Source organism: Pseudomonas sp. B15(2017), from assembly GCF_002113215.1.
Taxonomy (GTDB): Bacteria; Pseudomonadota; Gammaproteobacteria; order Pseudomonadales; family Pseudomonadaceae; genus Aquipseudomonas.
Map to the genome: position 1 here is coordinate 1 of NZ_NEJZ01000017.1, position 108005 is coordinate 108005.

At 59.1% G+C, this 108005-nt stretch carries 129 protein-coding genes, 1 tRNA gene and 3 pseudogenes (1 of these 133 running past the window's edge); 63 read left to right on the forward strand and 70 right to left on the reverse strand.

The features are described 5' to 3' along the window. The 5 genes from phnE to CAF73_RS22370 form a co-directional block, all read right to left on the reverse strand. Nucleotides 1-754, reverse strand: a 754-nt coding sequence (gene phnE, locus CAF73_RS22350; protein ID WP_085703850.1) for a phosphonate ABC transporter, permease protein PhnE, incomplete at its 3' end; no start/stop codon positions are given. After that, complete coding sequence (locus CAF73_RS22355) at nt 751-1578, reverse strand: ABC transporter permease (protein WP_085703851.1); 828 nt, start codon at nt 1576-1578, stop codon at nt 751-753. The genes CAF73_RS22355 and phnE, both read right to left, overlap by 4 nt. Further along, nucleotides 1572-2369 carry a phosphonate ABC transporter ATP-binding protein gene (locus CAF73_RS22360; RefSeq protein ID WP_085703852.1) on the reverse strand — a complete coding sequence of 266 codons (798 nt, stop codon included), beginning with the start codon at nt 2367-2369 and terminating at the stop codon, nt 1572-1574. Before CAF73_RS22360 ends, CAF73_RS22355 begins: the two co-directional genes overlap by 7 nt. Further along, entirely contained in the window at nt 2366-3220 is an 855-nt protein-coding gene (locus CAF73_RS22365) for a putative selenate ABC transporter substrate-binding protein (protein WP_085703853.1), read from the reverse strand. Before CAF73_RS22365 ends, CAF73_RS22360 begins: the two co-directional genes overlap by 4 nt. A gap of 246 nt (nt 3221-3466) precedes the next feature. Continuing rightward, the gene (locus CAF73_RS22370; RefSeq protein ID WP_085703854.1) at nt 3467-4306 is read right to left on the reverse strand and encodes a type 1 glutamine amidotransferase domain-containing protein; all 840 of its coding nucleotides are present in this window, start codon (nt 4304-4306) and stop codon (nt 3467-3469) included. Nucleotides 4307-4407: 101 nt separating this feature from the next. On the opposite strand from CAF73_RS22370, the gene CAF73_RS22375 reads away from it, so the two are divergent. After that, entirely contained in the window at nt 4408-5334 is a 927-nt protein-coding gene (locus CAF73_RS22375; protein WP_085703855.1) for a LysR family transcriptional regulator, read from the forward strand. A gap of 6 nt (nt 5335-5340) precedes the next feature. Here CAF73_RS22375 and CAF73_RS22380 read toward each other — a convergent pair whose 3' ends face one another. Together CAF73_RS22380 and CAF73_RS22385 are read right to left on the reverse strand one after the other, a co-directional pair. Beyond that, complete coding sequence (locus tag CAF73_RS22380) at nt 5341-6333, reverse strand: zinc-binding dehydrogenase (RefSeq protein WP_085703856.1); 993 nt, start codon at nt 6331-6333, stop codon at nt 5341-5343. 113 nt (nt 6334-6446) lie between these two features. Further along, nucleotides 6447-7343, reverse strand: a complete 897-nt coding sequence (locus CAF73_RS22385) for a LysR family transcriptional regulator (protein WP_085700813.1) — start codon at nt 7341-7343, stop codon at nt 6447-6449. 163 nt (nt 7344-7506) lie between these two features. On the opposite strand from CAF73_RS22385, the gene CAF73_RS22390 reads away from it, so the two are divergent. Further along, the gene (locus tag CAF73_RS22390) at nt 7507-8256 is read left to right on the forward strand and encodes an SDR family NAD(P)-dependent oxidoreductase (protein ID WP_085700797.1); all 750 of its coding nucleotides are present in this window, start codon (nt 7507-7509) and stop codon (nt 8254-8256) included. Between the two features lie 11 nt (nt 8257-8267). Here the strand turns inward: CAF73_RS22390 and CAF73_RS22395 are convergent, their stop codons facing one another. After that, nucleotides 8268-8939 carry a paraquat-inducible protein A gene (locus CAF73_RS22395; RefSeq protein WP_085703857.1) on the reverse strand — a complete coding sequence of 224 codons (672 nt, stop codon included), beginning with the start codon at nt 8937-8939 and terminating at the stop codon, nt 8268-8270. Next, on the reverse strand, nt 8936-9532 hold the full coding sequence (locus CAF73_RS22400) for a paraquat-inducible protein A (RefSeq protein ID WP_085703858.1): 597 nt from the start codon (nt 9530-9532) through the stop codon (nt 8936-8938). The genes CAF73_RS22395 and CAF73_RS22400 overlap by 4 nt, the downstream gene beginning before the upstream one ends. Before the next feature lie 156 nt (nt 9533-9688). Between CAF73_RS22400 and CAF73_RS30820 the strand changes: the two are divergent. Then, nucleotides 9689-9877, forward strand: a pseudogene (locus CAF73_RS30820) (hypothetical protein); the annotation flags it as partial. A gap of 82 nt (nt 9878-9959) precedes the next feature. Here CAF73_RS30820 and CAF73_RS30825 read toward each other — a convergent pair. After that, a pseudogene (locus CAF73_RS30825) lies at nt 9960-10106 on the reverse strand (glutathione transferase GstA); the annotation flags it as partial. 174 nt (nt 10107-10280) lie between these two features. Here CAF73_RS30825 and CAF73_RS22410 point away from each other — a divergent pair. After that, nucleotides 10281-10706, forward strand: coding sequence for a cupin domain-containing protein (locus CAF73_RS22410; RefSeq protein WP_085703859.1), 426 nt, complete (start codon nt 10281-10283; stop codon nt 10704-10706). Between the two features lie 63 nt (nt 10707-10769). Here the strand turns inward: CAF73_RS22410 and CAF73_RS22415 are convergent, their stop codons facing one another. From CAF73_RS22415 to CAF73_RS22430, 4 genes are all read right to left on the reverse strand, one after another. Then, complete coding sequence (locus CAF73_RS22415; RefSeq protein WP_085703860.1) at nt 10770-11885, reverse strand: alkene reductase; 1116 nt, start codon at nt 11883-11885, stop codon at nt 10770-10772. 149 nt (nt 11886-12034) lie between these two features. Further along, the gene (locus tag CAF73_RS22420; protein WP_085703861.1) at nt 12035-14272 is read right to left on the reverse strand and encodes a molybdopterin cofactor-binding domain-containing protein; all 2238 of its coding nucleotides are present in this window, start codon (nt 14270-14272) and stop codon (nt 12035-12037) included. After that, the gene (locus CAF73_RS22425) at nt 14269-14742 is read right to left on the reverse strand and encodes a (2Fe-2S)-binding protein (RefSeq protein ID WP_085703862.1); all 474 of its coding nucleotides are present in this window, start codon (nt 14740-14742) and stop codon (nt 14269-14271) included. The genes CAF73_RS22420 and CAF73_RS22425 overlap by 4 nt, the downstream gene beginning before the upstream one ends. Continuing rightward, a complete protein-coding gene (locus CAF73_RS22430; protein ID WP_085703863.1) occupies nt 14739-16004 on the reverse strand; it encodes a cytochrome c in 1266 nt (421 codons plus the stop codon). The genes CAF73_RS22425 and CAF73_RS22430 overlap by 4 nt, the downstream gene beginning before the upstream one ends. A 308-nt stretch (nt 16005-16312) precedes the next feature. Between CAF73_RS22430 and CAF73_RS22435 the strand changes: the two genes are divergently transcribed. The 3 genes from CAF73_RS22435 to CAF73_RS22445 all read left to right on the forward strand — a co-directional run bounded on the left by CAF73_RS22435 (nt 16313) and on the right by CAF73_RS22445 (nt 23894). Beyond that, on the forward strand, nt 16313-17512 hold the full coding sequence (locus CAF73_RS22435) for an MFS transporter (protein ID WP_085703864.1): 1200 nt from the start codon (nt 16313-16315) through the stop codon (nt 17510-17512). Between the two features lie 100 nt (nt 17513-17612). Continuing rightward, entirely contained in the window at nt 17613-18530 is a 918-nt protein-coding gene (locus CAF73_RS22440; protein ID WP_085700787.1) for a LysR family transcriptional regulator, read from the forward strand. Nucleotides 18531-18767: 237 nt separating this feature from the next. Then, complete coding sequence (locus CAF73_RS22445; RefSeq protein ID WP_085704031.1) at nt 18768-23894, forward strand: AAA family ATPase; 5127 nt, start codon at nt 18768-18770, stop codon at nt 23892-23894. Nucleotides 23895-23977: 83 nt separating this feature from the next. Here CAF73_RS22445 and CAF73_RS22450 read toward each other — a convergent pair whose 3' ends face one another. The 3 genes from CAF73_RS22450 to CAF73_RS22460 form a co-directional block, all read right to left on the reverse strand. Then, nucleotides 23978-25180 (reverse strand): NAD(P)/FAD-dependent oxidoreductase, encoded by a 1203-nt coding sequence (locus CAF73_RS22450; RefSeq protein ID WP_085700786.1) that lies wholly within the window; start codon nt 25178-25180, stop codon nt 23978-23980. Nucleotides 25181-25401: 221 nt separating this feature from the next. Continuing rightward, a complete protein-coding gene (locus CAF73_RS22455) occupies nt 25402-25776 on the reverse strand; it encodes a response regulator transcription factor (protein ID WP_170929793.1) in 375 nt (124 codons plus the stop codon). Nucleotides 25777-25924: 148 nt separating this feature from the next. Further along, on the reverse strand, nt 25925-26944 hold the full coding sequence (locus CAF73_RS22460; RefSeq protein WP_085703865.1) for a GlxA family transcriptional regulator: 1020 nt from the start codon (nt 26942-26944) through the stop codon (nt 25925-25927). 266 nt (nt 26945-27210) lie between these two features. Between CAF73_RS22460 and CAF73_RS22465 the strand changes: the two genes are divergently transcribed. Beyond that, complete coding sequence (locus tag CAF73_RS22465) at nt 27211-28161, forward strand: MBL fold metallo-hydrolase (RefSeq protein WP_085703866.1); 951 nt, start codon at nt 27211-27213, stop codon at nt 28159-28161. Nucleotides 28162-28305: 144 nt separating this feature from the next. On the opposite strand, the gene CAF73_RS22470 is transcribed toward CAF73_RS22465, so the two are convergent. The 5 genes from CAF73_RS22470 to CAF73_RS22490 form a co-directional block, all read right to left on the reverse strand. Next, a complete protein-coding gene (locus tag CAF73_RS22470; RefSeq protein ID WP_085700782.1) occupies nt 28306-28680 on the reverse strand; it encodes a response regulator in 375 nt (124 codons plus the stop codon). Nucleotides 28681-28806: 126 nt separating this feature from the next. Beyond that, a complete protein-coding gene (locus tag CAF73_RS22475; protein WP_085703867.1) occupies nt 28807-29331 on the reverse strand; it encodes a hypothetical protein in 525 nt (174 codons plus the stop codon). 15 nt (nt 29332-29346) lie between these two features. After that, on the reverse strand, nt 29347-30057 hold the full coding sequence (locus CAF73_RS22480) for an AraC family transcriptional regulator (RefSeq protein WP_085700780.1): 711 nt from the start codon (nt 30055-30057) through the stop codon (nt 29347-29349). A 47-nt stretch (nt 30058-30104) separates the two neighbouring features. Beyond that, nucleotides 30105-31565, reverse strand: coding sequence for an ATP-binding protein (locus tag CAF73_RS22485; RefSeq protein ID WP_085703868.1), 1461 nt, complete (start codon nt 31563-31565; stop codon nt 30105-30107). 359 nt (nt 31566-31924) lie between these two features. Then, the gene (locus tag CAF73_RS22490) at nt 31925-32572 is read right to left on the reverse strand and encodes a response regulator transcription factor (RefSeq protein WP_085700778.1); all 648 of its coding nucleotides are present in this window, start codon (nt 32570-32572) and stop codon (nt 31925-31927) included. Between the two features lie 416 nt (nt 32573-32988). Here CAF73_RS22490 and CAF73_RS22495 point away from each other — a divergent pair, with 416 nt between their 5' ends. Then, nucleotides 32989-33963 (forward strand): LysR family transcriptional regulator, encoded by a 975-nt coding sequence (locus tag CAF73_RS22495; protein ID WP_085700777.1) that lies wholly within the window; start codon nt 32989-32991, stop codon nt 33961-33963. 110 nt (nt 33964-34073) lie between these two features. Here the strand turns inward: CAF73_RS22495 and CAF73_RS22500 are convergent, their stop codons facing one another. The 3 genes from CAF73_RS22500 to CAF73_RS22510 form a co-directional block, all read right to left on the reverse strand. Further along, complete coding sequence (locus CAF73_RS22500; RefSeq protein ID WP_218191833.1) at nt 34074-34892, reverse strand: alpha/beta fold hydrolase; 819 nt, start codon at nt 34890-34892, stop codon at nt 34074-34076. 345 nt (nt 34893-35237) lie between these two features. Then, nucleotides 35238-37412 carry a TonB-dependent siderophore receptor gene (locus tag CAF73_RS22505; protein WP_085703869.1) on the reverse strand — a complete coding sequence of 725 codons (2175 nt, stop codon included), beginning with the start codon at nt 37410-37412 and terminating at the stop codon, nt 35238-35240. A gap of 182 nt (nt 37413-37594) precedes the next feature. After that, on the reverse strand, nt 37595-38014 hold the full coding sequence (locus CAF73_RS22510) for an organic hydroperoxide resistance protein (RefSeq protein WP_085700774.1): 420 nt from the start codon (nt 38012-38014) through the stop codon (nt 37595-37597). 141 nt (nt 38015-38155) lie between these two features. Here CAF73_RS22510 and CAF73_RS22515 point away from each other — a divergent pair, with 141 nt between their 5' ends. Then, entirely contained in the window at nt 38156-38440 is a 285-nt protein-coding gene (locus tag CAF73_RS22515; protein WP_234205042.1) for a hypothetical protein, read from the forward strand. A 141-nt stretch (nt 38441-38581) separates the two neighbouring features. Here CAF73_RS22515 and CAF73_RS22520 read toward each other — a convergent pair whose 3' ends face one another. The 3 genes from CAF73_RS22520 to CAF73_RS22530 are packed head-to-tail and all read right to left on the reverse strand — an operon-like array spanning nt 38582 to nt 40284. Beyond that, nucleotides 38582-39235: a hypothetical protein gene (locus CAF73_RS22520; protein ID WP_139834863.1), complete on the reverse strand. Its 654-nt coding sequence runs from the start codon at nt 39233-39235 to the stop codon at nt 38582-38584. Beyond that, nucleotides 39156-39398: a chorismate mutase gene (locus tag CAF73_RS22525; protein WP_085700772.1), complete on the reverse strand. Its 243-nt coding sequence runs from the start codon at nt 39396-39398 to the stop codon at nt 39156-39158. Before CAF73_RS22525 ends, CAF73_RS22520 begins: the two co-directional genes overlap by 80 nt. Nucleotides 39399-39432: 34 nt before the next feature. Next, nucleotides 39433-40284, reverse strand: coding sequence for an NAD(P)-dependent oxidoreductase (locus CAF73_RS22530; protein ID WP_085703870.1), 852 nt, complete (start codon nt 40282-40284; stop codon nt 39433-39435). Nucleotides 40285-40402: 118 nt separating this feature from the next. Here CAF73_RS22530 and CAF73_RS22535 point away from each other — a divergent pair, with 118 nt between their 5' ends. After that, nucleotides 40403-41263 (forward strand): LysR family transcriptional regulator, encoded by an 861-nt coding sequence (locus CAF73_RS22535; RefSeq protein ID WP_085703871.1) that lies wholly within the window; start codon nt 40403-40405, stop codon nt 41261-41263. Between the two features lie 34 nt (nt 41264-41297). On the opposite strand, the gene CAF73_RS22540 is transcribed toward CAF73_RS22535, so the two are convergent. Further along, nucleotides 41298-42722 (reverse strand): MFS transporter, encoded by a 1425-nt coding sequence (locus tag CAF73_RS22540; RefSeq protein WP_085703872.1) that lies wholly within the window; start codon nt 42720-42722, stop codon nt 41298-41300. A gap of 123 nt (nt 42723-42845) precedes the next feature. Here CAF73_RS22540 and CAF73_RS30550 point away from each other — a divergent pair, with 123 nt between their 5' ends. Then, nucleotides 42846-43112 carry a hypothetical protein gene (locus tag CAF73_RS30550; RefSeq protein WP_085703873.1) on the forward strand — a complete coding sequence of 89 codons (267 nt, stop codon included), beginning with the start codon at nt 42846-42848 and terminating at the stop codon, nt 43110-43112. A gap of 214 nt (nt 43113-43326) precedes the next feature. On the opposite strand, the gene CAF73_RS22550 is transcribed toward CAF73_RS30550, so the two are convergent. The 3 genes from CAF73_RS22550 to CAF73_RS22560 are packed head-to-tail and all read right to left on the reverse strand — an operon-like array spanning nt 43327 to nt 46115. Then, nucleotides 43327-44334 carry an NAD(P)H-quinone oxidoreductase gene (locus CAF73_RS22550; RefSeq protein ID WP_085703874.1) on the reverse strand — a complete coding sequence of 336 codons (1008 nt, stop codon included), beginning with the start codon at nt 44332-44334 and terminating at the stop codon, nt 43327-43329. Continuing rightward, nucleotides 44335-44667, reverse strand: a complete 333-nt coding sequence (locus tag CAF73_RS22555; RefSeq protein ID WP_085700766.1) for a carboxymuconolactone decarboxylase family protein — start codon at nt 44665-44667, stop codon at nt 44335-44337. An 11-nt stretch (nt 44668-44678) separates the two neighbouring features. Then, nucleotides 44679-46115, reverse strand: coding sequence for an NAD-dependent succinate-semialdehyde dehydrogenase (locus tag CAF73_RS22560; protein WP_085700765.1), 1437 nt, complete (start codon nt 46113-46115; stop codon nt 44679-44681). A gap of 221 nt (nt 46116-46336) precedes the next feature. Here CAF73_RS22560 and CAF73_RS22565 point away from each other — a divergent pair, with 221 nt between their 5' ends. Beyond that, nucleotides 46337-47263, forward strand: a complete 927-nt coding sequence (locus CAF73_RS22565) for a LysR family transcriptional regulator (RefSeq protein ID WP_085700764.1) — start codon at nt 46337-46339, stop codon at nt 47261-47263. 294 nt (nt 47264-47557) lie between these two features. Here CAF73_RS22565 and CAF73_RS30555 read toward each other — a convergent pair whose 3' ends face one another. Next, nucleotides 47558-47689, reverse strand: coding sequence for a hypothetical protein (locus tag CAF73_RS30555; protein ID WP_256574784.1), 132 nt, complete (start codon nt 47687-47689; stop codon nt 47558-47560). Nucleotides 47690-47840: 151 nt separating this feature from the next. Between CAF73_RS30555 and CAF73_RS22570 the strand changes: the two genes are divergently transcribed. After that, the gene (locus CAF73_RS22570) at nt 47841-48101 is read left to right on the forward strand and encodes a hypothetical protein (protein ID WP_085700763.1); all 261 of its coding nucleotides are present in this window, start codon (nt 47841-47843) and stop codon (nt 48099-48101) included. 488 nt (nt 48102-48589) lie between these two features. Next, nucleotides 48590-48834, forward strand: a pseudogene (locus CAF73_RS30565) (hypothetical protein); the annotation flags it as partial. Nucleotides 48835-49386: 552 nt separating this feature from the next. Here the strand turns inward: CAF73_RS30565 and CAF73_RS22585 are convergent. The 9 genes from CAF73_RS22585 to CAF73_RS22620 all read right to left on the reverse strand — a co-directional run bounded on the left by CAF73_RS22585 (nt 49387) and on the right by CAF73_RS22620 (nt 54724). Further along, nucleotides 49387-49836 (reverse strand): carboxymuconolactone decarboxylase family protein, encoded by a 450-nt coding sequence (locus CAF73_RS22585; RefSeq protein WP_064596093.1) that lies wholly within the window; start codon nt 49834-49836, stop codon nt 49387-49389. Between the two features lie 232 nt (nt 49837-50068). Continuing rightward, nucleotides 50069-51118: a tyrosine-type recombinase/integrase gene (locus CAF73_RS22590; RefSeq protein ID WP_085703876.1), complete on the reverse strand. Its 1050-nt coding sequence runs from the start codon at nt 51116-51118 to the stop codon at nt 50069-50071. A 1-nt stretch (nt 51119) separates the two neighbouring features. Continuing rightward, nucleotides 51120-51362: a DUF4224 domain-containing protein gene (locus CAF73_RS22595; RefSeq protein WP_039772214.1), complete on the reverse strand. Its 243-nt coding sequence runs from the start codon at nt 51360-51362 to the stop codon at nt 51120-51122. A gap of 35 nt (nt 51363-51397) precedes the next feature. Continuing rightward, nucleotides 51398-51553, reverse strand: coding sequence for a hypothetical protein (locus CAF73_RS30250; protein ID WP_176247756.1), 156 nt, complete (start codon nt 51551-51553; stop codon nt 51398-51400). Between the two features lie 59 nt (nt 51554-51612). Next, entirely contained in the window at nt 51613-52191 is a 579-nt protein-coding gene (locus CAF73_RS22600) for a hypothetical protein (protein ID WP_085703877.1), read from the reverse strand. 51 nt (nt 52192-52242) lie between these two features. Continuing rightward, complete coding sequence (locus CAF73_RS22605; protein ID WP_085703878.1) at nt 52243-52560, reverse strand: hypothetical protein; 318 nt, start codon at nt 52558-52560, stop codon at nt 52243-52245. A gap of 17 nt (nt 52561-52577) precedes the next feature. After that, nucleotides 52578-53372 carry a site-specific DNA-methyltransferase gene (locus tag CAF73_RS22610; RefSeq protein WP_085703879.1) on the reverse strand — a complete coding sequence of 265 codons (795 nt, stop codon included), beginning with the start codon at nt 53370-53372 and terminating at the stop codon, nt 52578-52580. Between the two features lie 49 nt (nt 53373-53421). Next, nucleotides 53422-53868 carry a hypothetical protein gene (locus tag CAF73_RS22615; RefSeq protein WP_085703880.1) on the reverse strand — a complete coding sequence of 149 codons (447 nt, stop codon included), beginning with the start codon at nt 53866-53868 and terminating at the stop codon, nt 53422-53424. Nucleotides 53869-53941: 73 nt separating this feature from the next. Continuing rightward, nucleotides 53942-54724 carry a hypothetical protein gene (locus CAF73_RS22620; protein ID WP_085703881.1) on the reverse strand — a complete coding sequence of 261 codons (783 nt, stop codon included), beginning with the start codon at nt 54722-54724 and terminating at the stop codon, nt 53942-53944. Between the two features lie 106 nt (nt 54725-54830). On the opposite strand from CAF73_RS22620, the gene CAF73_RS22625 reads away from it, so the two are divergent. Continuing rightward, on the forward strand, nt 54831-55562 hold the full coding sequence (locus CAF73_RS22625; RefSeq protein ID WP_085703882.1) for a hypothetical protein: 732 nt from the start codon (nt 54831-54833) through the stop codon (nt 55560-55562). Nucleotides 55563-55639: 77 nt separating this feature from the next. Further along, nucleotides 55640-55873 (forward strand): hypothetical protein, encoded by a 234-nt coding sequence (locus tag CAF73_RS22630; protein ID WP_085703883.1) that lies wholly within the window; start codon nt 55640-55642, stop codon nt 55871-55873. Here the strand turns inward: CAF73_RS22630 and CAF73_RS22635 are convergent. Further along, entirely contained in the window at nt 55870-56793 is a 924-nt protein-coding gene (locus CAF73_RS22635; RefSeq protein WP_085703884.1) for a DNA cytosine methyltransferase, read from the reverse strand. The genes CAF73_RS22630 and CAF73_RS22635 overlap by 4 nt on opposite strands. A 101-nt stretch (nt 56794-56894) precedes the next feature. Between CAF73_RS22635 and CAF73_RS29960 the strand changes: the two genes are divergently transcribed. Then, entirely contained in the window at nt 56895-57527 is a 633-nt protein-coding gene (locus CAF73_RS29960) for a tail fiber assembly protein (RefSeq protein WP_139834864.1), read from the forward strand. Here CAF73_RS29960 and CAF73_RS22640 read toward each other — a convergent pair whose 3' ends face one another. Further along, the gene (locus CAF73_RS22640; protein ID WP_085703885.1) at nt 57528-58397 is read right to left on the reverse strand and encodes a hypothetical protein; all 870 of its coding nucleotides are present in this window, start codon (nt 58395-58397) and stop codon (nt 57528-57530) included. Nucleotides 58398-58487: 90 nt separating this feature from the next. On the opposite strand from CAF73_RS22640, the gene CAF73_RS29965 reads away from it, so the two are divergent. Continuing rightward, entirely contained in the window at nt 58488-58712 is a 225-nt protein-coding gene (locus CAF73_RS29965; RefSeq protein ID WP_139834865.1) for a hypothetical protein, read from the forward strand. 43 nt (nt 58713-58755) lie between these two features. Here the strand turns inward: CAF73_RS29965 and CAF73_RS22645 are convergent, their stop codons facing one another. From CAF73_RS22645 to CAF73_RS22700, 13 genes are all read right to left on the reverse strand, one after another. Beyond that, nucleotides 58756-59139: a hypothetical protein gene (locus tag CAF73_RS22645; protein ID WP_085703886.1), complete on the reverse strand. Its 384-nt coding sequence runs from the start codon at nt 59137-59139 to the stop codon at nt 58756-58758. Between the two features lie 81 nt (nt 59140-59220). After that, nucleotides 59221-59685 (reverse strand): hypothetical protein, encoded by a 465-nt coding sequence (locus CAF73_RS22650; protein WP_085703887.1) that lies wholly within the window; start codon nt 59683-59685, stop codon nt 59221-59223. Further along, nucleotides 59682-59924 carry a hypothetical protein gene (locus CAF73_RS22655; RefSeq protein ID WP_085703888.1) on the reverse strand — a complete coding sequence of 81 codons (243 nt, stop codon included), beginning with the start codon at nt 59922-59924 and terminating at the stop codon, nt 59682-59684. Before CAF73_RS22655 ends, CAF73_RS22650 begins: the two co-directional genes overlap by 4 nt. Nucleotides 59925-59931: 7 nt before the next feature. Beyond that, on the reverse strand, nt 59932-60495 hold the full coding sequence (locus CAF73_RS22660) for a siphovirus Gp157 family protein (protein ID WP_085703889.1): 564 nt from the start codon (nt 60493-60495) through the stop codon (nt 59932-59934). Beyond that, complete coding sequence (locus CAF73_RS22665) at nt 60492-61220, reverse strand: hypothetical protein (protein WP_085703890.1); 729 nt, start codon at nt 61218-61220, stop codon at nt 60492-60494. Before CAF73_RS22665 ends, CAF73_RS22660 begins: the two co-directional genes overlap by 4 nt. 41 nt (nt 61221-61261) lie before the next feature. After that, entirely contained in the window at nt 61262-61579 is a 318-nt protein-coding gene (locus CAF73_RS22670) for a hypothetical protein (protein ID WP_085703891.1), read from the reverse strand. A 43-nt stretch (nt 61580-61622) separates the two neighbouring features. After that, nucleotides 61623-61778 (reverse strand): hypothetical protein, encoded by a 156-nt coding sequence (locus tag CAF73_RS30255; protein ID WP_176247755.1) that lies wholly within the window; start codon nt 61776-61778, stop codon nt 61623-61625. Nucleotides 61779-61857: 79 nt separating this feature from the next. After that, a complete protein-coding gene (locus tag CAF73_RS22675) occupies nt 61858-62052 on the reverse strand; it encodes a hypothetical protein (RefSeq protein ID WP_085703892.1) in 195 nt (64 codons plus the stop codon). Then, nucleotides 62049-62240, reverse strand: a complete 192-nt coding sequence (locus CAF73_RS22680) for a hypothetical protein (protein WP_085703893.1) — start codon at nt 62238-62240, stop codon at nt 62049-62051. Before CAF73_RS22680 ends, CAF73_RS22675 begins: the two co-directional genes overlap by 4 nt. After that, complete coding sequence (locus CAF73_RS22685) at nt 62237-62674, reverse strand: hypothetical protein (protein WP_085703894.1); 438 nt, start codon at nt 62672-62674, stop codon at nt 62237-62239. Before CAF73_RS22685 ends, CAF73_RS22680 begins: the two co-directional genes overlap by 4 nt. Nucleotides 62675-62698: 24 nt before the next feature. Beyond that, nucleotides 62699-63529 (reverse strand): hypothetical protein, encoded by an 831-nt coding sequence (locus CAF73_RS22690; RefSeq protein WP_085703895.1) that lies wholly within the window; start codon nt 63527-63529, stop codon nt 62699-62701. Nucleotides 63530-64189: 660 nt separating this feature from the next. Next, the gene (locus CAF73_RS22695; RefSeq protein ID WP_085703896.1) at nt 64190-64444 is read right to left on the reverse strand and encodes a hypothetical protein; all 255 of its coding nucleotides are present in this window, start codon (nt 64442-64444) and stop codon (nt 64190-64192) included. Between the two features lie 60 nt (nt 64445-64504). Beyond that, nucleotides 64505-64759 carry a hypothetical protein gene (locus tag CAF73_RS22700; protein WP_085703897.1) on the reverse strand — a complete coding sequence of 85 codons (255 nt, stop codon included), beginning with the start codon at nt 64757-64759 and terminating at the stop codon, nt 64505-64507. A gap of 413 nt (nt 64760-65172) precedes the next feature. On the opposite strand from CAF73_RS22700, the gene CAF73_RS22705 reads away from it, so the two are divergent. Further along, nucleotides 65173-65484, forward strand: a complete 312-nt coding sequence (locus CAF73_RS22705; RefSeq protein ID WP_085703898.1) for a DUF1654 domain-containing protein — start codon at nt 65173-65175, stop codon at nt 65482-65484. Between the two features lie 54 nt (nt 65485-65538). Here CAF73_RS22705 and CAF73_RS22710 read toward each other — a convergent pair whose 3' ends face one another. The 3 genes from CAF73_RS22710 to CAF73_RS22720 all read right to left on the reverse strand — a co-directional run bounded on the left by CAF73_RS22710 (nt 65539) and on the right by CAF73_RS22720 (nt 68037). After that, nucleotides 65539-66105, reverse strand: coding sequence for a hypothetical protein (locus CAF73_RS22710; protein WP_085703899.1), 567 nt, complete (start codon nt 66103-66105; stop codon nt 65539-65541). Nucleotides 66106-66108: 3 nt separating this feature from the next. Beyond that, entirely contained in the window at nt 66109-67101 is a 993-nt protein-coding gene (locus CAF73_RS29970; RefSeq protein ID WP_139834866.1) for a hypothetical protein, read from the reverse strand. Nucleotides 67102-67182: 81 nt separating this feature from the next. Next, the gene (locus tag CAF73_RS22720; protein WP_139834867.1) at nt 67183-68037 is read right to left on the reverse strand and encodes a S24 family peptidase; all 855 of its coding nucleotides are present in this window, start codon (nt 68035-68037) and stop codon (nt 67183-67185) included. A gap of 88 nt (nt 68038-68125) precedes the next feature. On the opposite strand from CAF73_RS22720, the gene CAF73_RS22725 reads away from it, so the two are divergent. From CAF73_RS22725 to CAF73_RS22785, 12 genes are all read left to right on the forward strand, one after another. Next, nucleotides 68126-68302 carry a Cro/CI family transcriptional regulator gene (locus CAF73_RS22725; RefSeq protein WP_085703901.1) on the forward strand — a complete coding sequence of 59 codons (177 nt, stop codon included), beginning with the start codon at nt 68126-68128 and terminating at the stop codon, nt 68300-68302. A gap of 56 nt (nt 68303-68358) precedes the next feature. Continuing rightward, nucleotides 68359-68559 carry a hypothetical protein gene (locus CAF73_RS22730; RefSeq protein ID WP_039012569.1) on the forward strand — a complete coding sequence of 67 codons (201 nt, stop codon included), beginning with the start codon at nt 68359-68361 and terminating at the stop codon, nt 68557-68559. Between the two features lie 315 nt (nt 68560-68874). Then, nucleotides 68875-69678, forward strand: a complete 804-nt coding sequence (locus CAF73_RS22740; RefSeq protein ID WP_085703903.1) for a phage antirepressor protein — start codon at nt 68875-68877, stop codon at nt 69676-69678. Then, a complete protein-coding gene (locus CAF73_RS22745) occupies nt 69678-70484 on the forward strand; it encodes a hypothetical protein (RefSeq protein ID WP_085703904.1) in 807 nt (268 codons plus the stop codon). The genes CAF73_RS22740 and CAF73_RS22745 overlap by 1 nt, the downstream gene beginning before the upstream one ends. Beyond that, on the forward strand, nt 70474-71280 hold the full coding sequence (locus CAF73_RS22750) for an ATP-binding protein (RefSeq protein ID WP_085703905.1): 807 nt from the start codon (nt 70474-70476) through the stop codon (nt 71278-71280). Before CAF73_RS22745 ends, CAF73_RS22750 begins: the two co-directional genes overlap by 11 nt. 1 nt (nt 71281) lies before the next feature. Then, nucleotides 71282-71692: a hypothetical protein gene (locus tag CAF73_RS22755; protein ID WP_085703906.1), complete on the forward strand. Its 411-nt coding sequence runs from the start codon at nt 71282-71284 to the stop codon at nt 71690-71692. Nucleotides 71693-71872: 180 nt separating this feature from the next. After that, nucleotides 71873-72343, forward strand: a complete 471-nt coding sequence (locus CAF73_RS22760; RefSeq protein WP_085703907.1) for a hypothetical protein — start codon at nt 71873-71875, stop codon at nt 72341-72343. Further along, nucleotides 72340-72942, forward strand: coding sequence for a recombination protein NinG (locus CAF73_RS22765; protein WP_085703908.1), 603 nt, complete (start codon nt 72340-72342; stop codon nt 72940-72942). Before CAF73_RS22760 ends, CAF73_RS22765 begins: the two co-directional genes overlap by 4 nt. Then, complete coding sequence (locus CAF73_RS22770) at nt 72939-73619, forward strand: hypothetical protein (protein ID WP_085703909.1); 681 nt, start codon at nt 72939-72941, stop codon at nt 73617-73619. The genes CAF73_RS22765 and CAF73_RS22770 overlap by 4 nt, the downstream gene beginning before the upstream one ends. Before the next feature lie 165 nt (nt 73620-73784). Further along, nucleotides 73785-74075 (forward strand): hypothetical protein, encoded by a 291-nt coding sequence (locus CAF73_RS22775; protein WP_085703910.1) that lies wholly within the window; start codon nt 73785-73787, stop codon nt 74073-74075. 356 nt (nt 74076-74431) lie between these two features. After that, nucleotides 74432-74803, forward strand: coding sequence for a chemotaxis protein (locus CAF73_RS22780; protein WP_085703911.1), 372 nt, complete (start codon nt 74432-74434; stop codon nt 74801-74803). Continuing rightward, complete coding sequence (locus tag CAF73_RS22785; protein ID WP_085703912.1) at nt 74803-75120, forward strand: hypothetical protein; 318 nt, start codon at nt 74803-74805, stop codon at nt 75118-75120. Before CAF73_RS22780 ends, CAF73_RS22785 begins: the two co-directional genes overlap by 1 nt. Nucleotides 75121-75201: 81 nt before the next feature. On the opposite strand, the gene CAF73_RS22790 is transcribed toward CAF73_RS22785, so the two are convergent. After that, nucleotides 75202-75624, reverse strand: a complete 423-nt coding sequence (locus tag CAF73_RS22790; RefSeq protein ID WP_085703913.1) for a hypothetical protein — start codon at nt 75622-75624, stop codon at nt 75202-75204. A gap of 74 nt (nt 75625-75698) precedes the next feature. Here CAF73_RS22790 and CAF73_RS22795 point away from each other — a divergent pair, with 74 nt between their 5' ends. The 13 genes from CAF73_RS22795 (at nt 75699) to CAF73_RS22855 (ending at nt 85378) form a co-directional block, all read left to right on the forward strand. After that, entirely contained in the window at nt 75699-76322 is a 624-nt protein-coding gene (locus CAF73_RS22795) for a putative metallopeptidase (RefSeq protein ID WP_085703914.1), read from the forward strand. 30 nt (nt 76323-76352) lie between these two features. Continuing rightward, complete coding sequence (locus tag CAF73_RS22800) at nt 76353-76814, forward strand: DUF2280 domain-containing protein (RefSeq protein WP_085703915.1); 462 nt, start codon at nt 76353-76355, stop codon at nt 76812-76814. Then, a complete protein-coding gene (locus CAF73_RS22805; RefSeq protein WP_085703916.1) occupies nt 76801-78102 on the forward strand; it encodes a terminase large subunit domain-containing protein in 1302 nt (433 codons plus the stop codon). Before CAF73_RS22800 ends, CAF73_RS22805 begins: the two co-directional genes overlap by 14 nt. An 8-nt stretch (nt 78103-78110) precedes the next feature. Continuing rightward, nucleotides 78111-79526 (forward strand): DUF4055 domain-containing protein, encoded by a 1416-nt coding sequence (locus CAF73_RS22810; protein WP_085703917.1) that lies wholly within the window; start codon nt 78111-78113, stop codon nt 79524-79526. Beyond that, nucleotides 79519-80562, forward strand: coding sequence for a phage head morphogenesis protein (locus tag CAF73_RS22815; protein ID WP_085703918.1), 1044 nt, complete (start codon nt 79519-79521; stop codon nt 80560-80562). Before CAF73_RS22810 ends, CAF73_RS22815 begins: the two co-directional genes overlap by 8 nt. Before the next feature lie 36 nt (nt 80563-80598). Further along, on the forward strand, nt 80599-81180 hold the full coding sequence (locus tag CAF73_RS22820) for a hypothetical protein (protein WP_139834868.1): 582 nt from the start codon (nt 80599-80601) through the stop codon (nt 81178-81180). A gap of 114 nt (nt 81181-81294) precedes the next feature. Continuing rightward, nucleotides 81295-82005, forward strand: coding sequence for a hypothetical protein (locus CAF73_RS22825; RefSeq protein WP_085703920.1), 711 nt, complete (start codon nt 81295-81297; stop codon nt 82003-82005). Between the two features lie 12 nt (nt 82006-82017). Beyond that, the gene (locus tag CAF73_RS22830) at nt 82018-82986 is read left to right on the forward strand and encodes a major capsid protein (protein WP_085703921.1); all 969 of its coding nucleotides are present in this window, start codon (nt 82018-82020) and stop codon (nt 82984-82986) included. A 44-nt stretch (nt 82987-83030) separates the two neighbouring features. Further along, nucleotides 83031-83618, forward strand: coding sequence for a hypothetical protein (locus tag CAF73_RS22835; protein WP_371918979.1), 588 nt, complete (start codon nt 83031-83033; stop codon nt 83616-83618). 40 nt (nt 83619-83658) lie between these two features. Then, nucleotides 83659-84048, forward strand: coding sequence for a protein singed (locus CAF73_RS22840; RefSeq protein ID WP_085703922.1), 390 nt, complete (start codon nt 83659-83661; stop codon nt 84046-84048). A gap of 3 nt (nt 84049-84051) precedes the next feature. Beyond that, entirely contained in the window at nt 84052-84411 is a 360-nt protein-coding gene (locus CAF73_RS22845; RefSeq protein WP_085703923.1) for a hypothetical protein, read from the forward strand. After that, nucleotides 84411-84986, forward strand: a complete 576-nt coding sequence (locus CAF73_RS22850; protein ID WP_085703924.1) for a hypothetical protein — start codon at nt 84411-84413, stop codon at nt 84984-84986. The genes CAF73_RS22845 and CAF73_RS22850 overlap by 1 nt, the downstream gene beginning before the upstream one ends. Continuing rightward, nucleotides 84983-85378, forward strand: coding sequence for a phage tail terminator-like protein (locus CAF73_RS22855; RefSeq protein ID WP_085703925.1), 396 nt, complete (start codon nt 84983-84985; stop codon nt 85376-85378). The genes CAF73_RS22850 and CAF73_RS22855 overlap by 4 nt, the downstream gene beginning before the upstream one ends. Here CAF73_RS22855 and CAF73_RS22860 read toward each other — a convergent pair. Further along, complete coding sequence (locus CAF73_RS22860) at nt 85375-85938, reverse strand: hypothetical protein (protein WP_085703926.1); 564 nt, start codon at nt 85936-85938, stop codon at nt 85375-85377. The genes CAF73_RS22855 and CAF73_RS22860 overlap by 4 nt on opposite strands. Before the next feature lie 111 nt (nt 85939-86049). Here CAF73_RS22860 and CAF73_RS22865 point away from each other — a divergent pair, with 111 nt between their 5' ends. The 13 genes from CAF73_RS22865 to CAF73_RS22925 all read left to right on the forward strand — a co-directional run bounded on the left by CAF73_RS22865 (nt 86050) and on the right by CAF73_RS22925 (nt 98569). Next, on the forward strand, nt 86050-87210 hold the full coding sequence (locus CAF73_RS22865; RefSeq protein WP_085703927.1) for a phage tail tube protein: 1161 nt from the start codon (nt 86050-86052) through the stop codon (nt 87208-87210). 79 nt (nt 87211-87289) lie between these two features. Beyond that, nucleotides 87290-87775: a hypothetical protein gene (locus CAF73_RS22870; RefSeq protein ID WP_085703928.1), complete on the forward strand. Its 486-nt coding sequence runs from the start codon at nt 87290-87292 to the stop codon at nt 87773-87775. A 2-nt stretch (nt 87776-87777) separates the two neighbouring features. Continuing rightward, a complete protein-coding gene (locus tag CAF73_RS30570) occupies nt 87778-88017 on the forward strand; it encodes a hypothetical protein (RefSeq protein ID WP_085703930.1) in 240 nt (79 codons plus the stop codon). Between the two features lie 58 nt (nt 88018-88075). After that, nucleotides 88076-88417, forward strand: coding sequence for a superinfection immunity protein (locus tag CAF73_RS22880; protein ID WP_085703932.1), 342 nt, complete (start codon nt 88076-88078; stop codon nt 88415-88417). 54 nt (nt 88418-88471) lie between these two features. Beyond that, entirely contained in the window at nt 88472-91378 is a 2907-nt protein-coding gene (locus tag CAF73_RS22885; RefSeq protein ID WP_256574790.1) for a phage tail tape measure protein, read from the forward strand. A gap of 18 nt (nt 91379-91396) precedes the next feature. Beyond that, nucleotides 91397-91981, forward strand: a complete 585-nt coding sequence (locus tag CAF73_RS22890; protein ID WP_085703936.1) for a hypothetical protein — start codon at nt 91397-91399, stop codon at nt 91979-91981. Beyond that, nucleotides 91981-92583: a hypothetical protein gene (locus CAF73_RS22895; RefSeq protein ID WP_085703938.1), complete on the forward strand. Its 603-nt coding sequence runs from the start codon at nt 91981-91983 to the stop codon at nt 92581-92583. Before CAF73_RS22890 ends, CAF73_RS22895 begins: the two co-directional genes overlap by 1 nt. A gap of 2 nt (nt 92584-92585) precedes the next feature. Further along, the gene (locus CAF73_RS22900) at nt 92586-92984 is read left to right on the forward strand and encodes a hypothetical protein (protein ID WP_085703940.1); all 399 of its coding nucleotides are present in this window, start codon (nt 92586-92588) and stop codon (nt 92982-92984) included. Then, the gene (locus CAF73_RS22905; protein WP_085703942.1) at nt 92981-96022 is read left to right on the forward strand and encodes a DUF1983 domain-containing protein; all 3042 of its coding nucleotides are present in this window, start codon (nt 92981-92983) and stop codon (nt 96020-96022) included. Before CAF73_RS22900 ends, CAF73_RS22905 begins: the two co-directional genes overlap by 4 nt. An 11-nt stretch (nt 96023-96033) precedes the next feature. Then, the gene (locus tag CAF73_RS22910) at nt 96034-96339 is read left to right on the forward strand and encodes a hypothetical protein (RefSeq protein WP_085704044.1); all 306 of its coding nucleotides are present in this window, start codon (nt 96034-96036) and stop codon (nt 96337-96339) included. Then, nucleotides 96339-97022, forward strand: a complete 684-nt coding sequence (locus tag CAF73_RS22915; protein WP_085703944.1) for a hypothetical protein — start codon at nt 96339-96341, stop codon at nt 97020-97022. The genes CAF73_RS22910 and CAF73_RS22915 overlap by 1 nt, the downstream gene beginning before the upstream one ends. 20 nt (nt 97023-97042) lie before the next feature. Beyond that, nucleotides 97043-98227: a hypothetical protein gene (locus tag CAF73_RS30575; protein ID WP_256574792.1), complete on the forward strand. Its 1185-nt coding sequence runs from the start codon at nt 97043-97045 to the stop codon at nt 98225-98227. A gap of 3 nt (nt 98228-98230) precedes the next feature. Beyond that, nucleotides 98231-98569 (forward strand): tail fiber assembly protein, encoded by a 339-nt coding sequence (locus tag CAF73_RS22925; protein WP_085703946.1) that lies wholly within the window; start codon nt 98231-98233, stop codon nt 98567-98569. Nucleotides 98570-98587: 18 nt separating this feature from the next. On the opposite strand, the gene CAF73_RS22930 is transcribed toward CAF73_RS22925, so the two are convergent. Continuing rightward, on the reverse strand, nt 98588-99700 hold the full coding sequence (locus CAF73_RS22930; RefSeq protein ID WP_176247757.1) for an acyltransferase: 1113 nt from the start codon (nt 99698-99700) through the stop codon (nt 98588-98590). A 132-nt stretch (nt 99701-99832) separates the two neighbouring features. On the opposite strand from CAF73_RS22930, the gene CAF73_RS22935 reads away from it, so the two are divergent. Together CAF73_RS22935 and CAF73_RS22940 are read left to right on the forward strand one after the other, a co-directional pair. After that, nucleotides 99833-100366, forward strand: coding sequence for a glycoside hydrolase family 19 protein (locus tag CAF73_RS22935; protein ID WP_085703951.1), 534 nt, complete (start codon nt 99833-99835; stop codon nt 100364-100366). Beyond that, a complete protein-coding gene (locus tag CAF73_RS22940; RefSeq protein ID WP_085704046.1) occupies nt 100363-100866 on the forward strand; it encodes a lysis system i-spanin subunit Rz in 504 nt (167 codons plus the stop codon). The genes CAF73_RS22935 and CAF73_RS22940 overlap by 4 nt, the downstream gene beginning before the upstream one ends. 10 nt (nt 100867-100876) lie before the next feature. Here the strand turns inward: CAF73_RS22940 and CAF73_RS22945 are convergent, their stop codons facing one another. The 3 genes from CAF73_RS22945 to CAF73_RS22955 all read right to left on the reverse strand — a co-directional run bounded on the left by CAF73_RS22945 (nt 100877) and on the right by CAF73_RS22955 (nt 102142). Next, complete coding sequence (locus CAF73_RS22945) at nt 100877-101257, reverse strand: hypothetical protein (protein ID WP_256574794.1); 381 nt, start codon at nt 101255-101257, stop codon at nt 100877-100879. Nucleotides 101258-101635: 378 nt separating this feature from the next. Continuing rightward, on the reverse strand, nt 101636-101845 hold the full coding sequence (locus tag CAF73_RS22950) for a hypothetical protein (RefSeq protein WP_085703953.1): 210 nt from the start codon (nt 101843-101845) through the stop codon (nt 101636-101638). Nucleotides 101846-102054: 209 nt separating this feature from the next. Next, nucleotides 102055-102142, reverse strand: a tRNA-Ser gene (locus CAF73_RS22955). Between the two features lie 122 nt (nt 102143-102264). Here CAF73_RS22955 and CAF73_RS22960 point away from each other — a divergent pair. After that, nucleotides 102265-102936: a Bax inhibitor-1/YccA family protein gene (locus CAF73_RS22960; RefSeq protein ID WP_007955123.1), complete on the forward strand. Its 672-nt coding sequence runs from the start codon at nt 102265-102267 to the stop codon at nt 102934-102936. A 72-nt stretch (nt 102937-103008) separates the two neighbouring features. Here the strand turns inward: CAF73_RS22960 and CAF73_RS22965 are convergent, their stop codons facing one another. Both CAF73_RS22965 and CAF73_RS22970 read right to left on the reverse strand, forming a co-directional pair. Then, nucleotides 103009-103335: a YceK/YidQ family lipoprotein gene (locus CAF73_RS22965; protein WP_085703955.1), complete on the reverse strand. Its 327-nt coding sequence runs from the start codon at nt 103333-103335 to the stop codon at nt 103009-103011. Nucleotides 103336-103374: 39 nt separating this feature from the next. After that, complete coding sequence (locus tag CAF73_RS22970) at nt 103375-103812, reverse strand: Lrp/AsnC family transcriptional regulator (protein ID WP_085700731.1); 438 nt, start codon at nt 103810-103812, stop codon at nt 103375-103377. Nucleotides 103813-103949: 137 nt separating this feature from the next. Here CAF73_RS22970 and CAF73_RS22975 point away from each other — a divergent pair, with 137 nt between their 5' ends. Beyond that, nucleotides 103950-104843: a DMT family transporter gene (locus CAF73_RS22975; protein ID WP_085703957.1), complete on the forward strand. Its 894-nt coding sequence runs from the start codon at nt 103950-103952 to the stop codon at nt 104841-104843. 3 nt (nt 104844-104846) lie between these two features. On the opposite strand, the gene CAF73_RS22980 is transcribed toward CAF73_RS22975, so the two are convergent. After that, nucleotides 104847-105887: an FUSC family protein gene (locus CAF73_RS22980; RefSeq protein ID WP_170929792.1), complete on the reverse strand. Its 1041-nt coding sequence runs from the start codon at nt 105885-105887 to the stop codon at nt 104847-104849. A 46-nt stretch (nt 105888-105933) separates the two neighbouring features. Continuing rightward, on the reverse strand, nt 105934-107559 hold the full coding sequence (locus CAF73_RS22985; protein WP_085703959.1) for an NADP-dependent glyceraldehyde-3-phosphate dehydrogenase: 1626 nt from the start codon (nt 107557-107559) through the stop codon (nt 105934-105936). A 337-nt stretch (nt 107560-107896) separates the two neighbouring features. On the opposite strand from CAF73_RS22985, the gene CAF73_RS22990 reads away from it, so the two are divergent. Further along, a protein-coding gene (locus CAF73_RS22990; protein ID WP_085683848.1) for a cytochrome c5 family protein crosses the window boundary here: on the forward strand, nt 107897-108005 show its beginning. It continues 245 nt past the right edge of the window; 109 of the gene's 354 nt are visible here — the first part of the coding sequence; its start codon is at nt 107897-107899; its stop codon lies off the right edge, out of view.

Sequence of the window (108005 nt, forward strand, 5' to 3'; positions counted from 1 at the left end):
CCCGCACCCGCCCCCAACCACTCAACCAATCCACCCCCCACACAAGCACCAACATCGCCAAAATCACCGTCCCCGCCTGCGCTTCCTGAAACAGACTCAAGCTCACATACAACATCTGCCCCAGCCCCCCAGCGCCGACAAACCCCAGCACGCTGGCCATCCGGATGTTGTTCTCCCACCGATACAAACAGTACGCCAGCAACTGCGGCGCCAGGTTCGGCAGCGTGCCGTAGCAGAACGCCGTCACCGGATTCCCCCCTTGCAACCGAATCGCATCCGCCGGTTCCGGTGGCGTGTTTTCCAGCGCTTCAGCAAACAACCGCCCCAGCACGCCCGTGGTGTGCAGGGCCAGGGCCAGTGTCCCGGCATTCGGCCCGAGCCCAGCCGCAAGCACCATCAACGCAGCCCACACCAGTTCGGGAATCGCGCGCAGTGCGTTCAGCAGCAGGCGGGCGACGCTTTGCAATGGCCAACCAAACCGGCCAGCGGCGGGTAGCGCCAGTAGCAGGCCCAGCACGGCGGCGAGCAGGGTGCCAAGCGCAGACATGGCCAGGGTTTCCATCGACCCGCGCAAGATGGCAGTCAGGTAGCCGGGGCTGAGGTCGGGGCTCAGGAAGCGGGCGATGTAGGAGCCCATGTGTTTCAGGCCGGTCGGGCTGCCGAGTTCTTTGAGGTCGAGGCCCAGGTAGGTGAACGAGGCAATGACGGCGGAGACGATGGCGAGGATCAGCGCCGTGTTGATCAGGCGTTTCATGTCAGCCTCCAGCGCAGCAGGCGGCTGAGTTGGTCGGCGCCGAGCACCAGCAGGAGGAAGGTCAGGAGCATGCTGGCGACTTCGCCGCCGGCGAACATGCGGATCGACAGGTCGATCTGTTGGCCGAGGCCGCCGGCGCCGACGAAGCCCATGACCACCGAGGCGCGGATGGCGCATTCCCAGCGGTAGACGGTGTAGGAGAGCAGTTCCGCCGCGACGTTGGGCAGTACGCCGTAGGCGAAACTGGCGAGGCGGCCGCTGCCGGCCTGGAGCAGGGCGTGGGCCGGGCGTTGGTCGGCGGATTCGTAGATTTCGGCGTAGACCTTGCCGAGCATGCCGCTGTAGGTGATGGCGATGGCCAGCACGCCCGCCGCCGGGCCGAGGCCGACGGCGCGCACGAACAGCAGCGCCCAGACGATTTCCGGCACGCTGCGCAGGAAGATCAGCAGCCCGCGCACCGGCCAGCGCAGCAGGCGGCCCAACAGGCTCGGGCGGCCGCTGCGGGAGGCGGCGGTCAGCGACAAAGCGCGGCTGGCGAGCAGGCTGGCCGGCACTGCCAACAACAGAGCCAGGGCCATGCCGGCGGTGGCGATGGCCAGGGTTTGCAGGGTGGCTTTGAGCAGTATCTGCAGGAACGCTTCGTCGTGTGCCGGCGGCCAGAACATCGACACGAAGCGGCCCATTTCACTCTGGCTGTCAGCATGAAACAGCACGCCCAGATCCAGTTCGCTGAGCTGGATGCCGGGCCACAGCAAGGCAATCGCCAGCACGGTCAGCAGCACCCGTGGCAGCGCGGCGGGGTCGCGGGTGTCGGCGCTCAGCATCGCGGAATCTGCACAATCAGTGGGGTGACGGCAGGCGCCGGCGATTGCAACTGTTCATTGGCGTAGAGGGTGTCGAGCATGTCGCGGCTGACCTGCGCGGACGGGCAGTCGAACAGGATCTGCCCCTCGCGCAGACCGACGACGCGCGGGAAGTGCGACAGCGCCAGCTCCACTGCGTGCAGGCTCGCCACCAGCGTCACGTTATGTTCCTGGGCATGGCGCGACAGAATCGACAGCGTGTGTCCGGCCAGCACCGGGTCCATCGCCGAGACCGGTTCGTCGGCCAGCAACACCTCCGGCGCCTGATACAAAACGCGAGCAATGCCGACCCGCTGCAATTGCCCGCCGGACAGTTGCTGGCACTGGCTGAAGAGTTTGTCGGCCAGATCCAGCCGCGCCAGTGCGGCGCGGGCACCGGGCACGTCGAGCGGGTGGAGCAGATTGATCAGGCTTTTGCCCAGGCTCCATTGGCCGAGTTTGCCGGCCAGCACCGCCGTCACCACCCGTTGCCGGGGCGGCAGGGGCGGCGCCTGATGCACCAGGCCGATGCGGGCGCGCAGGCGTTGCCGCCCACGGGCGGACAAATGCCAGGCGCGTTCGCCCAGCACTTCGATGTCGCCGCTGCTGGGCCGAATGGCGGTCGCCAGCAGATTCAGCAGGCTGGATTTGCCGGCGCCGGACGGGCCGATGATCGCCACCTGCTCGCCGGCATCAATTTGCAGATCCACACCGCGCAGCGCTGCGACGCCATTGGTGTGGTGCAAAAAAGCTTGTTTGAGACGCAGCGTCATTTCAGCAAGTCGGCGGCGCGGGCGGCTTCCTCGATGCCTTTGTAGTTGTCCGGGCTGGTTTCAATGAAACGGCTGGCGGCTTGCAGGTCGAGGATTTTCTTGTGCTCGGGGTTGGCCGGGTCGAGGTCGAGGAAGGCTTTTTTGATCTTCGCCGCCAAAGCCGGGTCGAGGGTGCCGCGCACGGTCCAGTTGTAATCGAAGTAGGCCGGGGTGGTGGCGAAGACCTTGACCTTGTTGGTGTCGACCTTGCCGGCGTCCACCAGTTTTTGCCAGACGCTGGCGTTCAGCACACCAGCGTCGACCTTGCCGGCCTGCACCCAGGCGACGGTGGCGTCGTGGGCGCCGGAGTAGCCGACGCGGCTGAAATAGCTTTCCGGTTTGATGCCGTCCTTGAGCATGAAGTAGCGCGGCATCAGGCTGCCGGAGGTGGACGACACGGAGCCGAAGGCGAAGGTCTTGCCCTTGAGGTCGGCGAGGCTTTTGACGTTCGGGTCGGCGGTGATGAATTTGCTGGTGAACTGCGCGTCCTGTTCGCGCTGCACCAACGGAATCACTTTAGGATCACTTTTCAGTTGCGCCTGGACGAAGGTGAAACCGCCGAGCCACGCCATGTCGAGGCGGTTGGTGGCCAGGGCTTCGACCACTGCCGGGTAGTCGGCCACCGGCACAAACTCGACGTCCATCCCCAGTTTCTGCTTGAGATAAGCACCCAGCGGTTCGAACTTGCGCAGCAGTTCGGTCGGGGCTTCATCGGGGATTGCGCTGACCTTCAACACGTCGGCGGCTTGCGCCAGCACGGCGGTAAAGGACAGGGCCAGACCTGCGGTCAGTGCCAGGGTTCGCTTGAGCATGGAATTCTCCGTTTCGTGGGCTTCAGGAACGATGCGCCGACTGGGGCAAAGGTCATCGTGTGCACCGTCAGGTTAGCCGAAACGGGGGACTTGTTGGGGATGTCCATGAGTGTGCAGTGTTTGAACCATCGCCTTCGCGAGCAGGCTCGGTCCCACAGGAGTACGCGTTTAAGTGTAGGACCGAGCCTGCTCACGATGACGTCAGCCCGGGCAAACCCCGACCAGTGTCGGGCCCGGAACCGGCAATCACTTCAACCGTTCAACAAGCGTCTTGCCGACACCCAGTGCAGACGCCGGGTTTTGCCCGGTTATCAGTTCACGATCAACCACCACATGACTGGCCCACGCCGAAGTGTTGCTGCTGAATACACCGCCGGCTTTTTCCAGCGCGGTCTGCGGGTAGAACTTCATCGTGCCGCCGTTCAGCAGTCCTTTGGCGATCTCTTCTTCCTGATTGCTGATGACCGTGAACTTATAGCCGGCATACGTCCAGTCGTTCGCCGTTTTGGCTTTGCCGGTTTCCAGTTGCCGGGTGAATGCGGTCGGATCCGTCAGGGTCGACAGCAGCGCAATCGGGCCGTGGCAAACCAGCGCTGTGGTTTTGCCTTTTTGATGGAAGTCGTTCAGCAGTTTGCCCAGCGCCTGGCTGTGCAACAGATCCTGCATCGGTGCGTGGCCACCCGGAATGTAGACGGCATCGAAATGGTCGTAGCCGACTTGCTCGACCCGCGAGAGGCTGATGACCGGCGACTCGCCGGGCGAGGTGATCTTCAGTTGATCCAGCAGCGTTTTGTGGGTCTGCAGGGCCGCGACGTCATTGTTGAAATACATCTTGTCGTCGGAGGACCGGTCCAGCGTCGGCGCCTTGCCGGTCGGGGTGGCGAAGGTCACGGTGTGGCCCGCATCGAGCAGCAGCTTGACCGGTTGCATCAGTTCGTTGAGGTAGAAACCGGTGCTGAATACCTTGCCGTCTTTCAGATCGAGATGGTCGGAATCCGACAGCACCACCAGCACATTGGCGGCTTGGGCGTTCAACGCGGCAACGGAGAGAGACAAGGCGAAAGCAAGACGAGTGAATGAGCGCATGGCGATTCCAGAACGTGAAGGAAAGTGCGGCTCACTGTATTGATGCTCATGGCGGCGATAAACTCTCGCCACAGCAAAGCATTTGTTCTCTGGGGATCAAGATGAGCCGCCGATTCGATTATCTGGCTGACGTCGAAGTGTTCGTTACGGTGGTGGAAAAGGGTTCGCTTAGCGCCGGTGCGGTGTTTCTCGCAACCACGCCGTCGGTGGTCAGCCGGGCGATTTCGCGACTTGAAGCGCGTCTGGGCGTGCAGTTGCTGCGGCGCACTACGCGGCGCTTGAGCCTGACCGATGCCGGTGTGTTGTATCTGGAACAATCGCGAGCCGCATTCGGCCTGATCGATGATGCGGAGCGCACGATCCAGGGGCAGGACGGTGAACTCAGTGGCCGTGTGCGCCTGAGCGTGCCGACCACTTACGGACACTATCGGTTGCCGGCCATGCTTGCCCGATTCACCCGGCAATATCCGCAAGTGCGTGTTGAGTTGAGTATCAGCAATCGCAACGTCGATCTGGTGGCCGAAGGGTACGACCTGGCTATTCGGTTGGGCGCGCTGCCGGACAGCGGATTGATCGGGCGCAAGCTGGAAGATGCGCGTTTGTGTGTGGTTGCCGCGCCGGATTATCTGCAACGGGCCGGGACGCCGCAAAGTGTCGACGATCTGCAGCGGCATGCGTGCCTGCCGTTCGTGATGCCCAGCACCGGCCGCGTCGGGCCGTGGCTGTTTCGTGAACAGGACGAAGATCGCGAATGGCTGCCCAGCGCCAATATCCAGGTGTCCGACGATGTATTGGGGATCGTGTCGCTGGCGGAACAGGGGCTGGGCATCTGCCAGACCTACGACTTCATCGTTCGCGAGCGGATCGAAAGCGGGCGGCTGGTGCGATTGCTTGAACAGTCGGGCGGGCGCTCCCGACCGTTCTCGGTGATCTACCCGCCACATCGGCAGCTGTCGGCATCGGCGCGGGCGCTGATTGATTGTCTGACCCGGGAGGTCAGTCAAGGCGCAAGGGAAGGCCTCGACTGACGCGCTTCAAACGGCGGGCAGGCGCGCCACCCATTTCCCGCCGCCGGCGCCGTCCTTCAAGGCGCGCAGGGCCTGGGGCAGTTCGCGGAAGTCGAACGTTTGCAGCGCCGGGCCGATCAGGCTGCCGTCGAGCAGGGCTTGCAGCAGCTGTTCGCCGTTGCGGCGCAGCGTCTGGCGATCCTGCAGGCTGGCGTGGGTGTGGTAGCTGTTCAACGCCACTTCGTGCAGCGAAATCGCAGAGCTGAACGCCGGAACCGGCGCGGTTTCCTGGCGATCCTGAATGCACACCAGATGACCGTTGTAGCCCAGCATGCTGGCCATTTCTGCTGCGTGAGCGCCGCTGACCGTGTCGAACACGGCGTGCAAACGGCGTTCGCCGAGGCTGGCGGTGAGTGTGGTTTTCCAGTCCGGTTCGCGGTAATCGAATACGCTCACCGCCCCCAAGGATTTGAGCTTTGCATGATGCGCGCCGGACGCGGTCGCCCAGACCCGCCAGCCGCGTTGCACCGCCAGCTGCACCAGCAGCAGACCAACCGCACCGCCGGCGCCGATCACCAGCACATCAGCGGCCTCGCCGGCAGGGACTTTCTCCACGGCTTGCCATGCGGTCAAACCGGGGCAGGGCAGCGATGCGGCAGTTGCATCATCAAGCGCGGCGGGCACCGACAGTACGGTGGCGGCGTCCAGCAGGCAGTACTCGGCGAAGCTGCCATCGCTCGCCAATGATTGGTGATACGCCACGCGACTGCCGGGTTGCAGCGTCACGCCGGCGCCGGCCGCGACCACCACGCCCATGCCGTCGACACCCGGCACACGCCCGGTGCTCCATGCGGGATGGCCCCACTCGATGATTTTCCAGTCCACCGGGTTCAGGGCGATGGCGCGATTGGCCACCAGCACTTGGCCGGGGCCGGGTTGCACGAGGGGTTTGCGGGTCAGTGTCAGGCCATCCAGCCCTTGGCCGGACGTCCAGGCCCAGGCTGCGTAATCGGTTTGCATTGTGCGGTTCCCATGATTTCGATGGCCGTCAGTATCCCGGTCTGCGGACATGAGAAGAACCGGCCCTGGGTCAAAGGTGTTTTGCGTAAAAATCAGCAATGCCCCGCAACGCCTTAATCAACCTGCGCAAATCGCTCCACCAGCCAATCGATAAACACCCGCACCCGATTGCTCAAATGCCGGTTCGGCGGGTAGAGCACATGAAACGGATACGCCGACGGCCGCCAATCCTCAAGGATCGGCACCAGTTCGCCACGCTCGATCGCCGTCCTCACCGTGTAGCTGAAGGTGTGGATGATCCCAAGTCCGGCGAGGCCGGCCGCCAGGTGCGCGTTGCTCTCGTTGACGCTGATCAGGCCTTTGCCTTCGATTTGATGGCGTTCGCCGTTGCGCTGGAAGTTCGACGGCAGGATGCGCCCGGTGGAGGCCGAGCGGTAGGCGATCAATTGATGGCTGGCCAGTTCGAGCGGGTGACTCGGGGTGCCGTGGCGTTGCAAATAATCGGGCGTGGCGCAGGTGGTCCAGGACACTTCGCCGAGGCGGCGCACGGCCAGGGTTTGTTCGGTCAGAGGGCCGCCGCGAATCACGCAGTCGACGCGTTCGCTGATCAGGTCCACCGGGCGATCGCTGACACCCAGATCAATCTGGATGTCCGGATAGCGTTCGAAGAATTTCGGCAGTTCGGGGATCACCAGCATCGTCGCGGTCGAGCCACCGATGTCCACGCGAATCTTGCCGCGCGGCAGGCCTTGCGCCTGGCTGAAACCCTGATCGATGTCGTCCAGTTGATGCAGCAGTTGTTGGGTCAGTTGGTAATAGGAAGCGCCGTCGGCCGTGACGGTGAGGCGGCGGGTGGTGCGTTGCAGCAGGCGCACGCCGAGGTGGTTTTCCAGTTGGCCGATCAGTTTGCTGACCGTGGTTTTCGGCAGGTTCAGCGAGTCGGCGGCTTTGGTGAACGAACCGCTTTCCACGACGCGGGCGAAGGTGCGGATCGCCATTAACTGATTCATCGGTTCGGGCTCAGTGGTGTAGATGCGCTGAGTATTGTGCATGTCTGTGTACAAACAAAACTGATTTGGCGGATTTTTCAATTCAATCGATCAGCCTAAAGTCGCTTTCAACGGCTCACCTAAGACCCGTCACCTACCTCGAAACGGTTACTGGAGATTCATCATGAGCAACAGACTTGAAGGCAAAATCGCACTGATCACTGGCGGCACCACCGGCATCGGCCTGGCGTCGGCGCAGGAATTCGTCGCCCAGGGCGCCACGGTATTCATCACCGGCCGTCGTCAGGCCGAGCTGGACAAAGCGGTCGCCGCCATCGGCCCACGGGCCATCGGCATTCAGGGCGATGTGGCAAAACTGGAGGATCTGGACCGCATCTACAGCGAGATCGCCGCGAAGGCCGGACACCTCGACATCCTGTTCGCCAACGCCGGCGGCGGAGACATGCTGCCGCTGGGCTCGATCACTGAAGAGCACTTCGACCGGATTTTCGGCGCCAATGTGAAGGGCACGCTGTTTACTGTGCAGAAAGCACTGCCGCTGCTGCGCGATGGCGCTTCGATTCTGCTGACCTCATCGACCACTTCGGTGCAGGGCACGGAAAATTTCAGCGTCTACAGCGCGAGCAAAGCGGCGGTGCGCAATTTCGCCCGGTCGTGGCTGCTGGACCTGAAACCACGGCGCATCCGCGTCAACGCCATCAGCCCTGGCCCGGTGCGCACCCCTGGTCTGGCAGGGCTGGTGCCGGCGGAACACACGCAAGGGTTGTTTGATCAACTGGCGTCGATCGTGCCGATCGGGCGTCTGGGCGAGCCGAGCGAGATTGCCAAGGCTGCGTTGTTCCTGGCCTCGGATGACAGCAGCTTCGTCAATGGCATCGAGTTGTTCGTCGACGGCGGCACCGCGCAGATCTGATCAGATCTGAGTCAAGTCGCTTGATGCCCCGGCACTTGTTCAGTCGAGTGCCGGGGTTCTTCCGTTTCTTCGTCCGGCGCGTTGTCCCAGATCAGGCGCGGATCGAAGCTCATCGCCGAGAGCATGGTGAACACCACCACCAGGCCGAAGAACAGAATCCCTACGCGCGGCTCGATATCCCCCAGTGCCTGGAATTTCACCAGCGCCGCCACCAGCGCAACCACCAGCACATCGAGCATCGACCAATAGCCGATCAGCTCGACGAAGCGGTACAGCTTCGAACGCTCCTTGCGCGCCCAATGGCTGTCCCGTTGCACGGTCACCAGCAGCAAAGTGAGCGCGACGAATTTCACTCCCGGCACCGCGATGCTGGCGATGAAGATAATCAGGGCGATGTCCCACGCGCCGTGATCCCAGAACTCCAGCACGCCGCTCATGATGGTGCTGTCGGCGCCGTTGCCGAGCAGGGTGGTGTTCATCACCGGCAGCAGATTGGCCGGCACGTAGAACGCCAGCGCGGCGAACATGTAGGCCCAGGTGCGCGCCAGCGAATTGGTCTTGCGCCGATGCAGCGGTGCGTCGCAACGCGGGCATTGGTGCGGTTCGCCGGTCATGTCGCAGGCCAGCCCGCAGCTGTGGCACAGGCACAGGTTGAGTTCGGTTGCCGTCGGTGGTCGTTTCACAGGATGTCCCACAGTTCACGTACGTCGCGCCCGGCGATGCGGATCAGCAACAGGCTGAGCACGGCCAGCGCAAACAGGCCGATGCCGGGAATCACGTCGAGCATCCCCGCCAGTTTGAACACCGCCACCATCGCGCCGAGCAGGCACACTTCGAGCATGCTCCACGGCCGCAGCGTTTCCAGCCAGCGCATGCACAGCTTGAACCCCGGCGAACGGCGCGAGGCGAGGGCGAAGCTCAAGACCCAAATCAACAGAACCAGCTGAAAGGCCGGGGCGATGATGATCGAGATCGCCGCAACCATCGCCATGAAGGTGATCGGCCCCTGACTCAGGGCCAACACTGAATCCCACAGAGTCGCGCTGTTTTTCAGGCCCTTCATGCTGATGCTCATTACCGGGTAGAAATTGGCGAACAGCCACAGCATCGCCGCCGTGAAACTCAGGGCCAGGCGTTGCTCCACGCTCAGGCCGTTGTAGCGCTGGAGCACGCCGCCGCAGCGCACGCAGAGAGTCTTCTGGTGCTTGGCCAACGTGACTTTTTCGTACACGCAGTCGCAATGCTCACAGATGATCGGTAGATCGGTGCTGGCCATGGGGCGCTCGATGGAGGAGGGCATGAACCTTTTCACTATAGAAGCGCCGGGGCATTCGGCAACCGGGGCGCCATTCGTCCAAAACGGGGCACTAACCATCACGCGCTTGTTTCACACGTTCAGGTACGCATATCCCGTAGCAGAAAGGAGAGCCCCATGGAAATCGATGAAGATGCACCCGGCAACCGCTCGCAACAGGCCGTGACCCGCACCACCGACAATGAAACCGGCCATGATCCCCGCAAGGATGAATCGCCAGTCCCATTGCCGCCGGACGATGAAGCGCCATTGGAGGAAGACATGAGCGATGTGGCCGCCACCGATTCAGTGGCGGTTGAACATCCACACGACGGCAACCGCTCAGCAAGCGCCAACGCCGACCCGCAGAGCCCCGCCAAGGATGATGAAGACAGAGAAGCGCGTGGCCTGCCGGCGAGCGACCCGGAGTCGGGCGCCTGACTGCGCGACGGAGGTCGGCAAGGTATTGCAGAATCTCCGGGCCTACGGTCAGCACCTCACCGTTGTCCAGCATCAGCGCGGCCAGATAGCCCTTCGGATTGACCTGGCGAAGATCGTGGCGTTCAGAAGCTGGCTTTCACAGGTGCTGGCCCAACCCTTTGTATGACCGTGTATCCATCTCGCCGCCATACACAATCGGGTAACAAACCCCGTCCTCAGGACACATCCCGCGTACATGCCTCGCCCAAAGTAGGTGCCAACACATCACTACTTCCAAGAGGGCAACACCATGCGCCGTACACTTCTGATGACCGCTGCCGCCGTACTTGTTTCGATGACCGGCCTTGTCCACGCGGCTGACACCCCATCCGCCGCCCCGGCGAAAAGCTGGCAGCAGGGCCTGAGCCGTACCGATCTGGTGCATCAGGACCTGGGCGCTGCGAATCGCGAAGTCATCCAGGCTCGCGTTGATTTCGAACCGGGCGTCACGTCGCCCAACCATGCGCATCCGGGTGTGGAAGTGGCTTACGTGATCAGCGGCACGTTCGAGTACCGGCTCGAAGGGCAGGCGCCGGTGACGCTCAAGGCGGGGGATTCGCTGTTCATCCCGGCGGGTGTGGCGCATATCGCCAGGAATGTCGGCAACGAGAAGGGGTCGGAGCTGGCAACGTATATCGTCAAGAAGGGCGAGCCCTTGTTGATTCTCAAGCAGTAACGGTCGCCGAAACGAAAAGGCCTGCCGATCTGGCAGGCCTTTTTGCGTCCGCCGTTCAGCGTATCAGTGGGCGTGCACCGGGTAGTCGGTATAGCCACGCTGATCGCCGCCAAAGAACGTGCTCGGGTCCGGTGTGTTGAGCGCCAGGCCTTCGCGGATTCGCCGAGGCAGATCGGGGTTGGCCAGGAACGGTCGGCCGAACGCGATGATGTCGGCGCGACCGTCGGCCAGGGCCTGTTCCGCCGACTCGGGGTCGTAGCCGCCGGCGATCATCAACACGCCACCCCACGCATCACGCAACTGAGCGATGATCGCGTCCCAGCGCGGGTCGAAATTCTCGTCTTTGACGGTGCCGACCACGGCCGGCTCGACCAGATGCAGATAGGCCAGTTTCCAGCGGTTCAACGAGCGCACGATGTAGCCGAATGTGGCTTGCGGCGATTCATCGCCCATGCCCATGAAACGGCCCATGGGCGTCAGGCGCACGCCGACACGGTCAGCGCCGACTTCGTCGACCACCGCCGCCACGACTTCCAGCAACAGACGCGCGCGGTTTTCCAGGGTGCCGCCATAACCGTCAGTGCGCTGGTTGCTGTTGCTGTTGATGAACTGGTCCAGCAGATAGCCGTTGCCGGCGTGAATTTCCACGCCATCCATCCCGGCGTTCAGCGCATTGCGTGCGGCGCGGCGGTAGTCGTTGATGATGTCGGCGATTTCCGAAACCTGCAGTGCGCGCGGCACTGGCACGTCGCCCCAGACACCATTGCCGTCGGCATCGACGATGAAAGTCTTGCCCGGTACGGGCAATGCGCTGGGGGCCACCGGCAGTGCATTGTCCGGTTGAAAGCTTGGGTGCGATACCCGGCCCACATGCCACAGTTGCATGAAGATCAACCCGCCGGCCTCGTGTACCTGACGGCTGACTTCACGCCAGGCTTGCACCTGTTCATTGCTGTAGATGCCAGGCGTCCACGCATAACCCTGACCCTGACGGGAAATCTGCGTCGCCTCGGTAATGATCAGCGCGGCACTTGCTCGCTGGCGGTAGTACTCGGCGTTCATGGCTGTCGGGATATCGCCCGGCTGCCCGGCACGGGAGCGCGTCAACGGCGCCATCGCCACCCGGTGGGGAAGTGTGTAGGGGCCGAGGGCGATGGAGCGGAACAGATGCTGCGTCATGGGTGTTCTCCAGTCTTCGAAATGGGTCGGCAGGGCGGTGTCGGACATTGGCTCCGGCACCGGATGGCCCTACGTTAAGCGGCTGTCCGGCGCTTGATAATCCACCCGCGACGCCACGCTGCATTGCGTGAAATGCAACAGGGCGCGACTCAGGAAGGCTGTTGCGAGCGGGTCAGAGGGAGGTTCAACCAGCGTCGTCCGGTGGCGTTCGCCACGGCGTTGCCGATGGCTGCCGCCATGGGGCCCTGAACGATTTCGGCGGCCCCCAGAAACGGTTGTCCCGGCTGGTCGAGCAGGTGAACGTCGACCTTCCTGGGGACTTGCGAGAAGCGCAGGATCGGGTAGCCGCTCCAGTCGTAGCTGCGGATGCCGCCGGCGTCATAGGCGACCTTTTCATACAGCGTCCAACTGGTGGACTGAACGATCCCGCCCTCGACCTGGTTGCGCAGGCCATCGGGACTGACGATCTGCCCCACGTCCACCGCTGTGACGACGTGATCGATCTGCACTTCGCCGGTCTGCGGATGCACTTGCAGGCGCACGGCGATGGCGCAGTAGCCCATGATGTTTTTGTAGCGCGCGAACGCAAAGCCAATGCCCGCGCCGGGTTCGCTGCTTTTTTGTGGCCAGCCGACGGCATCGCGAACTTGCTCGACAACGGCCCTTGCCCGGGGATCGGTCAGGTGCGCCAGACGCAGGGCAACCGGATCAATTCCTGCCTTGGCGGCCATCTCGTCGATACAGGCTTCGATGGCGAAGACGTTGATGTGCGCCCCCAGCGAGCGCATGGCAGAAGTGCGGAACGGCATCTCGGTAACGAAGTTCATGTCGATCCGCGAAGAGGCCACGGTGTACAGCGGCACGGCGTTGCGATCGCCATCGCCTTCGGGCTGAGCGATCGGCACCGAGGGTGCGGAGGTGAACGGCCGGGCCAGCAGGCGTGCGGGCAGCAAGCGCCCGGCGTTGACGATGCGTTCGTTGTGCGGCGTGGTCCACAGCTCATAGTTCCAGTCTTGCAGACGTCCCTGGGCGTCGAGGCTGGCTTGCACTTCGGTGACCATCGCCGAGCTGTAGGGCTCCCAGAGGTTTTCCTGCTCGCGCATCCATTGCACCCGCACCGGCGTGCCCGGCACGCGCATGGCAATCAACGCGGCGTCAGCCGCTGCATCGTCTGCGCCGTTGTGGCCGTAACAGCCGGAACCTTCGGTGTGGATGCAGCGCACGCGCTCGGGTGGCAGCCGCAGCATTTCGGCGATCCCGGCACGCAGCGGATACACGCCCTGGGTGTGTGTCCAGACGGTGAGGGCACCGTCCTTGAACCAGGCCACGGCGCAGGACGGTCCGATGGAGCCATGCATCAGATATTGCTTGGTCACGCGGGCGCGATATTCGATGTCGGTCGCGCCCAGGGACGTACCTTCATGGCTGATCGGATAACGCCGTGATGGCAGGCGTTTGAGCAAGGTGTGGATGTCCCGCGATTCGGGGATCGCCTGTCCGCCGCTCCAGCGCGCTGAAGCGTATCCGTGGCGCATGGCTTTGATCGCTTGCCATTCGTCCCGCGCCACCACGGCCAGGTAATTGCCGTCGCGAATCACCTGCACCACGCCGGACAGCGCCTGGATCGATTCAATATCGATGGTTTCCAGCGTGCTGCCGGGACGCGGCGGGCGGATGACCCGGGCGTGGAGCATGCCCGGCAGGCGAATGTCCTGCACGAAGGCGGCGCCGCCGCTGACTTTACCCGGAATATCCAGGCGGGGCAGCGAATGGCCGATGAGCTTGAATGAGCTCGGCGGCATCGAGGGCGATTCGGATTTTGCATAGCGGTGCAGATCGACATGCTGGACCGCATCGGCGTAGGACATGCGCTGCCCGGTCGGACCGAGAATGAAACCGTCCCGAGTCGTCAGCAGTGCCGGCGCAACGTTCCAGCTGCGCCCGGCCGATTCCAGCAGCATCTCGCGCACCTGTGCCGCCGCGTTGAACAACGCGGTGCCACTGTCGAAAATCGTGTGGCTGCCGGCGGTGTAGCCTTCGTTCGGTGTCAGTGCGGTGTCGGCGGTGAGCAGGTTGATTGCTGTCGGCGAGACCTCCAGGCGTTCAGCGGCAATTTGCAGCAACGCGGTTTTGACTCCGGTGCCCAGTTCGACCTTGCCGGTGTAGACGGTGATGCCGTCAGCGCCGACGCGAATCCAGGCATCGAGCCAGGGGTTGGTGCGCAGGCTGCCGGGCAGGTCCGGCGCCAGCACGACTGTGCCCAGGGTATCGACTTCGGTGTCGGCCAGGGCGCGGCGCGCGACCGGCACCAGAGCAAACGCCACCAGCAGGGCGCCCCCGCGCAGGAACGCACGGCGACTGTGATCGACCTCGTTGATTGTCGTCATAGCGCGCTCCCGTTCTGCCGGGCGACAAGGCTGATCGCCTCGATGATGCGCAAGTGTGTGCCGCAGCGGCACAAGTTGCCTGCCATGTATTCGCGAATGGTCTGCTCGTCGGGATGCGGATTGCTTTCGAGCAGTGACTGCGCACGCATCAACATGCCGGCGATGCAGTAACCGCATTGAGCGGCCTGTTTATCGATGAACGCTTGTTGCAGAGAACCGGGGCGTTCGGCGGTTCCCAGGCTTTCGACCGTCCGAACCTTTTTGCCCTCGAGACCGGCGCAGGGTGTCAGGCAGGAAAACACCGGTTTGTCATCGACGATGACGGTGCAGGCGCCGCATTGGCCCAGGCCACACCCATACTTGGCGCCGTTCAGGCCCAGGTGATTGCGCAACGCATAGAGCAGCGGCATGTCGGGTTCCAGCTCAAGAGCCTGGGAGGATCCGTTGACGTTGAGGGTGATCTGAGTCATTTCGTCTCCTGACGTAGTGCTTGGAGGGTGGCAGGAAGGTCGGTCCAGGGTTGCTCGGCGTTGGCTTGATGGCGCAGCCAGGTCGCCAGAACAGTGAGTTGAGCGTTGTCGAGACTGGCGGCGAACGAGGGCATCACCGGGCCCGGATGGCCGGGTTCTGCCGGGATGCCTTCGAGTACGGTTTTCAAAAAGTTGCGCGGGCTGGCGGCTTGCAACGCCGAGGTTCGATCCAGTGCCGGACGACCGTCGATTTCACGCATCGGCGCGCCTTGGGCATGGCAGCCGGCGCAGGCGCTGGCGAACAGCAGCGCGCCAGAGGAGCGATCCGCAGGTTCCGTGCTGGCGCTGACGTTCGGAATCTCGTTGATTGCAGTTTTCGCCGGCAGACTCAGCAAGTATTCGGCAATCGCCTGGGCATCTTCCGCCGGCAGGCGCGCCAGACCGAGGCTGACCGGGCGCATCGGGCCCGCCGCCGTGCCGTGTCCGTCGACCACGTCGCCCCGCAGGTAACTCACCAGTTGTTCGCGGCTCCACGGGTTTGCCCGGTGCGCCATGCCCAGCAGTGACGGCGCGTCCCAGCCATCCACGCTGCCGCCCGCCAGGCTTTCGCCGGACTTCTCGGCACCGATCATATTCAACGGCGAATGACAGCCCGCGCAGTGACCCGGACCTTCGACCAGGTAACGCCCGCGATTCCACGCCTGCGATTGCTGCGCTACCGGCGTCAATGGCTTCGCGTGCAGGAACAGCAGGTTCCAGAACGACACCAATGGCCGGATGTTCATCGGGAAGTTCATGCGGTTCTGTTGTGGCGGCGAGTCCACGGCGGGGCCGCTCATCAGGTACGCATAGGCGTCGGCGATGTCGTCCTGGCTCATGCGCCGGTAATGAACGTAAGGGAAGGCCGGGTACAGGAAGTGGCCGTCGCGCGAGATGCCTTCACGCATCGCCCGCTCAAAGGCCGGCAACGACCACTGGCCGATGCCGGTCTGTGGATCCGGGGTGATGTTGGTGCTGTAGAGGGTACCGAACGGTGTCACCAGCGGCAGTCCGCCGGCCAGGTATTGGCCGCCGGGCCGCGTATGACACACCGCACAATCGCCCGCCTCGACGACGCGCGCGCCGCGTTGCAGTTGGGCGGAGTCGAAGGTTTGCGGACGCTCGACCGGCGCGATTGCCGGACGCCACATCAGCGCCAGGGCCGCGATTGCACCGATCGACGCGAGGGCTGCCGCGCTGATCCACAGCACTCTGGATCTCATGAAGTGGCCGTTCATGAGCATTTGCCCAAGAGGCACGCGGTGGGCGTGAAGAACGGATTCGGCATCTCGACAACTCCTTGAAAGAGCGGGAAAGGGCGCCGATGCAAAGCCCTGCGCCAAGTGCCCAAGGGTAGAGAAGGTGTATCCGTCCGAGTATTGCCAGACCGCGCAATAGCACGTTGCGCCAAGTGCAACGCCTGGGGACCGTTGCACTTGGCGCATCACTCAATTGCCCGGCAGATGGATACTCGAAGGCCGGCGCAGCCCCTAGCCTTGGCGTCACTTTCCAAACTCATCGAGGTGTCATCATGCTTACGGGCAATCCGGCAGCGGCGGGCAAGGCCGAACAATCCGCTTCTCTTTCCGGCCTGATGGTCGCGTTCCTGGCATTCTGCTGCGGCGCGGTCGTGGCCAACCTTTATTACGCTCAGCCGATCGTCGAACTGATCGCGCCGCAAATCGGCCTGTCCAGTGCCAATGCCAGTCTGATTGTTTCACTCACGCAGTTCGGTTATGCATTGGGCCTGCTGTTGCTGGTGCCGCTGGCCGATCTGATGGAAAACCGTCGGTTGGTGGTGGGCTTCACCCTCGCGGCGAGTGTGACGCTGTTGTGCGCCGGTCTGACGCATTCGCCGTCGATGTTCCTTGTCCTGTCGTTGCTGATCGGCCTCACTTCGGTGGCGGTACAGATCCTGGTGCCGCTGGCCGCGCATCTGGCGCCCGAGGCGAGCCGCGGGCGGGTGGTGGGCAACATCATGAGCGGCCTGTTGCTGGGCATTCTGCTGTCGCGGCCACTGTCGAGTCTGTTGGTGGAAGTGTTCGGCTGGCGCGGGGTGTTTTTCAGCGCAGCGGCACTGATGGCCGTCATCGCCCTGGTCACGGCGATTGCCTTGCCGCGCCGCGTCCCGACTCATCAGGCGACGTATGTGGCGCTGATCGGTTCGGTGTTTGCGCTGGCCCGTCGGCACGCGGTCCTGCGTCAGCGTTCGCTGTATCAGGGCTTGCTGTTCGCCAGCTTCAGCCTGTTCTGGACCCTCGCACCGATCGAGCTGATGCGACACCACGGTTTCAGTCAGGCACAGGTGGCGATTTTTGCACTGGTCGGCGCCGTGGGCGCGGTTGCAGCGCCGATTGCCGGGCGGTTGGCCGATGCCGGGCACGGTCGGCGCGGGACGCTCGTTGCACTGTTGTTGGCGCCAGCCTCCTTGCTGATCGCCGCGCTGCCGGGCAGCAGTTATGTCTGGCTGGTGGTTTGCGCGGTGCTGCTGGACTTCGCCGTGCAACTGAACATGGTTCTGGGTCAGCGCGAGGTGTACGCCATTGATCCGCACAGCCGGGCCCGCCTGAATGCCGTGTACATGACCAGCATCTTCGTCGGCGGCGCGCTGGGATCGCTGGTCGCAAGTCCGCTCTACGAGCATTTCGGCTGGAACCTGTCCGCCGTGACCGTGGCGTTGCTCCCGGCGCTGGCCCTGGCGATGTTTCTGAGCCGCAAGACCGATGCCTGAGCCTCAGACACCGGTGAGTCCGATCAAGCACGGTCTTACAAGACGATTGGCGAACGGTGATGCACAATCATCACCGTTTCCTTTCGATCGGGCTCCACTTATGGACAAGTTGCTGGCACTGAAGATGTTCGTTGAAACCGTCCGTTGCGGTGGTTATTCCTCGGCGGCGCGCAAACTCGGCATCTCCACCTCTTCGGTGACACGCCAGGTGGCGGGGCTGGAAAACGAGCTGGGCGCCAGCCTGCTCAATCGCACGACACGCAACACCAGCGTGACGGTCGCCGGCCAAACCTATTTCGAGAAAGCGGTGGCCATTCTCGATGCCATCGACGAGGCCGACGCGGTTGTCGCCGACCGTGGCAGCGAGGCGCAGGGCCGGCTGCGCATCAGCGTGCCGGTCGAGTTCGGTCGCCAGATCATTGCACCGCAACTGGGGGTTTTGCTCGACCGCCATCCGGGGCTGGAAGTCAGTGTGTCGTTGAGCGATCAGGTCAGCGATCTGCTGAGCGAGCAGATCGATGTCTCGGTGCGACTGGGATCGTCGGTGGTCAGTGACGATATCGTCAGCAAGCGCGTGGGCGGCTTCCAGCGCTGGGTGGTGGCGAGTCCGGATTACCTGACTCATCACGCTGCGCCTTTGCATCCGCGCGATTTGCTTGAGCATCAATGCCTGCGCTTCGACTACGGTGGTTCGCACCAGCACTGGACATTCCAGGGCGACGAGGAAACCATCCAGCTCAATGTGCACGGCCGCCTGCAAAGCAACAACGCCGACATCCTGCGCGAAGCGGCGGTGGCGGGGCGCGGGGTGACCCTGCTGGCCGACTGGCTGGTGCGCGCCGATGTCGAGGCGGGTCGGTTGACGCGGCTGCTGGCAGGGTATGAAGTCAACCCGGGTAATGCGAGCTGCTGCATCAATGCGTTGTACCTGCCCAATCATCGGGGCTCCAGTCGTATCAATGTGTTCATCGATTTTCTGGAAGAGATTCTGGCGGCGCAGCCATCGAGTCAGCGCTAGATTGCCGTTTACTGTCGCTGCGTTGCCGGTGGGTCAGGTTTGTCGCGCCGGCCGTGGTCCATTCCCTTAACACCTTCGTTTGATTGCCGCGCGTCGGTTTTACTGCAAAGATTTTCGTTGGTTTTTCTCCCTGCCTTTCCCTCAGCTACGGTTAGCAAAGGGTGCCAAACGGCATACAGGTAACGGTGCCCCATGATCCAGCGATTACCAACGGCTGCGACGGCGATGAATGAAGGCATGCAGATGCTGTGGGACGACGCAGAACGCATTCTCCTGCGGGGCAGACGTGCTTCTGGCGGTCATGAGGTTGATGTCCTGATCGCCTCGCTCGCTACGGAGCAACCTTCGGGCGCCAGCGTCGAGCGGCTTGCCCATGAGTTTTCCCTGAAAGACCAGTTGGAGAGCGACTGGGCGGCCCGTCCCCTTGAGTTGTTGCATGACGAGGGCCGCCTGCAGCTGGTGCTCGAAGACCCGGGCGGCGTGCCGCTGGCCCGTTTGCTGAAGGCACCCCTGGACGTTGCGACGTTTCTGCCGCTGGCCATCAGCGTGGCGGTTGCACTGGGCAAGTTGCATCGACGTGGCCTGATTCACAAAGACATCAAGCCCGCTCACCTTCTGGTGAACTGCCCCGATGGGCACGCCCGACTCACCGGTTTCGGCCTCGCATCGCGTCTGCCCCGGGAACGGCAGCCCGCGGAACCGCCAGAAACATTGTCCGGGACCCTGGCCTATATGGCCCCGGAACAGACGGGCCGGATGAACCGCTTGGTGGATTCGCGCAGCGACCTCTATGCCTTCGGCGTCACGCTCTATCAAATGCTCACCGGGTCGCTGCCGTTCAGCGCTGCCGATCCGATGGAATGGCTGCATTGCCATATCGCGCGTACGCCGATGTCGCCGAGTGCGCGCGTGGCGACGGTGCCCGAGATGCTGTCGCGAATCGTCATGAAGCTGCTGGCCAAGACCGCCGAGGAGCGCTATCAGTCTGCGCTTGGCGTCGAGCAGGATCTGCGCCATTGTCTGGCAGGCTGGCACCTGCAGAATATGGACGAGTTTGCGCTGGACGAGCAGGGGACGTGCGACCGTTTGCTGATCCCCGAAAAGCTCTACGGCCGAGAGCCCGAAGTCCAGACGCTGATTGCCGCGTTCGAACGGATTGCCGTCAGCCACCGACCGGAGCTGGTGCTGGTTTGCGGCTATTCGGGCATCGGTAAATCCTCGGTGGTCCACGAGCTGCATCAAACCCTGGTGCCGGTGCGCGGGTTGTTCGCCAGCGGAAAGTTCGACCAGTACAAACGCGACGTACCTTATTCGACTCTGGCCCAGGCGTTCCAAGGGCTGGTGCGCACGCTTCTGGGCCAGAGCGATTCGCAAATGGCCGAGTGGCGCAACGCGCTGCGGCAAGCGCTGGGCGCCGAGGCGCGGCTGGTGAGCGACCTGATTCCGGAGCTGAAACTGATCATCGGCGATACGCCGCCGGTAGCAGACCTGGAGCCGCCACAGGCGCAACGCCGGTTCTTGCAGGTATTGCGACGGTTTATCGGCGTGTTTGCCCGCGCCGAACATCCACTTGTGCTGTTTCTGGATGATTTGCAATGGCTGGATGTCGCGACACTCAATTGGCTGGAGGAACTGCTGACGCATTCCCACTTGCAGCACTTGATGCTGATCGGCGCTTACCGCAGCAATGAGGTGGATGCCTCGCATCCGTTGACCACCCGGTTGAGCGCCATCAAAGCGGCTGGGGGGCGGATACATCAGATCACCCTGTTGCCGCTGGCCCGATCGCACATCGAGCAGTTGATCGCCGAGTCATCGCGCTCCGAGCCGTCGTACATCGCGCCGCTCGCGCAGCTGATTCTGGACAAGACGCAGGGCAATCCTTTCTTCGTCATTCAGTTCCTGCAAACCCTGGTCGAACAGGATCTGCTGACTTTCGATCATGACCGCCGGCAATGGGTCTGGGACGCACAGCGCATACACACCAGGGGCTACACCGACAATGTGGTCGACCTGATGCTCGACAAGATGGCACGGTTGCCCGCTGAAACGCAGCAGGCGTTGCAGCAACTGGCGTGCCTGGGCAACCTCGCCGATGTCGCCTCCCTGTCTACCGTTCTGGACTTGCCTGTCGCACAGGTTCACGGGGTGTTGTGGCCGGCGGTTCGTCATGAATTGATCACGCGTCAGGACAGCACTTATGGGTTTGTTCACGATCGGGTCCAGGAAGCGGCGTATCTGCTGATTGATGAGGCTGCCCGTGCGCAGCATCACCTGCGGATCGGACGTTCGCTGGTGGAGAAGACGCCGGCAGACAAGCATGCAGAAAAGATTTTCGAGATGGTCGGCCAACTCAATCGAGGTGCCGCGCTGATGAATCGACAACAGGAGCGCGAACACCTGTCGCAATTGAACCTGCTGGCGGGCGAACGGGCCAGAGCGTCAACGGCCTATGCTTCGGCGCTGACGTACTTCGCCCAGGGCGCAGCGCTGCTGGGCGAGGGCGGCTGGGAACATCAGCGTGAGTTGATGTTTGCGCTGGAGTCCGGCCGGGCCTTTTGCGAATTCCTTACCCGCCAGTTGGGGAGCGCCGAAGCGCGTCTGCGGCAATTGTCACGCCGTGCGCTGACGCTGATCGAACGCACCCGGGTCGCCTGCCTGCAAGCGGATCTCTACCTGGTTCTGAATCAGAGCGACAACGCGGTGACGGTCTGCCTGGCTTTCCTGCGTTATCTGGGGATCGAGTGGTCGCCTCATCCCGATGACGACGAGGTGCGTGACGAATACCGGCAGATCGGGCAAAGGCTCGGCGAGCGTCCTATCGAAGCATTGATCGATCTGCCGCCCATGGTGGATGAAACCGCGCTTGCCACTCTTGAAGCCCTGACCAAGCTGATCGTGGCAGCGGTCCATATGGACGGCAATCTTCCGGGCCTGGCCATGTGCCGGGCGATCAATCTGAGCATTGAATACGGCAACAGCGATGCTTCGTGCGTGGCCTATGCCAACGTATCGCGGATCGCCGGGCGGCGGTTCGCGGACTATCCGGCCGGCGTGGCGTTCGCCGAGCTGGGCTGTCGACTGGTCGAACGGCGCGATCTGGAACGCTATCAGGCACGTACGCAACTGGCGTTCTGGTTGTTTGCCAAACGCTGGGCTCAACCGATACGAACCTGCCTTGAGCCTTTGGCCCGTATATTTGAAGTGGCGAACCGCACTGGTGATCTGCCGATTGCCGCGTTCACCGGCAACAGCCGGGTCTCCAACCTGTTGGCCACCGGCGAACCCCTGGCCGAATTGCATGAGGAGGCCGAGCGCGGGTTGGCTTACGCCAGAAAAATCGGGTTCGGCGTGGTCATCGACTTCATCGAAACGCAGTTGGCGTTTATCCGGATGCTCCGGGGCCAGACGCCAACTTTCGGCAGTATCGGCCCGGGCGCATTTGCCGAGCGCCACTGCGAGGATCACCAGACCTCATTGGTTGCCATTTGCTGGCACTGGATTCGCACCTTGCAGGCCTGTTATTTCGCCGGCTACTACGAAGCAGCGGCAGAGGCCGGCGCCGCCGCTCGACAATTGCTCAGGTCATCGCACTCGTTTCTTGAGGAAGCCGAATATTGCTTCTACCAGGCCTTGACCCTCGCTGCCCTGTGCAGCACCAGGCCCGCCGGTGAACGGCAGGCGCAACTCGACGTCATCACCGCGCAACACCGGCAATTGCAGGTCTGGGCCGAACTCTGCCCGGACAATTTCGCCAGCCACGCCGCATTGCTGGCGGGTGAAATTGCCCGTCTGGAGGGCCGGCTGCCAGAGGCCGAGCATTGCTTCGAACAAGCAATCGAATCAGCTCAGCGCAGCGGCTTCCTGCATATCGAAGCGCTGGCCAACGAGCTCGCCGCGCGTTTCTATGAAAACCGCGGGCTGCACAAGATTGCCCGGGTCTATCTTCAGGATGCGCGCTACGGCTATCAGCGCTGGGGCGCCGAGGGCAAAGTGCGACAACTGGAGGCCGAGCACACGTTCCTGCGGGTCGAAAAACCGCTGCCCGGTCCCACCAGTACCATCGCCACGCCGGTGGAGCATCTGGACCTTGCGACCGTGTTAAAGGTGTCGCAAGCGGCCTCCAGTGAAATCGTCCTCGAAAAGCTGATCGACATGATCATGCGCACCGCAATCGAACAGGCCGGCGCGCAGCGTGGCGTGCTGATCCTGACGGAGCAGGGCAAGCAGCGGATCGTCGCCGAGGCGATCACTCGTGACGACGCGACGCAACTGGATCTGCGCGATGCGCCGGTGGCTGCGAGGCTGTTGCCGGAGTCGGTCCTGAACCAGGTGCTGCGCACTCAGGAAAACCTGGTACTGGCTGATGCCTTGGCCGAACCATCGTTCGCGGCCGACCCGTATGTTCGCCAGCATCGTGTGCGCTCGGTACTCTGCCTGCCGTTGCTCAATCAGGCGAAACTGATCGGCGTGCTGTATCTGGAAAACAACCTGACTTCGCGGGTGTTCAGCCCCTCACGGATCGCCTCGCTGAGGCTGATCGCCTCACAGGCGGCGATCTCGCTGGTCAATGCACGCCTGTACCGCGATGTCGCCGAGCGCGAGGTCAAAAGCCGCGAAAGCGAGCAGCGTTATCGCGAGATACAGGCTGAGCTGGCCCATGCCTGCCGCGTCGCGACCATGGGGCAACTCGCGGCCTCGATTGCCCATGAAGTCAGCCAGCCGCTGGCCTCGACACTCGCCAGCGCCCAGGCAGCGCTGCGCTGGTCGGGTGCGGCGCCACCGAACCTCGAAGAAACCCGCCTGTGCCTGGAGCGGATCGTCAGGGATGCCCATCGGGGCAGTGAGGTGCTGGATCGTATTCGCGGGCTGATTCGCAAGGCCCCTCAGCCAAAGGAGCCGGTCAACCTCAATGAGGTGATTGGCGAAGTCATCGAGATCACCCGGAGCCAGGCGCAGAAGGCCGGGGTTTCGGTCGAGGCGCAGATGGCGGCCAGTTTGCCACGGGTCGATGGCGACCGGGTCGAGCTGCAGCAAGTGGTGCTCAATCTGGTGATGAACGCACTGGAAGCCATGAGCGGTGCAGGTGTCGTCAAAGGAGAGCTGCGCATCCGCACGCAAGCCAATGAAGCGGAGCAGGTGTGGGTGTGTGTCAGCGATTCGGGGCCGGGGTTCGGCGCGCATTCGATCGGGCAGCTGTTTACACCGTTTTACACCACCAAACCCACGGGGCTGGGCATGGGGCTGTCGATCTGCCGTTCGATCATCGAGACCCATGGCGGTCAATTGTGGATCGAGGCCAATCAGCCGTGCGGTGCCGTCGTGCAGTTTGTCTTGCCGGCCGATCCCGTTCTGCTTCCGTGAGCAGAAAAAAGCGCCCGCCAAAAAAACCGTGGCGGGCGCCTGGGAATGCGCGCAGCAGTAGAGAAGGGTCAAGCGTCGCGGGATCAGGCCACCGGAATCAACGGGTCGGCAGCGGCCAGTGCGGTTGCACGATCGGCGGCCGGCGGGTAGATCCAAACGGTATTGATCTGAGTCTTGAGGTCTTTGGCTTCTTGCCCGACCAGTTTCAATTGACGGTCCCAGCCCTCGGTGAACACGGCGCCCCAGGCGCCGAGGTCAAGGCAGGTCACGTACTTGGGCTGGCTGTAGGTCATCGGCGCGACACCGATCAGGTCAGCCGCCACATTGTTGCCGGCATAACGGCCCAGGCTGATCGCATGCTGGCAGGACATCGCGGCGTAGTTTCCGAGATCATCCGTGGCGGCATAAGCGACGTCGCCGGCAGCGAAGACATCCACATGCCCCAGCACTTTCAAGTGGCCGTCGACGTGCAGGCGCCCTTGCGGATCACGGCTGCCCGGCACCTGTTCGGTGAGCGGGCTGGCGCGGAAACCAACGGTCCAGACGACGGTGCTGGATTCGATACGTTGGCCGTCGGCCAGGGTCACGCCGCCGGCATCGACCGAGGCGACCGAGGCGTCGACTATCCATTCGATGCCCAGCTCCCTGGAAGCTTCCACGATGGAAGGGCGAATGCCTTCACCCAACGTCGCGGCGATTTGCGGCGAACGATCCACTACGATGACTCTGATCGGCGCATCGTCACCCAGAGCGGCACGCAGGCGGGCGGGCATTTCGGTGGCGGTTTCGATCCCGGTAAAACCACCACCGGCGACCACCACGGTATTTCGCGCAGCGCTCGACGGCTGGTTCTTCAAGGATTTGATATGGGCTTCGAGGCGGGCGGCTTCTTCTATCTGGTCGACATCGAAAGCGTGTTCGATCATGCCTTTGAGCGGTGGGCGAATCACGCGACTGCCGGCGGCCAATACCAGCCGGTCATAGTTCAGCTTGCCTTGCGCGCCGAAGGCATCGCTGTAGGTCACCTGCTTGCTTTGGGTGTCGATGTTGTCGGCGATGCCTTTGACGAATCTCACGCCGACCGCATCGAACAGTTCACCCAGCGGCGCCTTCATGTTGTGGACGTCCGGCTCGTAGAAGCGTGGGCGGATACGCAGTTCTGCCTGGGGCGCCAGGACGGTGATCTGCACGTCGTTACGATCATGCTGGTCCAGCAGTCGTGCGGCGCTCAAGGCGCTCCAGACTCCACCAAATCCTGCGCCTATCACTAAAATGTGCTGTTTCATCGGATGACTCCTGAGAAATTCTGATCGTTGAACGACTTGACTGTTCACGCGTGACCGTCTCCCGGTCTGCACGAAGCAGGTTGTTGTGAGCAACCGCAGAACCGGTTCGATTCGCTGGAGAAAATGCTATCGAGGAAGGCGCGGCGGAACACTTCTACATAGGGTCAGCGCCGACATGCTTAGGTGTGAGGCGGGTATACACAGGTATAGGAAGAGGGCATTCAAACGGTGCGATTGAACGCGCTTTCGATGCAGGTGATGAGTTCGCCGCAGGGAAAGGGTTTCGGGAAGTAGGCGAGCGGCTCGGGAAATGCTGCGTTGACCTTTGGCGGTGGGCCCTGGTAGCCAGTGATGAAAATGATCGGGATGCGTAGGCCTCGGGCGCACAGTGCGTCGTACATCTGGATGCCGGACAGTCCGGGCATCTGGATATCCGAGATGATGCAGCCGGGGCGGGGCGGTGCGGTCATCGCCAGAAAAGCCTCGGCGTTCGGGTACAGCCGCACGCTGTAGCCGTGAGAGCGCAACAGGCTGTCCAGCGCCATGCGCACGGATTCATCATCATCGACAACCGAAACAACAGCGGTGTGGGACATTGCTTTACCAGGGCTGATCTCGGGTAGCCCGTCGAGGACGCCCGCCATTGCCGCACGATACGCCGCTCGATCCGGCGGCGTACTTATACGTGTGTATAGCGACAGTATTTGAACGCCTGCGAGCCCGATGCCCTTGCGGTGTGTGGCGTCAGCGCGAGAACCGGCTGCGGTATTCCCGAGGCGAGACCGAGAGATGACGGTAGAAGGTGTCGCGCATGCGTTCTTCGTCGCCGAACCCGCACAACTGCGCGATCTGGTCGATGTTGCGCTGGGAGTCTTCGAGCATCCGTCGCGCCGCTTCCAGGCGAAACAGCTCAAGCGCCTTCGCCGGTGTGCGACCGGTCTTGCGTTTGTAGACTCGAGCGAAATTGCGCGGGCTCATCTGTGCCTGTCGGGCCAGGGTTTCGACGTTCAGGCCCGTGTCGCCGAGGTTTTCGCTGATCCACAGGTGCAGTTCGTCGAAGCTGCCGCGGTCGTCGATCTGTGATTGCAGCAACTGGCTGAACTGCGCCTGACCGCCGGGCCGCTTGAGAAAAACCACCAGCTCCCGCGCGACCTGTAGAGCTATGGCCCTGCCGCAATCGGCTTCGACCAGTGCCAGCGCCATGTCGATTCCGGTGGTGACCCCGGCGGAAGTCCAGACCTTGCCTTGCTGGATGTAGATCGCATCAAGATCGACATCGACACTGGGAAAACCACCCTTGAGCATGTCGCACATCCCCCAGTGGGTGGTCGCGCGCAACCCTTCCAGCAGCCCGGCCTGGGCCAGCAGAAAGGTGCCGCTGCACACCGAGGCGGTGCGTCCCGCCTTAACCGACGCCGCGCGCAACCAGTCCACCAGCGCAACGTTGTCGAGCATGGCCTGCCGGATGTTCGGTGCACCGGGCACGATCAGGGTATCTATCGCGGTTTCGTCAAAGGTGTTCAGTGGGACGGTGTTGACCGCCAGCCCTTCGGCGGTGGCAATCAATCCGCCGGCGAGGCTTGCGGTGTGCATCGCGTAGCCAGGCAGGCCGCGTTCGGCCCTGGCTTTGGACGCTGCCCAGAACACGGTCTGTGCGCCGGTCAGGTCCAGCAAGCCCATTTGCGGATAGGCCAGGAACACCAGCGTGCGCGGCTGCGCGAGCAGACAGGTGAGTGGGTCGGGGTGATGAAAAATTGAGTTCATGACGGCTTTGAGGGCTTGGTGACCGCCAGTTTTCGACGATCCGGTGTGCCCTAGTGTCCGCGTTTGCGGGCGCCAGCGCGAATATACATTGGTATGGGACGCAGCCACTTCAGCGCCGGCCGTACTCGCTCGATCCGGCGCAATCCCTATACCCGCGTATGGTATTGGTCGTCAGGGTCGCGATGCACACTCGCTTTCAAGGAGCTTTATGCCGCTCTTGCGGCATTGCTCCGAGCAATTTCGACTCAGCCAACAGGAAAGCGACCATGTCTACCTATCTGAATCACTCCCAACAAACCCACTCAGCCACCAGCCTGCCATTCACCTCGAATTTCGGCCAGGCTCAGGAGCTGGTGCCTTCGCGCTACGCACTGCAGGTCGGCGACATCGACGTGGTGGTGATCAGCGATGGCGTCCTGCCGCTGCCGACCTCGACCATGTCGACCAATGCTGACCCGCAGGCTCGTGCCGCCTGGTTCAAGGACATGTTTCTGGGGCCGGACGCGTTCGACTGGGCACTCAACGTGCTGGTGGTGCGCAGCGGCGAGCAGATCATCCTGGTCGACGCCGGACTGGGCGGGCAGTTTCCCGGCTTTCCCCGGGCCGGCCAGCTGCCGAAACGGCTGGAAGCGGCCGGCATTGATCTGGCAGCGGTGACCGACATCGTGATCACGCACATGCACATGGACCATGTCGGCGGCCTGCTGGTCGACGAAGTGAAGAGCCGGCTGCGTCCGGATGTGCGGATCCATGTTTCAGCGAAAGAAGTCGAGTTCTGGGAAACTCCGGACTTCACTCAGACCGAGATGCCGGCGCCGGTGCCTGACGTTCTGCGCGCGACAGCCAATCAGTTCATCAACGATTACCGGAGCCGGGTGCGCACTTTCGACGATGAATACGAGGTGGCGCCGGGCGTGGTGGTGAAGCTGACCGGTGGGCATACGCCGGGCCACAGCATTGTTTACGTCAACTCCGGCGGTGAACGCCTGACCTTTGCCGGCGATGCCTTGTTTCCGGTGGCCTTCGAACACCCGGAATGGCACAACGGCTTCGAGCATGACCCTGAAGAATCGGTGCGGGTGCGCGTGCGTCTGATGCGCGAGGCGGCGGCGAGCGGTGAGTGGTTTGTCGCCACGCACCTGCCGTTCCCTTCGGTGGGCCGAGTAGCGGTCGATGGTGACGCGTTCCGCTGGATTGCAGCGTTCTGGGATTACTGATCGGCTGTCGGCGGCCCGGCTGCATTCGGCCGGCCTCGCTAAAAATCAGGCCCCGCAAGTGATGAGCTTGCGGGGCCTTTTTTTGCTTTGAGGTTTATCGAACGGGCAGCGGCAGCTCTGCATCGCCTTGTTCGAGGGGGCCGCTCAACGTCGGCGCATCAGCACCTGTTCGATGCAGGCCAGCAGTGCGTCGGTATGGAACGGTTTGGAGAAATAGCCCTCCGGCGTCTTCACACGGCTGCTGAACTCAGGGGGCAGGCCCGGCTTGCCGGTGATGAAGATAGTCGGAATGTGGATCTTCCTGGCCGCCAGCGCCTCGTACATTTCGACCCCGCACATGCCGGGCATCTGAATGTCGGAGATCAGGCACCCGGTCTGCTCTGGCGCGCTTGATTCAAGAAAAGCAAACGCGCTGGTGAACGTCTTGACTGTATAACCGCAAGACCGCAACAAGCTGTCCAGTGAAACCAGAACAAGTTCGTCATCATCGACAACTGAAATAATAGCTGAGTTGAACATGGGGAAACCTTGCGTCTTTGCGGGTGGCTGTAGCGCCCGCCATACTTGCAAGATACGCCTTCAAAAGTTGTGGAATAGTATACGTGGGTATGTTTGGTTGGTTTTTTTGTTAGTTGCGACAGTTAATTAATGTTCAGCAAACAAGTGGTTGTTGATTAACGAAAGAAAGTACCTGTTATGCCGAATGCAGGCTTCAAAAAGTTGTCGGCTGGCGTAGTCGTTATTGGCAATTGCACTGGCGCGACAGTCGCGGAACAAGGCGTCGGCGGCCCCGAGCCGGCGTATGGCGCGATCAATGCCTTTCAGGCAGTCGGCGAAACACAACGGTTCTGCCGCGTCATTGAGGCGGTATAGCGCGTCACGCTGGGCATGGCCACCCAGATCCGTGATGCCGGTGACGAGAAAGTCGGCGTATCGGGTATTGGCATTCAGCAACCTGCGCAACAGTGTCTGCACCGGTAAGAAACTGACGGTGCGCAATGTCTGCTGGCTGTGTTTGAGTCGCGCCAGAATATTCAGCGTAGCGCCAAGAGTCTGCGTCAACGCGTCGATGATCTCCACGCGCTCAGCGGTGCATAGCGATGTGTGCGTGCCGTAGCGGCTGACGCAGGGCGGGTGACTGACCAGGAGCAGTTTGTGCGGTGCGTTCATGACCACCGTCTCCAGCTAGCGCTCGAGCGCGATTGAATGTTGTGAGTGCAACAGTGGACTCCACTGTTCCTGGTTGTCCGGGCGCCGGTAGTAAACGACCATGCGCCGGGCGACCTGCATGGCCACATCACGGCCGTTGTCGGCCTCGACCAGTGCCAGTGCAAGATCGATTCCCGCGCTGACCCCGGCCGAAGTCCACACCGATGCCTGGCGAACGAAGATGGCTTCGCGATCCAGTTCGACCTTTGGAAACAGCCGCTCGAACGTGTCAGCCATCAGCCAGTGTGTCGCCACGCGCAGGCCGTCGAGCAGTCCCGCCTGAGCCAGGAAAAATGCGCCGCTGCATACCGACGTTGTACGGCTGGCCGTGGCTGAGGTGACGCGCAACCAGTCCACCAGCGGCGCGTTGTCGAGCATGGCCTGGCGAATGGATGCCGAGCCCGGAACGATCAGCGTATTGATCGGCTCGCCGCTTAGCTCATCCAGCCGCCGGGTTTGCACCACCAGGCCTTCGCCGGTCTGCACCGGCCCGCCATGCAGGCTTGCGGTGTGCAAGGCGTAACCGGGCAAGCCGAGTTGCGCCAGTCTGCAGCTTGCCGCCCATAAGACGGTCTGGGCACCGGTCAGATCCAGCAGGCCCATTTGCGGATACGCCACGAAAACCACGGTTCGTTCTCGTAGCGGATTTTCGGATTCGGGGTCGGGGTTTGTGCGTTGAGTAGACAATGCGGATCTCCATATCGCCGGCCGGCGACGTCAGGGGTGGATGACAGTCATTGATCGTGTTCGGGCGCCGCCAACGGAATTGCAAATACGAACTGCGTACCGACGCCCTCGGTACTGTTGACCCAGATGCGCCCGCCGTGGAATTCAATGATCGACCGGCAAATGGAGAGGCCCATTCCGAGGCCGGTCGGTTTGGTCGTGAAGAACGGGTCGAACAGCGAAGGCAGGATGTCTGCGGCAATGCCGACGCCGGAATCGGCGATTTCAAGCACAGCCTCGTTGTGCAAAATCGAGGTGTTGATCCGTAGCGTCCGGGCTCGTTCTTGCACGTTGGCCATGGCCTGGCAGGCGTTGATGATCAGATTGATGATGACTTGCTGCAGTTGCACACGATCGCCTTTGATCAGGGCGCCGCGAGTGCCCAGTTGTGCGTGCGGGCGAACCTCGTGAAAGCAGATGTCGTGTTGCATCAGCGTCAGCGAGTCACTGACGATCTCGTCAAACACTTCGACATTGCGCTGCACCTCGCTGTGGCGCGACAAGGCCCGGATACAGGCGATGACGTCGGAGACCCTGACCGAGTTTTGAATGATCCGGTCCAGCGAACGGCGTGCTTCTTCCAGATTGGGCTCGGGACGGTTGATCCAGCGTTTGCAGGATTCGCCGCTGGTAATGACCGCTGCCAGCGGCTGATTGATTTCGTGGGCGATGGAGGCTGCCAGTTCGCCCATGGAGGTCAGGCGTGTGACGTGGGCGAGGGTGGCTTGCGAGTGAAACAGCGCCTCTTCGGACTGTTTGCTGGCGGTGACTTCCATCAGCGCGCCGGCGTATTGCGTGCGCCCGCGATGCCTGGGCAAAGGGCTGGCGATCATCTGCACATGCTTGATCCGACCATCCGGCATGACCAGTCGATGCTCGGCTTCGATAAGCTCCTGGCGGCGCGCAAATTGGTCCAGCACCTGATCGATCACCGGTAGATCATCGGGATGGGTGCGTGACTTGACCAGGGCGAGAGTCGGAGTGACGTTCGGTGGGTACTCGAAAATGCGTGAGGATTCTTCCGACCAGGACAAGGACACGCTGACCTTTTTATCGATGATGAAACCGATGCTGCCGGTGTGGCTGAGTTTCTGTGCGCCGAGAAAGAAGGCTTCCTTGCGCCGCAACGTTTCAGTGGCGCGTTTACTGCGCAGCGCCAACAGGGAAATGGTCGTCAGCGCGATCACGCACCTGACGAATCCGGCGATGCTCCTGTGATCGCGATAGCCTTGGTCGATCAGGAAGTCGGCTGTCAGGAGCGTGAGGCAACCCAGCGCAACGGCCAGGAATACCGGAACCGGGAAGATGTTCGCGGACATGAACACCAGCGTGATATAGAACAACGTCGGCGCAACGTCCAGATCAAGGTAAGCGTTGGTGATATAGATCATGCTGCCGACTGCAATGGCGGCAAGCCAGGCGAAGGCGTCTGAGCAAAGAAGTTGTGCGCGACGTTTGATGATAGACATTTATTCTTCCAGATTTTTGCTATCGGACGGCAGGTCGTGTTCTCTCGATGAAACAGGCAAATGCTATGAAGGGCGTATTAATGAAGAGGTTGAAAAGTCTGAACTTGTTTTTCAGGCATGACCGTTGTTGGCGACTGTCTGTCATTCACCAATCGTTGTATTGATTAATATTGATTTGAATAAAGATGTTATTCGAAGAGTTATTCTCTGGCATCGCTGCATTGGGTCAATCGAAGTATGACTACGTATGAACGGGATATACCTAAGTGTTAGTTGTGCCGAGTCTTTCGATGCCTTGCCTGATGGCACAAACGTGCGCCATCCCGGCCCCTTGAGCCGTCCCGTTCTGGTTCATGTGGTCACCGATTGACAGGCTGCGCCGCGATGACCTCGGCCATGCGCACCAGATCGGCAAATGAGCGCGCGCCCATCTTGCGCATGGCCTGGCCTCGGTGGATTTTCACGGTGATTTCGCTGAGGCCGATCTCCCCGGCGATCTGCTTGTTCATCAGGCCTGAGGCTGCCAGCGCCATGACCGTCTGCTCACGGGGTGTCAGCGTCCCATGGCGCGCGCGCAGTTCATCGGCATGGCGCCCGGATTCGCGACGTTGCCTGTCTCGCGAATGTGCGGCGCAGACAGCATCGATCAGGTCCTGCTCGCGAAACGGTTTGGTCAGGAAGTCCACCGCGCCGGCTTTCATGGCGCGCACGGTCATGGCGATATCGCCGTGCCCGGTGATGAACACGATCGGCACGTTGATGCCGGCAGCGGCCAGTTCATTCTGGAAATCCAGCCCGCTGCTGCCTTGCAGGCGCACGTCGAGTACCAGACAACTGACGGTGTCGGGACGTTGATGTTTCATGAACTCGGCGACCGAACCGAACAGTTCGACTTTAAGGCCAATGGAGCGCAACAGGCTGCCGAGGGATTCACGCAGCGCTGCATCGTCGTCGACGATGAATACCACTGGCTCGCTGGGGTTATTGCTGATGGGATTGTTGTTCATTGCTTTTTTCCCAAGAGGTTGTGACGTTGTGGAGCTCGTCGTGGTATCGGTGAAGCCCCATCAAAAATATGCCTATCCCTCGGCCCGGGTACCTGTGTTTGCTCTTTCGAGTGTATGCCCGACCAAAGACACGGTCACGCCGCAGGTTTGGGCGGGGAGCAGATAAACGGTTCAGCATCGTAGAGGGGCAACACTCCGTCAGCTAGGACAAAAAACCCGAAAAAACGGCCATCGCAGCGGTCTATTCGCAGCCCGATGCAGCTGTCAGGTTCAAACAGTTCATACGCAAGTATCAAAACACTCACCTTACGCATGATCTCGCTGTCCCCAAGTACCACAGACGCCCGGCAGGCACGCCCTTAACCTTTACCTGCTCTCCGTCGATCTCAATGGCCGCGTGCCGGGTGGTGAACTTCATGAACAGAAATGATCTCCGTCGTGTCGACATCCATCTGCTGGTGGTCTTCGAGACGCTGATGCATGAGCGCAATGTCAGCCGGGTCGGCGAGAAGCTGTTTCTCGGCCAACCGACCATCAGTGCGGCGCTTGGGCGTTTGCGCGTGCTTTTCGACGATCCCTTGTTCGTGCGCGCGGGGAGGGTGATGGAGCCGACTGCTCGGGCCGAGGAAATTTTCGCCAATCTGACGCCGGCGCTGGATGGCGTGGTCGCGGCGTTGAGCCGTTGCCAGCCGTTTGATCCGGGCACCAGCGAAGCGACCTTTCAGGTTGGCCTGTCCGACGATGTCGAATACGCGCTTCTTCCTCGACTGTTACGCCAGCTTCGTATCGAGGCACCGAACATTGCATTGGTGGTGCTACGGGTCGATGAGCAGCAGATGGCGCAGCGGCTGTTCAATGGCGAGATCGCTCTGGGGATCAGCCCTACGCTCGATCTGCCAGCCAACGCGCGACGCAAGAGTCTGCGATTGATCCGGCCGATGCTTTTGCGCTCGGACACGCGGCCGGGCCTGCTGGCACTCGATGAGTTCTGCGAGCGACCGCATGCCATCGTGTCGTCCATGGGCAAGGTCAAGGATGACACCGACCATGCCCTGGATCTGCTGGGGCGTCGGCGCAAAGTGGTGCTGGCGGTGCCGCAGTTCAGCGCCTTGCCAAGACTGTTGGCGCAAAGCGACATGCTGGTCATCGTGCCGGATTATGTGGCGAAGGCCATGGCCTCCGTGGAGGATATCAGGGCCGAACCGGCCCCTCTGTTACTGCCATCGCGGGAGCTTTCCATGGTCTGGCGCGCGGCTGCGCACAACGATTGTGCTCAACGTTGGCTGCGTTCGCGTTGCCAGGCGTTTTTTGGCACACCGCTTGAGTTGCAGGTAGTGCCCAGGTTGCGCCAGGCGTTGCCCCTCGATCAGACGTTGACGATCGCCCGGTAGGAAATGGCAATGGCTGTGTCAATCGCCCAATAAAAAAGCTCCGACTGGGTCGGAGCTTTTCTTTTTAGAGGGTCGTACGTGATTTGTCGTGAGGACGCGGCCCCGGAACATCACGCATTGATAAACGCCAGAAGGTCTGCGTTGATGGTGTCGCCGTTCGTGGTGCACATACCATGGGGCTGGCCGGGATAGGTTTTCAGCGTGCCGTGCTTGAGCAGTTTGATGGACAGATGGGCCGAATTCGCGATGGGCACGATCTGGTCATCTTCGCCGTGCAACACCAGAGTCGGCACCTCGATGTTTTTCAGGTCATCGGTGAAATCGGTTTCGGAGAACGCGCTGATGCAGTCGTACTGCGCCTTGATCCCGCCGTTCATGCCCTGACGCCACCAGTTTTCGACAATCGCTTCAGACACCTTGGCGCCGGGACGATTGAAACCGTAGAAAGGCCCGCTCGGGAAGTCACGATAAAACTGGCTGCGGTTCTGCGCGAGTGCTTTGCGCAATCCGTCAAACACATCCATCGCGAGGCCACCGGGATTTTTTGCGGTGCGCAGCATGATGGGGGGCACGGCACCGATCAGCACGGCCTTGGCCACCCGCCCGCGTCCATGACGCGCCACGTAGCGTGCCACTTCACCGCCGCCGGTGGAGTGGCCGATGTGGACGGCGTTGCGGATGTTCAGGTGCGCCATCAACTCGGCAACGTCGGCGGCGTAGGTGTCCATGTCGTTGCCACTGGCCGTCTGGGAAGATCGCCCATGGCCACGTCGGTCATGGGCGATGACGCGGAAGCCCTTGCCGAGGAAAAACAACATTTGCGCATCCCAGTCATCACTGGAAAGGGGCCAGCCGTGGTGGAACACGATCGGCTGCCCTTGACCCCAGTCCTTGTAGAAAATTTGCGTGCCATCCTTGACGGTGAACATTCCCGAGCCACTGCCGTTGCCGGCGCTTTTGCTGACCCCTGACGCGGAAGTCGGTGTCTGCTGTGTGGCCAGCGCCGGCAATGCCATCGCCAGGGTTGCGGCCATGGCCCCGGTCGTGATCAAGCCACGACGCGTGGTCCCGTTTTTCTCGTCAGTCATTTTGAACACCCATTGAGTTGTTTAAGTCGCACAGGCGGCAAGGGCTGCTGCCTTGGCCGAAGGCAATCTTTGGGCAAAGGAGAGCCGCTGAAAACCAGACATGGGTTTTCGAAATTAACGCTTTGGTATGTAGGGCGTGGCGGGAGGAATCCTGGCGGGGTTGGCGCGTCCCTGCGCCAGAACAAGTCAGAAGCTGTACTTGGCCGTCAACATCATGTTGCGCGGGGTGCCGTAGCTGTCGCCGCCGTAACTGACGGAGTTGGCGATGGCGGAATAGTACTTGCGGTCGAAGATGTTGTTGGCGTTGAGTTGCAGATCGAGGTTCTCATTGACCCGGTAGCCGGCCATCAGGTCGGTCACGGCGTACGCACCTTGCTTGAGGCGGTAGTTGCCGCCATCGAGCAGTTCGATGTCGTTGTACATGCGGCTCTGCCAGGAAATGTTGCCGCCCACGCGCAGTTTTTCCAGCGGGCCCTGGAAGTCGTAGCGGGTGGTCAGTTTGAACAGGTGTTCCGGCGTGTCAGTGTCGAACTGCTTGTTCACGTTCTGCGGATTCGCTTCGTCCTTGATGGTATGAGTGCGGGCGTAGGTGTAGCCGCCGCCGATCTGCCAGTTGTCGGTGAGCGCGCCTTGCAGTTCCAGGTCGATACCCTGGCTGCGAATTTCGCCGGAGGCTTCATAGCAGGACGACTGCGGGCAGTTCGGCACGAACACCTGCACTGCGCGGTTTTCCTGATCGACCCGGAATACGGCGAGGCTGGCATTCAGCGCGCCGCCCAGGTATTCGCCCTTGATGCCGACCTCGTAGTTCTTGCCCACGATCGGTTTGACCGGGCTGCCGGAGGTGTCCTTGTTGCTTTGCGGCGTGAAGATGTCGCTGTAGCTGGCGTAGATCGAGTGATGGTCGTCCAGTTCGTAGATCAGGCCGGCATAACGGGTGACGTTGCGGGTGACCTTGTAGTCGCCGTCGCCATCACGGTTGTCGTAGTCGTACCAGTCCAGACGTCCGCCGAGGATCAGCTTCAGCGGGTCAGCCAGGCTCAGGCGGGTGGTCAGGTACACGCCGTCCTGAGTCGTGACTTCACGCGTGTTGTTGGTGTGGACGAAGTCCGGCTTGCCGGCGTTGATCGGCCAGTTGGTGTCGTACGGCGAATAGTTGTGGGTGGTCAGGTCGTAGATGCGTTTGCTGGCGCCGACCACCAATTCATGGCTACGTCCGAAGGCCTCGAACGGGCCGCTGAAGAAGGCGTCCAGACCGGCCTGGTTTTCATCGGCCCTTGACTGGTAAACCGTGCGGGCCAGGGTGTTGTTGACCCAGCGCGACTGGTACGAACCGGAGAACAGCGCGTCCTGTTCGGAGTAGTTGGCATTGACCTGCAGCTTCCAGTCATTGGCCAGTTGCTGCCGGATCTCGGCGAAGACGGTGTTGATCTCCTGATCCTTGTTCTCCCAATAGGTGCCGGGGTTGTAGGAGCGCGGCAGATCGAGGTGATGACCGTCGAGACCGATCATCGACGAGCCCCAGAAGTAGTTGGTTTTGTCTTTCTGGTTGGAGAAACCGAAGGTCAGCGTGGTGTCATCGCTCAGGTCGGCTTCGGTGACGGCGTAGAACAGGTTGTGTCGCTCGCCCACGTCATCGATAAAACTGTTGGCGTCGCGATAGGACGTGACCACCCGGCCGCGCAGGGTGCCGCTGTCATTGAGTGGGCTGGAAGCATCGAGTTCGCCGCGATAGTTGTCCCACGTCCCGGCAGCGCCGGTGAGGGTGACACGCTGCTCGGCCAATGGCCGTTTACGGACCAGGTTGATCGCTGCCGAAGGGTTGCCGGAACCGGTGACCAGACCGGTCGCGCCCCGAACGACCTCGACCCGATCAAACATCGCCAGATTCGGCTGGGAGCCGAGTTTCACGCCGTTGTAGCCGCTCGGAATGCCGTCGTACATCAGGTTGTCGATGTCGAAACCCCGGGCTTTGTAGGACTGCCGGCCGGGGCCGTCGGAGTAGTTGAGGAACAATCCCGGCGTGGCGTTGACCACGTCATTGATGCTGGTCATCGCCTGATCGTCCATGCGCTGGCGGGTGATCACGGTGACGGCCTGCGGCGTTTCGCGCAGGGTCAACGGCAGTTTGGTGGCGGTGGCCATGGTGCCGGTGGTATAGGAGTCGGAGCCTTCGGTGGTGCTGCCCAGTTGGGTGGAAGTGATGGCGGTTGCGCCGAGTTCGAGGGTGGCGGGTGGAGCGGTGTCCTGCGTCTCGCGGGTTTCATCGGCCAGCGCCGGCGTCATGACGGCCATGCAGATGGCCATGGACAGAAGGTTGCGTGACGGGTTGAAACGATGTTGCGAGGTAGGACGCGACATGAAATTTCCCTGATTTTAAATAGCAAATAAAGAGCAGTTGAGAATCATTGCCAATAATTGTGTCAGGGTTTTTTACAGCGACAAAGCGATTCGTGAAAAAAATGTGAAATCGCGTTCGCGAAAAAACAAAACGCCCGAGGCACTGCCTCGGGCGTTTGAGGATGAAACCGGCGTGACCTGTTTCAGATCAGGCGCAGGGTGACATCGATATTGCCGTGAGTGGCCTTGGAGTAGGGGCAAGTCTGGTGCGCGGCTTCCATCAGCGCCTGGGCGACCGAAGGCTCCAGCCCCGGCAGGCTGACATTCAAACGGGCCCGCAGGAAAAACGCATCGCCGGTCTTGCCCAGATCGATTTCGGTTTCTACCGCCACATCAACCGGCAGTTTGAGCTTCAGTGACACGGCCGCTTTGCCCATAGCGCCGATGAAGCAGGCTGACCAACCTGCCGCCAGCAGTTGTTCCGGGTTGGTGCCGCTGCCGTGCGAACCGGGTGGTGACAGTTTGATGTCCAGATTGCCGTCCGAACTGCGCGAAGCGCCATCGCGGCCGCCGGTTGTGCGGGTCTTGCCGGTGTACAGCACAGTGTCGATTTGATTGATCATGAATTGCTCTGCCTGAGTGAGTGAGGGAGTCGGAACGTCAGGTTCCGATGGCCCACACTTTTGCATCGGCATGTACCTGGGATGTGTCGTGCCAAGGGAGGTTATGTATCGTTGTGTAGCCCAGGCCCGGCAGCCTGGGAAATGGATTTGCTGGAGTGGTCGCGGGCAGTGTTTCGAGTTCTCGCAGATCCTGGCCCTGAGCACCAGCAACTACTCGAAACCCCGGATAAAACTGCGCTCGTCGAAGCGGAAGTGTATCGATGGTACAACCTCTTTTTTCCGTGGTCGCGCGGCGTGGCTTCCCAATCGGAGGGCGCCATAAAACCTTTGTACGACGCATTGGCCATGCGCCTCGACCCGGCCTCGCCGTCGGGAATCTCGTGGATTTACGTGCATGAAAGCGAGCACGAGACGTCATTCGCCTAAGGTGCTCGATTACCCGGTCGCGGTGTTCAGCGCCGCGACCGGCTTGCTTGGTGTTACCCAGCAGGGCAGCCCCGTCAATAGACCCGTCAACTGTCGTCGCGAACTTGCATAAGCGCGAACCCCAGCAGATTCCCTGGCTCGTCAGTTCGTGTCGTCATCACCTTGAAATATCTCTGCGTAAAGTCGCGCGACTGTAGGGGTAAGGTTATGAGCGGAAGGAATCAGAAAGTCGGCGTGTGGGGCGAGGCGTTTTACGTAGATGACTTCGTAAATCCTGCGCACGATTCCGGGCGCTGTTTCTTCCTGATCGAGGCCAGGCATTATCCCAACGGCCTTGTAACCGGCTTGCTCCAGTGCTTGTTGCATATACGGCGTGCGGGTTGTTGCCATGCCATAGATCAGCCCCGCACCGATGAACCTGCCGATTTTTTCTCCCAGGTCCTGGGCCGCAACGGCCAGACTGGCTTGTCTATGCGGTTTGGCTACCGCGCCGACCCTCCCGAAAATAACGTCAGCACCGTCAATTTTTTCCCACGTGGCGATAGCGACAATCTCATCGTTCTGGCGGACGACTATGGCGATTATTCTTGGCTCCGGATCGTCTTCGAGCACCACGTTGTCTGCGTAGAACTGCGGGTCCAGAAATGGGCTTCCCAACCCCACCGCAATGGAGGGAAACCATGCGCGGAAAAAATCTGTCGCGACATTGATCTCCTCACGTTTCAGGTAATCCCAACTGTAGCCGGAGGGTAAATCGGTAAAGCTGCGAATTTGCTCGATCGTTGGCCATTTCATGCGGTTCTGCTCGTCTGATTGCTTCGATAAGTGGCGCCGGGGTCAGGCCCACCTCATCGGTACAGCGAAACCGTTCCGCGAGCAGGTGGATGAGGGCGGCGTCGATATTGTCGATGGTTTTCCTGAATGTTGTGAGTTGACGCGCGATGTCGGAGTTTTCCATGAATGACCTCGTGGCAGGTGTTCGAAAGAGCTTCTCAATGATTCGTCTGCTGAGCGAAAACCGACCAGTCCTTGTCGCCATGCCCCCGGGCTACCGCCGACGTCATTTTCAATCGCACGGCATCCGCCGCTGGCAGTTCCAGCCCCTTAAGACGACCCGCATCGATCGCCAGATTTATATCCTTGAGGCCAAGCGACAGTTTGAAACCCGGTTCAAAATTGCTGCTGACGATGTTCCGCCCGTAGCGTTGATAACTGGGGCAGGCGAACAGGGTCTGGGTCATGAGATTGATGAAAATCGAAGGACTCAGTCCGTGGCGTTGAACGAGTCCGCTGGCTTCGCCCAGCGACTGGATGGCTTGGGTGATCATCATGTTGCCGGCGATTTTCGCGATACAGGCCTGTTCAGGTTGGTCGCCCAGATACCAGGTGTTTTTCCCGAGCAGGTCGAACAGCGGTTGGACGGCCGAGACCGCTGCCTGCGATCCGGCCGCCAGGATATTCAGCTCGCCCTTGGCCGCCACGGCAGGCACCCCGAAGACCGGTGCCGCGATCAATGGCATGCCGACGGCGTCATGTTCGCGCTGCAACTCCAACATCAGCGAAGGCGACAAGGTCGACATCACGACATGCACGCAAGCTTTGTCTGCAGTTTCCAGAGCAGCGCTGGAGAGCAGCACTTGTCTGACGGCGGCATCATCGGCCAGAAGAGTGACGACCACCTCTTGCTGGAACGCCGAGGCCGGCGATTCGAGAACGCTGATGCCTTCAAGATCCTTGATCGCCGCGTAACTGCGGTTCCATGCAGAGACGTGATGGCCAGCGCGGACGAGCAGTGGAATGATCGCTCTGCCCATGCTTCCCACTCCGATAAAACCAATCTTCATTTGCAGTCTCCGGTTGGTATTCGACGACGGTGAATGCAGACAAGTATGTCGGGCACGGGATTGCTACGGCACTGCCATTGCTGCACTCTCACTGTTCATTTTTGTACGGGGGCAGAGCATGGACTGGAGTGATGTGCGGGTCTTTCTCGCGATTGCCCGAAGCGGGTCATTGGGCGCCGCCGCCAAGCTGTTGGGGGTCAGCCATCCGACCGTGGGGCGGCGCTTGCAGGTGTTGGAACAGTCCAGTGGCCAGCCCGTTTTCCTGCGTACCAACCAGGGTCTGGTCCTGACCGAAAGCGGAGAAAAGCTGCTCAGCCTCGCGCAGGAAATGGAGCAAAGTGCGTTGGCCATCGAAAGACGCCTGGCGGGGGACAGCACACAGCCCGAAGGTGTGTTGCGCATTTCCTGCGCGGACTGGTTCGCCTGTTATGTGCTGGCCCCGGTGCTGAGTGAACTGGTCCGGCGCTATCCGTTGATCGTGCCTGAGGTGATCGCCGGGCATCGATTGTTTGACCTGGCTCGCCGCGACGCCGACATCGCGTTTCGAATCGTTCCGTTCACCGAGCCCAATATCGTGCACCGCAAGCTGATCTCCCTGACTTACGGGTTATACGCAGCCGTTGGATCTGCTGACCCTGAGCCACAGGGCGACGGGCTGGGGCTGATCACCATGAGTGTTGCCCAGTCCCATTATCCCGATGTGCAGTGGCTGCAGCAGCGTTACCCTCTGGCGCGTACCGTGTTTACCAGTAGCAGCCGCACAGTCCAGGCGCAAATGTGCGCGCAGGGGCAGGGCGTCGCGGTATTGCCCCGCGCGTTGGGCGACAAGTTGACAGCGTTGCGACTGATCGATTCGGATGAACCACCCCCAGGCCGCGACATTTGGATGGGCTACCACCAGGACATGCGCCAGATGGACAGTCTGCGCGCGCTTGCCGACCTGGCCTCCGTCATGATCGGCACTCAGGCAGGCGGTTGATTCACGCTGCCGGCTGCATGGCCACCGTTTGGGGCTATGCAGCAGGTTGACGTGCCAGCGTCAGGCTCAGTCCTGCGCCTGCCGCCAGACAGGCCGCGATGCACAGTATGGCGACGGTGAAGGCGTGGGTGACGGCCGCCGCATCCGTGTTCGTGCCCAGAAGCGTGTAAAAGATGCCACCGATGATCGCCACGCTCAGCGACGTGCTGATTTGCAAGGTGGAACTGGTGATGCCCGCAATCATGCCGGAATACGCCGGTGCCACGCGTCCCGTGATCATGCGCATCAATGTCGGAACGGCAAGTCCTTGTCCGAAGCCGATCAGAAAGAGAATCACGGCAAGGGACAGCGCAGAGGGCGTGACGGCCGTCGGTGTGTGCGCCACGAGCCAGGCCAACAGCACAAAACCCAGCACTTCGAGCGCCATTCCGAAGGGATTCACATAAGACCCCAGCAAACGCCGGAACTGATGGGTGGCGAGCGGACCCAGCAAGAAACCGGCGCCGAATGGCAGAAAGACCAGGCCTGCACTGAGTGGGCTCGTATGCAGGGCTCCCTGTAAATAAATGGAAAACAACAGGAAGAACACGCCGATCGCGTAGAAGGTCAGCGCGACCAGCAATGCGCGACCCAGCCCGGGCGCACGCAGTGCAGCAGGGCTCAGCAACGGCGCGCCTTGCGCCTGATACAACCGGGTTTCGTAGCGCCAGAACAGCCAGGCCAGCAGTGGCGCCGCTGCCAGCGACAGCCAGGCCCACAACGGCCAGCCTGCTTCACGTCCCTCGATCAGTGGAACGATCAGCGCCGCAAGCGTCACCATCGACAACAGCGTTCCTCCCAGATCCAGCTTGCTGGGCTGGGGGGCGCGGGTTTCCTTGACCACAGGGATGGCGATCAGGATGACCAGCAACGCAATCGGTAGATTCACCAGAAATATCGCCCGCCAGCCCAGGTTCATCAGATTGAGCGAAATCAGAATCCCGCCAAGCGCCTGGCCGATTACCGACGCCAAGCCAAACACCGCGCCATACAGGCTCAGCGCCAAGGCCTTTTCGGACTCCGGAAATATCGCCTGCACTGAGGCGAGTGCCTGAGGCGCCATGATGGCTGCCGTCACGCCTTGCAGCGAGCGTCCGGCGATCAACACCCAGGGTGACTCGGCGACACCGCAGATCAGTGAGGCAACAGCAAAACCAATCAGGCCAACGAAGAACATTTTCATGCGACCAAAGATGTCCCCAAGGCGTCCGCCGGTGATCAGTGTCACGGCATAAAGGGCTGCATACGAAGAGATGATCAACTGTTCAGCGGAGGAGGCTGTGCCCAGCGATTGCTGAATCGAGGGCAGCGCTACGTTGACGATAAAAAAATCCAGCGGCGGCAAGAATGCACCGACCAACAATATGGCGAACATCAGCCAGCGCCGCGGTTCCGCCAGAGCTACTTCTTTGTGAGGCATAAGGTCTCCTTTCTGGAACCCTTCGGTTCCGGAATATTCTCGATTGCGGGTCATGCTTTTAATCAGCTGACCTCAATCTAAACGATCATCCCTTCGCTGACGCCTCACATAAATGAACGGCCAATGTTCATTTATGGCAGTGCCGCTGCGCGCCTGACTCCTCGCAAAATGGCCGCACTTTGGTTCCAGTCGAGCCATACAACCGAGATTGAGGAGTCAGTTATGTCAGGTAAATTCGCTGATCAGGTTGCCGTCGTTACCGGCGCGTCCACCGGGATCGGGTTTGCGATTGCACTCGCACTCGGATGCTCTTTGATAATCTTGCCGCGTGTACCTTCAATGGCGAAAAAAGCGCTATCTGCTCTGATGTTATTGGCACAGGGGGACTGAATGCGTTCGCCATTGCAGTGGCTCTCTCGCCTATAACCACCACTTGGGCACCGACCGAGATTGTTCGAGCGCCACTGCGTTCGCCTGGAATAAGGGCTTTTCGCCGTCGCAATCCCTCTTCAGCCGATTAGGAGCGCACTGCTCAGAGGTGTTCCCCACACCCGTTGAAGGTGCCCATCAAGGGCACCGTTTTTCAGCTATATCCCCCCTGTGGTCATACTTGAATCAAGTCTTCAGGTCGCATCGTCAAAATGATTTTCCCGACGTTCCGGGAAGATTCCATCCGGCGGTGAGCATCGGCAGCCCTTGAGAGCGCAAACGTGCTGTCGACAACCGGCTCAAGGCTTCCGGCACCCTCGAAGCGATCAAGCCAGTGCTCGCGGAAACGCTTGATCATCGCGTGCTTCTCCGGCTGCGTGCGCGACTTCATGACCGTACCGATGATTTGCAAGTGGCGGTAAAGGATGTTCTCCAGTGCCACCGTGACGTTCCCGCCACCGGCGAGAATCCCGACCTGAACCAAGCGACCGCCCCGTGCAAGGGATGCAATATTGCGGGCGAAGTAGGGTTCTCCGATAAAGTCGATGATCACATCGACGCCGCGACCCTGGGTTTTGTCGGCGATCACTTCAGCGAAGTCCTGCGTCTTATAATCGATCGCCACGTCAGCGCCCAAATGCTCGACACGCGCCAACTTGCTGCCTTCGGTTGTCGCATACACCGTGGCGCCGGTGGCGTAAGCCAACTGCACAGCGGCAGACCCGACGCCGCCAGCGGCCGCGTGAATCAACACTGAATCGCCAGCCTTGAGCCGAGCCAGATGCATCATTGCTTCATGGGCCGTGACGAAGACCTCGGGAATGGCTGCCGCGTGTACATAATCAAGCTGCGCGGGGATGTGCATGGCCATGCGGTAATCGACGCGGGCCAACTCGGCGTAGGCACCGCCGCCGACCACGCCCATGACTCGATCTCCTACCTCGAACCCTGTAACCGCACTCCCTTTGCCGATCACTTCGCCGGCGATTTCCAGGCCGATGATCAGGGAGTCACCGAAGTTCGGATGGCCGTACCCACCGGTCCGGTGAGTCAGGTCCGCACGGTTCACCCCGGCGGCATAGACACGCACCAGCAGGTCGTCAGGACGGACTTCAGGATTGGCGACCTCTACTAATTCCAGGACGTCTGGCGCACCAAACTGCTTGATGTTGATGGCTTTCATTCAATTGTTCTCCGTTTCGCTGAACGTGGCGTTGGCGATCGCCGATGCGGTAATGGCGCCAGGCAAGCCCACATAGAAAGCCAGGTGCGTGATCGCTGCTTCCATTTCGTCGCGGGTCACTCCGTTGCCAGCCGCCCGGCGCAAGTGGGCAGGCAACTCTTCCGAGTGACCACCGGCTATCAAGGCCGCCACGGTGATCAGGCTACGGTCGCGCGGGGACAGCGCCGGGTCACTCCAGATCTGCGGATAAAGCGTCGAGTCGACGAATTGCGACAGCTTCGGCGTGAACGCGCGCGCTGCTTCGCGAGGGCTGCTGAAATCGAGCTTGGACATGGGCGAGTTCCTTAAACCTGGCTGATGAATTTGTGGGTGAGATAGTGCTCGATGCCTTCAATGCCGCCTTCGGAGCCGTGACCGCTTTCTTTCATGCCGCCGAACGGGAGCTCGGTTGCGACGATGCGATATTGGTTGATGCCGATCATCCCGGCCTCCAATCCGTCAGCGACATCAATGGCCGTGCGCGCGTTGGAGGTGAACGCGTAGGCCGAGAGTCCGTAGGGCAGGCGGTTGGCTTCCTGCAGCCCATCGGCCAGTTCATCGAACGGCATCAGTACGGCAATGGGGCCGAAGGGTTCTTCGTGCATGACGCGGGCGTTCATCGGCACATCTGCCAGAACCGTGGGTTGGAAGAAGTAGCCTTCGCCTGACAAGGCTTCACCACCGACCAATACCCGTGCACCTTTCTCGACGGCATCGGCGACCAGTTCTTCCATTTTTGCCAATTGCCTTGGGTTGGCCAGGGGGCCGACCTGAGTGTCCGGATGCAGGCCGTCACCGATCCTCAGGGCTTCGGTCGCCGCGACAAAATGATCGACGAAGGCTTGATAGGCGCCACGCTGGATCAGAAACCGAGTGGATGAAATGCACACCTGCCCGGTGCCGCGAAAGCGGTTGGCGACGCCTTCGATAGCGGCTTTTTCAATGTCGGCATCCTCGAACACCAGCACCGGTCCGTGCCCCCCCAGTTCAAGGGTGATGGGCTTGACGCCTTCAGCAGCTCGCGCAGACAGCAAACGACCGATGGGCACCGAACCGGTGAAGGTCACTTTGCGAATGACCGGCGAGGCGATCAGATGGCTGGACACTTGGTCCGGTACGCCAAAGACCACTTGCAACACACCCTTGGGCAATCCTGCATCGTCGAGTGCACGCGCCAGGGCCAACGCTGTGGAGGGACTTTCTTCACCAGGTTTGAGAATGACGCTGCAACCGGCGGCCAGCGCTGCCGAGAGCTTGCGTGCCGGGGTAATGGCCGGAAAATTCCACGGTGTAAATGCGGCCACTGGGCCGATAGCCTGGCGTTTGACCAGTTGCAATACGCCTGGCCGGTTGGCCGGGACCACACGGCCATCGATACGCCGTGCGCTTTCGGCGAACCATTCGAAATACTCTGCCGCGCGGGTCACTTCATCCAGGCTTTCACCCAGCGGTTTACCTTCCTCCAGGGTCATCTGCGCGGCAATCTGCGGTGCACGTTCGAGGATCAGGTCGGCGGCACGCTTGAGGATCCTGGCGCGTTGGTCAGGTACGGTCTGGCGCCACTGCTCGAAGCTCAGGCGAGTCACTTCCAAGGCGTGATCAAGATCGCCTGCGGTGGCAAGTGGGACGCGCCCGATTTCCCGGCCGGTAGCCGGGTTAACGACGGCGGCAGTATCGCGCCCGTCGGCACTGATCCATTCACCCCCGATGAAAAGATAAAGCGGATCGTAGGAAATCTTCATGATGTGCCCTTCAGTTGGTTGTCGGAGATTCGTATCAAACCCGGCGCCTGTTCAGGCGGCCTGTGCAACCAAGTCTATGGAAGGAGCGCCCATCGATTTAGACGGGCCAGAGGGAATGATTGTTGTCGCCAGAGGTAATATCGAGCCTCGGGCCGAACGTGTAGCATCCGGAAAAAATGCGCCTTATCACGGGTGAGCGTCAGATCTACAGGAAGGTCGCGATGGATAAGCTTTCGAACATGTCGGTGTACATAAAGGTTGTCGAGATGGGCAGTTTCACGGCCGTGGCCAATCATCTGGACTCAACGGTCGGTAACGTATCGCGTGCGGTCTCTGCGCTGGAAAACGTGCTCGATACGCGCCTGTTGCAGCGCTCGACCCGACGCCTCTCGGTCACCGATGCGGGGCGACGGTTCTACGAGCGCTGCACGAAAATTCTGGCTGACCTGGAGAGTGCCGAAGCCGAAGCCAGCAATGCCGCGCTGGAGCCTCGGGGAACACTGAGGGTACATTGCGTCCCTGGACTGGCTCGGCATCTGGTCACCGGGGCTGTACTGGAATACCGCCAGCAATTTCCTGAAGTGACCGTGGATTTATTGCTCTCGCAACGCATGCCTAACCTGTTGGAAGACCAACTGGATGTCTCGATTCTGATCGCCCGCGCGCTCCCCGATTCGGCGTATGTCAGCCAGAAGATCGGTGTCAGCCATTGTGTGCTGGTGGCGTCGCCAGATTACCTGGCACGGCATGCGGCCCCGCAGACGCCTGAAGATCTGCGCGATCACCAGTGTCTGTTGTTAAGTACCGTGGACTATGTGCGGGATGAGTGGCAGCTAAAGAGCAAAGCGGGGGACGCGACATTCGTCCCGACAGGGCCAAGTTTCAGCGTCAACGATATGGATGCGATGGCGCATGCCATTCGAGAGGGGGCGGGGATTGGCTTGCTGGCCGGGTTCACGGCCATCGACGATTTGCGTTCCGGCAAGCTCATGCGGGTTTTGCCTGACTACCATACCTATGAGCGCAACGTGTACGCCGTTTATACCTCCCGGCAGTTTGTCGATGCGAAAATCACCCGGTTTATTGAAGCGCTGAAAGATCGTGTTGGCAGTCAACTGGCAGCCACGGCCAAAGAACTTATCGATTGAAATGCCGCAGGGCAGAAAGTGATTTGCGCCTCGATGAACAACGCTTCGAGGCGCAATGATCGGCGAACAGGTTGCTTTCCTTGGCTGCGTGGCGGCACGACTGCGCATACATCTGGCACCGGGTCTTCAGAAATGACCTTACGGCCCTGTCCTCTACAGACCGCACTCTACAAGGGGCCTGCTTTGAGTTATGGAACGGACGTCGCTCACATCGCTGATCTCTGACGCGCATTTGGGCGAATGTCGCAAAACTGGAATTCCCCGATCCGGTCGGCGAGCGGCTCGTCACCTTTCTCAAGCGCTTCCAGTTTTGCTTTTTCCCGCGCCGCGTCCCGATGCTTCGAAGTCGGGCATGTCGGGGTGCTGGTACATCCCGTTTTCATCGCGCACAACCGGGGCCGGCTGAATCAGTTTTATCGTTTCCATGGGCGAGCTCGTCCTTGACGCTATAACGGCTGACTGTGAAGGAGAGGGGGATTTCTCTTTCGTATCTAACCTATAGGGTTAGTGCCATACTGATTTCATAGGAATAGCGGCTCGTAATTCCGAGCCAGCCCTAATCGGTTAGCGTGTCCTAATGAAGGCTTATGATGATTTTCGCTTCAAATCCCATCAACATCTGATCGATCTGGAAGCCACAACAAATCATCTGATGATGCTGGTCGTGTCAGATGAGATGACCGGCAAAATTTGGGAGGATGCGCTGAGCAGGCAAAAGTGTTCCTACGCAGCCTGGATCGCGTTTGCAGACAGCCTGACGTGTCCAGACGTGCCAGCCATCGACGAAGAACTTATCGATGAGTCTTCCAGCAATAATTTCTTAAAACCCACTCAGTAAGAGTTTTCGCGCTGATGAGTTCATCTTGTTCATAGGATGCGGAATGTAATGTGATGCATACTCGATCACCGAAATTGGAGATCAGAAATGCGCACACGTGGAAGCGTTTATTGGGGTTGGGCCAATCCCGAGATCCATTTTCGAAACAAGGATGAAATACTCCCGGGCGGGAAGCTGGTAAACGTGCAAGTTCGCACGTCCAAAACTGGCGACGTTCAGCTGTTTCTGGGGGTATACGGGCAAGCCGGCACCATGCTCCTGGAGGAGGGTTTCGATTCCCGACCGGGCGAAACGATGACCGGTGCAATGGCATGGGGGTTCGAGCGAGCTAAAGAGTTCGTCGCAATGATGAGCCAAACCGCACCAGCACTTGGATCTGAAAGCCTTCCTCGCAGACGATCGCGTCAAGCCATTTGAACCTCTTACGTCACTGCTGCGGATGCGCCTGATTCAGGCGGCATCCCGCTGCGGTTGCTCTTGACGGAGCGCCTGCTGAAGCGCGAGGACGATTCGCCCAAGGTAGGCGTAGTCGTGGATTCGACGTCAACGTTGCCGGCAGCCTGACGCCTGAATGGCGGGTAATAGGGAAAACGTGCTGCGCTCAGGCTCGCGGCTGATGAACATCCCGAATAACAGCTTCAACCTTCGGAATATCGAAGTGAAAAACCTGTTCGACGCGTTTGGCAACATCTATGGCTGTCCGGGGGCGCCGCGAACCGTGCAAAGACGGTAATACCTACATCTTGTACCGTGCAGCGCTGGTAGACGCCTCACCTGCCGCGTTATTGCAGCAGGTGAGGCAATTTGCGCCGGCTGTAGCGGTCGCATACGCAGCACTGATTTGTGGGCGGATCTGATAAACCGCTGAGCAAGTTGCGGAAACTGGCGAAAAGATGTGGAAATGATCCTTAGACAGAGGAGAATTTTTCCTGAAAGCCAGAAACGACAAAGCCCTGAATAATCAGGGCTTTGTCGTATCAAATATGGCGGAGGCGATGGGATTCGAACTCATGGACCTGTTACAGTCGACGGTTTTCAAGACCGTTACATCGACGCAATCAGGCTGCGGCTTGTAGAGATTTTTCGTCCCATTACTTTCATTTTTCAGCACCTCTACAGACCGCATTCTACAAGGGGCCTGCTTCGAGTTATGGAACGAATTTTCGGGCTATTTCGATGGTTTGGCTATGGCACCGATCCGATGGTAAGCCAGATCGGTGATGTCGCCTTCGGCGTGAACCAGCAGCCTTGCCTCACCGGGCAATCGGGATTATCTGAAGAGTGATTAAGCCTTGGCAGCTGGCTTCAGCCTGAAAGTGACACCCATACGGTTGAATGCATTCATGGCGGCGATTGTCGCGGTCAAATCGACTAGATCTTTAGCTGTAAATACGGCGGAGGCAGCCGCATATGCGTCGTCGGATACGTGGGTTTCTCCAACCCGAGTCACTTCTTCAGCCCAAGCCAGCGCAGCACGTTCCTGATCGGAAAATAGATATGCTGCTTCGTGCCAGACCGGCACCATAAGGACTTTATCCACCGACATGTATTCTTTGATGAGATCGCGAGAATGCAAATCTATGCAATAAGCGCATCCGTTGATCTGCGATACCCGAAGAAACACCAGGTGGATTATTGAAGGCGGTAGGTCCGTACCCGTGGTGACGTAATGATGCAAACCGGTCATGGCTTTTGCTGCACCAGGAGATACTTCGAACCAATTTTCGCGAGACATTAGAACTCCTCCAGATTGAGTAGATAGACAAGCTAAGCTTTTGAAAGTGCTTATTTTGTTGACTCTAAAGGCTATGTTTGGTGGGGTGTAGATCCAATTTTATTATTTTTTATTAGTCCATTTTTGGAAGGACGGGGATTCCTGAGAGTTGTGAAAACGCTACCAATACTTATCAGAGATGCAGATCACACTCAAAAGGGGCCAGCTTCGAGTGATCCAACCGATATTCGGGCTATTTTGATGGTTTGGCGATGGCGCCGACACGGCGGTAAACCCGCTCCGTGATGTCGCCTTTGGTGTGCCCCAGCAGCAGACTCGCCTCGCCGACGTCGGTGATTTCCGATGCAGCTTTTGGCCGAATATCTCGGAATTGAAAGCCGCCGATCTTGGCTGCAAACAACTCGTCGCCGACTTCAAGCGCTGCCGCTTTCGCCTTTTCTCGAGCAGCATCCCAGCGCTTTCTCAGCATCGTGTCCGTCATCCGTTTACCGCTCCGATTGATGATCAGGTAACTCGAAAGGTGCTGGGCATTTCGCTCTGTGATTGCCGTGATCAGCTTGCCCAGGCTGTTTGCTTCTCCGGCGGTCGTTATCTGTATGCGCAGCTTCTTCTGCGTTTTGTTCTGCTGAACGGTTAGATAGCCCCCTTCAACATCATCCTTCCTCATGACAAGCACGTCTGCCGGCCGTTGTCCGGTCAGATAGGCCAGGTCCATCGCGTCTTTCAGCTCCTGAGCTGCCTTTCTGTACACCGCGTCCCAAACCACATCATTTGCGTAATAGTCCCTCGGCGTTTCCTTGTTCTTGCGCACACCCTGGCAAGGGTTTTCCTTTGTCGTCAGGCCCCACTCCCGAGCAATGTTGAAAATATGGGAGAGGGTAGCGATCTCGCGATTCGCCCGAACCTTTGCCGATCTGGCGTCACGGTAGCCGGCAATCGTTGCCGGCGTGATCGAGTCGATCGGTGCGCTATCGAACATCGGCCGCAACTGCTTGATCTCTGCCAGATTGTCTTTCTGTGTGCGCGGCGCCTTCTTCGGCACCACGTCTCGGATGTACCGATCGAAGATGCCTTTCATGGTGCGCAGGTCGAGCGGCTTTTCCTTGGCTTCCAGCTCGGCCCACTTCAACCGGGCTTTATCGAGATCCTTGCCCAGCGGTATGTCTTTGCCGAGCAGGTCACGGTAGTAGTAGGCCGTCCAGGTTGTGCCGTTCTTGCGTTTTCGGGATCGTTTGTACATCCGAGGTGGCAGGTGATGATGCTCGGTCTTGCGGGGGCGCATATCAGTTCACTCGCGAAAAGTCTGGCGTCCATGCCGGCGCGGCCGGCGGTGGGTTCGGGTCGGCAATGGTAGGGCTGATCATGCCCAGCTTCATGCGGGCGTACATGCGACCCACTAGCGGGCGCTTGCCCCGGCTTTCGACAAACACCCACTGGCGATCAATCAGCCAGCGGCGTTGGTAGGCCCTGGCCTTGTAGCCGGTGAGTTCGGCCAGTTCCTCGTCAGAGAGGATTTCGGTTTCCATGGGATTCTCCACGCCGCCGGCGGCGGCAGAAGGTTTTAATGAAGGGTCACGCTGTCCTGCCCTGGGGCGATGGCGCGAGCCTGTTGTTCGGTGCGGAAGGACATGTGCTGTTTGGTGCCGTTGCAGTCAGCGGTTACCCACCAGAGCCCGAATAGCTTGTGCGGGCCCTTGATGATCTTCGTGATGGTCATGGCGCACTTCCTTGCCCGGGTGGGCGGTGCCGCGCGGGGCGGCAGAAGGTGGTGATGGTTCAGGGTTTGAACTCTTCGGCGGGGCACAACTTTCTCGCGTAGTCGAGCAGATCGGCCGACCACTCACGGCCGACGCCATCGTCAAAGGCGAAAAGCATTCCCGCGATGGCTTTGCGCAGGCTTTCTTTCTCAGCGGTCAAGCTGTCCACCAGAAGGCGAAGCCTCTCGGCCTCATCCTTTTCATCCTCTGCCAGCAGTTCGAAGTGTTCGGCTGGCTCCCACGGCGAAGGGATGACATTCGTCACCCAGTCGGACCAATGCTCGACGCTTTCGCCGCGCGCGATCCGCTCTGCCTTCAGCGTTTCGCCAATTTCACGTAGTTCCTTTGCCCGCTGGGCCGCATCCTCCTTGTTGACGCATGGCGATACGTCACCCGGCCCCACGCTGTGGATCGCCCAAAGCTCGAGCTTCGGCTCCGCCAAGACTCGCCGCAGGTAGACCACCGCAGCCCGGAGAGGATCTTTTTCCTCCATCTCGCTGAGGATCTGCTCGACCGTAGCGCGCTCAAGGGTTACCACCTCAGTGGCTGGGCCGGGAGCGGCAGTCATTGCCTCGATGATTCGTTCGATTTCAGACATACGAATTCCTCGCCCGCCGTACACCGGCAGGCTGTTGAGTAGGGGGAGGGGTTACTGCTGGATGAGTTCGGCGGGAACTTCGACCGTGGCGCCGCGCTTGGCGAAGACCACGGCGCGGAACACGGCGACAGTTCTGGTTTCGCCGATCTGGCGGTTGAACGGATCGTTCGTCGCATCGGCCAGCCACGAGTGCCGGTGGCCAGCGTCGACCCAGACGCCGTACTTCGTGATCAGTTGCTCGGCGTCGGGAAGGGCGAAGAGATCCAGCTGGCCCGCCACGGGCTGCTGGTCACCCTCGATTGCGTTGATTGCCCAGTCCAGCGCTTGGCCAGCCAGTTCCTCGGTGCGGACGCTTATGTATCGGGTCATAGGTCGTCAACTCGCTTTCAGGCGGTAGCCTCGAACAGATCAATTTGCGGTACCGGGGCGTCGCGCACGGCAATCGCGTCGATGATTCTCGCGTGGGCGATATCGAGGTAGCCAAGCCGGTTTCCTTGTTCGTCGAGATCTCGTTCGATGCCGATGAACTGCCGGCCGAGCTGCATGCACGCAACGCCAGTGGTTCCGCTACCCATCGAGTTATCGAGAACTGTTTGCCCAGCATTGGTGTAGGTGCTGATCAGGAACTTCATCCACGCGACAGGCTTCTGCGTAGGGTGGAAGCTGCCGGTCTGCTTGTCGCTCGAGAAGAACTGCACCGATCGCGGGTACCGTTCCGTAGAGTCATACTCGGTGAGTGCCAATGCCTTGCCGTAGCACTCTGAGTTGACCGTCTTGCGCTTCGCCGTCTTTCGCTCATGCCCGGTTGACATCTGCGGGTTGTACACCGGCTGCTTGCGATAGAAAACTTGAGCGCTTTCGTGTGCCCGCAGCGGCTGCTTCTTGGCGTTGAGGAAGCCAGTTGCGTTGCCTTTCTCCCAGATCCACTCGTACCGGTATAGATTTGGATTACTCGCCACCAGCATCGAGGCGAACGGCTGAGCGGCGCACAGCACGATGGCAGCCTCGGGCTTGGCGATTCGCAGGTACTCCCGCCAGAGCGGTTCGAGGGGGATTATGGTGTCCCAGGCACATTGCGTGGAGCCGTAGGGCAGATCGGCCAGCACCATATCGACGCTGGCGTCAGGCAATTGCTTCATGACCTCCAAGCAGTCGCCGAGGTAGAGCTGGTATTCGGTCATCGCCGCGGCCCCTTGTAGATGAGGTAGGCCATGTAGAGCGGGGCGAAGATCATGGCGTCACCTTCTTTGCGGCGCGCTGCGCTTCGTGGAATTTCAGCACCTCTTCCATGCCGGTGTTGACCGCAACAATCTCCCGATCAAAGTAGGCCTGGGCGTCAGTTTCGCCATCCGGCGGGAGCTGACCCGGCCCAACCAGTGAGTTGTAAATCCACTCCATGGCTGCGACAGGGCCTCTCCCGTGTTCCTCCTCGATGAGCGCCGAACGCATAGCCAAGATGTAGCGGCCGAACATCAAGTCCATTTCCTTGATCAGGACGCGGCGCGTTTCACTTTCAGAGATGAGGGCCAGCACCACCTCGGGCGAGCACTCCTTGAGGAACTGCTCGTCGCGGTGCAACAGGCCGGCGTCCCCGATCATCCCCGCCCAGCCGTCCGAGCGGATGACTTCGTCGCGGCAACCTTCGGCCAGTTCTTTGAGTTTTGAATAGTCGTTCATCCGATCACCGCCTTTATGGTCAGGGCCAATGGAAGCCAGAAGAAGAGGGTGCAGCCGGCCATGCATTTGAGGATCATGGCGATAACTCCAGTTCGGCCGGCGCCGAAGCGGCCAGAGTTTCGACGGCCAGGGCGTAAACGTCCGGGTGCTGCTTGTCGAAGGCCGGCATGTGTTCAGTTTCGATCCAGGTGCCGCGTACGGTGCCCTTGGCCAGCCATGCCGGCTTGCTCCCGGGCGCCTGCGTCCACGCGGTGACGCCGATGCCGTGGCTGGCGATCTGTTTGGCGGTGATGAAGCCCTGACGACGCAGTTGGGCCAGCACCTTCAATGCCGACTCTTTCCACGGCGTCAGGCGAACAGGAGAGGGAACGCCGGCGGGCAAGTTCGTGACCAGCACCGGCACCTGGCAACGCTCAGGCGGGTTCCAGTCGAACATGTACCAGTCATAAAACGGTTGGTGATTACTGACCTCCAGCAGCGAATGATCGAGGCTGAAGGTGAAACAGTCACCGTGGCGCGTCCAACTCGACCTCGGTACGAGGACCCTCACGCCGAGGTGTTCCAGCATCTTCACGATTCCTTTGCTGGCGTCGGTGATTTTGCTCACGATCACCAGCCGGTAATCCGGCCCGGCGCGCCCGTAGAGCTCGTCGCCGCGACACGGCAGGATCTGGTCAGCTACCTTGGCGTTCAGCTGCATCTTCGCCTCGACGCCGATCTGCCGGCCGTCCTCGTGCACGACCAGAACGTCGAAGCCGGCGGCCTCGGGGTAGCACGTCCAACCGGGCAGTTCTTTGAACTCCTGGATGAACAGCGCGCAGAGGTCAGCCTCCTTTTCGATTTTCTCGATAGGCATGTCTCGTCCTTGCCGCTATAGCGGCTGACTTTGAAGGGGGAGGGAGTTACTGCGTTTAAAGTGTTTTCTTTGCTAAAGTAGCGAAAACAATACAAGGAAGAACTCGTTGAATCGTTTACGAACTTATTGGGTTGATCAAGCTAATTTCTGGTTGAGCCGGAGTCTAGAGTGGTGGGCGCCGTATCTTACAGCCCTATATATAGGTGGTGCTGTTATCATCATGGGTGCAAAGTTTGACGATCTTATTGCGTTGAAATTGAACGAAATAGGAGATCTCGCTGCTGGTGTATTTGGTCCTTTAGCTTTTTTGTGGCTTATTCTAGGGTATCTGCAACAGGGGAAAGAGTTGAAGGCGAGTACGGATGCTTTGAAGCTTCAAGCCAAAGAGCTAAATAACTCCGTTGCGCAACAAAAGATGATGGTCGCATCCCAGGAAAGAAGTTTAATAAACTATGAAAATTCTATCGAGCCACTGCTGAAGGCGCTTGTGGTTTATGCGGGTTGGGATGAAGATGGTTTTTACTGCACTGTTAGTATTGAGAATTTTGGAGAGTACTGTGAGTTAATTAATGTGTATTCTCATGCGAAAAGTGGAGCGTCAAGTTTGGATAATTTGGATCCACTATTTACTGGGGATTTGGTAACTTATAGATTTTATGGGTTAAAAGAATTTGAGGAGTTTGAAGTAATAGTAGAGTATACGGCTAGGAGTGGAATTAAGAACGCTCAGAGCTTTGATATGAAAACGTATCGCGATGACGATGAATCGAAGCACAGATATTTTGTGAAGAAAATTCCTTTTTTGTCATCGAGTTTCTATAGAAATCCTACCCTCTAGTTAGCCGTTTCATACCCGGGCGGTAGAGGGTGGTGAGGGATCAGCTACAGTTCAGCGATCAGCCAATGGAGGTGGGTATGGATTGCTTTATCTGTGGCACCGAATCACGTGAGGTGCCATCGACGGGAGACTTCAAACAAGTCGCCTGCTCTGAGTGTGGTGAGTACAGGCTGTCAGGGACGGCGATTGCGCTTTTCAAAGAACACAACTGGAAGTTTGATGTCGACCTCACTCGGCGCTGGCTTACTACTCAGCAACTGCTCGGTACCATTCCTTTGATCGATTCGAGTCGTGCCGCTTCGCTGATTTAAGCGGCAGCCTTCAATGCCTCGATGATCCGCTGCCCGGCGAGTGGCGGCACTGCGTTGCCTGCCATGTGCATGGTCAGGCGGTGGTTGTCGGGACGCAGGGTGTTGGCGGGGAACGACATCGCCGCCAGCGCTTCATTTGCTGAAAGCATGCGCATCTGGTCGCCACGCACGAGAGCCCACCGGTCAAGCGTGGTGATGGTGCCGATCGGTCGGTTGATGTCGCGCCCGGTAAGTCCAGAGCCTTTGCCATAGTAGGGCATGATGAACTGGTCGCCGAAGCGTTCCCGGCCGTTTCTGACCCGGTCCAGCGTGGCCTGTGCGCGGCCCGGCTTCTCGATTGGTGACCAGCGGCCGGCTTCGAACTCAAGGAAGCTGGCCGCTGGCACGTGCTGGCGGCGGTGCAGCTCGAGCATCAGCGGCGACTTACTGCGCGTGCAGACCAGGAACAGCCTGACGCGGTGCTTAGGTACACCGAGGTCTGCGCAATCCACGACATGGGGCGCGATCATGTAGCCCAGCGCGGCCATGGCCTGAGACCAGGCTGGATAAAGCGCCCAGTCGGTGAACTCTTCGACGTTCTCGACCAAAACCACTTCGGGGTGGTGGAACTCGGCGGCGGACACCACGGCCCACGCTGTTGACCGGGAGGCGTCGTGCTGAGCGTTACCTGACTTCTTGCCGCGTGCTTTCGAGTGACCCTGACAGCATGGGGAGGCCAGCATGATGTCGTGGGCCGGAACCTTCGACCAATCCGCTTGGTGCAAGTCCTGGCAGACGTGTATCGCTTCCGGGTGGTTGGCGCTGTGCCATTCGACGGCGACCGGCCAGTGGTTGGCCGCCCAGATTACTTCGATGCCGGCATCGCGGGCACCGGTTGACCATCCGCCGAGACCGGCGAACAAATCGATTGCAGTGGGCATGTGCGTCCTATGCCGGGGCATGCCCGGGCGGTGAAGTAGCAATTTGATGTTGGTTTGTGGTTTATTGGTTCCGAGTTTTTACTATTTAAAAGAGGCAGCTAGTGAGCATAGAAAATCTGATGATGACAATTCACAGAGTTCCTAAAATAGAATTAGATACGGGAACAGACTGGACTGCAGTTTGGACTGCCGTCGGAACCTCACTAGCAACAATCGCTGTGGTGCTAATCACTACTTTGTATACGGCTTATTCTTTTCGTAAGACTATCAAGGCTCAAAAAGAATTGGCCGATGCACAAGAGGCTAGCCGTATAGCGCATTCAAAAGCTGAAGCTGTCGCACGCAGCAGGCAGGATTGGATAAATAGCTTGAGGGATGAGGTGGCGTTGTTTATCGCCACAGGTGACGAACTCGCCGCCGCATCGGGGAAGCTTCATGATAAAACTCCTTCGAACCCACAAACCCCTGAAGATGTGCAGCGCTCAAAAGATTTATATAGCCAACTTTACACCGATTTTGCTCGCAGCCTAATGACGGCAAAGTTGCATTATTCTAGGGTTCAGCTATATACAAATCCTACAGAAAAAGAAACAGACGAACTCTTAGGGGCTATGAATGCATACATTCAAGCATCTGTGAGTTGCAAACCTACTGCGGACTTAGGTGGTGTAGTGGTAAGAGTTACCCAAACAATAATAAAAAACGAATGGAGAAGAGTTAAAGCAATGAAGTGATTAATCCCCGCAGAAACAATCGATGTCTTCTGCCAGATACTCGAAATGGAAGTTGGTCTGTCTGGAGCGTTGCTCGGCAGACCAGCCCATCGTTTTGTAATCAGCACGATCCTGTCGAAACACCTGGCCGAACCGTTCTTCAGTGCCCGACCACCAGATAACCCGCGACGGGTCATCCATGATGGTCTTGATGAGCTTTCCTTCGTTCTTCTTCCAGCACAGGTCGCAGTTGCCGAAGTCTGAGTCCATGCCGAGATCGAAGGGCTGGGCCGCCCAGAACGCGCCGACATCCTCTTTGGTGATGCCGGCGGTGAAGGATGGGCAGACGTTGTCCCAGCGGGTGCCGCCGCGATCATTGGCGGCCATCATTCGATGGTAGCGTTTAGGCTCGTCGTACCGGATCCCCACGACGCAATCCCACTCGGTGTAACCCAAGGCGCGCATGTGCTTCTCGCCGATCTTCACCTTCAGGTATGCCGTGCACATGTTGTTCGAGAAGTTCGGCAGCACCGGCGGCAGGTTCTTCTCTGCTTTCCGGTATGCGGCGTAATACTCGAGCATCATAGTGAACGGCTCCCCGTTGCGGCTGGCCGTCTCGAAGTCCACCAGCTTGTACCAGGGCGCGTCATCGGGCTGGCCGTACACGCGACACCACTCCATCCAGACGATGTTCACTCTCCAACTCTTGGCGATTTGGTCGATGAAGACCAGCGTTTCCTCGCGCTCCTTGCCGGTATTCTGGAAGAACAGGTGAACGTCCGGTGGCAGAACTCCGCCATGCGCTTCGAGAATCTTGTAGACCATGTGCCCGCTGGTGCGACCACCGCTGATGCCGATCTGGGCCGGGCCCGTGATCAGGTAGGGATTCATAACTGCTCCAGACAGCCGATTGCCTCGCCGGCTGGCGTGATTCGTATAAGTGGGTAATATTTGAGGGCCAACCTTTGATCGGAGACAGATATGACCTATCACCGAAACTTTCCTGATGCCAATCTGTATGTTCCGGCAGTCGCAAGCGAAACCGATTGCTTTGAATGCGGGAAATACATTTCAGGAGCAGGTGTCGAATATCATGGTCATGATGCGCAAGGTAAGCTTGCTGCGGTCTATCTACATCCGACCTGTGCAACTGTTGTCGCTCAGAGACTGATCTGTGATGGATATCCAAACCGCCGAGAGGGCTGAAATCCCAGATGTTCGACCGCTGGATGCGCTGCGAAAGTGAGTTTCATTGCGGGATATCGATCTCATCATCAGGCTCTGGCGGATCGTCGGCCAGCGATTTCATGCCGGCGGCCTGAATAATGCGCGACACCTTTTCAGACACGACAAAAGGTGTCGTGACACACTTGAGCATCTGGGCCTGGGTTTCGAAGTCGGCGGCGATCAGGTTGCGCAGCAGGTTCTGGTAAATCTCCTGCTGGTTGTTGAAGCCGTGGGCGGCCATGATCCGCTTGAGGTCTGGCTTGAACACGCCGGCGACCTCAACTGTAAACTTCTCGACGCCCAATGCAGCGTCCTTCGCTGCTGCCTTCTCGCGCTTCTTGCGCTGCTTGATGGCCTCCGCTGTCAGTCGCGGCTCTTCCGGCGCAAGTTCCTGTTCTTCGGCCATGGCCTACCTCTTCAATTCCGCTGGCCGGCAAGTCCAGCCAGGTCTGTCGGCGGCGCGTGGCCGCCCGGTTGATGGTTCGTTTCACGCTGCGACCTTCACCTGATTCCAGGCGCCGGCGGCGAGGAACAGCTTTGCGGCCTCGGCCTCTTCCAGCGACACCTCGGCCGGGATGGCAATCCATCCAGACGCGAGGATGTGGTTCGGATTGCAGCAGTTGCGCAGCTCCAGGTAGTAATGCTCGATCACATCCGTCAGGCGTTCGACCTTGTACATGCCCTGTGGCGAGATCTCCGTGGACTTCAGGTACTCGGCGCCCAGCTCATTCCGGCACATGGCGGCGATGTAGATCGTCCAGTGATAGGAGAAGTCGAACAGGGCGTTGGCGATCGCCAAGCTCCGGATCTGCCGACAGTTCTTCCAGTTCACCATGATCTGGCTGCCGCTTGGGTCGATGTTGACCACCGCGACGTGGTTGGTGCTTAGCAGCGCCCGGCAACTGCGTTCGGCCCGGGCGAAACCGTTGTTGGGTTTGCGTTTCGATTTCATAGCGAGTCCGCCATTTTGCGCAGCGCCTTTCGTTCAGCGGCCGATATCGGCTTCGGGCGCCGCTTGAGGACCGTTTCAGGGTCTATTTTCTTCGAGCGGGGCGGTGGCAGCGGGTTGCGCGGCGGACTTTTCAATTGGTCGATCTGTCCGCCGGCGGCCAGGAACTGGGCGACCTGTTCAGAGATCGCCTCAGCGTCCGGCCGGTGCTGCTCCACCAGGTTGAGGTGGTTGCTGATCATGCTGACCTCACTTGATCCGGATCGAGCTTTCGCCACGCTCAAGGTGCGCCCAGGCTGGTTCCGGTAGCAGTTCATGCTCCGCGTCTTCGCCGGCGGCCATGCGTTTGCGCACAGCTTCGTTGTGCTCACGAATTTCCTTGAGCTTGGCGGCGATCGCATTCTTGTCCGGCGCGATGCTGGTTTTCACTGCGGTCAGCTCGTCCGGTACCGCGTCTTCGTTGTCGACGATGACTTTTTCCTTGCCCAGGGCCAAGGTGATGGTGAATAGCGGGCGTTTGATCGACTTGAGATTGGCGGCTTCCATGTTCCGGCGCAGGTAATCGCTGATCTGCGCTACGCTGTTGGACTTGATGCGCTTGAGCTCGGTCAGCCGTTCAATTTCGGTGTCGATGGCCGTCACGTCGCTTTCAATGTTGCGGCGCAGCATCACGATGTTGTCGGCCTTCACCTCGAACTCGCCTTGGATCTCGTCCATCGCGTGCTGCAGGGCCTCTTTCAGGCCCTCGTCGTCGGTGTCTGCCATTCCCTGAAGTTCGGCGAGCTTGCCTGTGAGTGCGTAGAGTTGCGTCATGCTGCAGTCTCCTGTTTTGGCTCAGCGAGCTTTCTCCACTCAAGGGAAATCCGGGCGGCGCCTTTCTCGTCCTTGCGCAGCGTGAGCTGGCGGACGGCGGTGTCGTGGATCTTCTTGAGTTCGTGCGGAGTTTTGGCGCCTTGCATGGTGTCGATGACTGACTTGATGTAATCGAGCCGGTCCTGCGCCTGCTTTGCGATCTCGGCATCCCTGTCGACAGCCAGCTCGATCGCTTCCTCTTCCTGGCGCTGCTGGACGTAATCGCGATCATCGAACATACCCAGGAACACGTCAGCGCTGAAACCGAGCATCGAAAGGGACTTTTTGATTGCGTCGGTGAGGGACTTCTTCGGCGCCTCGCCGTCCGTGGTGGTTCCGAACTTCGATTTGTAGAGGTAGGGCGTACAGCCGTACTGCTCCAGCTCACCGCGCTCGCCGTCGATCTTGTACCAGAACAGGATTTTTACCGTGTGGTTCAGCTCGAATCCTAGGCTTGCGCGCTTGTCACCTTCGCCAACAAACATTTCGGCGCCCTTGTCGAAGCGCTCTTCGGTTATCTTCCAGCCGAAGCCAATGCCTACCGGGCCGAACACCTCGGTGGCCTTCATGATCATGGCCGTGCCGTTCAGGCTGGTGATTTGCTGGCCGCCGACCTTGGCGTCTTTGGTGAACCTGGTATCGGTTTTTTCAACCCGGTTCCAGATCTGCATGTTTTTATCGGACATGACTGTTCTCCACGCCACCGGAGAGGGGCGCTGTGGGAGGGTTATTCGGTGGCTTTGCTGATTGCGGCGCGGAGCTCGAGGATTTCCCGAAACTCCATGTCCTCGGCTCTGTCGCCGATGCCCGGCACATAGTTGAATGAGTCAATGAACTTTGCCCATGCATCAACCGTTTTCTTGGCGGCTGCCAGTAGTGCAGGAGAGGCGGCGATCAGCTTGGCGTCTGCTTCCTCGTACACGAAGTCGACGACTTGTTCCTGGTCTTCGTTGTAATCGATAGCCCACCCGATTTGCCCCGGGAACCCCAGTCCACCGATCTGTCGAGCGACCCACGGTCCCGGCGTGTGTTTTTTATCGGTCATGACGATTCCTTGCCGCGCCCAGCGCGGCGATTGAATGCTTGGTTTATTGAGTGATGCGGTCGGCGAGGGCGCTGAGCAGCATCAGAAGGGTGAAGACCCCGATGGCGGAGAACGAGCCGCGCCGGATCAGAATGCGGCGGGCCAGCTGCCGGGAGGTCACCGGAACACCCGGTAGGTGGTTGGCTGCGGTACTTGGCACACACCAGAGTCACTGGTGATGACTTTGTAAGCGCCTGCACTGGCAACAAGGATGACGACAAGCGCCCAGTAGAAGAGATTCATGGCCGAACCCTCGCGGCGATGCGGCCGCCTTTCATGGTCACTGACAGGCGCTGCGGCAGATCCTGAACCAGATCCTCGCGCTTGCGGCCGATCACCTCGTTGAAGGGCAGGCCGAAGCCGAGGATGGCGATGCGGCGCTCCATGTCGTCGAGCTGTTCATCGATCAGCGTTTTTACCGGTGGCGTACTCATGCAGCCTCCTTGCGCTGCCGACTGATCTTCAGCAGGCGGGCGCTGTAGTGGTGAAATTCCTCGGCGGTGATGTCGCCGGCGGTGAAGTGGCGGACAATCAGACCCTCGGTCAGGGTGTCGTCCAGATCGCGGTTGCCGGGATGCTCCAGGGCTTCCAGCGCCTGATCGATGGCGATGTGCGGGCTCACAGGTCACCGTCCACATCGTCTTCTGCTGCCTCGATCTCAGCGGCCACCGCATCGGCGGCGTGCGGGCGGAGGAAGTTGGCGGCGATCGCTTCCAGTTGCGTGACAGGGCTATCAGTGCCCAGCAAGTGCTTGGCGTGCGTCATAGCCTCGGACGGGCTGCCAACCACGACGGCCAGCACCAGGTTGGCGAACGAGTCGCGATCATCCAGCCCGTCGATCTGCCGCTGGTTCAGGTGGTGCTGGAGGTGTTCGGCGTATTGCGCCGTGGTCACCTTCTGCACCGGGCCGAACCGGCGCTTCCATTCAACATCAGAGCCGCACACCAACTGTTCAGCGGCGCCTTCCAGCCATTCCCGTTCTTCGTCCGACTCGCTCACCGCCGGCGGCAACTGCGCGTCGAAGTTGGCCTGACAGAGTTTCAGTGCTGCGTTCATGGTTGCCTCCAGAGCGGTGGGGTTTTATTTGGCCGGCTTTGCCTTGGCTGGCGCTTTTTCCTCAAGATCGGCGAGTTCTTTTTTGAGATTGGCAATTCGCTTAACTCGCTGGGCGTCCGCCTCTGCGTCGCACTTCTGAATGGCTGCCTCAGGAATTACGATTCCTTCGATTTTTTGCCAGGACGACAAATGAAACGAACTGCGCTTATCGGCGAGATATGAAGCGGCCTGCTTGTCACACTCGGCCTGCGCAAGGGTTAAAGCCTCCGCGTAGCTGCATACTGGGAAAACCTGGTCGCTTCCGCCGCTGCCATCGCGATAGCTGTGCAGGCGATAGGTAAGATTTCCATCTGAGTAACCGTAAACGGAAAGCAGCTTGATTCCGTCTACCTGCATGCGCCCGTGGTAGGTGTCTATGTCATATGCCTTACTGCCTTCTTCCCACTCGAAAATCTCGGGCGAATAGCCAGAAATGAAAACGTGAGTGATCTGCCCGGACAAAACCTTCTTCAGAAGATCCAGCTGGTCTGATTCTGAGTTTTCGACGAATTTGAACAAGGCATCAGCATGGTGCTTCGCCTTGTCCTTGATCATGGTCAAGCGCCTTGCTTGCTGATCAATGCTCGACTCCAACTCCTTGCGCGATCGCTCGTACCGCGCCTCAAGCTCGCGCAGGTTCTTTTCTTTCCACGATTCAGCTGGCGCGTCATGGAGGCTTTTCACCACGAAGTTTTCGCCGCTCGGGATCTCTTGCCCGGCGCTGACGAAGATCTCTTGCACGATGGTTTGCTCAGCGTTGAGCTTGCCGACGACCAAAACCTTTTTGCCGTCGCTGGTGTACTTGATATCGGTCATCGCTTGCTCCTGGTTGATCCAACAAAACTCGGATGCACTCATCCGCTCCGCTGGTTGCTGTTGGGCGCGGAGGGGAGTGCATTCGGGATTTGTCGGGGAGAGTGGCCCGGTCTCGCTGCTGGCGACAGACCGGGGTTGCAGCATCAGATTGTCGACGTTCGTACGGGTGGCCTGCCGTAATTACGGCCGATGCGCGGTGACATCGACAGCCTACTGTCCGCTGCCTGTATGAGAGATGGGCGTTGGCCTTCAGGCTTGCCGCGCCGCGCGAGGTCAATCAGTCCAACTATTTTATGATGGTCATCCTCCAATGCGCGCCGTTGGCATCTTGGCGGGCGCTCGCCGTACTCAGTCTTCAAAAATGCAGACGACCGGAGCTGATCCCGGCATGACTATTAGCGGCCTTAGTGACACCGGAGTTTCACCGGGGCGAAGGTTTCAGCCGCTTATTCTTGGACTAGCCGTGGCCATCTGGGCGCTTACTCACTCTACCGGCCACGATTCCCGCGATCCCTCAGGTCTTACACTTGCCCATCAGCCTGGGCATTCATCCGCATCGGATTGCGATCTTGCTGAACTTCAATCAGCACCTCCCTCGCGAGCGGGCGCCCTGTCTGGAAGATCGCAAACCGATGCGCTCTCATAGAGAGGATCGGGCAGTTAACGACAGGCTGTCGTGGCGCTGGTTGTTGCTGCAAATTCGTCGAGCTCGGCCATGTATCCGACGTTGTTCAGGTCGACGCTGTTTGTCGACATCCCGTGGTCAAGGATGAGCCTCAGGCATTCACGGCTTCCATTCTCCAGAGTCAGGCAGCTATGTTTGCCAAGGCCTTGAAATTCACCGCTTGCCAAGCCTTCAAGGCGCTTCTCGTGGTGCAGGCGGTCGTAGTGTCGCTGTCTTTCATGAAGGCTCATTCCGTGTACTCCGGTTGATTTCCCGTCTGGCCCTGTCGCCAAGGCCAGCCAGTGAAATCGTCATGCTGCGAAAAGCTCTTGCTGAGCTGGTTGTGGTGCGCAGCGCTGTAGGCCTGCTCTTACCGCTGACTCCAGCAACTCGGCGTCTTGTTCCAGCTCCGGGAAGCATCCAGGAACGAGGCTGATTGCTTGGCGAAGCTCGGCGGCGCGACTCTGCAGCGCCGGGATAACGATGGAGCGCATGTTGCCGACGGTGCGGCGGTCAAGGCTGCATTCCCGGCAGAGCCGGATGTAGTCGAGGATGAATTTCGGCATTTCGTGTTCCTCCGATGATTTCCAATGCCGCCTCATCGAAGCGGCATCAGTAAATCTGTTGGTCTTGCTTTCCGCCCCATGCGCGGCGCCTCGGTTTCCCCACCTGGCCGGCGTCACACATTTCGTGTTCGATGTTCTTCGCCGGCTGGCTTGCATGGTTTGGCGTCCTCCCATATGGGGAGTCCGGCAGGTTCCAGAGCCTGCATGGGGATCGAAGTTTGTGTTTCGCGCTATGCCCGTTTCCGGGGATCGATCCGCGAAGATTCCTGACTGTTAAAGAGCGGCGGGTCTCTTGAGGCCCTGTCCAAGTGCAAGTGGACTTGCATTTATAAAAGCATGCTGGTGTTCTCAATGCAAGCAAGCTTGTATTTATTTTTAATACTGTATGCGCATCCAGTAGTCAGGAGTTGGGTATGAGTAGCCAAGAAAAGAGCCGGTCGCAGAATGATCGCCAAGTGTTAACCGGCCTGGAGCGGCTATCGCTCAGGGTGTCGTCGATGATCAATCACCCGGTAGCGCAGATTCAGCGATGGGTGACGATCCATCGACTGGACACGGATGGAGAAAGGGAGTGGGAGGAGGTGATGGGCCTTCTGTCAGAGACGGAATGCATAGATATGACGTTCAACGATGATGAATCAGTGACGCTTAAGTGGGACTCGGGTGTAGATGATGGCGGGCAGGTCGAGGTTTTGGACATGCTAGAGGAGGCGGCACCGTTCTGACGAGAAAAGAAAAGCCCGCATTTAGCGGGCTTATTCACATACTGCAGAGCTATCTCACTCTTGCAACTTATAGCCTAAATAGTAAAGCCCCCAGAAAGTAGCTAAAATCATTTGATACGTAAAAAGAAGAAGCATGAAAATAGAGGTAGAATATATATAGTGGCCGACTAGGGTCCCGTTGTAAATAAATCCATTCAGTTCGGAGCCAAATGAAATAAGGGTGATGCAAAAAATTACAATGGTGATGCTTTCCCCTGTCAGAAATGCGAATAACATCGCTAAAAAACGCCGCCTTGTTAGATCTATAGTGTTCTCTCTCCCTCTTAGTTTTATGACAACTTTAGGAGTTGGTTCGGGTAGAATATCATCTATATCTAGACGGCCAAAAGTAGCTATCGCAGCGAGGGCGGCAATATAAAAGCCAGGAAGTGATTGAACGAAAGAAAGCAGCATCGCAATCATCCCGTTGGGCTCTACCAATTTAGAAGTGTTGGAGAGTAGGGCGATCAGTGCGATGCTAATTGAAGCCAATATGCATGGATAAAGCCAGTCAACAACCCACTTATATGGGTGCTGGATGGCTAGATATCCAAAAGGTTTAAGGAGCTGGCCTATTAACATTATTCACTCCATGAGTGCTAGAACTTCCTTGATTATAAAGTTATTCGCCACTTCAAAGCTATTGGTATTTACAAGAGGGGCCGAAATAATGTGGCGTTTTATATATTTTTCGTTGTCTATTAATTTTCCTGAGTCTGCCGAAATAGTAGCTTCACGAGGCTCACCATCTCCGTTTTTGAAACGCAACCGCATCTGTTTGTATTCGACTTGATTCTTGGTGATTTTGTTGCGTATCTGCCTCACGGATGACGCAACAGAAGCCATTAATCCTGGTTCTGGGCGGAGCTCAATGGTGCGCAGTCTTTCCTTGACTGCTCCAGTATCGTCCCATGTTGCTCCCTCTTCCGAAAAACTGAGTAACTGGATTGAAGATAAGGTTCCACCGTTTAGATCATTTTCAAACTCGGCTGACGGGTGACCTTGGAACTCAATTTGGTGAAGAAGATGAACCATCATCGGCTCGCCTTTGGCATTTTTAGCGCCGTTGACGTTGGGAATCATATACTTGCTTGGAAACTGCTTCTTGCAAGCACGAAACAGAAACCTGATATAATCACTTATGCTACTGGCGTGTAGTCCGGAACCATACACCGTCTCAATAACGCATAGATAGTAATTATCTCCTTTTACCGGATTGAAATCGAGAATGACATGAGCAGAATAGTCCCCGCCGTGCCCTGGCGGTTTTTGGTGGACTACTCGACTTTTTGACTCGGGATCGGTCGACACGGCATCAGGAGCGTTCGGGTCACTTCTGTTAACAAGTAGTACGAGTCTGTCACCCTTTAGTTGCATATCTGACAAATAAAGCTTTGCGGACGTATCAGTTCGTCCTTTTTTTACTATTTTATCTCCATTCGAAAATAGCGTGCGGATATCCTCGTATAGATCTCGAAGAGACTTAGGTTGTGCATCGAAAAGAGCCAGGTTACCTGCTGCTCTAGATGTTCCTAAAGCTGATATTTTCAAATCATAAAACGTTGCAGTCCTGTGCATGACTTTCTCTTCACCTAGTGTTGGCTGTTTGGCAGTTATTTATATAGTTTAAGTTCTTGTCTACCGCTATCTAGGTTGTGCTCAGACAAGGTTTGCATTCCAGACTAACAGCACACGCGCTTGGATGAATGTATCATCCGACCTAATCGTTTGTGGCGGATGGCGATCATTGTCGGAAATCATCTTGATCTGATCGTCACCAACCCACTGAAGCCTCTTGATGTAGAGATGACCTTCCCACGAAAACATGTAGATCCCATCCCCCACGAATTCCCGGATGCTGATGTCGACCAGGAGCGGGTCGCGATGCTTGATTGTCGGCGCCATCGACTGGCCCCATCCGGTCACCATCTTCAAGTGAAAATGCTCTTTGAACTCGACACCCATCTCTCGAAGATGCTGGGGGCTTACTCGGACATCCTGCAGCATCTCTGGGTAGTCATGGGGGATCTGACCTCCACCCATTGCTGCACGGACGTCATAGTGCGCGATCCACACTTCATCACCGACAGCGCCCGGCCGGTAATAGTCGACCTCATCCGCATCCCCGAGCACTACGTGCTGGGCTGCATCTTTCACCGCATCAGCAATTTTCGTCCGAGCTTCTTCGCTTAGGTTTTTCCCATGCTTGGCCAGCATCGCGCTGACCAGGTCAGCGGATGATTTTGCCTCGGCAACTTCTGAAGCCTGGGCGCCGCTCTTGCGCCGAGGCGGCTCGCCTTTTCCTGACAAAAGCCAGTCGACCGTCGTGTCGTAGCCGTCGGCAAGTGCGATCAGGTTCTCGTTCTTGATGTTTTCGGTATCGCCGGCGAACCACTGCCGCACAGCCTCATAACTGATGCCGCAGGTGGTCGCGATGTCTCGCTTCACGCTCCGCACGCCAATGTCCGGCTTTCGGGCAAGAACAAGTTTTGTGATTCGTTCAGTCGTTTTCATGGCTGCAATCTACAAGAGTGCTTGTCAAGCATGCTTGTTTTGAATACACAAGCATGCTTGAATATGAGGAAGAGCAAAGGAGGTCGGTATGACCAAGTCGCAAGCAATCAAGCATTTCGGCTCCATCTCCGCCCTGGCAAAGGCCCTCAGCGTTACCTATGAGGCAGTCCGTCAGTGGGAGATGGTGCCCGAGTTGCGCCAGTACCAGATCGAGCGAATCACCAAGGGCGCCTTGAAAGCCAGCCAGCAAGACGCTGCTGCGTAGTCATACCGCCGGTTCGATAGACGTTTTTCCATTTCTGAAGCCAGGAGCATCGAAGCATGTACATGGACCCCAATCAAAAGCGCGCCATCCCGGTGAAGGTTCGATTTGAGCCGGTGCTTGATCGGATTCTGCGTAAAGCCGCGACCAAAACCCGTATGCAGCACGCCACATATCTCTACGAAATCATCGAGTGGGCTGTAGCCAATGGCGTGATCGAGGAACTGATGCAGGACAAACAAGAAGATATCGCGGGCTGAAGCCCCTTTGGAGGGCCAAATGACCGTAGAGCTTGAAAGGCTGCCACCGCGGACTCGACAGCGAGTGGAGGAACTGATGCGCGTAAACGGCTGGAGCTTCAGCCGTGCGATCAACGAAATGACGGGAACCGCCATCGCGAGTGGGGCGCTTTCCGAGGTGGGTAGGAAGAAGGCGCCAGTCCTTCAGCTGGTGACCCCAATGAGGGCCTCTGGCAGGGACTCTTCGGGGTAATCCAGAGGGCCTCTGCCAAATTCGGGACGAAAAAAAGCCGGGATTGCAGCCCGGCTCTCTTAAAACGCGTTGTGGAGCAAATCATGCACCAATCAAACCAAACGATCAATACCCCGGCCAGTGTCGCGACACAATTTGGCAACGGTGAAAACGTGTCGCGTGAAAAAATGAGCAGCTTCGACTTGCTCGACCTGGTCAACGCCGCGCGCAAGGAGTTTGGCGAAAGCGAGGTTCGTCGCAACGATTTCACCGCGCGGTGCCGCGACGAACTGGACGGCGAATACTACGAAACTTTCGTAGTAAGGAATCAGCGAGGACCAGCCTCTGAGGCATTGATGCTGACCAAGGATCAGTGCCTCTTAATATCGATGCGCGAATCGAAAGCAGTTCGACGCTCGGTCGTATTGAAGATCAATGCTCTGTCGCAGCCTCGCGAACTGTCCCGTATGGATCTTATCCAGCTCGCATTCGAAGCTGAGCAGCAGCGCCTGCAACTGACGATTCAGGTCGAGGCCCAGGCGTCGAAGATCCACTCCATGGAGAACCTGTTCAAGGAGGGGATGACCCACACCCAGTTCTGCAAGGGCCTCAATGGGGTCAACGTCATGCAGGTGGGGAAATTCCTCGAGGGCCGGAGCTGGCTCTACAACGAAAGCAAATCCGGCCTGCGCTTCCGTGTGGCGTCCTACGCCCGTGACAAGTACATGACCGAGCATCAGCACGAAGTCACTCCCCACGGCCGCGAGCCGTTCGTTTCTTTCACGCCAGTCCTGCTGAAGAAGGGTGCCGTGCGCCTCTACGACCTGTACCTGGCCGGCGAGCTGCCCATGAAGAAGAACTGGAACGGGTTGTTCACCCACGACAAAGCACTCAAGGGGGCCGCATGATGGCCAGATCCAGAAATATCAAACCGGGGTTCTTCTCGAACGAACACCTGGCTGAAGTAGATTTCGCAACGCGCCTCCTGTTCATCGGCATGTGGACCGAAGCTGATCGGGAAGGGCGCCTGGAAGATCGCCCGCGCCGTCTGAAAATGGCCCTGTTCCCGGCGGACAATGTCGACATCGAAAAGATGCTCGCCGACCTGGATCATTTGGGGTTCATCACGCGGTACACCGTTGGATCATTCAAGGCCATCCAGATCGTGAACTGGTCGAAACACCAGAACCCACACGTCAAGGAAGCCAAAAGTGTCATCCCTGAAATGCCCGGATTAGAGGGCTCTGAGGGTGAGCATGGTGCAAGCCCGGTGCAAGCACCAGACAAGCACAGTTCTTTCCCTGCTGATTCCCTCTCTCTTGATTCCGGATTCCTGATTCCTGATTCCCTCACTCCGTCGCAGGCTCCGGTGGCGACCGAGGGCCTGTTCGCTTCGTTCTGGAAGCTCTACCCGCGCAAGGTTGGAAAGGACAAGGCCGAGAAGGCGTGGGCGAAACTCAAGGTGGATCAGGCGCTGTACGACCTGATGGTCGCCGCTTTGGCCAAGCAGGTGCTGACGCCTGACTGGGCCAAGGAGCGCGGCCAGTTCATCCCGCACCCTGCGACATGGCTCAATGGCAAGCGTTGGCAGGATGAGATCCCCGATGTGCCAACGAACGTGCACCCGTTCCCGCAATCGCGCCACACCGGCTTCGCTGATCGTGATTACAAGGCCGGACTGACTGAGCGGGAGGATGGCACCTATGCATTCTGAACAGGTTCAAGCCACCCCCGAACTGCCGCCAGGTACTCGCATCCAGCCGGCCGAGTGCGAAACCCACGGTTCCTACGATCAGAAGGTCTATGCCGTGCTGGGCCGTGAACTCAAGAGCGGTTGCCCCGAGTGCAGCCGCATCCGCAGTGAGGAGGATGCCGAGCGCCAGTTGGCGCAGGAAGCGGCATTGGCCCGCTTCCACATGGCCGAGAAGCTGGGAGCCGCGCTGATCCCAAAGCGTTTCGCTGGCAAGACCTTCACCGGTTACATCGCCAAGACCGCCGAGCAGCAGAAGGCACTGAATACCTGCATGCGATACGCCGTTGAGTTCAAGCAGATCTCCGCCGTCGGCCGCTGCCTGTTGCTGCTGGGCAAGCCTGGCACCGGCAAGACGCATCTGTCGGTCGCGATCGCCAACGAGATCATGGCCACCTCCAGCGCCACGGCCGTGTATCGCACCATCGGATCGGTGCTGCAGGCCATCCGCGCGACTTACGACCACACCAGTGACCAGAGTGAGAGCCAGATCCTGTCGAGCCTCATCAGCCCCTCGCTGCTGGTCCTGGACGAGATCGGCGTGAGCAAGGAGAAGCCCAGCGACTTCGAGCTGACGACCTTGTTCTCGATCATCAACGGCCGGTACGAAGAGCTTCGCCCCACCGTCATCGTGTCCAACCTCGACGCGAAGGCCTTGGCCAGTGCAATCGGCGAACGCTGCGCTGATCGCCTGCGAGAGGGCGGGGTGATCGTCGTTCCGTTCGAATGGGAATCTCAGCGCGGCAAGGAGGGTTTCTGACATGACCGATTACACCGGACTGAAGCGGCTGTGCGCTGCTTTGATTTCAGCGAACGAAGCCTATCTGGATGACAGCTGTAGCCTTGAAAATCAGGAGCGGTTCCATGCAGCTGATGATGCACTGCAAGACGCTCTCCCTCCTGAGGTTGTGCTGGCCATCATTGCCGAGAACGAGCTGTTGCGTGAATCCCCGGGCATGGGGGCTATTCGCTCGCTGCGCGGCGATTGCGCTGACCTGATGGCCGAGTGCGACCGGCTCAAGGCCGCGAACGAGACGCTGCGCGAGGATGCGGAGCGATATCGCCGTATGCGAGCGGCAACCCTGAGGCAAGGTGGCGTGCTCGCCGACCAATTCGACGCCGAGTTCGACGTCCAGCTCGGTGCAGCCATGGCCGAGGCGGTGAAGCCATGATTGGACAAAAGCGGTTGTGGGTTACCCAAGTTGCTCTTTCGACGCTTGAGTCGTGGTATGTGACTTGGGAGGTTTTCCGCAACAAAGGGGATCGTGAAGTGCGTCGCCGTGCGATCTGCTGCAAGGCGCACGGTCTCGTCTGGCATGACCGCCACTTACTGAGAGGGGTGGAGGTGTTCAATGACTGACAAGATCAGCGTCAACTGCCAAGCCAAGCTCTCTGAGGCGATCACCAAGCTCAGCGCAATGTTCCGCGACAAGAAGTTCGTCGTGGTGTCCCTGCGCCCGGGCAAGGACCGCACGCTCGACCAGAACCGGCTGTGGTTCGCGATGTACAAACGCATCGCCCAGATGACCCAGATCGGCGATGAGGCCGACGCCCGCCGGTACTGCAAGCTGCACATCGGTGTGCAGATCCTTCTGAACGAGGATGCCGGTTTTCAGGCTGAGTGGTACCGGGTTATGCGTCACCTGCCGTACGAGACGAAGCTGGCCATGATGGGCGGCTGCCATCTGTTCGGCCCGGACGGTTTCCCGGTGACGAGCTTGTTCAATCGAGCCCAGGGCGTGGCCTACACCGACCGCATCGTTGCGCGCTTTGCACCGCAGGGCGTGTACTTCGATGATCTGCTGAGCCAGGAGGCCGCATGACGATTGAACGGAAGCAACCTCGCCCGAAAAAGTGCGCGGTCAAAACCTGCAGGGCCTCTTTCGTCCCGCGCGTGAGTTTTCAGTCCTGGTGCTCGCCGGACTGCGCCGTTGTCATCGCGCGGCACAAGCAGGAGAAGAAACGCAAGTCGCTGGCCAGCATTGAGCGCCGCGAGATCAAAGCTCGCAAGGAGAAGCTGAAGAGCAGGGCGGATCACCTACGCGAAGCCCAGGCTGCGGTGAACGAGTACGTCCGCCTGCGTGACGCGCATCTGCCGTGCATCAGCTGCGACTCGATGCCGAATGACAGCGACCTAATGACCGGCAGCCGCTGGGACGCCGGCCACTACCGTTCCGTCGGCGCATGTCCGGAGCTGCGTTTCGAGCCGCTGAACATCCATCGCCAGTGCGTGAAGTGCAACCGCAACCTGTCCGGCAACGCGGTCGAGTACCGCATCCGGCTAGTGCTGCGCATCGGCGCCGAAACCGTGGCTTGGCTCGAAGGGCCTCATGAGCCCCGCAAGTACACCGTGGAAGAAATCAAAACCATCAAGGCTGAGTACCGGGCCAAGACCCGAGAACTGAAGAGGGCTGCAGCATGAACTACCACAACGTGATTTCCGCAGTAGTCCGGGCCTTGGCTGCCGAGACGATCAACAGTTCCGGCGGATGCAACGTCGAGCCCCGGGTGCAAGCCAGCAAGCTCAAGGGCGAGATATCCGGGAAGGATGCCGCGCTGTTGGCTGACTGCATCGTGCACAAGCTCTTGCACGCCCAGCTTTCCCCGAGGCACTGGAACGCCTTGGTGGCGAAGTACAGCACGCACCGTGGCCGTAAGATCGACTCCATCGGCCGGCTGGTCGCCGTGGTGAAGACCCCGGCGCCGCAGCTCTTCACGCAGCAGGCTGTCTTGGTATGGGCGGTGCCGCAGCAGGTGAAGGGCATTCAGCGGGCGGTAACCCAGATCAAGGCGCCGAAGCACCGGGAGAACAAGGAAAAGGGCCAGTGGGATTGGCGCAACGCGGCGGCTGATGCTGACGTTGCCCGGGCCAACAAGCATGCGCGCGCAGTAGCAGAGGACAAGCCCGGAGAGATGATCGTCCTGGCCGACTCGAACTACGACATGACGAACTGGGACTCTCAGGGCCTCACAGAGCGCACCTACCAGCGCTGGAACAAGGCCATCAAGGAGGGTTTGGAGTCGCTTGTGAACGAGGCTCTGGTCGAGGCGCAGCACATGCTTGAAGCAGTGGGAGTGCTCGAAAGCGAGGCGGCATGAAATAGCCCCTCAAAAGGGCTTGCAATGTCATGTCGCTATGTCGCATTATTCACCCATCCTGTCATTTCTGCGCGTATCGAGGAGTGACAAACGAAACCCGGCCATAGCGCCGGGTTTTTTGTTTCTTGCTGGCATACTAATCTCTCTTTTTTCAGGGAGAATTGAATGTCTACTTACACGCTAGAACTAGTTTCCGCATCCTCGATCAAAGAGGATGTTTCAAAATTGGGTGGGCATAAGGAGCTTTGGCGCGTCAAATACGGGGTATCGCTCGTTGCCTATTGCACAGAAAAAGGCCTGGCGGATCGTATTGCCCATGGCAATCTTTACCGGCCAACGATTAGCTCCACAGGAAATCTTTTTCCCTATCCTTCGAGCGATATGCCGAAGGCGATTTGCGTTGGCACGACCAACACCCTCCTTCATGAGGACGACAAGCGGAAGAGCGCTGTCTAACTAATCACTTGAGATAAGCTTGAAGGAGGAAGCCCGGCCACCGCGCCGGGTTTTTTATTGCCCCGAATTTACCTGTAGCCAGGACAGCCCTCGGGAAGACCTGGACGTCGATAGCCGGATAGTGCGGCGTACGGAATCAACACCGGCAGCCCGTGCACCCTGACCTCACCATTTGCTTCAGGGTGGCGCGAGACTGGATCAGCGAGATCGATGCAATGGGGCGTCGACGTTGAGAAGGCCTTTGGCGGACAGCGCGGAAAGACGCGCGCACCTATTCAGGGCCTCTGCACTCGCAGGGGCTTTTCGTTTTTGGGCAATGCCCAGGCCACGCAGGCCATTTTTATTTCGGAGTGGCGATGGATCCTACTGACCTCGGCCCAGGCACAGCTACCTGGCTGGGCGGTAGTGCCACGGTGATCCTTGGCGGGCTGCTGTGGTTGCGCAGATTCCTCTCGAAGGACGCCGCTGAGCGGGCAATGGACAACGCCGATATCGGTACCGTCCGCCGCCTCAATGAGCTGCTCGACTCGGAGCGATCCGCCCGGAAGGAAGCGGAGGCCCGTGCCGACCAGTTCGCGAAAGAGCGCAACGACCTGGCCGCCTCAGTTGGCCGCATGGAAGGGAAGATTGAAGCGCTGACCAGTCAGGTCGCCCAGCTCACGGAGCGAGTAACCCTGCAGAGCGACGAGATCACCCGCCTGCGGAACAAGCTCGGAGGAGTCGCGTGATGGACAGATGCGCAATGGAATTTATTGCTCGCCGCTGGTGGCGTCGGGCAGAGGTGTGGGCGATCGCCATTGTGCTGGTCGCCGGCGGTTCGGTGTTGGGGTATCAGGCCTGCTACTGGTCGCTTGCCGAGAAGCAGGCGATGGAGGTCGAGGAGATCCGCAGCGCTTACGCAACCGCCATGAATGAGCGGGACCAGCGGCTGGACGAATTGACCCGAAAGACTGGAACGGCCGCCGAGAAGGCATCGAAGGCTGCAACCACTGCCACGCAGGCAGCGGACAAGGCGCTCGAGGCAGTTGACCGAGTGAGCCAGTAAGTCGCGACACGTTTCGCGAATCAGCAAATTGTGTCGCGACCTGAAACAGTCTAGGTAGGCAAGTGATCTATTTATTGCGGTTCAGTTCGACCAATTCATGGCTGTACTTAGGGCCAGTCCGTAACCTTTGCTAAGTGCCTCACCGACCAATTCCTTTAGTTTTGCCGTAGCACCATCCTTAGCTGCACTTGCTATCTGACCGCCAAGGCTTTCACCTCCAACGCTCTTTGGGATTGCCTTGAGTACTTCTAGAGTTTTGGCAGTAAGCGTGCAGTCTTCAAAAGTGTATGCATAGGAAGACTTGGTGCGAGCCACGACGTAACCAGACTCAATCAGCCACTCCACTGTGTCTGCAAAGAACTCACCCGGGCGATCAATGTGGTCAGGGAAAGACTCTATGAAATCCATGGAGCTGATATCGATCGCGACTGGGAATTTTTGGTACAGCTTTGAGAAAATCAAACCAGTTATCTGGTCGAATAGATCAATATTTGTGTCAGCCATTACTGATTCTTTCCGATTGAGAGTTTTTCAATCAATACCGGGAACAAGCAGTAATTTCAAGATCAAGGTGATCCGTGAATAGGCCATATCCGCCAGCGTCACTGCTTGAGCTTTCGGACCTGTCCAGCTTCGGCATCCGCCTGATCCCGGCTCCCGAAGTGTGGGAATGGCTCCAAGCCGAGATCCTTGCCGACACCGGAAGCATCCATAACGAAGAGCACGCCCATCTGATCGATGCGGACATTCGTGTGATGTGGGCGTCTGCGGCTTTCACGAGGAAGGGGCGGACGGTGGTAGGACAGGCCGAGCAAGTCGCGTTCCGCGCCGGCGGTTGGCAGAAGGCTCGTATGGAGCAGCAGATGCTGGATTGGTTCGGCGACGTGCCGGCCTACATCATCACCCTGGCTGCCGACTACTGCGCTGACTGTTCCGACGCTGACTTCTGCGCCCTGGTCGAACATGAGCTGTATCACATCGCCCAGGCGAAGGATCAGCACGGTGCGCCGAAGTTCACCCAGGAAGGGTTGCCGAAGCTTGAGATGCGCGGTCACGACGTTGAAGAGTTCGTCGGTGTTGTACGTCGCTATGGCGCGAGCCCGGCGGTTCAAGAACTGGTGGACGCTGCAAACAATCCTGCTGAGGTGGGGAAAATGAACATTTCGAGGGCCTGCGGAACCTGTCTGCTCAAGTCGGCCTGACTTTGACAGTACTTTGACGGATGCCCACTTATGGCCGCACTCAGAGACGAGGTGAAAGCCTTTGTTGTACAGGCTCTCGCCTGCTTTGACACGCCATCGCAAGTGGTGGCGTCCGTCAAAGAAAGATTCGGGCTCGAAGTTACCCGCCAGCAGTGCGAGGCATACGACCCAACCAAGTACGTTGGACGCAACCTGCACGTGAAGTGGCAGACGCTGTTCAACGACACCCGAAAGAGGTTCCGCGAAGAGACAGCAGAGATCCCGATCGCCAACCGAGCGTATCGACTTCGCACCCTGGGACGCATGGCCGAGAAGGCCGAGAACATGAAGAACATGGCGCTGACTGCCCAGTTATTGGAGCAGGCCGCGAAGGAAGTCGGCGATGTCTATGTGAATCGCCAAACCAAAAACGAAAACCCTCACGACAATCTCCCGCCCACCCGAGTGCAGGTAGACGTGGTGGACGCGAGGAAGCCTGATGCCGACGCTTAACGTCCCGCAGGCAAAATTCCTCCAGATGGAGAACAAGTTTCGCGGCTTTGTCGCTGGGTTTGGTTCTGGGAAAACGTGGGTAGGCTGCGCAGGCATCTGCAAACACGTATGGGAATGGCCTCGGATCAACTCGGGGTACTTCGCTCCGACCTATCCGCAGATCCGCGACATCTTCTTCCCGACGATTGAAGAGGTGGCTTTCGACTGGGGCCTGAAGGTCAAGACGAAGGAGAGCGACAAGGAGGTCGAGTTCTACAGCGGTGGCCAGTACCGCAGCACGACTATCTGCCGTTCGATGGAGAAGCCGCAGACGATTGTTGGTTTCAAGATTGGCCATGCGCTGGTGGATGAGCTGGACGTCTTGCCCGCACTGAAGGCTGAGCATGCATGGCGCAAGATCATCGCCCGGATGCGCTACAACGAGCCGGGGCTCAAAAACGGCGTAGACGTGACCACGACGCCGGAAGGCTTCAAGTTCGTCTACCAGCAGTTCGTGAAGCAGCTGCGCGAGAAGCCTTCGCTCCAAGGCATGTACGGCCTGGTGCAAGCCAGCACGTTCGACAACGAGTTGAACCTGCCGCCCGATTACATCCCATCCCTGATGGAGTCTTACCCGCCGCAGCTGATCCTGGCCTACCTCAACGGGCAGTTCGTCAACTTGAATGCCGGTTCGATCTACCACGCGTATGACCGGAAGCTGAATGGCTGCTTCGACGCGGTGGAACCCGGCGAACCGCTGTTCATCGGTATGGACTTCAACGTCGGCAAGATGGCGGCGATCACGCACGTCAAGCGCGCAGACGGGAAGCCTCGGGCAGTCGACGAGCTGATCGATGGCTTCGATACCCCGGACATGATCCGGCGCATCAAGGAGCGCTACTGGCGCTACAACGGTAAGGACTATGAGAAAACCTGCGAGATTCGGATCTATCCGGATGCCTCGGGTGGATCTCGCAAGTCGGTGAATGCCAGCGAGACAGACATTGCCATCCTGCGCCAAGCGGGATTCAGCGTCATCGCGCCGGATGCAAACCCGCCGGTGAAAGACCGCATCAACGCCATGAATGCGATGTTCTGCAACGCCAATGGAGAGCGCCGGTACCTGGTCAACCCGCTGCGCTGCCCAACTTATGCAGATGGCCTTGAGCAGCAGGTGTGGGCGCCCAATGGCGAGCCAGACAAGAAATCCGGCGTCGACCACGCGAACGACGCTGGCGGTTACTTCATCCACCACGACTACCCGATCATCCGGCCGGTCACGCACATTCCTGTCACATTCAGCTTCTGAGGCCATCCATGGCGAATTTCAGCACTCCCCGGGCAGAGTACGCACAAGCCCTGCCTGGCTGGCAGTTGGTGAAACGCTGCGTAGCCGGCGCGCGCGAGGTGCGCAAGCACGACGAATATCTGCCGATGCCAGATCCGGAAAACAAATCTCCGGAGAACCTGGCGCGGTACAAGCAGTACAAGAAGCGGGCGATGTTCCTCAACATCACCGGTCGCACCCGCACCGGCCTGATGGGGGCGGTGTTTCGCAAGACGGCGGAGCTGTCACTGCCGACTGCGGTGGAGTACCTGAAGGAGAACGCCAGCGGCGACGGTACCAGCCTTGAGCAGCTATCGAAGGAGTCGGTTGGTGAATGCCTGGACACTGGGCGAGGCGGCTTTTTGGTCGACTTCCCGACTGTCGCCACTGAGAGCGGTGTCAGTTCGATGGCGGATCTGGCCACCAAGCGGGCTCTGATCCACCACTATGACGCCCTGTCGATCATCGACTGGGACGAGCAGGTGATCGATGGCGTGAAGCGTCTGGTGTACGTGAACTTGCGGGAATGCGTGTCTGAGTTCAACGCTACCGACCTGTCCCGCGAGACATACAAGCAGAACCGGGTCTTGCTCTTGGTCGATGGGCGATACATTCAGCGCGTCTACAAGGAGGGTGAGGAAAGCGTCGAGGAGACGCAGCCTACCGATAAGGCCGGCCAGCCCTTTGATCACATCCCGTTCAGTTTCTACGGCGCCCAGAACAACGACGCCAGTATCGACAAGTCTCCGCTGGAAGACCTGGCCGACGTCAACATTCTGCACTATGGCAACAGCGCCACGGTAGAGGAAAGCGGCTTCATCAGCAGCCAGCCGACACTGTTCATCACCACCAGCATCGATTCTGATGAATTCGCAAAGCTTAACCCGAACGGCATGCACATCGGCTCGCGGCGCGGGCACAACCTCGGCAAGTCGGGCTCGGCAGTCATGCTGCAGGCCACTGAGACACAGCTTGCCCGTGAGCTGATGAAGGACAAAGAGGAGCAGATGCTGATGATCGGCGCCCGCGTCGTCCAGAAGGGCAGCGGCGCCGAGACGGCAGAGGCAGTGCGGATCCGGTACAGCTCGGACAACAGCGTGCTGGGCACCATCGCCGGCAACGTATCCGAGGCACTGAAGCGAGCCATCCTCGACGCCGAGCGCTTCATGATGGATGCGCCGGACGAGAAGGGCACGGTGTTCTGGCTCAATCAGTCGTTCTTCGATGAGGCGATGACCGCGCAAGACATCGTTGCCCAAGTGCAGCTGTGGCAGCAGGGCTTCATTGCTAAGTCGGATGTTCGGGTAAACCTGCGTCAGGGCGGTGTGCTTGAGGCCGATCGCACCGACGAGAAGATCGACGAAGAGCTGGCCAGTGCGCCACCAGTAGGCGGAAACGATGAGTAATGAGGGCTTTCTTGAGGACGCTGCCACGCGCCACCAGATTTACGTCCAGCGGTACGCCGGCGGAAACCTGAAGCGTGTGGCTTCATTCATCAGCAAAGCCATCAAGACCGCCAAGGCTCGAGTCTCTGAAGGATTGAGTGCCTACGGCACGCGTCGGTACAACTCACAGATAGAAACGCTCCAGGGAGACTTGCGGGGCATTTACGACGACCTCAAAGGGCGTGCTCAGCTGGATCTAGGCGAGTTCGCTGCCTACGAAGCGCAGTTCAACGCGACGATGCTGGGCAAGGTTGTCCGTGCGGTGGTTCAGCTCAATGTTCCATCGGCCGAGATGATCTCCGCCGCAGCCTTGGCCAATCCGCTGCAGCTCGAAGCACGCAAGGGCGTTCAGCGCATCAGCATCAGTGGTGCGCTCGACCAGTTCGGGACCAAGAAAACTGCCGAGATCATCGGCGAGATTCAGATCGGTTCGAGCTTGGGCGAAACCAGCCAGCAAATCAGCCGACGACTGACCAGCATTCACCAGTTGCAGCAGGACCAGGCAGGCGCATTGGTTCGCACCATGACCAACCACATCGCCAGCACGGCGCGAGTTGAGACGCTGAAGGCGAACGACGACATTCTCGCGGGAATGCGCAGGGTGGCAACCCTGGATTCGAAGACCACGCTGTTCTGCATGAGCGTCGACCAGACGGTGATCCCGTTGGATGGGCCGAAGCCTCCGTACCACTGGGGCTGTCGCACCACGCTGATTCCGGTGCTGAAGGACGAGTTTGCACGCGAGATCAAAGGCTCGACGCGGCCCTCAATCGGCCCTGACGGGGTGACGCTGGTGTCGAGCAAGACGAGCTATCAGGAATGGTTGGCTCGTCAGCCGGCGGCCTTTCAGCGCGACATTCTCGGGCCGAACCGGTATGCGCTTTTCAGCAAAGGTGAGCTGACCCTCGATAAGTTCATCGACGACAACGGCAAGACGCTGACCCTCCAGCAACTGAAGGATCTGGAGCCGCTGGCTTTCGAGCGCGCCGGACTTTAGAGTGGTGAATTGCCATCACTTTGGACTCTCGTACGCATGAAATGGATGTTTGGGATCGGTGCGTTGTTTGCGTGCGTTGTTTGCGGTTTGTTAGGGCTGATCGCTGGCATTAATTTGAATCCTACGTCAACCGTAAAATTTGTACCCGACATGGGGAGTCTTGCTGACTGGATATCCGGCATTGGCTCGGTTTCAGCTGCTGGGGTTGCTCTTTACTTGGCCGACCGCCAGCGTAGAGAAAACACAGCAAAGATCGAAATCAGCCAGTATTACACTCGCGACAACTTCACGATCGACCTTGTGTCCACAGGTGAAAAGCCTGCAGTAGTGAAAGGGATTTTTATTCGATCGCCGCAATTCAAGAGACAAATCTTACTCAATCGTTCGCCAATATTCGGATACGACAAAATCATTGGTCGTTATGAGTATGGCGAGACAAAGCGACTTTCGATCGATGCATCCTTTTTCCTGTCCGTTGCTTTGGAGATTGAGCATGAGCTCGGTAGCAAAAATTTTGACGGATTGCTGCTTGTGGTGGGGACAGCTACGGCAGAATTCAGAGCTGAATTGAACGCCGACTTCTTACATGAGCTTCGCAAAGAAGCCGCCGAAGAGTAATTCCAAGCAACAGACCCGAAGCTCTCATCGCTATTTATTCACGCAAGCCTCGTCCCTGACGGGGTTTTTTTTTGCCCGCAGGCAGGGCCTGCACTACGTCTCTGGGAGACAGCAATGACCTTGAAATTCCAACTGGACAGCCTCGAAGGCGTAGACGAATCCATCCAGGCTCTGTACGTCGAGAAGGACGGCAAGTTCGTCCTCGGCATCGAAGGGTTGCCACAGCCGGAAGATGTTTCCGGCCTGAAATCCAAAGTCCAAGAGCTCCTGGACGAGAAGAAGGCAGAGGCCGAGAAGCGCAAAGCCGCCGAGGACCAGGCCCGCCTGGATCGCGAAGAGGCGCTGCGCAAGTCCGGCAACGTCGAAGAGCTCGAAAAGTCCTGGTCCGAGAAGTACGCCCGCCGCGAAGCTGAGCTGACTGGCCAACTCGAAAGCACGAACGCCACCCTGCAAGGCCAGATCCGGGATCTGACTGTGGGCCGCACGGCTACCGAGATCGCGACCACTTTGGCCATCCCTGGCAGCGCAAAGGCATTGCTTCCCCACATCGAACGCCGGCTCAGCGTTGAGCAGCGCGACGGCAAACCAACCGTCGTCGTGCTGGACGCGGCCGGCAAACTCTCGGCGGCAACGCTGGACGAGCTGAAAGCAGAATTCACCAACGATCCGGCCTTTGGCCCGCTGATCGCTGGCAGCAAGGCATCGGGCGGCGGGGCCGGCGGTGCTGGGAAAGGCGGCGGGGCCGCAAAAGGAAACATCGGCGGCACCAAAGAGGAACGACAGGCCGCAATCGCGAGCCGGTTCCCAGACCTCCCTCAGAAATAAGGAAAATCACTCATGTCCCTGTCTCAAATGCAGGTCTTCAACGAATACGTAATGCCGGCGACCATCGAGACGCTGGATCAGATGCTAGTTGCGTTCAACGCTGCCAGCCGAGGCGCCATCCTGCTGTCGCCTGACGGTTTCACTGGCGACTTCCTCCAGGAATCGTTCTTCCAAACCCTGGCCGCCGCTCAGCGTCGCGTCGATCGCTACGCCACCAACGGCACCGCGCCGATCACCGACCTGACCGAACTCAAGAACTCCTCGGTGAAAGTGGCCGGTGGCTTCGGCCCAATCCGCTACGAGCCATCGCAGATGACCTGGCTGGAGCGCCCAACCGCGCAGGGCATCGAAGTCGCATCGCGCGCCTTTGCCGAGATCCTGCTGAAGGATCAGTTGAACACGGCGATCGCCGCGCTGGTTGCCGCGATCACCGCTCAGGCGGCAGCTGTGAACGACGTGTCTGCAACTGCCGGCATCAGCCAGGCCGCACTGAACAACGCTCACGCTAAGTTCGGTGATGCGAGCCAGTCGCTGGTCACCCAGATCATGCAGGGCACCACCTACCACAAACTGGTCGGTCAGGCGCTCGCCAACAGCGAACAACTGTTCCAGGCCGGCAACGTCCGCGTGGTGGACATCCTCGGCAAGATCTCGGTGGTCACCGACGCGCCGGCGTTGATGCAGACCGGTACGCCGAACAAGGAAATCGTTCTGTCTCTGGTGCAGGGCGCCGCGATGGTCCACGACGGCCGCGACATCATCAGCAACGTCCAGACCACCAACGGCAAGGAGCGCATCGAAACTACGCTCCAAACCGATTACACCTTTGGCCTGGGCCTCAAGGGTTACACCTGGGACACCACCGCCGGCGGCAAGTCTCCGACCGATGCCGAACTGGCGACCGGCACCAATTGGGACAAGACCGCCACCAGCATCAAGCACACCGCCGGTGTTGCTCTGATCGGTGATGCCTCCAAGTAACCCCTGACAGCTGAGCCGGGCTATGAGCCCGGTTTAGCGAGGACATGATCATGAGCAACAAAATCTGGTATCTGCCCGGTCCGTTTCACCAGTACCGGGAAGACGTAAAGGCTTTGGCCAAGGAACACGGATTGCGCATCGTCGATGCGAACGTCACCGAAGATCGCGAGGGCGAAGCTGTTGATGTGCCTGAGGTGACATTGCGGCAGGCTGCTCCGGCGCCGGTGTTGCTGATCGACGGCCAAGATGGTGTTGATGGTGCTGCTCTGCAGGAGCTGATCGACAAGCTGAACGCCGAGCGCGACGGCATAGTGCTGCTGATCGAAGCGGCTGAAGGCCTTGCTCCACTGGTGCACCCTGGCGCCGGCGAGCTGCCGATTCGCCTGTTCGATGCGCTGACCGCCATTCATGAGGGCGTCACTGCTCTGAAGGCCAAGCGCGATGAACTGGTTGGTGAGGTCGAATCTCTCGGTTCAGAAGTAGCGCGCCTCAAGGCTCTGGCTGAGCCTGTCGACAATGCCGAGAAAATCGCCGGTCTCAAAGCGCAGCTCGACGCTGCTGGTGTGCAGTACCGGGCCAATGCTTCGCTCGACGCCTTGGAAAAAGCTGTCGCGGAACTGCCGAAGTCGTAATACCCGGGGCCTCGGCCCCACTCATTCAAGCGGAGGCCTGATGGCTACCTACATCACCGTGGCGGACGTTGACGCCATCCTCGGCGCTTCGTGGGCTCCAGATGACAAGAAGGCCCGGGCGGTGTTGCAGGCGAATGCCTATATGACGTCGCTCAACCTGGTCGGTATCGACATGGACGCAATTCCAGACAATGTGAAGCAGGCCGGCGCCGAGCTGGCGGTTGTCGCCTCTGAGGGGAAGCTGTATCAGCAGCAGACCGAGGGGGCGCTGGAAGCCAAGACGGTGAAAGCCGGATCGGTGACCACCAGCAAGACTTTCGCCTCGATCGACACCAGCAAGTCCACCGCGCTGCCCGATGGCGTCCAGTTCGCGCTGGGACTGCTCGCGCCATGGCGTGTCAGCGGCTTCAGCTTCAACGTGTACAGGTGACCCATGGGCCTACGTGAAGAGATCCAGGCGGATCTGGCCGAGGCCTTCGACACTGATCTGGCGGACGCTGTGAAGCTATTCAGCGGCGGCGTGACGCTGCCGGGAAAGTGGGATCCGGTCAATGAGGTGGCGGGCGACCCTGTGGTCATCGCCTATACCGGTCGCGGCGTGTTCGACGCCTTCAAGATTGCCCAGGTCGACGGCGTGAACATCCGCGCCACCGACCAGCTGCTGATCGCGCTGACCAACGAAACGATCGGCGGGGTTCCGGACATCGGCCACAAGATTAACGATTTCGACGTGGTCAACGTCCGAACCGACCCGGCCGGCGCCCATTACGAGCTCCAGCTGAGGAAAGTCTGATGACGAACAAAGCCGGCTGGAGCCATAGCCTCACGGACTTCGCCGATCAAGCTGGCGAGGACATCACCCAGATGGCGCGCGTAATCGCGACTGCCATGCTCACGGAAGTGGTGAATCGGTCGCCGGTGGGAAACCCAGACCTGTGGCAGGCCAACGTGGCGCTACGCACGAAGAACGTGGCACTGGCTGACGCCTATGACGCGAACGTCGACGCCCGCAACGCTGCGCGCACCGGCGGCAAGGCCTTCAAGAAGCTGACCAAGCGCGAGCGCGAGGAGAACTACTTCGTCAAAGCGCAGGCAGCAGGGAAGGGCTACATCGGCGGCACGTTCCGAGGCAGTCACCTGGTGTCGATCGGTGCGCCCGACATGACCGTGACCGACAACATCGACCCGTCCGGCCGCGAAACAATCAGCAAGGGCAGCATGCTCATCAAGGCCTCCGGCAAGTTCCCCGTGATCTACATCCAGACCAACAGCCCCTACGGCGAGATGCTGGAGCTGGGGCATTCCACGCAGGCGCCCGGCGGGGTTTATGACCTCGCGTTCATCGGCGTATCCGAGGCCTACAAATGACCTTCACGCAGATCAGAGCGCTCATCACCGCGCGCATGGTGGCCTTCACCGGTATTGACCAGGCACGGATCGATTACCCGAACCAGCCGGAAGTGTTTACGCCGCCAGCAGACGGCCTCTGGTGTCGGCTGAACATCCAGTACGCATCGGCATTCATGGCTGGCATGGCCGACCGACCGCACACCCGCAAGCCCGGGCAGATCAGCATCCAGTGCTTCGCCCGGGAGCGCACCGGCACCAAGGCCATCAACGAGCTGGCCGACGCGCTCGAAGCGCACTTCGCCTACTGGATTTCCGGTGATCTCGAGTGCATGGAGGCTAGCCAGGTGGTGGCCGGCGAGTTCGAGGGCTTCTACCAAATCAACGTCAACATCCGGTTTCGCGCCGGTTAGGGAATTCTCAGGTACGTTTTGAGAGAGTGCCAAAGACGACTTACACCGAGCCTATCAATAGCTACCTGAGGCGTTTCATAAATCGATAGCGGATCAACTCTATCGTCCGGCCAGTCGGCAAAAGAGTGGACAACCACTGCCGATGTCTTGTCGATAGGACCAGCCTGATAGAAGCCTACAGCTCCCATCTCCAAAGGGCTGAGCCAAATATAAAACTGGTGCCGCCAGTATTCTTCGTGACTCTCACACTCGCGAAAAATTGACTTGTCGCTGATCATTTTTTTGGTTTCGCGGTACTCAACAATCAGTCGTGCTGCCGTAAGCCAAGCTAATCGATCAGGATCAGGCGGGACTCTATCATTGCCATCCGCAATCGCTTCGTAGGCCCTTTCAAGCGTTTGCGTTGCATGCTTCAACAGGCGTTCATTTTCCTTGGTGTGATTGGTAGACCTGATGGTCCAGAAGGCGGCAATTGCCGATGCCGCACCAGCAAGTGCAGCTAGTGACTCCCAGCTTGGAAGGTGGCTTGCGATAGCGTGAAGAACGAATTGCCATTCCATTGTTTGGGTGTTTCCCCTGATTAAATTCGCTGATTATGCCGCCCGAGTCGAGATTTACCAGACCAACCCCGCCTTGAGCGGGTTTTCTATGCCCGCGAATAGGAGGCTCCAATGAGCTCAGGCGCAAAAGTCGTTTCACACATCATCCCCGAGGTGACCCCCGGCGTTACCCCGACCGGCACTTGGGACACGCTGCGCCTCACTGGCAACGCGCTGACCCCGACCGTCAACACCCAAGTTAGTGACGAGATCACCGACACTCGCCTCAGCCAAGGCTCGGTTGCCACCAGCATCGATATCGGCGGTGACCTGACGGCGGAATTCTCGTTCGGCTCGTTCGACCAGCTGCTGGAGGCCGCGTTTTACGGCAACTGGACCGGCAACGTGCTGAGCGTTGGCGATACCCGCCACACGTTTTCGATCGCAAAAGGTTACGACGACGTCGGCGTCTACGGCGTGTTCAAGGGCGCGCATGTCTCGACCTTCGCGCTCGATATCCCGTCCGACGGCAAGATCACCGCCACCTTCAACATGGCGTGCCTGGACTACGCCGATAGCGAGACCCCGATCGTCGTTTCGCCGAACGCGCCGACCACGACTCCTTTCCTGTCGAACAACAACGTCGGCACGATCCTGGTGAACGGCGAGTCGCTGGAGGGCGTGGCCTGCGTCTCGGCCATGACCGTCAATCTCGACAACAGCCTGCAAACGCAGCGCTGCCTCGGTTCTGACAGTCTCGGCCCGGGCGCTCACATCGCCACCGAGGCCGCAATCACTGGCAGCATCACTCTGGCCTGGTCGAAGCGGGCGTGGGAGATCTGGAAGAACACCTTCACCCGGGCGCCGATCGGCATCGTGTTCCCGATCACCGATAGCCTGGGCAACAAGTACACCTTCGCGTTTCCAAGCGTTGAGGTGGATGGAGAGTTGCCGAACGGCGGAAAGCGCGACCTGATTGAGGTTTCTTTGAATTTCACGGTCGCCAAGGTCAGCCCGACCATTACCCGCGTTCCGTTTGTGCCGGTGGCCAGCGTATCGGTGGCGCCTACGACCGCGTCCATTGCGGTTGCCGCGACTCGTCAGCTCACTGCCTCCGCTCTGCCGGCCGAAGCTGCGCAAAACGTCACCTGGACCAGTTCGGCGCCGAGCGTTGCCACTGTCAGCTCTTCGGGCCTGGTCACCGGCGTTTCCGCTGGCTCCGCGACGATCACCGCTACCAGCGTTTCGGACGTCACCAAGACCAGCACGGCGGCGATCACCGTCACTGCATAACCCTGCTCGACCTTTGGCTGCCTCGGCATTCACGCCGGCCGGGGCGGCCCTTTTATTGGCGCGGCGTTGAGGAATTACCATGGCTCTGCAACTGGGCAAAAAGAAGCCGGCAATCACCGGCGAGCGCTGGGCGAACTTCGACAAGGACACCAAGGTGCTGCTGGCCGGCATCGACAACCCTGAATACCAGGTGGCGCTGGAGCGCATGCGCCGCCGTATTCAGCGCAACGATGCGCGGTTTGAAGAGGGGCAGGTGGGCGTGGTCGCCGGCGAGAAAACCGAGCACCAGAACCACTCGATGCTGCTCGCCAGTTTCATCGTGAAGGACTGGGACGGAGTACTGGACGCCGAGGGCAACCCAATCAAGTACAGTCCGGCGATCGCCGCCGAGCTGCTGGAAACCAACGTCGAGTTCTTCGTCTTCGTCCTCCGTGAGAGCAACGGTGCCGCTAAAGACGCCGCTGAGGAGCGAGCCGAGTCAGTGGGAAAGCCGTCTGCCGCTTCGAGTGGGAGCAAGAGTGGGGCGGGGAAAGCGAAAAGCGCCGGGCGGTCTACGCGCGCCTGAGGCTGGCGGTACCGGATGAGCCGGAGAACGACCCGATCACCGCCTACTTGCTCAACCTTTACCGGAACGTGTCTCGCGGGCGCCGGTACATCTCCGGCATGGCCGGGGCGTTCCCGCTACCTCTGTCCGCTCGTGAGATCTCCGACTGGCTGGAGTCGCATCCGTCGCCATTGCCGCGCGACGAGGTGGACGATGTGATGTTTGCGCTAGATGCGGCGTGCTTGGCAAGCGCCGACGACTGATTTTGTCGAGGGCCTCTGGTTGGTGGTAGATTGCTGCCATTACATAGGGAGATTTGGCATGCAAAACGATACCGGGCCGCTTGGGATGCTGGTTTTGTTATTTGTGGTATGGATGATCTATTTCATGCCAACGCTCAACGCTTATCATCGCAAGCACCCGAACTTCAACTCGATCCTTCTGCTGAATCTCTTCCTCGGCTGGACGCTTATTGGTTGGGTGGTCTCCATCGTATGGTCGGCTTCTTCCATTGCGCCGATTGAGCCAATCAGGGTTATACCTGAGCCTGAGCCTTCCGAGGACAAGTATCAAAAGATAGAACGGCTCGGAGGACTCAAAGAGAAAGGCCTTCTTACTGAGGCTGAGTATGAGGCTGAAAAAGCCAAAATCTTGCAGAGCTGAATGCCTGCACAAATAACCCGCTACGGCGGGTTTTTTTATGCCTGGAGAAAAGGTATGGCTCAAACGTCACGCTTGGTTTTGGAGATTGACAGCCGAGATGCGGAGCAGAAGGCATCGGACACCCGCAAGGCTCTGGAGGCTCTCGAAAACGCCGGGCTTCGCGTCAAGCCGGCTATGGACAAGGCGGGCACCGGGATGGAAGGTGCCGGGAAAAGTGCCGATAAGGCTGCCAAGTCCTTTGCTTCTGAACGCGATGAAATTGAATCTCTGCTCGGCCGGATCGATCCGCTGACCAAAAAACTTGGAGAACTTGACCGCCAAGAGCAAGAGCTGGCACGCCATCGCGCGGCTGGAAACCTTGATCTGGACACCTACTCGGATTACCAATCGAAAATCAGCGCCACTCGGACCGAGCTAACCCGCTTCAACGATTCCATGACTCGCACGGGCAACACCGCGAAGCAGACTGCCGCCGCGATGAGAATGCTGCCAGCGCAATTCTCCGACATCTTCATTTCGCTTCAGGGCGGCCAGGCGCCGCTGACGGTGTTCCTGCAGCAGGGATCCCAGATCAAAGACTCCTTTGGCGGGATCGGTGCAGCCTCGAAAGCATTGGGCGGCTACCTGATGAGCCTTGTGAACCCATTCACCGTAGCGGCGGCAGCAGCGGGCAGCCTGGCGCTTGTCTACTACGACGCCGAGAAGGAGGTCAGCGCCTTCAACAAAGCCCTCTTTTCTGGATCTGCGAACTCCGGCCAAACCGCTGCGAGTCTCGCGAAGATCTCAAAAGACACCGCGAACATCACCGGAAACCTGTCCCAGGCCAAAGACGCGGTTGTGGCCCTTGCAGCCAGCAGTGGCCTTAGCCAGGTACAGTTCAAAAATCTGGCCGAGGCGTCAGCGTCGATATCTGAATTCACAGGAAAAGGTGCTGGTGAAGTTGCCAAGTCTTTTGGTGATATGGGAGACAACGCGACAAGGGCGGCTGAAAAGATCAGCGCTCAGTATGGGTTGCTTACGTCTGCACAGTACGAGGTGATCGTCGGGCTGGACAATCAGGGCAAAAAGCAGGAGGCGCTCGATTCGCTCAGTGAGTCATTGAACCAAAATGCCCAGGAGCGGCTGAAAAAATATCGCGAGTCGCTTTCAGAAATCGAGCGGGATTGGAACGATATCGGCACCGCGATCGGCAATGCTTACTCCAACGTCAAAAGCTCACTATTTCCAGACCTTAATCAGGAAATCGCGAATCTGGAGAAGGTGCTGGAGGGGCGCAAGTCGGGTGGGTTCCTGTCGAATTTCTTCAGCGATGAGCTAGGCCCGGACAGCCAGTCAACGAAATTCATCGAGGCTCAGCTCAAGTCGCTGAAGCAGCAACGTGATGTGGCAGCCTCAAAAGCAGAAATCGACGCTGCTGCAACTCGGCAGAATCAGGATCGCATTGCCGCCGAAAGCAAGTGGAATGCGCTTGCCAAAAAAGAGCTGGGGGATCAGGCAAAGCTGGCGAAGGACATCGCTGACGCGAGAAAGCTTGGCGTTGAGGCCGGCAGGTCGCAGGCAGAGATCGACAAGGTCGTTGCCGATATTCAAGCCAAGTACGACAAGTTCCAGGCAAAACCTAAAGCCTATACCGAAAACGCCGGCATCAAAGCCCTAGACCAGGCCAAGCAGCAGTACGCTGTTCTTCAGCAGCAAAACGCACTGATCGGCGTGCAAAAGGGCGAGGTCGACAAGCTTGGCGCTGCCGGCCAAGCATTGGTGAAGTGGGAGCAGGAGCTCGCTGACATCAAGGGCAAGCTGACCCTGACGGCTGATCAGAAGTCTTTGCTGGCCAACCAGGAACTGATCACCGCCCAGCTGAAGAAGAACGCAGCGCTCGAAAAGGAAAACGCGCTGCGGAAGATCGCGACAGACGAGACGCAAAAGCTCGCCGCATTCCAGACCAACCTTGCAAGCCAGTTGGCGAAGGCCCAGACCGGGCTGGACAATAACCTGGCCGGCATGGGCATGGGGGATCAGCAGCGGCAGCGCCTGCAGGAGCAGCTCAATATCCAGCAGCAGTACCAGTCTCAACTGGACTCACTGGAGCAGCAGCACAACGAGGGACGGATCAGCGACAACCTGTACAACCAGGAGACCGAAGCTCTGCGTTCGGCGCTGCAAACTCGCCTCGCGATGCAGCAGCAGTATTACTCGGACGTGGACAAAGCCCAGTCGGATTGGTCTCTCGGCGCCTCATCGGCATTTCAGACCTATTCGGAGCAGGCGCGCGACGTAGCCGGGCAAACTCGCAGCCTGTTCACCAATGCCTTCAGCAACATGGAAGACGGCATCATCCAGTTCGTGAAGACCGGAAAGCTGTCGTTCAAGGATCTGGCCGACGGCATCATCGCTGACCTGATCCGCATCCAGGTGCGTCAGGCGGCGGTGGGCATCTTCGGCACGCTTTTCAGCGGGCTGGCTGGTGCTGGCGCGTCGGCGGCAGGCAATGGGCTTGCTGCCGGATCTGCCGGCGCCACCTCTTCGAGCCTGGGCGCATCGGCGGCCGGGTACAGCTCGAAATACGGCTTCTCCGACGGCGGCTACACCGGCGACGGCGGCAAGTTCGAGCCGAAGGGGGTGGTGCACGGCGGTGAGTTCGTGGTGCGCAAGGATGTGGTCAGCCAGCCAGGCGCTCGGGAATTCCTCGAGCGCATGAACGCGAACTCGAAAGGGTATGCGGATGGCGGCTACGTCGGATCGGCTGCTGTGACCACGAAGTCCAATGTCGTGCCCATCTCCTCGGCGTCTCCCGCTGCCCCGGTCATCCAGCAAAGCTTCAGCTTCCAGGGCGCTCCAGATGACGCCACCGTCAACATGGTCAAGGAGGCTGCGATGCAAGGAGCGAAGGGCGGCTACGAGCTGGTCGTGCGCGACCTGAAACAAAACGGAACCATCCGCCAGCTGATCGCGCGGCGATAAGCCTTTAAGGAGTACCGCATGGCTCTCACGTGGCCGGCTTCGCTGCGCCCGTCAGAAATGACGTGGGGCATCGTCAACAACAGCAGGGCGTTCACTTCGACCCTATCGAATGCCCAGCAGATCATCGGCTACCCGGGCGCTTACTGGCAGTGCACGCTGACCTTCGGTTTGCTGACCAGAGCCCAAGAGCGCGAGCTGTCGGCGTTCCTTGGTCGATTGGACGGCATGATGGGCACCTTCAACCTGCCGGCCTTCACCCGCCGCCGCACGAACAGCGTCGGCGCTCTGACGGTGGTCACCGGTAACGCTCAAGCCAGAAACATGCTGCTCGCCGGTGCGACGCCGAACGCTTCTGTCTTCAGCGCTGGCGACTACATCACCATCGCTGGCGAAATGTTCGAAGTCACTGATCCCGCATCAGCAAATGCGCAGGGCAGGGTGACCGTGCTGCTCAACAAGCGGATCCGCAAGACGCTCACGGCCGGTACCGCCGTCGAGTACCTCAACCCCTACTCGGAAATGCGGATGACGTCTGACACATGGTCCATGTCCGTGCGCCCTGTGGTCGCGAACGGCAGTTACCAATTCAGGGAGGCTTTCTGATGCCCTCAGCATTTCCGTTCAGCCAGAACGTGGTGAACATCATCGCCACCGGCCGATTCATGCCGGTGTACGCCGTGCAGCTCGACTTCGTCGACGGCATGGTCTTCGCGCATACCGGCACCGGCGATCTGGTAGTCGACGGCATCACCTATCAGGGGGTTGGCAACTTTGGCCAGGTCAGCCAGTCGCAGGAAAGCGACAACTCCGGCTCGCCGATGTCGGTCGAGCTCACCCTCAGCGGACTGGATGCCTACATCCTCTCCGAGACGAACGTGCGCTGCTGCCGTGGCCGGATGGCCAAGGTCATGTTCGTGGTGTTCGACGAGGCCGGCAACTACGCGGCGGACATCCTGTTTTCCGGCCGGATGGATGCAGCCAAGTTCTCGTTGGCCGGCAACGGCCAAGACGGCAACAGCATCACTGTGCCCGTGGTTGACCGGATGGCCGAGTGGAGCCGCACCGGTACCGAGCGCTTCACCGACGAAAACCACCGCGCGCGCCACGACGGCGACCGGTTCTTCTACGCCATCGCCCAGATGTCCGAGTGGCCCATCTACTGGGGCTCGAAGAAGGACGCACCGACATTCACCTATGGAAGTTAGCCATGCGCTACCGAGACTGGACAACCCGTCTGAACGACGTGATCAAGGCCGCCCAAGAGCGGCCTTTTTCATGGGGCGAATTTGACTGCTGCCTGTTCGCTGCCGACTGCGCGGCGGCGGTTTGTGGTGTCGACCCGGCAGAGAACTATCGCGGCAAGTACACGACTGAGACTGGCGCCAAGCGTCAGTTGAAGAAGCAGCACGGCAGTCTTGAAGCGGCGTGGGACACGCATTTCGCGCGGGTTCCGCTGGCCTTCATTCAGCGCGGTGACGTCGTGCTGTACGAAGCGCCCGGCGGACGGAGCATGGCTGTTTTCTGGGCAGGCGATTATTGGGCAACAACCGACGACGGCGCAGCCCGTGTCGTATGCGAGCCATTGGCCGCGTGGAGGGTTGAATGAGCGGCGGCGTCAGAAAACTCGCTTCGGTTGTTGTTGGTGCGGTTGTTGGTTTTGCCCAAGGTGGCCCGTGGGGTGCGGTAGCTGGCGCTGCGTTGGCCTTCTACGCATCGGAGCAGCAGGAAAAGCTCAACACAAAGTCGCCACTGCGCGACAACGAGCCATCGGCGCAGACCGTGCGATCGTCGAAGGCGCCGGTTCGCTTCATCCTCGGCCGAGTATCCACCGGCGGCGTGCTGGTCTGGGCGCAGGAGCAGGCCGGCGCACAGGGCGAGGGCGAATGGCTTCACCTGGTGTACGTGTTGTGCGAAGGCCCGATCTCCGCACTCGAAAATATCTACCTTGGCGAAGAGGAGATCGGTTCGTTCGGCGCCTCCGCGACCTATGAGCTGGTGGTCAACCCAACTCAGGTGAACGCCTTCCTGAAGGCCAACTGCCCGGATTGGAAGGACAGCCAGATCGGTAGAGGCTTGTCATTCGTCCGGGTTTCGCTCCAGTACAGCGCAGAGAAATTCCCTTCGGGCATCCCTGACACCCGTTTCGTGGTGCGCGGACGGAACGACATCTACGACCCGCGCACCGGCACCGCCGTTTACAGCGCCAATACCGCGCTGCACCTGCTCTGGTTCCTGCGTGCCCGTTGCGGCGTTCCGGACGATGAGATCGTGTTCGAAACGTTCGCCAGTGCGGCCAACGTGTGCGACGAAGCACTTACCAATGCTGACGGCTCGACGAGCCAGCGCTATCGCACCGGTTGCGTGATCGGTGCAGACGAACAGCGCACAGGCGTTCTCCAGAAGCTGGAAGCGGCCTGCGGTGGCCACCTGATCCGTGTTGGCGGTCGCTGGATGCTTCAAGCCGGCGCCTACTATGGTCCGTACGACTTCGAAATCACCGAGGACATGGTGATCGGCACGGTTACCGGCAGTACTGAGCCGACCAACGACTCGGCAATCAATACGGTGCGGGGCACGTTCATTGATCCGTCGCAGTCATGGACGGAAACCGATTACCCCGAGGTCAGTGTTGCCGAATGGATCGTTGAGGACGGCGGCGAGGCAGCAGAAACGCTGACCTACTCCTACGTCACAGACCCGTATCAGGCTCAGCGCCTGGCGAACATGGAGTTGCGCCGTCGGCGCGCGGGCGGCGCGATCAGCATTCCGATGAACTTCGCCGGCTACAACTGCCGGCCGGGGCGCGTGGTGCGGGTCAATTTGCCGTCGCTGAACATCCTGGGCGAGTTTATCGTTTCGGACTGGTCCATGGGCGACAGCGCAGGCTGCACCGTTCAGGTCAAGCAGTATGAGGCGGCGATCTTCGATGACGCCGTAGGTCAGCCATACAACCCGATCGGCTTCATCAATCTGCCGGCCGGAGGTCTCGGTACGCCGAGCGCGCTGACGTGGACGCAGGACACCTCGGCGGAGGTAACGCAGGGAGTCCTGTCTTGGCTCCCGCCGACGGGTATCGTGAAGGAATACATCGTCATCGTCCGCCAAGGCTCGACGGCGATTCAGTCGCACAACGTGCCGGCGACTTCGACGGAAATCGCCATAAACGGCCTGCCGTCCGGCAACTACACAATGAGCGTGGCCGCTGTTGGGCCGATGGCGCGCTCCGGCGAGGCGACGATCACCGTTAGCATCAATGGGCCACCCATTCCAGAAAGCTGCGTGGTTCAGTCCTCGATCGACAACATCGTGCTGATCCCGAGCAACTCGCAAAACGGTTTGAACGGCGGCACCTACGAGTACTTCTTCAGCACTTCGCCGACTGCGACCTCGGCTGATGCCGAATATCTTGGGCAAGGTCTGACGTTCACGCATACCGGGCTGGGATTCTGGACGAATTACTACTACTTCATCCGCTCATCGAACGCTTATGGGAAAAGCTCCTTTCTGTATGTACCAGCCCAAACCTCGAACGATGTTTCGGCATACCTGGCTGCTCTGGCCGGAAAGATTACAAAGACGGAACTTGGGCAAGATCTCGTCACAGAAATCGACAAGATCCCGGGCCTGCAGGACCAGATCGATGCGTTGGATGGCCTGAAGACTTACAACCCGGACGACACCTACGAGGAATACGACCTTGTAGTCGTCGGCAAGCGGATCTATCAGGCCACTGGCGACGTGCCGTTGAACACGCCACCGCCGAACCCGCTGTACTGGCTCGATGTGGGCCAGACCGTGGAAACGGCAAATGGACTGGCCCAACAGGTTGCGACAAACACCGCTGACATTACTGAGCTGGACGGTGTTGTCACGGCGCAGGCCACCGCGTTCGAGGCGCTGCGGGCGTCCTCTCGTGACGATGGAGGGGAGGGTGATCTCAATGATGCTTTGCAGAGCTGGAGTAGCACGGCGAGCATCGCGACCGAGAAAAAGGTACGAGCATCGGAAAACGCAGCCACTGCGCGGACGGTAACCGAACTGACGGCCACGGTCGGCGAGAACCAGGCGTCGGTCATTGATCTTCGTGAAACGGTTGCCACAGACAAGGCTGCCACGGCGCAGGCTATCACCCAGGTCAATGTGAAGGTCGGCGAGAACACCGCCGCCATTCAGGAAACCTCGACTGCCTACGCGGATACCAGCGGCAAGCTCTCGACGATGTGGTCGGTGAAGATGCAGGTCACCCAGAACGGGCAGTACGTCGCCGCCGGTATCGGGCTTGGCATCGAGAACACCGGTGCGGGCTTGCAAAGCCAGTTCCTGGTCGCGGCCGATCGGTTCGCCATCGTCAACACCATCGCCGGCGGCGCCATATCGGTGCCGTTTGCGGTGCAGGGTGGGCAGGTGTTCATGAACTCGGCGTTCATTGCTGATGCGTCGATTGGTAACGCCAAAATCGGGTTCTTTATCCAGTCGGACAACTACATTGCGGGTGTTCAGGGATGGCGAATCGATAAGGCTGGCAATTTCGAGTTGAACAGCCCGTTGGGTGGTGGGGCGAGACAGACCATCAACAACAACGGCGGCAAAGTGTTCGATGAGAACGGCGTGAAGCGTTATCAATGGGGGAATTTGAACGCATGAGTGCTTATGGCGTGAGGATCTGGGGCGCCGACGGCGCTCTTCAGGTCGATGAGAACTCATTCACCATTCGGGTGGTGCTGTCGACGCTGGTGACTTTCAGTAACGCTGCGAAGACCAATCAGGATTTTTCGGTTCCCGGCGTGGGGCCGGCGAATGGTTGCGCAATTGTAGTGCCGATCGGACCTTACACCGACCAGCAACAGCAGTTCGAAACCGAGCTCGTCGACAACGTGGCAAGGGTCTATAACCACACGCGGGGGTACGCCAGTACGATCGCGTCAGGGACGATGCGACTGATCGTAATGAGGTTCAACTAATGGCGGGATACGGCCTTCAATTCACAAACAACAGCAACGTGGTCACTATCGACTCGGAGTTTGCCCGGTTGATGGTGATCTCCAGCGGAAGATATGCGCCGACTGAAGAAGCCGGCATGGGCTCAACAACCTACTTCGAGAGGCCAGTGACTTCCCAAGAGCCGCCGCTGGTGTTTGTACGTCCGGACAACAGCGCTTTGATCGCAGGCCTGAGCAATATGCGGTTAATCGGCTCGGCAGGTAACTGGACCGGCTTCTACGTCAGGACGTACAGCAACGCCACCGCTCAGCCGAACGGCCGATATTTCGTGGCAGCGTTTGCCGCACAAGCGGTCGCTCAGTACGGCATGCGGCTTTGGGACGGGGCCGGGAAGATGCTTTTCGACTCCGGAACACCAAACGCAACTTTTACGCGAGCTTTCCAGAACTGGACATACGTGAAGTCGGATCAGACCGATCAAGGCTTATACCGCAATTACTATTCGGTGCCTTTCAGCTTCCCCCAGAACGAATTCATGCTGATCAATAACTTCGGCATGACGATGGTTTCGGGAGGGACGATCCCTCGGCAGCTGTATTGCACCTGGGATTTTTCCGCTGGCACGCTCTATGCGGTAACTGTTGCAGCAAACAACCCATTCGCCTTTTTCTTGCCTGCGGTCTTTGCGAAGCAGGCTGTCTAACTTCCCAATAGGAACACGCCATGCCCTGGTACAAAACCGGGACGGTTTCTGTCGTCCAAAATTCCAATGCGGTGATCGGCACCAATACTGCGTTCATCGCCAACGCCCGAGTCGGTGATGCGTTCCGCGGCCCGGATGGTGGCTGGTACGAGGTGACCAACATCGCCAGCGATACAGCGCTTTCGATTTCGCCGAACTACCAAGGCGCGACCGACAACGCTGGTGCATACGCGTTGGCTCCCATGCAGGGTTATGTCAAAGACTCGGCAGACGCCTTGCGCGCACTCGTCAATCAATGGGGCGCCAAGCTGGCGGAACTCGGGACGACTGGGAATTACGACATCTTGCCGGTTGAAAAGGGAGGGACGGGCGCCATCACCGGCTCGGCAGCGCTCACCAACTTAGGATTTTCCAATTTCGCCAAGACCTTGGTTGATGATACGGATGCCGCTGCGGCCCGGACAACGTTGGTGGCGGCGAAGTCTGGCGCAAACTCGGACATTACTGAACTGAATGGGCTGACGAAACCGATCACCCCGTTACAGGGTGGCGTGTCGGACGGGTACATCGATGGCCTCAACCCGATCTGGAACTCTTCAAACTCCATCAGCGTGGACTCCGGTGCTGCATTCATCCCTGGATTGGCCAAAACACTGAAGGTATCGGCACCGCTGACACTTTCTGGCCTCACGCTGGCGGCAAACACCTGGTACTACCTGTACCTGTTCGAAACTACTGGAGTCGCGACAATTGAGCTGGTGACAACTGCTCCATCTGCACCTTATTTCGGCACAGCCAGAACAAAGACCGGTGACTCCAGTAGGCGCTTCATTGCTGCCGTACGGTGCGGTGCGAGCGGCTTGCGGCCATTTCTGTTATCAGGTGGTGCGCTGATCTACACCGAGGACGCATCAACAACCCTGGCCTTGTCGGGCGGGACAGCTACCTCGGCCACATCTGTAAGCTGCTCATCCTTTATTCCACCGACAACACAAAGATGCATTTTGACGCTCTATGGTCCGCCGAGTGGTGGGACGCTGATCGTCGGTTATGCCAACACAATCGAAATACTTTCGTGTCCCGCCGGGACTCGATATCAGGCTGATACTTTGTGTAGCGTCGTTCAGACGGTTAACTACAGGCACGTTACTGCCGTTACGGGTGGTAGCTCGATTGGTGTGCGCGGTTACGGACTGGAGCGATAAATTATGCCTTATGCAATTACCAGTACGGGCTGGAGAAGCATCCAAGAGGACTGGCCTCTCGCTGAGGGAGAACGCTTTTCCGAAGAACTACCACAATGGCTGATCCAGCTGGCCGAGCAGCAGCGAATCGAATCGGCCGTAAAAACTGTTCTCGACTCCCTGCTCGATGAGGCCAGCAAGATTATTCAGCCGCTTCAGGATGACTATGACGTGGGTGAAATCACAGAAGACGGTTTGTCGAATTTGAAGGCTTGGAAAAAGTATCGGAGCGCTTTGAGCAAAACATCAGAGCGTTCGGACTGGCCAAGCACAACAGATTGGCCAGCGCCGCCACTAACTTAGGCGCTCAATAGTATAACTCTATAATTGAGGTGTTGTTGTTTGTTGGGTGGCCAAATTTATCTCTGGTCGTCTATTTGAAAGTTTTCTTTGAAATGGGAGCTCGATGAATTTGTAAGAGGCTTCAGACATGAATGCGATCAAGGCTGTTGCGATGACTATGCCAATAAAGAAATTAATATTTGAAGGGGCTGTCAAGCTTAAAGTGTTTAAAATTTCCCTACTAAAAAGTATCATAGGTAGATGGCACAGGTAAATTGAATACGACCGCTCTCCGATCCAAGAGAAGAATCCGCCAATGAGGGGTGGAATTGAAGAGCCACCTAGCGTGGAATACAAGCATAACCCGGCTCCAACTGAAATGGCTGGAACAGTAAAAGGTTGCGGTATGTTAATCGGAGAGAGCAAGCAGATTAATAATCCTGTGAAAAGAAGTGCAATGTTTGCTGAGGGATTTAATGCTTTTGATTTTTCAGTGCCGATTAAGAAAATCAACGCTCCGATCACAAAAGCCTGCGGTCTAAACACCCACGGGAACGAAAAGCTTGGGGATGGTAGGAAGGACATGATTATCGATATTGCCGCGAGTATGATAATGCCTTTTCTGAATCCGGTAGCCACAAATAACAATGTCGATAATGCGTATAGCTGCCATTCAAGGGACAGGGACCAAGTGACAGCGTTATAATCTGCGCTACCGCACTCGAGTGCAAATTGCACACAAGACGCCCAGTAGATATTCGATACGCCAAGTATTCCAGTCAACGCACTTTTTGCTACTAGGGACGGATTTGTATTAGGATAGCTAGAAGTATAAAAAGAAATTGCAATTGATGTCACTCCCCAAAAAACCACGGCAGGTAATAATCTAGCAACTCTTCGGATCCAAAATGACTTAATAGCAGAGGTTTTTGTTTGGGATGTCTGCATATCTCTGAAAAATGTTTTGCAAATAAGAAATCCAGATATCGCAAAAAAGATATCAACCCCCGGCCAAAACGTTACGTGATCAAATATTTCGTGATACGCTTGAGGTGTTGGTAGTCTTGATCTTATATGCTGAGCAATAACTAGTAGTATTGCAATAGCTCTCAATATCTGTATGTCAGTATTTTTTTCGCTGGTTGTTTTCAATTTATTAACTCTTTTTAATATCCAAGAGCAAAATTTAATTAATTAAGGTCTCAGGATAGTACCAAAATTTATTGAAATGCATTCTACCCAACGCCCGCTGCTCAGCGGGTATTTTTTTGCCTGGAGAAAAGTATGCCCATTACTCAGCAGCAGTTGCTGCAGATCCTCCCAAACGCCGGCGCCAAAGCCGGCGTTTTTGCACCCGCGCTCAATACGGCGATGCAGCAATATCAGATCGTCGGCACGAAGCGCGTTGCTGCCTTCATTGCCCAGATTGGCCACGAATCCGGCCATTTGCGCTGGGTGCGCGAAATCTGGGGGCCGACCGATGCGCAGCGCGGGTACGAAGGCCGCGAAGACCTTGGCAACACCGTGCCGGGTGACGGCCGGAAGTACTGCGGACGCGGCTTGATCCAGATTACCGGGCGGGCGAACTATGCCGCGTGCGGCGAGGCGCTGGGCCTCGACCTGATCAATCACCCTGAGCAGCTCGAGCTGCCACAACATGCCGCTATGTCGGCGGCCTGGTTCTGGAAGCAGAACGGGCTGAACGATTTGGCCGATCGCGATCAGTTCAACACCATCACCCGGCGCATCAATGGCGGGCTGAACGGTTTGGAGGATCGGCTTGCGCTGTGGGAGAAGGCGCGGGCGGTGCTGGCGTGACCGTCCCGTGGAGGTTGATCGGCGTTGTAATGCTGGCCATGACCGCAGGGGCTGTCGCTTGGCAGGTCCAAGACTGGCGCTACGGTGAGCAACTGGCCAAGCAGGCCCGGCTGCACACCGAAACCCTGAATCAACTGACCATGGCGGCCGCCGCCGCGCAGCAGGCCGAGCAGGACAAGCGACTGGCGCTCGAGCAGCGGCTGGCGGCCAGTGACAAAACCCACTCCGAGAAAATGACCAATGCTCAAAAAGCCCAGGCTCTCTTGCGCGATCGTCTTGCCACTTCTGATCTGCGGCTGTCAGTCCTCCTCGATGCGGATTCAGCCGGTGGCTGTTCAGTGCCTGCCACCGCCGGCGCCGGCGGCGTGGTTCATGGCCCCATACGAGCCGAACTTGACCCAGCGCATGCTCAACGAATTGTCGCCATCACCGATGAAGGTGACCGGGGACTGATTGCGCTGCAGGCGTGCCAGGCGTATATCCGGACGCTGACGCATTAAATAACCTCGATCAGTTCAGCGGTGTTGGATCTGGGGATTTTGGGAACACGCTTTTTCCCTGCATGGCCATGATTCTTTCATTCAATTCGCTAATGTGCTTGTTCTTCGCCATCAGTTCCCAGTTGCTTTTCGTCTCGATATCGGTCGCGCGCCTATTGGCATTTGCCGCTTCTGACTTCGCAGCTGCCAGTTCAGTGCGAAGCTGATCGCGCGCCGTCGCCGCAGAGGCGTGCATTTCAACCAGTTTGAATATCTGCTCCCGGGCTTGTCGCAGCTGCAGGTTCAGTTCCTCGAATTCATTTTCGTAGAGCGCGAGTTGATGCCGGCAAGTTTCGAGCGGCGTCGGGCAGCCGAGCCAGTCGTCGGTGTTTTCGATATCGGAGGAGTTCACGGAAGTGCCTTGCTGTGTACTGTTTGGATATACAGTAATCGAGGCGCGTTCCACCGGCGAGAGTGAGGCGACGAACTGCGGGCGGAGCTGGCAATTTGCGGCCTTGCCCTACAAAACTTGTACGGATAGTATTTTTATGTACAGGTTTTCGTAAAGGTTAGACAGCATGACCCCCTTGGAGCACTTACTGAAATGGAGTTCAGACTGGTCAATTGTTAACGCAACGGTTAAGTGCAAGTACTGCGGCGCGGCTCAGCGGGAAATCAATAATTCCGAGCGGTTCCCGCATTTCTCACACTGCCGCCTCCGCGATGTAGATTTCAATCCATGGGAAGCGCTTCAGGATGTGAAGACTGCTTTTGGAAAGTGTTGAGACGTTCACTCAGGAGTCATCAATACCGCCAGGGTCATCTTGATGAATTCCTCATTTCGATCGATTGCGCCCAGTGACACGCGAACGTTTTCCCCGACTTCGGCGAATCCGCGCTGCTCAACCCAGAGGGTGAGCTCCATGATGGCGGCTTCGAGGGCCAGTTGGTTCTCGTTGATTTTGTAGAGCAGGGAAGGGAGCAGATCAGAGTTAGACATCGCGTGTTCCTCCGTGAAAGAGCCCAGCGTAGCACCGTGTTACATGAAGAGTGTTTTATGTTCGGCAGGACGCCGGAGAAGGGAGTGAAAAGCTGCTAGTTATGGAACACGTCCAGAATAGTTATGGAACACATCTCGATGACCGCATATTTTTCAGAACGCCAGAAACGACAAAGCCCTGAATAATCAGGGCTTTGTCGTATCAAATATGGCGGAGGCGATGGGATTCGAACTCATGGACCTGTTACAGTCGACGGTTTTCAAGACCGTTGCCTTAAACCACTCGGCCACACCTCCGTTGCGTTGCGGGCGCCATAATACCTGAATGAAACACACTGTCAAACTCTGTGCATGGCTTGTTACAGAGCGTCTGTTATGATCTTTGCGACTGAACGTTTCAAACCAACAGGAGTGTCGCCATGCGCGAACAGGATTACGCAGTTCACAACAGCGTGCAGGCTGAGCAGCTAGAGGTTAGCCGCGTCCTGCGCAACACTTACGGTCTACTGGCGCTCACCCTCGCATTCAGCGGTGTGATGGCGTTCGTAGCCCAGCAGATGCGGGTCGGCTACCCGAACATTTTCGTGGTGCTGATCGGTTTCTACGGGCTGTTCTTCCTCACCAACAAGCTTCGTGATTCCGCCTGGGGCCTGGTGTCGGCGTTTGCCCTGACCGGTTTCATGGGTTTCCTGCTCGGCCCGATCCTCAACCGTTACCTGGGCATGCAGGGCGGCGCTGAAGTCGTAAGCTCCGCGTTCGCGATGACCGCACTGGTGTTTGGTGGTCTGTCGGCCTACGTGCTGATCACCCGCAAGGACATGAGCTTCCTCGGTGGTTTCATCACCGCCGGTTTCTTCGTCCTGCTGGGCGCGACGCTGGCGAGCATGTTCTTCCAGATCAGCGGTCTGCAACTGGCGATCAGCGCAGGTTTCGTACTGTTCTCGTCGGTCTGCATCCTGTTCCAGACCAGCGCCATCATCCATGGCGGCGAGCGCAACTACATCATGGCGACCATCAGCCTGTATGTATCGATCTACAACCTGTTCGTCAGCCTGTTGCAGATCTTCGGCATCATGAGCCGCGACGACTGATCGCTGCACCGCTATAAACAGAAAACCCGCGAAAGCGGGTTTTTTGTTGCCTGCGAAAAAGAGAGCAGGCGATCAATTGATCACGATGCTGCCATCAGCCTGTTGCTTATAGATCGTGTAGGGCAACAGCAATGTATCGAGCACTCCCGACACGGCCGCATCGACCAGCAGGCCCGGCGTCGCGTTCTTGTAGTTGAACGCATCGACGTCATCCGGCTTTTCGGCGTGCAGCAGGCAGAAGTCGTACGTCACGCCACTGTAGATGCGCGGTACGGCGCCGCAGTAGGATTTGTTAGCCTTCAACTGCTCGGTGGAATGCTTGTCACTGAATGCTACGGTCTGCACCGTCCCGCACCCAGCCAGCATCAACGCCGCCAGCATCATTGCCTGAATTTTCATGCCGCCAATCCTTCGCCGGAAAAACTCAATCTTCGCCGCTTATCCCATCGGCGGCAATCGACGTTTCACCGGGGTCTTCTTGACGATCGCGGTATTGGTTTCCGCCAGGGTATTCAGCCGATCGAGCAGGGTATCGAGCTGCTCCATCGAACGCACATGCAGACGAGCGATAAAACAATCCTCGCCAGTAACCTTGTCGCATTCGGTGAATTCGGGAATCGACAGGATCTGCCGCTCGACTTCCTGCAATTGCCCCGGCAATGGCCGTACCCGGACAATCGCCTGTAACTGATAACCGAAGCACTTCGGGTCGATCTCCACGGTGTAGCCCTTGAGCACACCGCGTTCTTCCAGGCGGCGCAAGCGCTCGGCCACGCTGGGCGAGGACAGCCCGCTGATCTGCGCCAGCGCCTTGAGCGAGCGCCGCGAATCCTCCATCAAGGCCCCGATCAGGATCTGGTCGATATCGTCGGTCATACAAAACTCCTGCATTAGGCGAATGGCTCAAACCACCCTTGATAAAAAAGGCAGAAATCGAGTTTAGCCTGCTTTTTGCGCTGGAGAAGCCTCGGTCTCGCTTGGCATACTTTTGCCACACATTAAGGAGATTGATGATGGACAAAACAATCCGTCGCGGCTCATTCGAAATGACCGCCGCCATGCTGATATCCGGGACGATCGGCTGGTTCGTGCTGGTGTCCGGGCAACCGGTGCTGGACGTGGTGTTCTGGCGCTGCGTGTTCGGCGCCGGGACTTTGTTGCTGATCTGCGCCGCTTTCGGCTTCCTGCGGTCAGGCATTCTGACCCGCGCCACATTCCTGCTTGCTGTGCTCAGTGGGGGGGCGATTGTCGGTAACTGGGTATTGCTGTTCGCTTCTTATTCACGGGCTTCGATTGCCATCGGTACGGCGGTGTACAACGTGCAGCCGTTCATGCTGGTGGGGCTGGCGGCGCTGTTTCTCGGCGAAAAGATCACCCTGCAGAAGCTGTTCTGGCTGGCGATTTCCTTCATGGGGATGCTGGCCATCGTCAGTGCCCACGGCGGGCAGGGCGAGGGCGGCAGTGATTACCTGACGGGGATCGCACTGGCGCTGGGGGCGGCGTTTCTGTACGCCATCGCTGCGTTGATCATCAAGCGCCTGAGCGGCACGCCGCCGCATCTGATTGCGCTGATCCAGGTCTGCACTGGTGTGTTGCTGCTCGCGCCGTTCGCCCATTTCTCGGCAATGCCCGAGGCACCAAGCGCTTGGGCCAGTCTGGTGACGCTGGGCATTGTCCATACCGGCCTGATGTACGTTCTGCTCTACGGTGCGATCCAGAAATTACCCACCGCATTGACCGGCGCGCTGTCGTTCATCTACCCGATCGCGGCGATTTTCGTCGACTGGTTTGCTTTCGGTCATCAACTGCAAACCCTGCAATGGATCGGCGTGGCGGCGATCCTGTTGGCCGCTGCCGGCATGCAACAGGGCTGGGGCCTGAAGGCGCGGCGCCTGGCCGCGCAGTAAACCTCAGATATTCCAGCGCGGCGCAGTCTTCGCCAGACGCTGGCGCATCTCGCTGATGTTGGCTGCCAGTTGCCGGGTCAACAGACGGTAACCGTCCAGCGGGCTGTAGACCGGCGTGTCGAGGCTGGCGTCCGGCAATTCCACCGGGCGTCCCAACCGCTGGGATGCGCCGGTTTTCAACGCCCGGGCCATGCCGATCAATTGCACGCGAATATGCCGGTGCTCGGCCCTGAGCGCCGCTTGCAGGTGCGCCATGGCGTCGGGATCGTTGGCGTCCGGGCGGATGTTGCCAAGGATTTCCAGAGTGCTGATGCACATGCGCAGGTTACGCTGGATCGCGTCCAGTTCGGTCATCGAGACTTTGACTTCCTTGGACACCGACGGCATCAGCGAACGCAGTTGCACCATCACCGCGTTCAGCCGGCTCATCAACTTCAAGTGTTCGTCGGCCGTCACCGGTTGGCCACCGATGATCCGCCCGTACACCGTGGCGCAATCACGCAACGCATCGGCCAGGTTGTAGCGCCACGAGTACACCGCGTACAGCGGCAGGGCGAAAGAAAAGGCCAGGGCCAGGGCGATACCGATCAGGATATCGACCCCGCGCCACAGCCCGTCGGTGATCGGGTTGTCGCCATGCCCGGCGACGATGAAAACGGTGATGGCCGAGAGCAGGGCGGTGTAGCCGCCCTTGCCGATGGCGTGATACGAAAAGAATCCGCACACCACCGCCATTGCAAAATAGGTCAGCCACGGCATGCCCAGCCACGCATGCTGCGCCACCAATAACAGGCCGACGCCGGCGCCAATCAAGGTGCCGGTGGCGCGTTCGGCGGCTTTCTTGCCGATGTTGCCGTGGTGTTGCAAGCCGCCGATTACCACCAGCATGGTCACCGACGCCCATTCGCCGTGGGGCAGATTGATGCCGGTGGTCAGCAGGATCGTCGCCAACAACCCCAGTGCGACCCGCACCGCGTGAATGGTTCGTGCATGGCGATAGCGTCGATACGGATCAAGCAATGGCCGCAGGATCCGCCGCAACAGCGGCGGCCAGCGATGGGGGCTGAAAGTGCTCAGCGCTGATTCCTCCTCAGAAGATGTAGTCGGTGGCGATGAAGTTCGAATCGCGCCCGCGAATGATTTCGCTGATCAGATCCTTGTTGGGTTCCTGGAACTTGGTTGCCACCAGCGTACGGATCGAAAACACCCGCAGTGCATCGTGTACCGACAGCGTGCCCTCGGCGGAGTTCTTGCGCCCGTTGAACGGGTAAGTGTCCGGACCGCGCTGGCACTGGGCGTTGAGATTGATCCGACCGACCTGGTTGGCAAAGGTGTCGACCAGTCGACCGACCGCCACCGGGTTGGTGCCGAAGATGCTCAGTTGCTGGCCGAAGTCCGACTCCAGGACGTAGTCGATGACGGTGTCGAGGTGACGGTACGGCACGATCGGCACCACCGGGCCGAATTGCTCTTCCTGATACACGCGCATCTGCGGCGTCACCGGGTACAGCACCGCCGGATAGAAGAACGAGGCCCGCGCTTCGCCACCGTTCGGGTTGACCACCTGGGCGCCTTTGCTTTGCGCGTCAGCCATCAGCCCATGCAGATAATCGACCTTGCCCGACTCCGGCAGCGGCGTCAGCGAAACCCCGCTGTCCCACGGCATGCCCGGTTTGAGGCTGGCGAGTTTGGCGTTGAATTTCTCGATGAAGCTTTCGACCACGTCTTCGTGCACGAACAGGATTTTCAACGCGGTGCAGCGCTGGCCGTTGAACGACAGAGAGCCGGTAACCGCTTCGCTGACGGCATTGTCCAGATCCACCTCGGGCAGAACGATGCCGGGGTTCTTCGCATCCAGCCCCAGCGCGGCGCGCAAACGGTGTGGTTTCGGGTGCAGTTTTTTCAGGTCGCTGGCGGCCTTGTTGGTGCCGATGAAGGCGAAGATGTCGATCTTGCCGCTGGCCATCAGCGCACTGACGGTCTCACGGCCGCTGCCGTAAATCACGTTGATCACGCCGGTCGGGAAGCTGTCGCGGAAGGCTTCAAGCAATGGGCGGATCAGCAGCACGCCGAGCTTGGCCGGTTTGAACACCACGGTGTTGCCCATGATCAGCGCCGGAATCAGCGTGGTGAAGGTCTCGTTCAGCGGATAGTTGTAAGGGCCCATGCACAGCGCCACGCCAAGCGGGACGCGGCGGATCTGGCCGAGGGTGTCCTGTTCCAGCTCGAAGCGGCTGGAGCGGCGGTCGAGTTCTTTCAGTGCATTGATGGTGTCGACGATATAGTCGCAGGTGCGGTCGAACTCTTTTTCCGAGTCCTTGAGGTTTTTGCCGATTTCCCACATCAGCAGTTTCACCACGGCATCGCGCTGTTGGCGCATGCGCCCGAGGAAGGCCTCGACGTGCTGGATGCGTTCGGCCACGCGCAGGGTCGGCCACAGGCCCTGGCCCCGGTCGTAGGCGCGCACGGCGGCGTCGAGGGCGGTGAGGGCGGTGTCGGCGTCCAGCAGCGGCGTGCTGCCGAGGATCACTTGTTCGTCGCCGTTGTCGCCCTGCAGATAGACCGGGCTGCGCACGGTGGCGAGCGGGCCGTCCCAGCGGCGCAACTGGCCATCGACCAGGTATTCGCGTTGTTCGACCTGACCGTCGAGGCGGTATTTTTCCGGGATGTCGCTGACAGAAGGGAACAGGTTGCCAAGGATGTTTGCTGTGGTCATGTCGCTACCCCGCGTCATTGAAAAAGTCTGTAACGGTTATACGCCTGAACGCGCCGAAATTTAAACCCGCAAATGTCACGCGAATGTCACGCGAAACCGCACAGCAGAGAGGGCATCCACACATGATCATTCCATGCTCTGCGTGGTAATGCCTCAAGGGACGCTCCGCGTTCCAAGCGGACGCAGAGCGTCCACGGCTGCATTCCCACGCGGCGCGTGGGAACGATCGTCTTCGGTAATGGGCTGGCCCCGTTTGCCCCCCTCAATGTCCCGCAATGCCCTCAACCCGCCGACCTGCCTGCCTTAAGGTGTGACCACAACAATAAGCGAGGCCGTTATGCGGGCAATCCGACTCACATTATTACTGGCATTGGCCATGACGCTGCCTGGCTGTGGCGAAGACCCCAAGCCCCCGGCCAGCACCAACAACGCCATTCCCAAAGACC

Excerpts from the sequence above, each read along its gene's own strand:
- CAF73_RS22900 (WP_085703940.1), top strand. The coding sequence starts at position 92,586 with ATGCGCTACCGAGACTGGACAACCCGTCTGAACGACGTGATCAAGGCC.
- CAF73_RS22700 (WP_085703897.1), bottom strand. The coding sequence starts at position 64,759 with ATGCCGAAATTCATCCTCGACTACATCCGGCTCTGCCGGGAATGCAGC.
- CAF73_RS22670 (WP_085703891.1), bottom strand. The coding sequence starts at position 61,579 with ATGACCGATAAAAAACACACGCCGGGACCGTGGGTCGCTCGACAGATC.
- CAF73_RS22935 (WP_085703951.1), top strand. The coding sequence starts at position 99,833 with ATGCCCATTACTCAGCAGCAGTTGCTGCAGATCCTCCCAAACGCCGGC.
- CAF73_RS22830 (WP_085703921.1), top strand. The coding sequence starts at position 82,018 with ATGTCCCTGTCTCAAATGCAGGTCTTCAACGAATACGTAATGCCGGCG.
- CAF73_RS22785 (WP_085703912.1), top strand. The coding sequence starts at position 74,803 with ATGGACAGATGCGCAATGGAATTTATTGCTCGCCGCTGGTGGCGTCGG.
- CAF73_RS22695 (WP_085703896.1), bottom strand. The coding sequence starts at position 64,444 with ATGAGCCTTCATGAAAGACAGCGACACTACGACCGCCTGCACCACGAG.
- CAF73_RS22465 (WP_085703866.1), top strand. The coding sequence starts at position 27,211 with ATGTCTACCTATCTGAATCACTCCCAACAAACCCACTCAGCCACCAGC.
- CAF73_RS22555 (WP_085700766.1), bottom strand. The coding sequence starts at position 44,667 with ATGTCCAAGCTCGATTTCAGCAGCCCTCGCGAAGCAGCGCGCGCGTTC.
- CAF73_RS22560 (WP_085700765.1), bottom strand. The coding sequence starts at position 46,115 with ATGAAGATTTCCTACGATCCGCTTTATCTTTTCATCGGGGGTGAATGG.
- CAF73_RS22525 (WP_085700772.1), bottom strand. The coding sequence starts at position 39,398 with ATGGAAAACTCCGACATCGCGCGTCAACTCACAACATTCAGGAAAACC.
- CAF73_RS22590 (WP_085703876.1), bottom strand. The coding sequence starts at position 51,118 with ATGCGCCCCCGCAAGACCGAGCATCATCACCTGCCACCTCGGATGTAC.
- CAF73_RS22400 (WP_085703858.1), bottom strand. The coding sequence starts at position 9,532 with ATGGCCAGCACCGATCTACCGATCATCTGTGAGCATTGCGACTGCGTG.
- CAF73_RS22530 (WP_085703870.1), bottom strand. The coding sequence starts at position 40,284 with ATGAAGATTGGTTTTATCGGAGTGGGAAGCATGGGCAGAGCGATCATT.
- CAF73_RS22805 (WP_085703916.1), top strand. The coding sequence starts at position 76,801 with ATGCCGACGCTTAACGTCCCGCAGGCAAAATTCCTCCAGATGGAGAAC.
- CAF73_RS22570 (WP_085700763.1), top strand. The coding sequence starts at position 47,841 with ATGAAGGCTTATGATGATTTTCGCTTCAAATCCCATCAACATCTGATC.
- CAF73_RS22800 (WP_085703915.1), top strand. The coding sequence starts at position 76,353 with ATGGCCGCACTCAGAGACGAGGTGAAAGCCTTTGTTGTACAGGCTCTC.
- CAF73_RS22470 (WP_085700782.1), bottom strand. The coding sequence starts at position 28,680 with ATGTTCAACTCAGCTATTATTTCAGTTGTCGATGATGACGAACTTGTT.
- CAF73_RS22815 (WP_085703918.1), top strand. The coding sequence starts at position 79,519 with ATGAGTAATGAGGGCTTTCTTGAGGACGCTGCCACGCGCCACCAGATT.
- CAF73_RS22705 (WP_085703898.1), top strand. The coding sequence starts at position 65,173 with ATGAGTAGCCAAGAAAAGAGCCGGTCGCAGAATGATCGCCAAGTGTTA.
- CAF73_RS22760 (WP_085703907.1), top strand. The coding sequence starts at position 71,873 with ATGACTGACAAGATCAGCGTCAACTGCCAAGCCAAGCTCTCTGAGGCG.
- CAF73_RS22475 (WP_085703867.1), bottom strand. The coding sequence starts at position 29,331 with ATGAACGCACCGCACAAACTGCTCCTGGTCAGTCACCCGCCCTGCGTC.
- CAF73_RS22370 (WP_085703854.1), bottom strand. The coding sequence starts at position 4,306 with ATGCGCTCATTCACTCGTCTTGCTTTCGCCTTGTCTCTCTCCGTTGCC.
- CAF73_RS22420 (WP_085703861.1), bottom strand. The coding sequence starts at position 14,272 with ATGACGACAATCAACGAGGTCGATCACAGTCGCCGTGCGTTCCTGCGC.
- CAF73_RS22440 (WP_085700787.1), top strand. The coding sequence starts at position 17,613 with ATGGACAAGTTGCTGGCACTGAAGATGTTCGTTGAAACCGTCCGTTGC.
- CAF73_RS22970 (WP_085700731.1), bottom strand. The coding sequence starts at position 103,812 with ATGACCGACGATATCGACCAGATCCTGATCGGGGCCTTGATGGAGGAT.
- CAF73_RS22620 (WP_085703881.1), bottom strand. The coding sequence starts at position 54,724 with ATGCCTATCGAGAAAATCGAAAAGGAGGCTGACCTCTGCGCGCTGTTC.
- CAF73_RS22410 (WP_085703859.1), top strand. The coding sequence starts at position 10,281 with ATGCGCCGTACACTTCTGATGACCGCTGCCGCCGTACTTGTTTCGATG.
- CAF73_RS22380 (WP_085703856.1), bottom strand. The coding sequence starts at position 6,333 with ATGCAAACCGATTACGCAGCCTGGGCCTGGACGTCCGGCCAAGGGCTG.
- CAF73_RS22790 (WP_085703913.1), bottom strand. The coding sequence starts at position 75,624 with ATGGCTGACACAAATATTGATCTATTCGACCAGATAACTGGTTTGATT.
- CAF73_RS30555 (WP_256574784.1), bottom strand. The coding sequence starts at position 47,689 with ATGGAAACGATAAAACTGATTCAGCCGGCCCCGGTTGTGCGCGATGAA.
- CAF73_RS22450 (WP_085700786.1), bottom strand. The coding sequence starts at position 25,180 with ATGAAACAGCACATTTTAGTGATAGGCGCAGGATTTGGTGGAGTCTGG.
- CAF73_RS22950 (WP_085703953.1), bottom strand. The coding sequence starts at position 101,845 with ATGTCTAACTCTGATCTGCTCCCTTCCCTGCTCTACAAAATCAACGAG.
- CAF73_RS22540 (WP_085703872.1), bottom strand. The coding sequence starts at position 42,722 with ATGCCTCACAAAGAAGTAGCTCTGGCGGAACCGCGGCGCTGGCTGATG.
- CAF73_RS22650 (WP_085703887.1), bottom strand. The coding sequence starts at position 59,685 with ATGAAATCGAAACGCAAACCCAACAACGGTTTCGCCCGGGCCGAACGC.
- CAF73_RS22595 (WP_039772214.1), bottom strand. The coding sequence starts at position 51,362 with ATGGAAACCGAAATCCTCTCTGACGAGGAACTGGCCGAACTCACCGGC.
- CAF73_RS22845 (WP_085703923.1), top strand. The coding sequence starts at position 84,052 with ATGGGCCTACGTGAAGAGATCCAGGCGGATCTGGCCGAGGCCTTCGAC.
- CAF73_RS22725 (WP_085703901.1), top strand. The coding sequence starts at position 68,126 with ATGACCAAGTCGCAAGCAATCAAGCATTTCGGCTCCATCTCCGCCCTG.
- CAF73_RS22985 (WP_085703959.1), bottom strand. The coding sequence starts at position 107,559 with ATGACCACAGCAAACATCCTTGGCAACCTGTTCCCTTCTGTCAGCGAC.
- CAF73_RS22445 (WP_085704031.1), top strand. The coding sequence starts at position 18,768 with ATGCAGATGCTGTGGGACGACGCAGAACGCATTCTCCTGCGGGGCAGA.
- CAF73_RS22615 (WP_085703880.1), bottom strand. The coding sequence starts at position 53,868 with ATGAACGACTATTCAAAACTCAAAGAACTGGCCGAAGGTTGCCGCGAC.
- CAF73_RS22685 (WP_085703894.1), bottom strand. The coding sequence starts at position 62,674 with ATGAACGCAGCACTGAAACTCTGTCAGGCCAACTTCGACGCGCAGTTG.
- CAF73_RS22425 (WP_085703862.1), bottom strand. The coding sequence starts at position 14,742 with ATGACTCAGATCACCCTCAACGTCAACGGATCCTCCCAGGCTCTTGAG.
- CAF73_RS22925 (WP_085703946.1), top strand. The coding sequence starts at position 98,231 with ATGCCTTATGCAATTACCAGTACGGGCTGGAGAAGCATCCAAGAGGAC.
- CAF73_RS22870 (WP_085703928.1), top strand. The coding sequence starts at position 87,290 with ATGGCTCTGCAACTGGGCAAAAAGAAGCCGGCAATCACCGGCGAGCGC.
- CAF73_RS22755 (WP_085703906.1), top strand. The coding sequence starts at position 71,282 with ATGACCGATTACACCGGACTGAAGCGGCTGTGCGCTGCTTTGATTTCA.
- CAF73_RS22775 (WP_085703910.1), top strand. The coding sequence starts at position 73,785 with ATGTCTACTTACACGCTAGAACTAGTTTCCGCATCCTCGATCAAAGAG.
- CAF73_RS22745 (WP_085703904.1), top strand. The coding sequence starts at position 69,678 with ATGGCCAGATCCAGAAATATCAAACCGGGGTTCTTCTCGAACGAACAC.
- CAF73_RS22360 (WP_085703852.1), bottom strand. The coding sequence starts at position 2,369 with ATGACGCTGCGTCTCAAACAAGCTTTTTTGCACCACACCAATGGCGTC.
- CAF73_RS22585 (WP_064596093.1), bottom strand. The coding sequence starts at position 49,836 with ATGTCTCGCGAAAATTGGTTCGAAGTATCTCCTGGTGCAGCAAAAGCC.
- CAF73_RS22965 (WP_085703955.1), bottom strand. The coding sequence starts at position 103,335 with ATGAAAATTCAGGCAATGATGCTGGCGGCGTTGATGCTGGCTGGGTGC.
- CAF73_RS22865 (WP_085703927.1), top strand. The coding sequence starts at position 86,050 with ATGAGCTCAGGCGCAAAAGTCGTTTCACACATCATCCCCGAGGTGACC.
- CAF73_RS22835 (WP_371918979.1), top strand. The coding sequence starts at position 83,031 with ATGATCATGAGCAACAAAATCTGGTATCTGCCCGGTCCGTTTCACCAG.
- CAF73_RS29965 (WP_139834865.1), top strand. The coding sequence starts at position 58,488 with ATGACCTATCACCGAAACTTTCCTGATGCCAATCTGTATGTTCCGGCA.
- CAF73_RS22430 (WP_085703863.1), bottom strand. The coding sequence starts at position 16,004 with ATGAGATCCAGAGTGCTGTGGATCAGCGCGGCAGCCCTCGCGTCGATC.
- CAF73_RS22720 (WP_139834867.1), bottom strand. The coding sequence starts at position 68,037 with ATGAAAACGACTGAACGAATCACAAAACTTGTTCTTGCCCGAAAGCCG.
- CAF73_RS22810 (WP_085703917.1), top strand. The coding sequence starts at position 78,111 with ATGGCGAATTTCAGCACTCCCCGGGCAGAGTACGCACAAGCCCTGCCT.
- CAF73_RS22975 (WP_085703957.1), top strand. The coding sequence starts at position 103,950 with ATGGACAAAACAATCCGTCGCGGCTCATTCGAAATGACCGCCGCCATG.
- CAF73_RS22740 (WP_085703903.1), top strand. The coding sequence starts at position 68,875 with ATGCACCAATCAAACCAAACGATCAATACCCCGGCCAGTGTCGCGACA.
- CAF73_RS22455 (WP_170929793.1), bottom strand. The coding sequence starts at position 25,776 with ATGTCCCACACCGCTGTTGTTTCGGTTGTCGATGATGATGAATCCGTG.
- CAF73_RS22850 (WP_085703924.1), top strand. The coding sequence starts at position 84,411 with ATGACGAACAAAGCCGGCTGGAGCCATAGCCTCACGGACTTCGCCGAT.
- CAF73_RS30250 (WP_176247756.1), bottom strand. The coding sequence starts at position 51,553 with ATGACCATCACGAAGATCATCAAGGGCCCGCACAAGCTATTCGGGCTC.
- CAF73_RS22390 (WP_085700797.1), top strand. The coding sequence starts at position 7,507 with ATGAGCAACAGACTTGAAGGCAAAATCGCACTGATCACTGGCGGCACC.
- CAF73_RS22485 (WP_085703868.1), bottom strand. The coding sequence starts at position 31,565 with ATGTCTATCATCAAACGTCGCGCACAACTTCTTTGCTCAGACGCCTTC.
- CAF73_RS22895 (WP_085703938.1), top strand. The coding sequence starts at position 91,981 with ATGCCCTCAGCATTTCCGTTCAGCCAGAACGTGGTGAACATCATCGCC.
- CAF73_RS22770 (WP_085703909.1), top strand. The coding sequence starts at position 72,939 with ATGAACTACCACAACGTGATTTCCGCAGTAGTCCGGGCCTTGGCTGCC.
- CAF73_RS22885 (WP_256574790.1), top strand. The coding sequence starts at position 88,472 with ATGGCTCAAACGTCACGCTTGGTTTTGGAGATTGACAGCCGAGATGCG.
- CAF73_RS22375 (WP_085703855.1), top strand. The coding sequence starts at position 4,408 with ATGAGCCGCCGATTCGATTATCTGGCTGACGTCGAAGTGTTCGTTACG.
- CAF73_RS22825 (WP_085703920.1), top strand. The coding sequence starts at position 81,295 with ATGACCTTGAAATTCCAACTGGACAGCCTCGAAGGCGTAGACGAATCC.
- CAF73_RS29970 (WP_139834866.1), bottom strand. The coding sequence starts at position 67,101 with ATGCACAGGACTGCAACGTTTTATGATTTGAAAATATCAGCTTTAGGA.
- CAF73_RS22520 (WP_139834863.1), bottom strand. The coding sequence starts at position 39,235 with ATGAAATGGCCAACGATCGAGCAAATTCGCAGCTTTACCGATTTACCC.
- CAF73_RS22675 (WP_085703892.1), bottom strand. The coding sequence starts at position 62,052 with ATGAGTACGCCACCGGTAAAAACGCTGATCGATGAACAGCTCGACGAC.
- CAF73_RS22630 (WP_085703883.1), top strand. The coding sequence starts at position 55,640 with ATGGATTGCTTTATCTGTGGCACCGAATCACGTGAGGTGCCATCGACG.
- CAF73_RS22505 (WP_085703869.1), bottom strand. The coding sequence starts at position 37,412 with ATGTCGCGTCCTACCTCGCAACATCGTTTCAACCCGTCACGCAACCTT.
- CAF73_RS22500 (WP_218191833.1), bottom strand. The coding sequence starts at position 34,892 with ATGTTCACCGTCAAGGATGGCACGCAAATTTTCTACAAGGACTGGGGT.
- CAF73_RS22840 (WP_085703922.1), top strand. The coding sequence starts at position 83,659 with ATGGCTACCTACATCACCGTGGCGGACGTTGACGCCATCCTCGGCGCT.
- CAF73_RS22780 (WP_085703911.1), top strand. The coding sequence starts at position 74,432 with ATGGATCCTACTGACCTCGGCCCAGGCACAGCTACCTGGCTGGGCGGT.
- CAF73_RS22660 (WP_085703889.1), bottom strand. The coding sequence starts at position 60,495 with ATGACGCAACTCTACGCACTCACAGGCAAGCTCGCCGAACTTCAGGGA.
- CAF73_RS22365 (WP_085703853.1), bottom strand. The coding sequence starts at position 3,220 with ATGCTCAAGCGAACCCTGGCACTGACCGCAGGTCTGGCCCTGTCCTTT.
- CAF73_RS22550 (WP_085703874.1), bottom strand. The coding sequence starts at position 44,334 with ATGAAAGCCATCAACATCAAGCAGTTTGGTGCGCCAGACGTCCTGGAA.
- CAF73_RS22600 (WP_085703877.1), bottom strand. The coding sequence starts at position 52,191 with ATGTCTGAAATCGAACGAATCATCGAGGCAATGACTGCCGCTCCCGGC.
- CAF73_RS22690 (WP_085703895.1), bottom strand. The coding sequence starts at position 63,529 with ATGACCGATATCAAGTACACCAGCGACGGCAAAAAGGTTTTGGTCGTC.
- CAF73_RS22355 (WP_085703851.1), bottom strand. The coding sequence starts at position 1,578 with ATGCTGAGCGCCGACACCCGCGACCCCGCCGCGCTGCCACGGGTGCTG.
- CAF73_RS22635 (WP_085703884.1), bottom strand. The coding sequence starts at position 56,793 with ATGCCCACTGCAATCGATTTGTTCGCCGGTCTCGGCGGATGGTCAACC.
- CAF73_RS22655 (WP_085703888.1), bottom strand. The coding sequence starts at position 59,924 with ATGATCAGCAACCACCTCAACCTGGTGGAGCAGCACCGGCCGGACGCT.
- CAF73_RS22535 (WP_085703871.1), top strand. The coding sequence starts at position 40,403 with ATGGACTGGAGTGATGTGCGGGTCTTTCTCGCGATTGCCCGAAGCGGG.
- CAF73_RS22880 (WP_085703932.1), top strand. The coding sequence starts at position 88,076 with ATGCAAAACGATACCGGGCCGCTTGGGATGCTGGTTTTGTTATTTGTG.
- CAF73_RS22645 (WP_085703886.1), bottom strand. The coding sequence starts at position 59,139 with ATGGCCGAAGAACAGGAACTTGCGCCGGAAGAGCCGCGACTGACAGCG.
- CAF73_RS22510 (WP_085700774.1), bottom strand. The coding sequence starts at position 38,014 with ATGATCAATCAAATCGACACTGTGCTGTACACCGGCAAGACCCGCACA.
- CAF73_RS22820 (WP_139834868.1), top strand. The coding sequence starts at position 80,599 with ATGAAATGGATGTTTGGGATCGGTGCGTTGTTTGCGTGCGTTGTTTGC.
- CAF73_RS22710 (WP_085703899.1), bottom strand. The coding sequence starts at position 66,105 with ATGTTAATAGGCCAGCTCCTTAAACCTTTTGGATATCTAGCCATCCAG.
- CAF73_RS30575 (WP_256574792.1), top strand. The coding sequence starts at position 97,043 with ATGCCCTGGTACAAAACCGGGACGGTTTCTGTCGTCCAAAATTCCAAT.
- CAF73_RS22750 (WP_085703905.1), top strand. The coding sequence starts at position 70,474 with ATGCATTCTGAACAGGTTCAAGCCACCCCCGAACTGCCGCCAGGTACT.
- CAF73_RS22730 (WP_039012569.1), top strand. The coding sequence starts at position 68,359 with ATGTACATGGACCCCAATCAAAAGCGCGCCATCCCGGTGAAGGTTCGA.
- CAF73_RS30550 (WP_085703873.1), top strand. The coding sequence starts at position 42,846 with ATGTTCATTTATGGCAGTGCCGCTGCGCGCCTGACTCCTCGCAAAATG.
- CAF73_RS22460 (WP_085703865.1), bottom strand. The coding sequence starts at position 26,944 with ATGAACTCAATTTTTCATCACCCCGACCCACTCACCTGTCTGCTCGCG.
- CAF73_RS22385 (WP_085700813.1), bottom strand. The coding sequence starts at position 7,343 with ATGAATCAGTTAATGGCGATCCGCACCTTCGCCCGCGTCGTGGAAAGC.
- CAF73_RS22855 (WP_085703925.1), top strand. The coding sequence starts at position 84,983 with ATGACCTTCACGCAGATCAGAGCGCTCATCACCGCGCGCATGGTGGCC.
- CAF73_RS22905 (WP_085703942.1), top strand. The coding sequence starts at position 92,981 with ATGAGCGGCGGCGTCAGAAAACTCGCTTCGGTTGTTGTTGGTGCGGTT.
- CAF73_RS22610 (WP_085703879.1), bottom strand. The coding sequence starts at position 53,372 with ATGACCGAATACCAGCTCTACCTCGGCGACTGCTTGGAGGTCATGAAG.
- CAF73_RS22605 (WP_085703878.1), bottom strand. The coding sequence starts at position 52,560 with ATGACCCGATACATAAGCGTCCGCACCGAGGAACTGGCTGGCCAAGCG.
- CAF73_RS22565 (WP_085700764.1), top strand. The coding sequence starts at position 46,337 with ATGGATAAGCTTTCGAACATGTCGGTGTACATAAAGGTTGTCGAGATG.
- CAF73_RS22490 (WP_085700778.1), bottom strand. The coding sequence starts at position 32,572 with ATGAACAACAATCCCATCAGCAATAACCCCAGCGAGCCAGTGGTATTC.
- CAF73_RS22890 (WP_085703936.1), top strand. The coding sequence starts at position 91,397 with ATGGCTCTCACGTGGCCGGCTTCGCTGCGCCCGTCAGAAATGACGTGG.
- CAF73_RS22435 (WP_085703864.1), top strand. The coding sequence starts at position 16,313 with ATGCTTACGGGCAATCCGGCAGCGGCGGGCAAGGCCGAACAATCCGCT.
- CAF73_RS22665 (WP_085703890.1), bottom strand. The coding sequence starts at position 61,220 with ATGTCCGATAAAAACATGCAGATCTGGAACCGGGTTGAAAAAACCGAT.
- CAF73_RS22960 (WP_007955123.1), top strand. The coding sequence starts at position 102,265 with ATGCGCGAACAGGATTACGCAGTTCACAACAGCGTGCAGGCTGAGCAG.
- CAF73_RS22860 (WP_085703926.1), bottom strand. The coding sequence starts at position 85,938 with ATGGAATGGCAATTCGTTCTTCACGCTATCGCAAGCCACCTTCCAAGC.
- CAF73_RS22765 (WP_085703908.1), top strand. The coding sequence starts at position 72,340 with ATGACGATTGAACGGAAGCAACCTCGCCCGAAAAAGTGCGCGGTCAAA.
- CAF73_RS22640 (WP_085703885.1), bottom strand. The coding sequence starts at position 58,397 with ATGAATCCCTACCTGATCACGGGCCCGGCCCAGATCGGCATCAGCGGT.
- CAF73_RS22915 (WP_085703944.1), top strand. The coding sequence starts at position 96,339 with ATGGCGGGATACGGCCTTCAATTCACAAACAACAGCAACGTGGTCACT.
- CAF73_RS22515 (WP_234205042.1), top strand. The coding sequence starts at position 38,156 with ATGGATTTGCTGGAGTGGTCGCGGGCAGTGTTTCGAGTTCTCGCAGAT.
- CAF73_RS22495 (WP_085700777.1), top strand. The coding sequence starts at position 32,989 with ATGAACAGAAATGATCTCCGTCGTGTCGACATCCATCTGCTGGTGGTC.
- CAF73_RS22415 (WP_085703860.1), bottom strand. The coding sequence starts at position 11,885 with ATGACGCAGCATCTGTTCCGCTCCATCGCCCTCGGCCCCTACACACTT.